The sequence below is a fragment of the Candidatus Schekmanbacteria bacterium genome, assembly GCA_016219965.1.
Classification (GTDB): Bacteria; Schekmanbacteria; GWA2-38-11; order GWA2-38-11; family J061; genus JACRJM01.
In genome coordinates, this window is sequence record JACRJM010000007.1 from 346,029 (window position 1) to 461,371 (window position 115,343).

The 115,343-nt window shown below is 42.3% G+C and carries 105 protein-coding genes, 4 tRNA genes and 1 riboswitch (2 of these 110 cut by a window edge); of the genes, 45 read left to right on the top strand and 64 right to left on the bottom strand.

Annotated features, from left to right (window positions below; genetic code table 11):
* On the bottom strand, positions 1-685 hold the 5' end (the start) of the coding sequence (locus HZA77_10035; protein MBI5375766.1) for a PAS domain-containing protein. It extends 1,496 nt beyond the left edge of the window; the window shows 685 of its 2,181 coding nt (coding positions 1-685); the start codon lies at positions 683-685; its stop codon lies off the left edge, out of view.
* A gap of 229 nt (positions 686-914) precedes the next feature.
* Between HZA77_10035 and HZA77_10040 the strand changes: the two genes are divergently transcribed.
* The 7 genes from HZA77_10040 (at position 915) to HZA77_10070 (ending at position 13,585) form a co-directional block, all read left to right on the top strand.
* Positions 915-1,643, top strand: a complete 729-nt coding sequence (locus HZA77_10040) for a hypothetical protein (protein MBI5375767.1) — start codon at positions 915-917, stop codon at positions 1,641-1,643.
* Positions 1,630-2,781, top strand: a complete 1,152-nt coding sequence (locus tag HZA77_10045; GenBank protein ID MBI5375768.1) for an MFS transporter — start codon at positions 1,630-1,632, stop codon at positions 2,779-2,781. The genes HZA77_10040 and HZA77_10045 overlap by 14 nt, the downstream gene beginning before the upstream one ends.
* A 90-nt stretch (positions 2,782-2,871) precedes the next feature.
* The gene (bfr, locus tag HZA77_10050) at positions 2,872-3,339 is read left to right on the top strand and encodes a bacterioferritin (protein ID MBI5375769.1); all 468 of its coding nucleotides are present in this window, start codon (positions 2,872-2,874) and stop codon (positions 3,337-3,339) included.
* Positions 3,340-3,410: 71 nt separating this feature from the next.
* Positions 3,411-4,814, top strand: coding sequence for an amino acid permease (locus tag HZA77_10055; GenBank protein ID MBI5375770.1), 1,404 nt, complete (start codon positions 3,411-3,413; stop codon positions 4,812-4,814).
* 84 nt (positions 4,815-4,898) lie between these two features.
* Positions 4,899-5,528, top strand: coding sequence for a hypothetical protein (locus tag HZA77_10060; GenBank protein ID MBI5375771.1), 630 nt, complete (start codon positions 4,899-4,901; stop codon positions 5,526-5,528).
* Between the two features lie 539 nt (positions 5,529-6,067).
* Positions 6,068-10,054, top strand: a complete 3,987-nt coding sequence (locus tag HZA77_10065) for a putative Ig domain-containing protein (protein MBI5375772.1) — start codon at positions 6,068-6,070, stop codon at positions 10,052-10,054.
* 168 nt (positions 10,055-10,222) lie between these two features.
* Positions 10,223-13,585, top strand: a complete 3,363-nt coding sequence (locus HZA77_10070) for a hypothetical protein (GenBank protein ID MBI5375773.1) — start codon at positions 10,223-10,225, stop codon at positions 13,583-13,585.
* Positions 13,586-13,681: 96 nt separating this feature from the next.
* On the opposite strand, the gene HZA77_10075 is transcribed toward HZA77_10070, so the two are convergent.
* From HZA77_10075 to HZA77_10090, 4 genes are all read right to left on the bottom strand, one after another.
* Entirely contained in the window at positions 13,682-15,985 is a 2,304-nt protein-coding gene (locus HZA77_10075) for a glycosyltransferase family 39 protein (GenBank protein ID MBI5375774.1), read from the bottom strand.
* A 74-nt stretch (positions 15,986-16,059) separates the two neighbouring features.
* A complete protein-coding gene (locus HZA77_10080; GenBank protein ID MBI5375775.1) occupies positions 16,060-17,442 on the bottom strand; it encodes a sulfatase in 1,383 nt (460 codons plus the stop codon).
* Between the two features lie 204 nt (positions 17,443-17,646).
* Positions 17,647-17,719, bottom strand: a tRNA-Glu gene (locus tag HZA77_10085).
* Between the two features lie 36 nt (positions 17,720-17,755).
* Positions 17,756-17,828, bottom strand: a tRNA-Lys gene (locus HZA77_10090).
* A gap of 74 nt (positions 17,829-17,902) precedes the next feature.
* On the opposite strand from HZA77_10090, the gene HZA77_10095 reads away from it, so the two are divergent.
* The gene (locus HZA77_10095) at positions 17,903-18,553 is read left to right on the top strand and encodes a class I SAM-dependent methyltransferase (GenBank protein ID MBI5375776.1); all 651 of its coding nucleotides are present in this window, start codon (positions 17,903-17,905) and stop codon (positions 18,551-18,553) included.
* A complete protein-coding gene (locus tag HZA77_10100; GenBank protein MBI5375777.1) occupies positions 18,550-19,995 on the top strand; it encodes a hypothetical protein in 1,446 nt (481 codons plus the stop codon). Before HZA77_10095 ends, HZA77_10100 begins: the two co-directional genes overlap by 4 nt.
* Here the strand turns inward: HZA77_10100 and HZA77_10105 are convergent.
* On the bottom strand, positions 19,970-23,305 hold the full coding sequence (locus HZA77_10105; protein ID MBI5375778.1) for a hypothetical protein: 3,336 nt from the start codon (positions 23,303-23,305) through the stop codon (positions 19,970-19,972). The two genes, HZA77_10100 and HZA77_10105, sit on opposite strands and share 26 nt — an antisense overlap.
* A gap of 206 nt (positions 23,306-23,511) precedes the next feature.
* On the opposite strand from HZA77_10105, the gene HZA77_10110 reads away from it, so the two are divergent.
* The 7 genes from HZA77_10110 to HZA77_10140 are packed head-to-tail and all read left to right on the top strand — an operon-like array spanning position 23,512 to position 27,525.
* The gene (locus HZA77_10110; protein ID MBI5375779.1) at positions 23,512-23,724 is read left to right on the top strand and encodes a hypothetical protein; all 213 of its coding nucleotides are present in this window, start codon (positions 23,512-23,514) and stop codon (positions 23,722-23,724) included.
* 49 nt (positions 23,725-23,773) lie between these two features.
* Complete coding sequence (locus HZA77_10115; protein MBI5375780.1) at positions 23,774-23,992, top strand: NifU family protein; 219 nt, start codon at positions 23,774-23,776, stop codon at positions 23,990-23,992.
* A gap of 9 nt (positions 23,993-24,001) precedes the next feature.
* Positions 24,002-24,418, top strand: a complete 417-nt coding sequence (locus tag HZA77_10120) for a DsrE/DsrF/DrsH-like family protein (GenBank protein MBI5375781.1) — start codon at positions 24,002-24,004, stop codon at positions 24,416-24,418.
* A 25-nt stretch (positions 24,419-24,443) separates the two neighbouring features.
* Positions 24,444-25,628: a cysteine desulfurase NifS gene (gene nifS, locus HZA77_10125; GenBank protein MBI5375782.1), complete on the top strand. Its 1,185-nt coding sequence runs from the start codon at positions 24,444-24,446 to the stop codon at positions 25,626-25,628.
* Between the two features lie 32 nt (positions 25,629-25,660).
* A complete protein-coding gene (gene nifU / locus HZA77_10130) occupies positions 25,661-26,044 on the top strand; it encodes a Fe-S cluster assembly scaffold protein NifU (protein MBI5375783.1) in 384 nt (127 codons plus the stop codon).
* An 18-nt stretch (positions 26,045-26,062) separates the two neighbouring features.
* Complete coding sequence (locus HZA77_10135; protein ID MBI5375784.1) at positions 26,063-26,296, top strand: sulfurtransferase TusA family protein; 234 nt, start codon at positions 26,063-26,065, stop codon at positions 26,294-26,296.
* A 56-nt stretch (positions 26,297-26,352) separates the two neighbouring features.
* A complete protein-coding gene (locus HZA77_10140) occupies positions 26,353-27,525 on the top strand; it encodes a radical SAM protein (GenBank protein ID MBI5375785.1) in 1,173 nt (390 codons plus the stop codon).
* A 253-nt stretch (positions 27,526-27,778) separates the two neighbouring features.
* On the opposite strand, the gene HZA77_10145 is transcribed toward HZA77_10140, so the two are convergent.
* Both HZA77_10145 and holA read right to left on the bottom strand, forming a co-directional pair.
* Positions 27,779-29,227 carry a hypothetical protein gene (locus HZA77_10145; protein ID MBI5375786.1) on the bottom strand — a complete coding sequence of 483 codons (1,449 nt, stop codon included), beginning with the start codon at positions 29,225-29,227 and terminating at the stop codon, positions 27,779-27,781.
* Positions 29,146-30,252 (bottom strand): DNA polymerase III subunit delta, encoded by a 1,107-nt coding sequence (gene holA, locus HZA77_10150; protein MBI5375787.1) that lies wholly within the window; start codon positions 30,250-30,252, stop codon positions 29,146-29,148. The genes HZA77_10145 and holA overlap by 82 nt, the downstream gene beginning before the upstream one ends.
* A gap of 149 nt (positions 30,253-30,401) precedes the next feature.
* On the opposite strand from holA, the gene HZA77_10155 reads away from it, so the two are divergent.
* Complete coding sequence (locus HZA77_10155; GenBank protein MBI5375788.1) at positions 30,402-32,150, top strand: NAD+ synthase; 1,749 nt, start codon at positions 30,402-30,404, stop codon at positions 32,148-32,150.
* On the opposite strand, the gene tadA is transcribed toward HZA77_10155, so the two are convergent.
* On the bottom strand, positions 32,147-34,771 hold the full coding sequence (tadA, locus tag HZA77_10160; GenBank protein MBI5375789.1) for a Flp pilus assembly complex ATPase component TadA: 2,625 nt from the start codon (positions 34,769-34,771) through the stop codon (positions 32,147-32,149). The two genes, HZA77_10155 and tadA, sit on opposite strands and share 4 nt — an antisense overlap.
* Before the next feature lie 60 nt (positions 34,772-34,831).
* On the opposite strand from tadA, the gene HZA77_10165 reads away from it, so the two are divergent.
* Complete coding sequence (locus tag HZA77_10165; protein ID MBI5375790.1) at positions 34,832-36,250, top strand: hypothetical protein; 1,419 nt, start codon at positions 34,832-34,834, stop codon at positions 36,248-36,250.
* Between the two features lie 3 nt (positions 36,251-36,253).
* Here HZA77_10165 and HZA77_10170 read toward each other — a convergent pair whose 3' ends face one another.
* From HZA77_10170 to pgsA, 5 genes are read right to left on the bottom strand one after another with little or no spacing between them, the layout of a single operon-like run.
* Positions 36,254-38,317, bottom strand: a complete 2,064-nt coding sequence (locus HZA77_10170) for a glycosyltransferase (protein ID MBI5375791.1) — start codon at positions 38,315-38,317, stop codon at positions 36,254-36,256.
* Positions 38,304-39,254 carry a glycosyltransferase gene (locus HZA77_10175; protein ID MBI5375792.1) on the bottom strand — a complete coding sequence of 317 codons (951 nt, stop codon included), beginning with the start codon at positions 39,252-39,254 and terminating at the stop codon, positions 38,304-38,306. The genes HZA77_10170 and HZA77_10175 overlap by 14 nt, the downstream gene beginning before the upstream one ends.
* On the bottom strand, positions 39,251-40,120 hold the full coding sequence (locus tag HZA77_10180) for a glycosyltransferase family 2 protein (GenBank protein ID MBI5375793.1): 870 nt from the start codon (positions 40,118-40,120) through the stop codon (positions 39,251-39,253). Before HZA77_10180 ends, HZA77_10175 begins: the two co-directional genes overlap by 4 nt.
* A gap of 6 nt (positions 40,121-40,126) precedes the next feature.
* On the bottom strand, positions 40,127-40,972 hold the full coding sequence (locus tag HZA77_10185; GenBank protein MBI5375794.1) for a pantoate--beta-alanine ligase: 846 nt from the start codon (positions 40,970-40,972) through the stop codon (positions 40,127-40,129).
* Positions 40,973-40,974: 2 nt separating this feature from the next.
* On the bottom strand, positions 40,975-41,529 hold the full coding sequence (pgsA, locus tag HZA77_10190; protein ID MBI5375795.1) for a CDP-diacylglycerol--glycerol-3-phosphate 3-phosphatidyltransferase: 555 nt from the start codon (positions 41,527-41,529) through the stop codon (positions 40,975-40,977).
* 139 nt (positions 41,530-41,668) lie between these two features.
* Between pgsA and HZA77_10195 the strand changes: the two genes are divergently transcribed.
* Together HZA77_10195 and HZA77_10200 are read left to right on the top strand one after the other, a co-directional pair.
* Positions 41,669-43,072, top strand: a complete 1,404-nt coding sequence (locus HZA77_10195) for a B12-binding domain-containing radical SAM protein (GenBank protein MBI5375796.1) — start codon at positions 41,669-41,671, stop codon at positions 43,070-43,072.
* Between the two features lie 540 nt (positions 43,073-43,612).
* Positions 43,613-43,834 carry a hypothetical protein gene (locus HZA77_10200; protein MBI5375797.1) on the top strand — a complete coding sequence of 74 codons (222 nt, stop codon included), beginning with the start codon at positions 43,613-43,615 and terminating at the stop codon, positions 43,832-43,834.
* A gap of 116 nt (positions 43,835-43,950) precedes the next feature.
* Here the strand turns inward: HZA77_10200 and larE are convergent, their stop codons facing one another.
* The 6 genes from larE to ftsE all read right to left on the bottom strand — a co-directional run bounded on the left by larE (position 43,951) and on the right by ftsE (position 50,158).
* A complete protein-coding gene (gene larE / locus HZA77_10205) occupies positions 43,951-44,763 on the bottom strand; it encodes an ATP-dependent sacrificial sulfur transferase LarE (protein ID MBI5375798.1) in 813 nt (270 codons plus the stop codon).
* A gap of 1 nt (position 44,764) precedes the next feature.
* The gene (locus HZA77_10210) at positions 44,765-45,922 is read right to left on the bottom strand and encodes a divergent polysaccharide deacetylase family protein (protein MBI5375799.1); all 1,158 of its coding nucleotides are present in this window, start codon (positions 45,920-45,922) and stop codon (positions 44,765-44,767) included.
* An 8-nt stretch (positions 45,923-45,930) separates the two neighbouring features.
* Positions 45,931-47,328, bottom strand: coding sequence for a S41 family peptidase (locus tag HZA77_10215; GenBank protein MBI5375800.1), 1,398 nt, complete (start codon positions 47,326-47,328; stop codon positions 45,931-45,933).
* A 91-nt stretch (positions 47,329-47,419) separates the two neighbouring features.
* On the bottom strand, positions 47,420-48,586 hold the full coding sequence (locus tag HZA77_10220) for a peptidoglycan DD-metalloendopeptidase family protein (GenBank protein MBI5375801.1): 1,167 nt from the start codon (positions 48,584-48,586) through the stop codon (positions 47,420-47,422).
* Positions 48,583-49,485, bottom strand: a complete 903-nt coding sequence (locus tag HZA77_10225) for an ABC transporter permease (protein ID MBI5375802.1) — start codon at positions 49,483-49,485, stop codon at positions 48,583-48,585. The genes HZA77_10220 and HZA77_10225 overlap by 4 nt, the downstream gene beginning before the upstream one ends.
* Positions 49,475-50,158, bottom strand: coding sequence for a cell division ATP-binding protein FtsE (gene ftsE / locus HZA77_10230; GenBank protein ID MBI5375803.1), 684 nt, complete (start codon positions 50,156-50,158; stop codon positions 49,475-49,477). The genes HZA77_10225 and ftsE overlap by 11 nt, the downstream gene beginning before the upstream one ends.
* A 67-nt stretch (positions 50,159-50,225) precedes the next feature.
* Here ftsE and HZA77_10235 point away from each other — a divergent pair, with 67 nt between their 5' ends.
* The gene (locus HZA77_10235) at positions 50,226-50,570 is read left to right on the top strand and encodes a hypothetical protein (GenBank protein ID MBI5375804.1); all 345 of its coding nucleotides are present in this window, start codon (positions 50,226-50,228) and stop codon (positions 50,568-50,570) included.
* 8 nt (positions 50,571-50,578) lie between these two features.
* Here HZA77_10235 and HZA77_10240 read toward each other — a convergent pair whose 3' ends face one another.
* The 13 genes from HZA77_10240 to HZA77_10300 form a co-directional block, all read right to left on the bottom strand.
* Positions 50,579-52,057 (bottom strand): Do family serine endopeptidase, encoded by a 1,479-nt coding sequence (locus HZA77_10240; protein MBI5375805.1) that lies wholly within the window; start codon positions 52,055-52,057, stop codon positions 50,579-50,581.
* Between the two features lie 33 nt (positions 52,058-52,090).
* Positions 52,091-53,365 carry a phosphomethylpyrimidine synthase ThiC gene (gene thiC, locus HZA77_10245; GenBank protein MBI5375806.1) on the bottom strand — a complete coding sequence of 425 codons (1,275 nt, stop codon included), beginning with the start codon at positions 53,363-53,365 and terminating at the stop codon, positions 52,091-52,093.
* The gene (thiD, locus tag HZA77_10250; GenBank protein MBI5375807.1) at positions 53,362-54,738 is read right to left on the bottom strand and encodes a bifunctional hydroxymethylpyrimidine kinase/phosphomethylpyrimidine kinase; all 1,377 of its coding nucleotides are present in this window, start codon (positions 54,736-54,738) and stop codon (positions 53,362-53,364) included. The genes thiC and thiD overlap by 4 nt, the downstream gene beginning before the upstream one ends.
* Positions 54,738-55,367, bottom strand: coding sequence for a thiamine phosphate synthase (gene thiE / locus HZA77_10255; GenBank protein MBI5375808.1), 630 nt, complete (start codon positions 55,365-55,367; stop codon positions 54,738-54,740). The genes thiD and thiE overlap by 1 nt, the downstream gene beginning before the upstream one ends.
* An 8-nt stretch (positions 55,368-55,375) precedes the next feature.
* Entirely contained in the window at positions 55,376-56,152 is a 777-nt protein-coding gene (locus HZA77_10260; protein MBI5375809.1) for a thiazole synthase, read from the bottom strand.
* Positions 56,153-56,154: 2 nt separating this feature from the next.
* Entirely contained in the window at positions 56,155-56,355 is a 201-nt protein-coding gene (thiS, locus tag HZA77_10265) for a sulfur carrier protein ThiS (GenBank protein ID MBI5375810.1), read from the bottom strand.
* A gap of 59 nt (positions 56,356-56,414) precedes the next feature.
* A riboswitch (TPP riboswitch) is annotated at positions 56,415-56,521 on the bottom strand.
* A 90-nt stretch (positions 56,522-56,611) separates the two neighbouring features.
* Positions 56,612-57,238, bottom strand: a complete 627-nt coding sequence (locus HZA77_10270; protein ID MBI5375811.1) for a hydrolase — start codon at positions 57,236-57,238, stop codon at positions 56,612-56,614.
* A 242-nt stretch (positions 57,239-57,480) separates the two neighbouring features.
* A complete protein-coding gene (locus HZA77_10275) occupies positions 57,481-57,675 on the bottom strand; it encodes a type II toxin-antitoxin system VapB family antitoxin (protein ID MBI5375812.1) in 195 nt (64 codons plus the stop codon).
* A gap of 89 nt (positions 57,676-57,764) precedes the next feature.
* The gene (locus tag HZA77_10280) at positions 57,765-58,187 is read right to left on the bottom strand and encodes a GNAT family N-acetyltransferase (GenBank protein ID MBI5375813.1); all 423 of its coding nucleotides are present in this window, start codon (positions 58,185-58,187) and stop codon (positions 57,765-57,767) included.
* Positions 58,188-58,265: 78 nt separating this feature from the next.
* Positions 58,266-58,514, bottom strand: a complete 249-nt coding sequence (locus HZA77_10285) for a hypothetical protein (GenBank protein ID MBI5375814.1) — start codon at positions 58,512-58,514, stop codon at positions 58,266-58,268.
* 199 nt (positions 58,515-58,713) lie between these two features.
* Positions 58,714-59,583, bottom strand: coding sequence for a hypothetical protein (locus HZA77_10290; protein ID MBI5375815.1), 870 nt, complete (start codon positions 59,581-59,583; stop codon positions 58,714-58,716).
* Positions 59,584-59,925: 342 nt separating this feature from the next.
* On the bottom strand, positions 59,926-60,330 hold the full coding sequence (locus HZA77_10295; GenBank protein MBI5375816.1) for a hypothetical protein: 405 nt from the start codon (positions 60,328-60,330) through the stop codon (positions 59,926-59,928).
* Entirely contained in the window at positions 60,285-60,749 is a 465-nt protein-coding gene (locus HZA77_10300; protein MBI5375817.1) for a hypothetical protein, read from the bottom strand. The genes HZA77_10295 and HZA77_10300 overlap by 46 nt, the downstream gene beginning before the upstream one ends.
* A gap of 209 nt (positions 60,750-60,958) precedes the next feature.
* Between HZA77_10300 and HZA77_10305 the strand changes: the two genes are divergently transcribed.
* Positions 60,959-61,690, top strand: a complete 732-nt coding sequence (locus tag HZA77_10305) for a zinc ribbon domain-containing protein (GenBank protein MBI5375818.1) — start codon at positions 60,959-60,961, stop codon at positions 61,688-61,690.
* Positions 61,687-62,364 carry a hypothetical protein gene (locus HZA77_10310; protein MBI5375819.1) on the top strand — a complete coding sequence of 226 codons (678 nt, stop codon included), beginning with the start codon at positions 61,687-61,689 and terminating at the stop codon, positions 62,362-62,364. Before HZA77_10305 ends, HZA77_10310 begins: the two co-directional genes overlap by 4 nt.
* Here HZA77_10310 and HZA77_10315 read toward each other — a convergent pair.
* Positions 62,349-63,242, bottom strand: coding sequence for a PH domain-containing protein (locus HZA77_10315; GenBank protein MBI5375820.1), 894 nt, complete (start codon positions 63,240-63,242; stop codon positions 62,349-62,351). The two genes, HZA77_10310 and HZA77_10315, sit on opposite strands and share 16 nt — an antisense overlap.
* 132 nt (positions 63,243-63,374) lie before the next feature.
* Here HZA77_10315 and HZA77_10320 point away from each other — a divergent pair, with 132 nt between their 5' ends.
* Positions 63,375-63,524 (top strand): hypothetical protein, encoded by a 150-nt coding sequence (locus HZA77_10320; GenBank protein ID MBI5375821.1) that lies wholly within the window; start codon positions 63,375-63,377, stop codon positions 63,522-63,524.
* Between the two features lie 79 nt (positions 63,525-63,603).
* On the opposite strand, the gene HZA77_10325 is transcribed toward HZA77_10320, so the two are convergent.
* Entirely contained in the window at positions 63,604-63,903 is a 300-nt protein-coding gene (locus HZA77_10325) for a hypothetical protein (protein MBI5375822.1), read from the bottom strand.
* 127 nt (positions 63,904-64,030) lie between these two features.
* Here HZA77_10325 and HZA77_10330 point away from each other — a divergent pair, with 127 nt between their 5' ends.
* A complete protein-coding gene (locus tag HZA77_10330; GenBank protein MBI5375823.1) occupies positions 64,031-64,795 on the top strand; it encodes a tyrosine protein phosphatase in 765 nt (254 codons plus the stop codon).
* 9 nt (positions 64,796-64,804) lie between these two features.
* Here the strand turns inward: HZA77_10330 and HZA77_10335 are convergent.
* The 19 genes from HZA77_10335 to HZA77_10425 form a co-directional block, all read right to left on the bottom strand.
* Positions 64,805-64,877: transfer RNA gene (locus tag HZA77_10335), tRNA-Cys, on the bottom strand.
* A 34-nt stretch (positions 64,878-64,911) separates the two neighbouring features.
* Positions 64,912-64,984 (bottom strand) — tRNA-Gly (locus HZA77_10340).
* A gap of 82 nt (positions 64,985-65,066) precedes the next feature.
* Positions 65,067-66,551, bottom strand: coding sequence for a glycosyltransferase family 39 protein (locus tag HZA77_10345; GenBank protein MBI5375824.1), 1,485 nt, complete (start codon positions 66,549-66,551; stop codon positions 65,067-65,069).
* Between the two features lie 130 nt (positions 66,552-66,681).
* Positions 66,682-67,923, bottom strand: coding sequence for a lipoprotein-releasing ABC transporter permease subunit (locus HZA77_10350; GenBank protein ID MBI5375825.1), 1,242 nt, complete (start codon positions 67,921-67,923; stop codon positions 66,682-66,684).
* Between the two features lie 21 nt (positions 67,924-67,944).
* Positions 67,945-69,159 carry an ABC transporter permease gene (locus tag HZA77_10355; GenBank protein ID MBI5375826.1) on the bottom strand — a complete coding sequence of 405 codons (1,215 nt, stop codon included), beginning with the start codon at positions 69,157-69,159 and terminating at the stop codon, positions 67,945-67,947.
* A gap of 3 nt (positions 69,160-69,162) precedes the next feature.
* Entirely contained in the window at positions 69,163-70,662 is a 1,500-nt protein-coding gene (gene lysS / locus HZA77_10360) for a lysine--tRNA ligase (protein ID MBI5375827.1), read from the bottom strand.
* A gap of 61 nt (positions 70,663-70,723) precedes the next feature.
* A protein-coding gene (gene prfB / locus HZA77_10365) for a peptide chain release factor 2 (GenBank protein MBI5375828.1) occupies positions 70,724-71,813 on the bottom strand; the annotation gives its coding sequence in 2 pieces (ribosomal slippage) (positions 70,724-71,770 and positions 71,772-71,813; 1,089 coding nt in all).
* 38 nt (positions 71,814-71,851) lie between these two features.
* Positions 71,852-72,646 carry a phosphatidate cytidylyltransferase gene (locus HZA77_10370; GenBank protein ID MBI5375829.1) on the bottom strand — a complete coding sequence of 265 codons (795 nt, stop codon included), beginning with the start codon at positions 72,644-72,646 and terminating at the stop codon, positions 71,852-71,854.
* Positions 72,647-72,676: 30 nt separating this feature from the next.
* Positions 72,677-73,384, bottom strand: coding sequence for an isoprenyl transferase (locus tag HZA77_10375; protein MBI5375830.1), 708 nt, complete (start codon positions 73,382-73,384; stop codon positions 72,677-72,679).
* 123 nt (positions 73,385-73,507) lie between these two features.
* On the bottom strand, positions 73,508-73,675 hold the full coding sequence (locus tag HZA77_10380; GenBank protein MBI5375831.1) for a 4Fe-4S binding protein: 168 nt from the start codon (positions 73,673-73,675) through the stop codon (positions 73,508-73,510).
* Positions 73,676-73,717: 42 nt separating this feature from the next.
* Positions 73,718-74,275 carry a ribosome recycling factor gene (gene frr / locus HZA77_10385; GenBank protein ID MBI5375832.1) on the bottom strand — a complete coding sequence of 186 codons (558 nt, stop codon included), beginning with the start codon at positions 74,273-74,275 and terminating at the stop codon, positions 73,718-73,720.
* 4 nt (positions 74,276-74,279) lie between these two features.
* Complete coding sequence (locus tag HZA77_10390; GenBank protein MBI5375833.1) at positions 74,280-75,002, bottom strand: UMP kinase; 723 nt, start codon at positions 75,000-75,002, stop codon at positions 74,280-74,282.
* A gap of 39 nt (positions 75,003-75,041) precedes the next feature.
* Positions 75,042-75,641 carry a translation elongation factor Ts gene (tsf, locus tag HZA77_10395; GenBank protein ID MBI5375834.1) on the bottom strand — a complete coding sequence of 200 codons (600 nt, stop codon included), beginning with the start codon at positions 75,639-75,641 and terminating at the stop codon, positions 75,042-75,044.
* A 132-nt stretch (positions 75,642-75,773) separates the two neighbouring features.
* Positions 75,774-76,583 (bottom strand): 30S ribosomal protein S2, encoded by an 810-nt coding sequence (gene rpsB, locus HZA77_10400; GenBank protein MBI5375835.1) that lies wholly within the window; start codon positions 76,581-76,583, stop codon positions 75,774-75,776.
* A gap of 126 nt (positions 76,584-76,709) precedes the next feature.
* Positions 76,710-77,168, bottom strand: coding sequence for an NUDIX hydrolase (locus tag HZA77_10405; GenBank protein MBI5375836.1), 459 nt, complete (start codon positions 77,166-77,168; stop codon positions 76,710-76,712).
* Between the two features lie 2 nt (positions 77,169-77,170).
* Positions 77,171-80,002: a pyruvate, phosphate dikinase gene (locus HZA77_10410; protein MBI5375837.1), complete on the bottom strand. Its 2,832-nt coding sequence runs from the start codon at positions 80,000-80,002 to the stop codon at positions 77,171-77,173.
* 16 nt (positions 80,003-80,018) lie between these two features.
* Positions 80,019-82,124, bottom strand: coding sequence for a glycine--tRNA ligase subunit beta (locus tag HZA77_10415; GenBank protein MBI5375838.1), 2,106 nt, complete (start codon positions 82,122-82,124; stop codon positions 80,019-80,021).
* Positions 82,117-82,995, bottom strand: coding sequence for a glycine--tRNA ligase subunit alpha (glyQ, locus tag HZA77_10420; GenBank protein MBI5375839.1), 879 nt, complete (start codon positions 82,993-82,995; stop codon positions 82,117-82,119). Before glyQ ends, HZA77_10415 begins: the two co-directional genes overlap by 8 nt.
* Positions 82,996-82,999: 4 nt before the next feature.
* On the bottom strand, positions 83,000-83,716 hold the full coding sequence (locus HZA77_10425; GenBank protein ID MBI5375840.1) for an ABC transporter ATP-binding protein: 717 nt from the start codon (positions 83,714-83,716) through the stop codon (positions 83,000-83,002).
* Between the two features lie 550 nt (positions 83,717-84,266).
* Here HZA77_10425 and HZA77_10430 point away from each other — a divergent pair.
* The 5 genes from HZA77_10430 (at position 84,267) to HZA77_10450 (ending at position 91,021) form a co-directional block, all read left to right on the top strand.
* Positions 84,267-86,777: an SBBP repeat-containing protein gene (locus HZA77_10430; GenBank protein ID MBI5375841.1), complete on the top strand. Its 2,511-nt coding sequence runs from the start codon at positions 84,267-84,269 to the stop codon at positions 86,775-86,777.
* 118 nt (positions 86,778-86,895) lie between these two features.
* Positions 86,896-87,051, top strand: a complete 156-nt coding sequence (locus HZA77_10435) for a hypothetical protein (protein MBI5375842.1) — start codon at positions 86,896-86,898, stop codon at positions 87,049-87,051.
* 34 nt (positions 87,052-87,085) lie between these two features.
* Positions 87,086-89,536, top strand: coding sequence for an SBBP repeat-containing protein (locus HZA77_10440; protein MBI5375843.1), 2,451 nt, complete (start codon positions 87,086-87,088; stop codon positions 89,534-89,536).
* Positions 89,537-89,655: 119 nt separating this feature from the next.
* Positions 89,656-89,811 (top strand): hypothetical protein, encoded by a 156-nt coding sequence (locus HZA77_10445; protein ID MBI5375844.1) that lies wholly within the window; start codon positions 89,656-89,658, stop codon positions 89,809-89,811.
* Between the two features lie 55 nt (positions 89,812-89,866).
* The gene (locus HZA77_10450) at positions 89,867-91,021 is read left to right on the top strand and encodes a hypothetical protein (protein ID MBI5375845.1); all 1,155 of its coding nucleotides are present in this window, start codon (positions 89,867-89,869) and stop codon (positions 91,019-91,021) included.
* 66 nt (positions 91,022-91,087) lie between these two features.
* On the opposite strand, the gene HZA77_10455 is transcribed toward HZA77_10450, so the two are convergent.
* The 4 genes from HZA77_10455 to HZA77_10470 form a co-directional block, all read right to left on the bottom strand.
* Positions 91,088-91,858, bottom strand: coding sequence for a YdcF family protein (locus HZA77_10455; protein ID MBI5375846.1), 771 nt, complete (start codon positions 91,856-91,858; stop codon positions 91,088-91,090).
* Between the two features lie 14 nt (positions 91,859-91,872).
* Entirely contained in the window at positions 91,873-92,520 is a 648-nt protein-coding gene (locus tag HZA77_10460) for a histidinol phosphate phosphatase domain-containing protein (protein MBI5375847.1), read from the bottom strand.
* A gap of 90 nt (positions 92,521-92,610) precedes the next feature.
* The gene (locus HZA77_10465) at positions 92,611-93,336 is read right to left on the bottom strand and encodes a PAS domain-containing protein (protein MBI5375848.1); all 726 of its coding nucleotides are present in this window, start codon (positions 93,334-93,336) and stop codon (positions 92,611-92,613) included.
* Between the two features lie 19 nt (positions 93,337-93,355).
* A complete protein-coding gene (locus HZA77_10470) occupies positions 93,356-96,382 on the bottom strand; it encodes a PAS domain-containing protein (protein ID MBI5375849.1) in 3,027 nt (1,008 codons plus the stop codon).
* A 306-nt stretch (positions 96,383-96,688) separates the two neighbouring features.
* On the opposite strand from HZA77_10470, the gene HZA77_10475 reads away from it, so the two are divergent.
* The 7 genes from HZA77_10475 (at position 96,689) to HZA77_10505 (ending at position 103,722) form a co-directional block, all read left to right on the top strand.
* Positions 96,689-96,847: a hypothetical protein gene (locus HZA77_10475; protein MBI5375850.1), complete on the top strand. Its 159-nt coding sequence runs from the start codon at positions 96,689-96,691 to the stop codon at positions 96,845-96,847.
* A gap of 65 nt (positions 96,848-96,912) precedes the next feature.
* On the top strand, positions 96,913-97,422 hold the full coding sequence (locus HZA77_10480) for a hypothetical protein (protein MBI5375851.1): 510 nt from the start codon (positions 96,913-96,915) through the stop codon (positions 97,420-97,422).
* A gap of 12 nt (positions 97,423-97,434) precedes the next feature.
* Positions 97,435-98,865, top strand: coding sequence for an FAD-binding oxidoreductase (locus tag HZA77_10485; GenBank protein MBI5375852.1), 1,431 nt, complete (start codon positions 97,435-97,437; stop codon positions 98,863-98,865).
* A gap of 28 nt (positions 98,866-98,893) precedes the next feature.
* Positions 98,894-100,093, top strand: a complete 1,200-nt coding sequence (locus HZA77_10490; protein MBI5375853.1) for a (Fe-S)-binding protein — start codon at positions 98,894-98,896, stop codon at positions 100,091-100,093.
* 14 nt (positions 100,094-100,107) lie between these two features.
* Entirely contained in the window at positions 100,108-101,592 is a 1,485-nt protein-coding gene (locus HZA77_10495) for an FAD-binding oxidoreductase (protein MBI5375854.1), read from the top strand.
* Positions 101,593-101,635: 43 nt separating this feature from the next.
* Positions 101,636-102,397 carry a hypothetical protein gene (locus tag HZA77_10500; protein ID MBI5375855.1) on the top strand — a complete coding sequence of 254 codons (762 nt, stop codon included), beginning with the start codon at positions 101,636-101,638 and terminating at the stop codon, positions 102,395-102,397.
* A gap of 41 nt (positions 102,398-102,438) precedes the next feature.
* Entirely contained in the window at positions 102,439-103,722 is a 1,284-nt protein-coding gene (locus HZA77_10505; GenBank protein MBI5375856.1) for an MFS transporter, read from the top strand.
* An 11-nt stretch (positions 103,723-103,733) separates the two neighbouring features.
* Here the strand turns inward: HZA77_10505 and HZA77_10510 are convergent, their stop codons facing one another.
* The 4 genes from HZA77_10510 to HZA77_10525 all read right to left on the bottom strand — a co-directional run bounded on the left by HZA77_10510 (position 103,734) and on the right by HZA77_10525 (position 107,048).
* On the bottom strand, positions 103,734-104,921 hold the full coding sequence (locus HZA77_10510) for an FprA family A-type flavoprotein (protein ID MBI5375857.1): 1,188 nt from the start codon (positions 104,919-104,921) through the stop codon (positions 103,734-103,736).
* 152 nt (positions 104,922-105,073) lie between these two features.
* Positions 105,074-105,298: a ferredoxin gene (locus HZA77_10515; GenBank protein ID MBI5375858.1), complete on the bottom strand. Its 225-nt coding sequence runs from the start codon at positions 105,296-105,298 to the stop codon at positions 105,074-105,076.
* Positions 105,299-105,375: 77 nt separating this feature from the next.
* Complete coding sequence (locus HZA77_10520) at positions 105,376-106,032, bottom strand: hypothetical protein (protein MBI5375859.1); 657 nt, start codon at positions 106,030-106,032, stop codon at positions 105,376-105,378.
* A 176-nt stretch (positions 106,033-106,208) separates the two neighbouring features.
* Positions 106,209-107,048 carry a hypothetical protein gene (locus HZA77_10525; GenBank protein ID MBI5375860.1) on the bottom strand — a complete coding sequence of 280 codons (840 nt, stop codon included), beginning with the start codon at positions 107,046-107,048 and terminating at the stop codon, positions 106,209-106,211.
* A gap of 240 nt (positions 107,049-107,288) precedes the next feature.
* Here HZA77_10525 and HZA77_10530 point away from each other — a divergent pair, with 240 nt between their 5' ends.
* The 8 genes from HZA77_10530 to HZA77_10565 all read left to right on the top strand — a co-directional run bounded on the left by HZA77_10530 (position 107,289) and on the right by HZA77_10565 (position 114,467).
* Positions 107,289-108,269 (top strand): amidohydrolase, encoded by a 981-nt coding sequence (locus tag HZA77_10530; GenBank protein ID MBI5375861.1) that lies wholly within the window; start codon positions 107,289-107,291, stop codon positions 108,267-108,269.
* Positions 108,266-109,540 carry an NAD(P)/FAD-dependent oxidoreductase gene (locus HZA77_10535; protein MBI5375862.1) on the top strand — a complete coding sequence of 425 codons (1,275 nt, stop codon included), beginning with the start codon at positions 108,266-108,268 and terminating at the stop codon, positions 109,538-109,540. Before HZA77_10530 ends, HZA77_10535 begins: the two co-directional genes overlap by 4 nt.
* A gap of 10 nt (positions 109,541-109,550) precedes the next feature.
* A complete protein-coding gene (locus HZA77_10540; GenBank protein ID MBI5375863.1) occupies positions 109,551-109,718 on the top strand; it encodes a 4Fe-4S binding protein in 168 nt (55 codons plus the stop codon).
* A gap of 33 nt (positions 109,719-109,751) precedes the next feature.
* Entirely contained in the window at positions 109,752-110,594 is an 843-nt protein-coding gene (locus HZA77_10545; protein ID MBI5375864.1) for a fumarate hydratase, read from the top strand.
* Positions 110,594-112,318 (top strand): succinate dehydrogenase flavoprotein subunit, encoded by a 1,725-nt coding sequence (locus HZA77_10550; GenBank protein MBI5375865.1) that lies wholly within the window; start codon positions 110,594-110,596, stop codon positions 112,316-112,318. The genes HZA77_10545 and HZA77_10550 overlap by 1 nt, the downstream gene beginning before the upstream one ends.
* 3 nt (positions 112,319-112,321) lie before the next feature.
* Positions 112,322-113,029 carry a hypothetical protein gene (locus HZA77_10555; GenBank protein ID MBI5375866.1) on the top strand — a complete coding sequence of 236 codons (708 nt, stop codon included), beginning with the start codon at positions 112,322-112,324 and terminating at the stop codon, positions 113,027-113,029.
* Positions 113,030-113,045: 16 nt separating this feature from the next.
* The gene (locus tag HZA77_10560) at positions 113,046-113,741 is read left to right on the top strand and encodes a hypothetical protein (protein ID MBI5375867.1); all 696 of its coding nucleotides are present in this window, start codon (positions 113,046-113,048) and stop codon (positions 113,739-113,741) included.
* A 102-nt stretch (positions 113,742-113,843) separates the two neighbouring features.
* On the top strand, positions 113,844-114,467 hold the full coding sequence (locus HZA77_10565; GenBank protein ID MBI5375868.1) for a hypothetical protein: 624 nt from the start codon (positions 113,844-113,846) through the stop codon (positions 114,465-114,467).
* 14 nt (positions 114,468-114,481) lie between these two features.
* Here HZA77_10565 and HZA77_10570 read toward each other — a convergent pair whose 3' ends face one another.
* On the bottom strand, positions 114,482-115,213 hold the full coding sequence (locus HZA77_10570) for a hypothetical protein (protein MBI5375869.1): 732 nt from the start codon (positions 115,211-115,213) through the stop codon (positions 114,482-114,484).
* A gap of 28 nt (positions 115,214-115,241) precedes the next feature.
* Positions 115,242-115,343, bottom strand: partial view of a metallophosphoesterase gene (locus HZA77_10575; protein ID MBI5375870.1) — the 3' end only. The gene runs 966 nt beyond the window's last position; only the last 102 of its 1,068 coding nucleotides appear in the window; the start codon falls outside the window, past its right edge — the gene reads right to left on this strand; it ends in the stop codon at positions 115,242-115,244.

Here is a 115,343-nt window from a genome sequence, read left to right on the forward strand (position 1 = left end):
TAAGCGCAAGCCATGGCACGGCAAAAACAGTCTTTGCTGATAATCTGATGAACTCATCGAGAGTTATATCTTCGAGGGAATGCCTGAGCAGTGAGCTCACAATGGTTTGCAGTTCGTAATCACGCTGAATCCTCTCTTCAATGTTAAATCTATGGACAGTTGTAGCGATTAACGGGGCAACTGACTCTATAAGCTCCACAATCTCTCCCATAGAACGGGAATCCTTGTCTGCAATATGTATAGCCCCTAATGTATTGTTCTGATAACGAAGAGGAATAACAGCGATACTACCAAAACCGCACTGAATACAGGTGCCCCGGAACTTACTGTGCACGTCAGACTGTAGTTCAGCAAAAACACCGATTGAGTTTTCCAGACAAAACGAACCGGAAGGAGTCATAAAAGGAATATCCGCGGGGTCAGGATTTCCGGAAACCACCCTTATGCATGCACATCTGTCTTTTTTAACAGAGAGCCAGTTTTCAGAATCCCAGAATTTCCGGCTAAAACCTGCATATGAATCATAAGGGATATCACCATCCAGATTAAGGATTCTTATTCCAATGTATTTAAGTCCGGTAATGTGCCGGATCAGATCAACGACAGCTTGCGTATATTCTTTGCGGGTTGATGACTCGCCAAAAAGTTTAATAAGGTAATCAGTCAGCTGTTGAGTTTCATTCATGCCGGAGATTCCTATTTTAACAATAGATTAAAACCCCACGCAGCAATGTGCAGAACATAATAATTTGTATTTAGATTTTTTAATTGAATATCGCAATCAAAAATGCGGTCACTGATAAACATATTTTACAAATAATTTACCTCTTTTCGATTGACCGCCCGGTTTGATAGTTTATACATATATCTATACTTTTTTCATCATCTATAATTTTTGAATAAAGGGGATTACAATGGCTGCAGAAGAACAACACGGTTCTAAGGTATACGATTACTTTGAGAGAATGGACGAGATTATGAGAAAAACATTAAATCCTGTTCAGAATCCCCTTAAAGAAGAGTTCCTTTACAAGAAAGTGGAGCATGAAGGAAAGATCGTCGAGAATATGGCAAGGACATACCACTGCGAGAAATTGAAACATATATCCCTGTCAAAGCTTGTAGTGCATGGAGTAGTGCAATCCCATAACTTCAGCATATTCCCTGACGGAAATTATGATCTTCCGTTTTTCGGGACTGACATAGTTATTTTCGATAAGATGATAGTCTGTTTCTGCGATCTTCAGCCCTACATAAGGGATGAGGAGTCAGTTCAAAAATACATAACGCCTATGAAGCCTCTCTATGAAAAATATAAGCATATACCTAATGAAATGCCCCGCGGGAGAGACTGGCTTGCCGAAATATCATCCAACTTCGGGCTTTCCGTGACAACGACTGATGTTTCCTATGTTGAAGAAGCCTTCCGGGGAGCAATGGAGTATTTCCAGCTTTTTACAACATACCTGAAAAAAGCAGAACCTCTGAAAGACGAGAAAAGAAAAGAAGAGATAAAAAAGGGAAGAGAACATGTAATAGCCATGTACACTGAATATGACCCCGGCTATGGACCGATGAAAAAATACTTCGGGAAAGAATGGACTGACTACTATTTCCACAATATCCTCTTTGCAGGGGCATAAGACAAAAACCCTTCTTATATGCTGCGGGGTAATATTCACCGACATGCTCGGTTACGGGATAATAACTCCGAGTATCCCAATATTTGCAAAACTCCTCAATGCATCGGAAACTGAAATAGGGCTTGCCTTTTCCGCATATCCTGTCGCATTTATCCTTGTGGTGCTCCCATTCGGAAAGCTTGTTGACCGCATAGGCAGGAACCATATAGTCATAAGCCTGGGGATGTTCCTTCTCTTCGCATCATCAATGATTCTCTCCGTTGCGCACTCTTTTTTTGTTCTATCCATGGCACGCGCATTTCAGGGAATGGCATCTGCCATATCATGGGTTGCTGCCCAGCCCCTTGCAGCACAATGCACATCAGAAGACGGAAAAGGTGGGATGCAGTTGAGCCTTATCAGCACTTCATACGGACTGGGCATGATAATGGGGCCAATACTTGGCAGCCTCGACCCCTTTGAACTCCCATTTCTGATTTGCGGCCTCATAGCCCTCACGTTTTCGTTAATTTCATTTTTCGCGGTTAAGACCTCGTACAAAGCTTCAGAAAAAGTCGAAGGCACAGTGAAAAGCCTTCTCAAAAAAAGAGGGATAATGCTGGGCTGCCTCGTAATCTTATACGCCTATCTCTGCATCGGGATGGTGGAGCTTCTTTTCCCGCTTTATATGGACTCTCTCAGTTTCAGCAAATCAGACATAGGGATCCTCTTCGGAGTGCTCGCAATCATCCTCACAATAAGCCAGCCCTTCATAGGAAAGTGGATAGGGAAGTCAGGGCTTTCAAGGCCCATGTATTTTGCATTGGCAATCAACGCCATTGCAATGTTGATAATAGTAAAAGTTTCAGGATTTATTTTCTGGCTTCCTGTTGTAGCAGCTTTTGGTTTTTCGCTTGGTGCATTGGTCACGACTTCAATGTCTCTTATCGCAGCTTCAAGCAGGAAGGGAGAACAGGGGCTTGCCTACGGATTGTGGAACCTTTCATTTTCCATTGGATATCTCATAGGGCCGGCAGCCTCTGGAGCCATTGCGGATTATTCGGGGATGTTCACATCATTTCTGATCGGGGCACTTATAACAATCCCCATCATGATCCTGGCAGTGAAGTACAATCAGATTTCAGAGTTAAATCCGTAACACTTGACTTTTCTTCCATTCTGAAACAAATTGCTCTCTCAGGTTTATTATTTAAATATTCCAGCTACAACATTCTAAGGAGGATGAGAGATGAAAGGAAATGCGAAAGTCATCGAGAAGCTGAATGACCTGCTTGCCGACGAGCTCACTGCCATCAACCAGTATATGGTACATTCCGAGATGTGCGACAACTGGAAATATGAGAAACTCCACAAGTTGGCTGAAAAGCGTGCCATTGATGAAATGAAGCATGCGGAGAAACTTATCGGGAGGATTCTTTTCCTTGAAGGAAAGCCTACCGTAAGCGTTTTAAAAAAGATAAATATCGGGAAAGACGTTGAAACCCAGCATAGCAATGACAGGGCTGCCGAGGATATGGCGATAAAATCTTACAACGATGGAATCCGTCTCTGTGCTGAATTGGCAGACAACGGGACCCGCGAAATTTTGGAAGACATACTAAAAGAAGAAGAGGACCACATAGACATACTCGAAGCCCAGATAGATCAGATCTCGCAGATGGGAATCAAGACTTATCTTGTAGAACAGATAGACTGAAAGAATCTAACATCATAGATACTGAACACAAAAGAGAATTCAGGCGTGGGCTTGGGCTGCTTGACTCCACGATGATAGTGGCCGGCTCTATGATAGGGTCAGGCATCTTCATCGTAAGCGCTGACATTGCCCGCACTGTCGGATGCACGGGTTATCTCCTTCTTGCATGGCTTATCACCGGATTTATAACCCTTGTTGCAGCATTAAGCTATGGTGAGCTTGCAGGGATGATGCCCCACGCCGGAGGGCAGTATGTGTATCTGCGCGAGGCATATAATCCGCTCATAGGCTTTCTTTACGGGTGGACTCTGTTTCTTGTCATCCAGACCGGGACAATCGCCGCAGTTGCAGTTGCCTTTGGAAAGTTTACCGCAGTCCTCATACCATCGCTTAGCGAAAAAAAGATTATATTTTCAATGTCCGGATTCACCATTTCCATTGAACAGGTGCTGGCAATAATTAACATAGCAATTCTCACATACATTAACATGAGGGGATTGAAGGGAGGAAAAACTGTTCAGAACATTTTTACGATAACCAAGCTTGCTGCGCTCTTCGGGCTTATTTTTCTCGGCATCAGCATCGGCAGGAATCCGTCTGCTCTCTCGGCAAACCTCTCCAATCTCTGGAATGCGTCGTGGACCCATATTGAAAAGGGAAAGATCATCTCAGTCGAAAGTATCGGAGGATGGAAAATCTTAGTTGCCATGGGAACAGCCATGGTCGGCTCTATCTTTGCAAGCGATGCATGGAACAACATAACATTCACAGCCGGCGAGGTAAAAAATCCTAAAAGGAACATTCCCTTAAGCCTTGCATTGGGCACAGGGATAGTGACTATCATTTATATTCTTGCCAATGTGGCATACATATCAATCTTGCCGTTAGCCGGAACTCCCGAAGGAGCAGATATCGCGGGACGGGGCATACAGTTTGCAACATCAGATCGTGTCGCGACTGCCGCAGCATCGCTTAGCTTCGGCGAGGGCGCAGGTGCTGTAATGGCAGGGTTTATAATAATATCAACATTTGGATGCAACAACGGGCTTATCCTCTCAGGGGCACGAGTATATTATGCCATGGCTCTCGACGGGGTGTTTTTTAAACGCACAGGGGAGTTGAATGTCCATTCTGTCCCGGGATGGGCATTGCTGGCGCAGGGGATATGGGCAAGCCTGCTCTGTCTCTCAGGGACTTACGGAGACCTCCTTGATTATGTTGTTTTCGCTGTACTCTTATTTTATATCCTCACGATAGCAGGGGTTTTCATCCTGCGAAGAACAAAACCTGATGCCGAGCGTCCTTACAGGGCTTTGGGATATCCTATAATACCGGCGCTTTACATCATAATGGCATCCGTTCTCTCGGTTGTTCTTCTTATCTACAAACCAGCTTACACATGGCCCGGACTTATCATAGTGATTCTTGGAATTCCGGTTTATTTTGTCTGGAAAAAAATCCAGCCAAAACCTTAAAAGCACGTCATTACAAGGAGCAACTGCAATAAGGGAGTTAAGTAAAAATCAACAAACAATCATTAATCAAAAGGAGGAGTTATCATGAAAAAAATATTCTCATTATCTTTTGCTTTTTTGGTTACCATTTTTCTCGCACTGGCTTTAAGCCTTAACATTGCATACAGCGCAGACAAAAAAGCAGACAACAAATCAGATAAACAGGAAGCAAAGAGACAAGACACGATAGACACCAAGCAATACGACATAATGATAGATAAGGGAAAGATAATCAAGAAGGAAGGCCAGATGATGGTAGATAACGGGACTCTCATGAAAGAAGGAAAAATAAAACCAAGCCAGATAGAAATTGATAAGGACATGCTGAAGCAGGAAGGTGATTTATTGATACAAAGAGGCAACATGATGATTGATGAAGGCAATATGATGATGGATAGAGGAGAGATGAAAAAAGAAGGGAAAACAGAAGATTGGAAGATGCATAAAAAAGACGGACAGATGATGGTGGATAAAGGAAACTCCATGAAAGAAGAAGGCAACATGCTGATCGATAAGAGTGAGAAAATGAAAGACGGAGAGTACTTGATGTACAGAGGGATGGTAATGGACAAAAAAATGATGAAGAAGGAAGGCGACAGACTGCTTGAAAAAGGAGACCTGACAATAAAGAACGGCAACTTCGTAATTGAAGAAGCCGGGATGATGAAGAACTGATTATAAATTATATATATTGAAAGTCCCCGCGTTAAAAGCGCGGGGGCTTTTCAGAATTCTCATTTTGTCTTTTTTAAGAATATCAATCTAAAACCGTCTCATTTTTGACTACTCCTTAAATTACATTCTTATTGTTTTTCAATTAGATATCAGAAAATAACTTAATTACTATTGATCACTATGTTCAAAAGATGACACAATTAGTCATAGTTTATGGTCATTAAGTCAAAAATCGTCTCTATTCATTTCCTCCTTACATAGATAAACCATATATTTTTCAATGCATTACAGTAAATTAATATTCCCACTTTATATTTGGCATAATCCTTGCAATAACGCTTATTTATTGAAAAGTGTGCTCTTTCTAAAACAATATTTAATAAATAGAGAGGGTCGCTTTAGTTATTTTTAGAATAGTGATTTATTAGCTCAGTATAATTAAACATAGACAGCTAGAAATGAAGGGTGATAAAATTATCAAGCTTAGTAGTATGAGCAGAAAAACAGATCACCAACAACTAAGAAGCAAGGAGAACAACATGAAGAAAAATTGGTTGGGGTATTTAATTTTATTCTGTTTTGTTACGGCATTTTCATGGGGAATTGAGAGTAGGGTCTGCGCCCAAACAACCCAAATAGATAGCAGGGATAGCAGTGAAATTATTGAGAGGATGGAAAACAAAATAACAGCATCACAGAGGAAAGCTGCCGCACAGCGTGCTGCAGAGGCACGTGCAGCAGCTGAAAAGAGCAAACAGGATACGACAGATACTAAGAAAAGTGACAAGAAAAAGAAATCAAAAAAAGGGAAGAAGAAAAATAATAAGAGCGCAAAGATTGGAGTCCCCGGAACAATGGACCCCGGAGGTACTCCGGATTATTTCGGGATTATTCCCAACTGGGCAAATAGTCCGCTCCCATCACTCGATGGGTCGGGCAATGTAATAACCGGTACCGGAATCAGGAAATTCGTAGATACGTTGCCGGGGCTTGGTGCAGCGAATGCAAACAATCTCGGCCAATATATCCCTGTCGCTATTCCTGATACAACGACATATCCGGGATCTGATTATTACGAAATCGAATTAGTAGAGTATACTGAGCAGATGCATTCTGACCTGCCCGCCACAAAATTGCGTGGCTACAGGCAAACTAATACCACAGACGCAACGGTGAGCGTGCCTCACTATCTTGGACCTCTTATAATCGCGCAGAAGGACAGACCGACACGTATCAAATTCACCAATGGTCTCCCTACAGGCAGCGCAGGAAACCTTTTCATTCCTGTTGACACAACCGTAATGGGAGCAGGGATGGGGCCGGATGGAACCAATTATACAGAAAACCGCGCCACTCTGCATCTGCACGGCGGATTGACTCCATGGATAAGTGATGGAACTCCGCACCAGTGGACTGTACCTGCAGGAGAGTCAACTACACTTCCTACTGGTGTAAGTACGCAAAGCGTTCCGGACATGCCTCTTCCGTCAGGCGGCTCTATGACATTCTATTATCCGAATCAGCAGAGCGCAAGATTGATGTTCTACCATGACCATGCTTATGGAATAACCCGTCTCAATGTTTATGCAGGCGAAGCTGCAGGTTATCTGTTACAGGACACAACTGAGCAAGATCTTGTTTCAAACGGGATAATACCAGCAGACCAGATTCCTCTGATAATTCAGGATAAGACTTTCGTACCCGACACTGCTCAACTTGCCGAGCAGGATCCCACCTGGGATATAGCCAAGTATGGCGGTCTGGGCAGTCTCTGGTTCCCTCATGTTTATATGCCTAACCAGAATCCATATGACCTTTCCGGCGCAAATGCCATGGGCAGATGGGATTATGGTCCATTGTTCTGGCCTGTTTTTAGCATGATAACCAATGGCCCTGTAGCTAATCCTCTTTTTGGAACTGACCCGGTTGAGCCTCCGGAAAACCCGGGAACACCCAATCCGTCTCTAACGCCAGAAGCTTTCATGGACACCCCGGTTGTTAACGGAACAGTTTATCCAACCGTAACATTACAGCCGCAGGCTTATCGTTTTAGAATCCTCAATGCCTGCAATGACCGTTTTCTCAACCTGCAATTATATACAGCTGACCCATCTGTTACCACATCCGATGGCAGGACCAATACGGAAGTCAAGATGGTTGAAGCTTTCCCGCGAACAGGATTACCTGCCCTCTGGCCTAAGGATGCCAGAGATGGCGGCGTACCGGATCCAGCAACCGCAGGTCCGGATATAATCCAGATAGGGACAGAAGGCGGTTTTCTACCAGCACCGGTGGTAATACCTGCCCAGCCTGTCAACTATGAATATAACCGCAGAAACATAGTTGTACTTAATATAATAAACCACTCGCTCTTTCTGGGACCTGCAGAGCGGGCAGATACCATAATAGATTTTTCTGCATTTGCAGGAAAAACACTGATTCTTTATAACGACGCACCTGCACCTGTTCCGGCATTTGACCCGAGAATAGATTACTACACTGACGACCCTGACCAGACTGACACAGGCGGCGCACCTACAACACTTGCAGGCTACGGTCCTAACACCCGTACCATCATGCAGATCAATGTTGCAGCGGCAACTCCTGCGGCTGCATTTAATATGACCGATTTGGAAAATGCCTTTAAATCAACAGCCTCAACGCAGGGGGTATTCGCATCGTCCCAGGACCCGATCATAGTGCCGCAGGCTGCTTATAATTCAACCTACAACACAACTGTTGTTGATAAAATGGGACAAACCTGCGCAAGGATTCAGGACACTTCCATGACCTTCACACCAATGGGCTCTTCCACACCATTAACGATCCAGTTCCAGCCGAAGGCCATACAGGAACTTTTCGAGATGGAATACGGGAGAATGAATGCCACACTGGGCGTTGAACTGCCATTTACCAATTCAACAAATCAGACAACAATCCCATTAGGTTACATAGATCCTACTACAGAGACACTTACTGACTCCATCACACCTCTTGCACCAGCGGCAGACGATGGGACTCAGATATGGAAGATTACTCATAACGGTGTTGACACTCATGCTGTTCATTTCCATCTTTTCAACGTACAGGTCCTAAACCGCGTTGGATGGGACGGCGCTATAAGGCTTCCCGATCCTGAGGAACTTGGATGGAAAGAAACAGTCAAGATGAATCCCTTAGAAGATATAATCGTTGCCATGAGGCCGATAGCTCCTGCACTCCCCTTCGGAGTTCCCGAGAGTATTCGACCCATGGATGTGACTAGACCAGTACTCACTACCAGCTGGGCAAGCATCGACCCGATTACAGGATTTCCGACTACCGTTATTAATGACTATGTCAACTTTGGCTGGGAATACGTATGGCACTGCCATCTGCTCGGGCACGAAGAAAACGACATGATGCGTCCAATATCTTTTAATGTCATAGTTAACTCACCTAATTCGCCTTCCACCCTGAAGGGAACAGCTACAGTTGGACCCAATATCATTCTCACATGGAAAGACCCAACACCTTCAACTTCAGCGAGCACATTAGGTAATCCTAAAAATGAGATCGGGTACAGAGTCGAGAGGGCAAACGGTTCAGACCCCTTTGCAATTATTGGAACAGCCCTTGCAAATGCAACTACATATACTGATACTTCGCTTCCTGGTCCAGGTAATTACTCATATCGCGTTACTGCTTACAATGCTGCCGGTGATTCTTTGCCTTCAGACACTGCAACATTGTCTACACTGGTACTTACCACAACTTCTCTGCCTACCGGTGTAATCGGTATTGCCTACAATCAGACACTTGGCGTTTCCGGCGGGACTTCTCCATATACATGGACCAAAGCCAGCGGAAGTTTTCCGACAGGAATTATAATGGATTCGAGCGGCGCGATCTCAGGCACTCCGTCAGCAACCGGTACATTTAGTTTCACACTGAATGTCTCAGATTCAGCCGGGTTGACTTCAACGCAGTCGCTTTCAATAAAGATAGTGAAAGCTCCTTCCATTACTACGTCAACCCTGCCGTCGGCAACCGTAGGGAAAGGATACACTACTACTGTGGTTGCATCTGGCGGAGTCACACCATATGTATCATGGACAATTATTTCCGGTGCTTTACCTGATGGGTTGAAATTAACGCTTAAATCCAGCGGCGGCGGAATAACTGGCACCCCGACAGCTCCTGGCACCTTCGACTTCACTGTTCAGGTAACAGACGGTATGGGGAACACTGCAAGTAAGGCGCTGTCCATCACAGTAGGAGTGGCACCTCTATCGGTAACAACAACTAGTATTAATTACGCAACCAAAGGTAAAGCTTACTATTTCACTCTAAAAGCAACTGGCGGCGTTGCATCATATACATGGGCGCTAACATCTGGCTCACTACCGAGTGGACTTACCTTGAGCACTACCGGAGTTATAAGCGGCACTCCTACAGTAAAGGGTACATTTACCTTCACTGTACAGGCTACGGATACACTTTCAACAACTGCAAACAGCGGCACACTGACACTAAAAGTATATTAATATTAATTAAACGAACTCACAACTGAACTACAGTTGTGTTAGTAAAGATTATATGAAAGCGCGTGCCTCCTATGGTAACATAGCCGCCATAAGGCTACGTAGCCAGAGAAGGCACGCATATAAAAATTGAGGGAGACTGAAAAGCATCAACTCTTTTAGGGGAGAATTATGATTTTACAATTTAGAAGATTACATTTTATTCTCTATCTTATTTTTTCATTTTGTTTAGTTTCAATTTCATATTCTGCAAGCAATGACAATTTCAGTAGTGCTTTTTCAATTGATGGATCAACAGGTTCTGTTACATGGGACAATGTAGGTGCTACCAGTGAAGACGATGAACCTAATCATGCCGGTGTGGCATACGACTCGGAAGATGATAGCAGTTCAGTCTGGTGGTATTGGGAAGCCTCCTGTTCCGGTGAGATGACACTTGATACCAGCGGCAGTGATTTTAATACAGTATTAGCTGTTTATACCGGGTCAGATATCGAATATTTGACTGAGGTTGTTTCCAATGATGATTGTGAGAGTGAGCAGGTAAGCTGTGTTACTTTTACAGCCGAGGAAGGTGTTGTTTACAGAATAGCTGTTGACGGATACCAGGCTGCACAAGGAAACGGTGTCTTGAACTGGAATTTTATTAGTTCGTCACCACCGGCTAATGATAATTTTGATGATGCTATTCTGTTAACTGGTATTTCAGGTTCTACCACAGGGAATAACCAGTGTTCTACTGCTGAATCCGGTGAGCCGATTCATTTGGATAAATCAAATGGAAATTCCGTTTGGTGGTATTGGACTGCTCCTTCTTCTACTAATATGACATTTAGTACTGATGGGAGCAGCTTTGATACATTATTAACAGTTTATACCGGATCAAGTGTCGATGCTTTGACTGAAGTTGGTTTCAATGATGATTGTGATAATGCTTCTGGAAGCTGCGTTACTTTTGCAGCCGAGAAAGATGCTGTTTACAGAATTGCTGTTGACGGGTTCAAAGGCAGTGCAGGAGACATTGTTTTAAATTGGGAAAATGTTCACCCCTCTAATGATAATTTTGAAGATGCAGACCAGATTAAAGCATCAACAGGTTCTGCAACATGGAACAATGAAGGTGCGACCAATGAAGCCGGCGAACCGAATCATGCCGGTGCGGCATACGACGCAGAGAATAATAGCAGTTCAGTCTGGTGGTATTGGGAAGCTCCTTGTTCCGGTGACATGACACTTGATACCAGCGGCAGTGACTTTAATACTGTATTAGCTGTTTATACCGGATCAAACGTTGATGGTTTGACCGAGGTTGTTTCCAATGATGATTGTGAGAGTGAGCCAGAAAGCTGTGTCACTTTTGCAGTTGAAGATGGTGTAATTTACAAAATCGCTATTGACGGATATCAGGGTTTAGAAGGAAATGGTGTTTTGAACTGGAATTTCGCCAGTTCTTCTTCTCCTCCCAATGATAATTTTGAGGATGCTATTTTGATAGAGGGTATTTCAGATTCCACTACAGGGAGCAATGAATGCTCTACTACTGAATCCGGTGAGCCAAATCATGCGGGCAGCTCTGCTGGTCATTCCGTTTGGTGGTATTGGACTTCTTCTTATTCCGGTGAAATGACATTTAGTACCACCGGCAGTGATATAAATACAGTGCTGGCTGTTTATACAGGATCAAGTGTTGATGATTTGACTGAGGTTGCGTCCAGTGATGAGCAGTGTGATGAGGAGGTTTCTGGAAGCTGCGTAGACTTTACGGCTGAGCCAGGTGTTACTTATAGAATCGCTGTTGACGGAGATAGAGGAAATATCGTTTTAAACTGGAGTATAGACTTTAATGATGATTTTGATGATGCTGATTCAATTAATGGATCAACAGGTTCTGTTACATGGAACAATGTAGGCGCCACCAATGAAGACGGTGAACCGAATCATGCGGGGGCAGCATACGACGCAGAAAATAATAGCAGTTCACTTTGGTGGTATTGGGAAGCTTCTTGTTCCGGTGATATGACATTAAATACAACAGGCAGTGATTTTAATACTGTATTAGCTGTTTATACCGGATCAAGCGTTGATGATTTGACCGAGGTTGTTTCCAATGACGATTGTGAAAGTGAACCGGAAAGCTGTGTCACTTTTGCAGCCGAAGAAGGCATTGTTTACAGAATAGCTGCTGACGGGTATCAGGGGGAACAGGGGAATGGTGTTTTGAACTGGAATTTCGTCAGTTCTTCTCCTCCGCCTCCAAATGATAATTTTGCTGATGCTATTTTGTTAGATGGTATTTCAGGTTCTACCACAGGAAATAATCGCTGCTCTACTGCTGAATCCGGCGAGCCAAATCATGCGGGCAGCTCAGTTGGTAATTCAGTTTGGTGGTATTGGACCTCTTCTTATTCCGGTGAGATAACATTCAACACCAGCGGCAGTGATTTTGACACATTATTAGCAGTTTATAAAGGATCAAGCGTTGATGGTTTGACTGAGGTTGCGTCAAGTGATGATTGCAATGGTGAAGAAGGAAGCTGTGTAACTTTTGAAGTCGATGCCAGTGTTGTTTACAGGATAGCTGTTGACGGCTTTAAAGGCAAGGCAGGAAATATAGATTTAAACTGGGAAGGGAACAATGCCCCAACAGCAGATGCAGGACCTGACCAGACTGTAATTCCAGGAATTACGGTAACCTTAGATGGTACTAACTCTTCTGATGCCGGCGGCTCTATTGCTTCTTATTTATGGACACAAACAGGTGGAACCACAGTAACCCTCTCAGACGCAACCTCTTCTCAGTCTTCGTTTACAGCTCCTTCAGTCAGCTCTGAAGAGACATTAACATTTGAGCTGACAGTAACGGATAATGAAGGCTTATCAGGCACTGATAGCGTTAACATCCATGTTTCCGACACTTGTTCGTATGCCTTGTCATCGCCAAGTCAGCTATTTACTTCTTCTGGCGGCACAGGAACTATAAGTATAACTGCCCCTGAAGGATGTGAATGGACTGCATGGGAAAGTCTTAAATGGATAAATATAACATCATCTAAAAGCGGAACCGGCAGTGGTGTTATCACTTATACGGTTGCGTCTACTACCTCAACAAGTACTGTTGCAGGTACTATAAATATAGCAGACAAGGCTTTCACGGTTACGAGAAACGGCGTTATACACCTTCCCGACCTTAAAGCCATTTCAGTCAGCTCCCCAGACACGGCAAAAAATGGGAAAACAGTTACAATAAAGACTGTGATTAAGAATGCCGGCAAGAAAAATGCAGCAGCATCTTCTGTTCAGTTTTATCTGTCAGCTAATAATAACAGCAGCACAATAGATGGCGATACATTGCTGGCAACTAAATCTGTAAAAGGCTTAAGCAAGAAACAAAGCCGGATTGTTAAATACAACTGGAAGGTAAATGCCACCGCAGGCACCTATTACATTAAAGTCCTATGCGACAGCGACAATGCCATCGATGAGCTAAACGAGAATAACAATATCAAGGCATCGAACAAGATTAAAGTAAAATAGATTTACCTGAAACGTAAGTTTTTAAATGAAGAATCCCCCGGCTCCTGCTGGGGGATTCTTTTTATATGAAGAGAGTGTTCAAATATTTTTGGACTCTTACAATGTATGAGTTAACTCATTTTTTTCTTCCATAAAACCAGATTTAAAAGACATTTTGTTTTTCAGATCTATCTTATCCATAAAAGCATTCAGTACCATTTCATTACCAGAAAACCGAAATGCTGCTTGTGAGCCAAATCCCTGATAGAACGAAGCATGATATTCAGGATCTATTTTATTTATAAAATCTGAGATCTTGTTACAATTATAATAACATTTCTCAACAACTATCCTGGCAATCCCGCTATATATATGCTTTTTTTCATCATCAGAAAATGATGATATGATATTATTATATTTTGTTCCGTCGAAAGATGAAGCAATCGCAATTCCAGACCCTTCTAAAATAGCAGCGCTATATCCTGGGGGAACTTTATCTAATACATTTTTAATAATAGATGGGTTATCTCTGTTCTCATAAAATAAACCCAACCCAACTCCTCTGAGTATTATATTTTTATTACCAGTATTCATTGCTTCGATTTTGTTTACAACCTTTTCAAGGCTACCCTGATTTGACATTATATTAAAGCCAATTACTGGGAGGAATACTTGATGTAATTCTACATTTAATTTTCCAATCATATCCTCAGACACTATATCCTTTACAGCACCTTTGTCAGAAAGACCGTCGACAAAGCCTATAGAAAAAAATCTTTTATTGCCATCCGAAATAGTTTCAATTATGTCATCTACTGGCTCAAACCCATTAAACAAACCAATCCCATAGCCTAGTCCCTCATAAAAATATGATTTTTCTATAAAATCTCTAGAAGAGACAAGATTGTTAATCTCATTTATTACATCCAGCTTTTTATCAATAAAATAATGCCTAGTTGAAAATCCTGCACCATAAAAAAATTCATTGTAAAACTCTTTGTTAATATTGTCGCCAATATCAAAAAGCTTTTTTAAGTCAAATCTATCCCTTCCGATCCTGGCTCTCGTAAACATCTCTCCAGCAAACATTGAATATGAATAGCCATTCCTATAAATTAAATTATCTTTTGATGATTTAATTTCAGGAGTGAGATACATAGCTGTAAAACCCGAGGCACAAAAAAATACTGTCAACAATCCTCCTGTAATTTTCTTATATTTCTCATTTGCAACCAGCATATCTTTTATAAAAAAAGTGAGAATAAAAAAAATAGCAGGATATAAGGGGAGGAAATATCTTAACGACAGGTAATAGGATAAATAATTTTTTTCACTTGCATAACTTATTGCATTGGTAAATGCCGGGCTAAAAAAATAAATACATGAGAAGACTATTATATAAATAATGAAAAATGTTCTTTTATTTAAAAAAAGACTCCTCTTATTTACGTTAGAACTTTCTCTTTTAAAATGACCTTCAAATAAAATCCTGCTGCAGACAAATAAAAATGAAACTACAAGCAACACCAGACATATCTTCCTAATCAAAAATATCCCGAACGCATCTACATTATATCTGTAATCAAAAAGCGCAGGAATATTATTGAATAAATATTTTCCGATTTTTTCGCTCAGACCATGTAGTGCTCCCTGCTCTCCGGAATACCCTCCTCTCAAGAAGGAAGTCCCGCTAAAGTTGTTTACTAAATTGTAATATATGGCAGGGGTGAAACCTATAACAAAAGAAATAAAAAAATAGCAAAAATATTTTGTACTAAAGAATCTTCTATCAACGGCAAACCAGACAATAAAGAATGTCAACAGAACCGAAATAAATATATAATCAAAATAAAGTGAAAATCCGCATATAGCGCCTAACAGCGCATATAGAACTAACTTCTTATCACTGTATATTTCTTCGTTGGTATAAAAAATCGAATAATATATATATATAGTAACTGCTGAAAAAAACAAAGACTCGCAATGATTCCCAAGAAGCATAAGAGATGCACGAGAAAATAAAGCCGGTGGAAAAATAAAGAAAAGACCACCTACAATAGTGGTCATTGGATCAAAATACTTTTCCAGAAGAAACATAAAAAAAATGAAACTTACAAATGAGAAAGAGAATGCGACTAATTTTAAAGTCAGATAAGAATTGTTAAAACAATAGAAAAAAAAGGCTGTTAAATATTCGGTAACAACAGTTCCCCCGGCATGAGGCATTATCAGGCAATAAGAAAGAGGGATTTTAAGCCCTGTAGTAGCTATCTCATTCGCAACGGTTCCAATATAAAGCTCATCTGTATGCCTCGGGATAATTCTCGTCTGCAAAAACCATAAGCGGACTATCAAAAAAAACAGAATCAATACTACAAGATGCCACTTTCCGGTTAAGAATGTTGTTTCTTTTTTTGCCATTGTATTGATTATATTAGCACAATTGGCTAAATGAAATAACTTGAAAAAAGAGAGAGCTTCATAACTAAGAAAAGCTATAGATACCCTAAAGTTTTCAGTGCGTTTATATGTTCTTCCTGTATGCGATGATCAGAATCAGAACCATAACGTTTATTAAGCTTACTTATTTCAAAATCAAGCAGAGCTTTTATTTCATCCAGGGGTTTTGAAGGTTTATCAATCAGATTATTAAGTTCAAGAGGATCCTCAAGAAGATTGTAAAACTCATTTTTGCCTTTTGAGTAAAAAATATATTTGTATTTGTCATTTTGAAGTGAATAAACTCCGCCAGGTATCCAACCTTCATTTAATTGAGATTGATTTGGACGTGCCCTCTGGGCAAATGAATATTTAACTGGATAAGCCTTGTTCCCTTTTCCAAACTCGGCAACCAAAGAATGCCCTTCTATCTTTGGTAAAACTTTATCTAAAGGAATACCTGCAAAATCCATTATTGTAGGCAGAAGGTCAATATGACGGACCATTTTGTTTATTACCTGTCCTTTAAAATTTTCATTTGAAAAATAAAATAGAAGCGGCACTTGAACCTGTTCATTATAAAGATATTTGTCATGATGACGGTAATTATGACTTCCAAGACCTTCACCGTGATCCGCTGTAATCACCCAGAGGATATTCCCTTTGAATTTCTGTGCGTTAACCGTATCAAATAATCTTTTAATCTGTTGATCAACAAATCTTATCCTTGCATCGTATTCAATATTATGTTCAAAAGTTTTTGGATGGAAGACAGTCCCATATTTTACTGAAAGGAATTTTTTCAGTTCATCATTTGAGATAGAAGACTCCTTTTCCACGATTTCTCTGTAATCTGAATATAAAGAATATTCAGAGTCAAAGAAGTATTGATGTACATCAAAGAGATGCACCCACATAAAAAATTTGTCGTCCTGTTCCCGCTTTTGCAACCATTGTATGGCAGAATCTGTCGTTTCTTTCCCCTTTCTTACACTTCCTCTTTTTTCTTCATAGAAATCAAAATACTGGAAACCCTGTTTTAAGGCATCAAGAAATCTAACACTTATGAAAGCACTGGTTAAAAATTTATTTTGTTTAAAAATATCACTAATTGTAACCATATCTCTTTTAAGAAGCTCACCGTTACTGCTAATCCCGTGTTGCAAAGGAAAAAGAGATGTAAACATCGACGCATGCGATGGAGATGTCTGGGAAGTCGGGGCATAACACTTCTTAAACAAAATTCCCTTTTCTTTGAGTTCAGAAAGAAAAGGCGCTGTTTTCCGAGGATACCCATAGAATGGGAGGTGATCAGCACGCAGAGTGTCAATTGTAATAAAAATTACGCTCTGCACATTTTCAGTGTTCCTGTTACAGACAATGCTGAAAGCAATGACAATTAACAAAACTATAAGATTAAATCTGATTATTTTTTTCATTACACGATTTTCTTTATTAAAATATTTTCAAAAAAGCAAAAAAAAACGGGAACATAACTCAAAAATATAGATAGCAATAGCGGAAACAAACTATAGTGGATTTTGGGAGATGCACTCGCTGATCATGTTCAAATGGGTCTATATGGTAATCACAGAGAAGTGAGGCTGCCTAAGATAAAAGCCTCACTCACTGAAAAGAAACAACGTCCCCACGGGGATTCGAACCCCGGTTGCCGGCGTGAAAGGCCAGTGTCCTAGGCCTCTAGACGATGGGGACCTCTACTGCACTTTGGGAAAAACATAAAAAACTCTTTGAGCCGTGCTGGACTCGAACCAGCGACCATCTGCTTAAAAGGCAGATGCTCTACCACCTGAGCTAACGGCCCTCAACTTTTTAGAAGCGTTGTTTAATATCAAAAAAATAATGTCCTGTCAAAAAGATTTGTGCTAATATTTTTCAATGCTTGCTAAAGAGCGGAAATTAATGGCTCTCAGGAGAAAGCTCCCGTCTGACGGAATGGCTCTCAACATAGGTTGCGGAGATTTTAATTATTTTTCTTCAATTAAAGGCTTTAAAGGCAAAATTATCAACTGTGACAAAGATTTTTCTCCTGTCAGCCCTTTTATCAGATGCTTCGGTGAGAAACTGCCATTTAAGGATAACAGCTTTGATCATGTAGTTGCCCTGGATGTCATAGAACATATAAAGGACGATGCCCTTTTTTTAAAAGAAATTCTAAGGGTTCTAAAAAAAAGAGGCAGGGTTTTTATAACAACACCGTGCAGTGAAGATGACTTTCTGCTGATTGAGATACCCAAAAAAACAAATTGGGGAAATGCTGAAAAAGACTGGGGACACGTAAGGCGTGGCTATACAAGGAATGAGTTCAGAGCTCTCACAAAAAACTACTTCGAGATATCTTATCTTGAAAGATTCGGAGCAACTTTTTCACGCATAGGATACCAGCTCTACTATTTAAGGCACTGGTATAAATTCTGGAGATATATTCCTCCCGTCCGCTGGTTTCTGAGAATATTCAACTACCTCGACGTTCTGTTCTGCAACGGCAAGGGACATATGATTTTTGCCGTGCTCAATCCCAGGAAATGAAAAACCGCTCACTATTAACAATATGCACCTGCATTTTCATATTAACTGTCATTACAGGAGCTTTCTATCAATGGGGCGAGACAGGGATTGATGATGCATTCATCACCTACAGATATGCAGGACACATTGCTGGAGGGGATGGTTTTGTATGGAACAAAGGAGAGAGCCCGGTATACGGCTCAACAAGCTTCCTCTACACAATCCTTTTAAGCACATTTAACCGCTTCAATTTTGACATTCCTCAAAGCAGTGTCTTGATAAGTATTGCAGCAAGAGGTGTTTCAGGGATTTTAATCTTTTTAATCTGCATGGAACTATCCTCACCATCTACGGGAGCAATAGCTACTTTTTTATATGCCATTAATCCAGCTGTTATAAGCTATTCCGCAGGGCTTGAAACCCAGCTTTACATAACGCTGATTCTCGCAGGTTTTTATTTTTACTTTCGAAATTTGCTTTGCCTTTGTGCATTATCATGCGGGCTTTTGGTAATGACAAGGATTGACGGGCTACTTATTCCAGCCATGATTTTTATCTATCATCTTATCAAAAAAAGAGAAATACCTTTAAAACCTCTCATGATTTTCTCTGCTATTCTTTCTCCCTGGGTATTTTTCTCACTCTATACATTTGATTCCCTGCTCCCCAATAGTTTCTACGCAAAGCGGTTGCACGAAAAAGCGATTTCAGGAAGGTTTAATTTGATCCATATAATACCTGAGATTAAGGATACCGTAGGAAGTTATATTGTCTTGGCTTTATTGAGTTTGTTTGCTTTAGCCGGGATATTTTATTTTTTCAAAAAGAAATCAGAAAAATTTCTTCTCATCTCATGCTGGGGAGCAAGTTATTATCTGGCATACACCTTTGCAGGGCTGCCCGATTTTCCATGGTATTATATGCCGCTTCTTTTTTTATTCTTCATATCTGCTTCACAGGGAATAATATTTCTGGCTAACAGCGGCAATAAACCGTTTGGCAAGATTGCCATAATTTTAGCCATAATTTCAGTTTCCCAGATTTGCTATGTTGGTTACAAAACCGGAAGGCACAGATTCCTGCAAGGAAATACAATCTCGTTTAATGATGTGCGATACAGGATGTCTCAGGAGATAATAAAGAGAAACATCAATCCGGATGCTACCATACTTGCATACGAAGTCGGGATGATCGGTTATTACACTGACTTAAAAACAATAGACTTGCTCGGACTGGTATCGCCGGAAGTGATTCCTCATATCCGCGAAAGAGACTATCTCTGGAGCTTTAAAAAATATAATCCTGATTATGTGACATTGATAGACGCCGGAGACTCCCCTTCCACACGGGAGCTATTCAATCTGATAAAGAATGACAATAATTACGAGGAAACATTAAAAGTAAAAACACGGTGGGGGCACAACTATATACTTTTTTCTAAAAAGAAGGAGCAAGGTTCGTAAACAATACAGACAGATATCTCTTTGCATTGCGCCATGCAGGGGAATTTTGCGGAAGCCTATCCCATGTAAGCTGGTCAATAACGATCTTCCCTTTTCCTAAAGGGATCTCAAGAAGCCCTGAAGGTGTCATAATGGCTGAATCTCGCGCTTCACTGTAAATCTGATTTTCGATAATGTTCCCTCTAAGAGGAGAAGGAGCCAACCCAGGGGCCGGCTTGTCGTCAATCCAGTAAAGCTCCTGATTGCTCATCCCCCATGTAAGCGGAGCATTATTTTTTAAGACATTATTTTTTAAAAATGGAGGATTGCGTTTAGGCTTTGCCATTTCAAATCCCGCAAGGAACATATCTTGAGCCAGCTTAAAGCCTTGCGGTGTAAGCCCATGGAGATAGAGAGCGTCGCCAGCTTCAATCATTGGTTTTATTTCCCTAAAACGATTTGCGGCAGCGGCATCAAAATCATTAAAGATGAATATCCTCTTATATGCGAACCCCTTCTCCTTTGAAATTTCTTTTTTGCGGCAGTCATCAATCGGAAAGCCCACAGATTCAAGCCTTCCCTTGAAATCATCATTGCCGGAAAGCAGAACGCCCCGGACTTCTCCAATGTCATTCTTTTTTTCTTCCAGACAATACTTCACCATATTCGTAAATATCATACCTGCAGCCGGTTCATCATTAATCTTTAGAGCAATGTTCATCTGGCAGAAAAGGATTTTCCCTTTTCCTATAAATACCTCAACAAGCGGTGAATAAAGGAGTCCTCCTTCACCCCCAGAATCAATGAGCGCTCTTGCCCCAGCCTTCTCTGGTTTTGAAAAACAATTAGTGGCAACAATATTATTTTTCCCCCAGAATGAAAAATCTCCTTCTTCCATTTCATTAAAAACAGGATGTCCAGGAGCCCTGATATAACAGATCGTAGGTGAATGGCCGGTAATAGAAAGCGGAAACAGCCCCTGCGGCAATGAATCCTGTTTCATGACTATTGCACTCCCTCCACGCCGGACAAAATCAATTATATTATTAGGCATCTGGGGCTGGTTTTTTAATCCTGGCGAGAATGCCTTTTCTCCGGCAATGATAAGTTTTATATCATCATCGATATTGGCGCCCGGCTGGTCAAGGCTCTTAAAATCAGCACCTCTCAGGAAAGAAAGAGAGTTGTAAGGATCGTAAACAGCAACCTTGCCGCTGATGACATTTTTAAGAGAAAGTACCGGCAGGATAGAATAATCATAGGAATCGCTAAAAAGGACTTCTCCCTTTTTGTCTGAAACATTTATTAACAGCTTTAATTTTGTCCGCTCTTTAACCTCAGGAAGCCTTGCTGCCAATAGTATAAAATCCTTCCCTCCTGCCTCGATAAAAGATTTTCTTTTCGATGACCAGATTTTTTTACCATCAAGCTCCAGTTCAGAGTTTATCGCAAATTCTTTATCTTCAAGGGTATCATTAAATATTGTCACCTCCCTTGAAAAATCACTCCCCGCAAAAAACCTGCTGCCATATTCCTTCACAAAAGCAGCAATCGGCGAGAATGCTGTCCTGCACGCTTCCACAAGCTCATTCTTAGATGGTATATGCTTTTCAGACCAGCCATTCCCCCAGGGTTTTGTCTCGAACAAGTTCCAGGGTGTTACAGCCGGTATCTCGTTATAGCGATATGCCTTTAACTGCATAAGCCATGCTTTTGCCTTGGCAATCGTTTTATACCGAATAAAATCCTTATACCCCTCGTCTCCCACAAAAATACTGTCACCATCCGGGGTCCGCGATGGTTCCCAGAGTGTCTCTCCTATAAAGTAGGGCTTTGTCGGGTCTTTTCTTAGACTACCGCCTTTATTCTGCACGAACCAGTAAGATATATTGGGATACTGATAATGGCTTCCCCCCATATTGAGGTCATAAACATATTCCCGCGGATAATGGATGTTTTCAATGTCTCCGTCTCCAAATGTCTGCGCACCTTCATTCATAACAGGCCTTAAGGGATCAATAATTTTTGCTTCATGTTTAAGTGCGATAACCCTTGACTCAAGCTCGCTTCTTTCCATTTTATTATTTAAAAGCAAGCTGTCTATCTCGCTTGTAATATCCCATATAATAATGGATGGATGGTTGATCTTATCTTTAACAAGAGAGCGGACATGTTCTCTGGCATTATTCCAATAACGTTCATCAGTAATCATTTGAGATGCGTCAGGGGTTATAGCTGTGTCGGCGATAACAAGGATTCCCATTTTATCTGCCGTCTCATACCAGTGTTGAGGCCAGGGCTGATCCATAAGCCTCACGCAATTCACATTCGCATATTTTAAAAGATTGAACGTACGTTGAGAAGACTGAGGCTCAAGGTGATCATAAACATCGGCAATATGAAAGCAGGCGCCATGCAGATGTATCCTTTTGCCGTTAAATGAAAACTGGTTCCCATCTATGCTGAATTCCCTGAAACCGAAAACCGTATCAGTTTTATCATACTCTTTCCCATCAATTTCAATGATAGTTTGAAGCTTGTATAGGTATGGGTCATGGGGCCACCAGAGCCTTAGAGCATCCCATGTACCTGCCCCTCTTAACAATTTTTGTTCCCCGGGCATAAAAGTAACAGGCGGACTTTTGAAACTCATTTTTTCATCAGCACCATCCATCACCCTGAAAAGCAAATTTACATCAATATTCTTTCCTGATTTGTTTACAACCTCGACCGCTGCAGAGATTGTTTTCTTTTTCACACTGGTAAAAACCGAGACATTCTTTGAAAACACAGATGGGCGTATTAGAATATTTACATCACCCCAAATACCATGAAGTTTTGCATCCCTGTGCCAGGCAGGAGGATAAAGAAGCCTGCGTGTCTTTACATCACAAATTGAACTAAAGTTGCCAACCTTTACAAGGCAAGTATTAAGCTCCCCCCATTTAATTGAATCTGTTATGTCAAACTCGAATCCTTCGAACCCGCCAGTATGAGAGCCAGCCAGCTTGTCGTTTATAAAAACATCTGACTTCCATCGAACACCCTCACATTTTATAAAAACCCTTTCCCCCGGAATATTTGTGTGAGATATGGTGAAATCCTTTTTAAACCATGCGAATTGATACTCATTGCCGGTGATATAACCGGGCACATCAACCTCTTTCCAGATATTGGCATCTTCCGGCATTTTTTCATTTTTACTTTCAATGAGCTTCCACTTCCCGGAGAGCTCTACAACTTCAGCAGAATAGGCGGGGAAGATAAAACCAGAGTAAAGAAAAGCAATAATGACCAAAAAAAAGAACTTAAAATATCCGATTTTTTTCATAGATAGGATTATATAGTGAAATCAATAGAAAGGACAATATCTGTGGAATTTTTTATCCCCTAAAGTGTGGCTTGACTTTCTGGCTTAACAATTATAATAAAAGCGGTTCAACCTATTGGATTGAAAAGCATTACTGTTATATCCGGGCATAATACTTGCAATATACTTAGGGAATTAATAAAGATTAAAGAAGGAGCAAGAAAAATATGTCTATAATAGATGAACATGTAAAAGCAGTTGATGCCATAAGGATAGCAATTAAGAGGGAAAAAGAAACATTGGATTATTATACCAAAGCGGAGAGCGTTGTTAACGATGCAGGGGCTAAAAAGATGTTTGAACACCTTATACATCACTCAAAAGAGCATATACGCCTCCTTGAAGAGGAATATGACCTTAATATAATGTCAGAAATGTAGAACATTAGCGCTGAACAGGGCGTATATTTTATTAAACCGGAGGAATATCATGTTGGAAAGAGTAAAAGCAGTAATAGAAAAAATCAGACCCCGTCTTCAGATGGATGGCGGAGATATAGAGCTTGTGGGCATTGAGGACAACAAGGTAAAAGTAAAGCTCACCGGAGCATGCCACGGCTGCCCGGGCGCGCAGATGACTCTCAAGATGGGTGTAGAGAGGATGATAAAGGAAGAAGTACCTGAGATTGAAGAAGTCGTAGCTGTTTAATAGACAAAGATGGCTAAGGACAAATTCTTCATTATCTCGCATGGCGGGAGTTACGACCGTCTTTATCAGACTGTAACGATAGCCGTAACATCGGCAGCTTTAGGCGATGAGGTCTATGTTGTGCTCTTCTTCGATGCCTTAAGAAAGTTTGTAAAAGGGACAATGGATGAGAAAGAGCTTTCAAATGACATGGGGCCTGAAAAAGACGAGGTCTATGGAAGGATGAAGAAAATGAACCCCATGAGCATGGAAGATATGATAAACACCGTAAAACCTCTGGGGAACCTCAAATTCGTAGCATGCAGTGCGAATGTTGAATTCATGGGACTCAACAAAGAGGAAGTTTCAAAAAAAGTTGATGAGATCATGGGGCTTCCTACAATATTGAAGATGATGAAAGAGGCTAAAAACCAGCTTTATATCTAAATATATACTGGAGAACGAGATTAAAATGGCTGAAAGAATTTATATGGATTACGCATCAACCACCCCGGTTTTGCCCGAGGTAATTGAAGTAATGCTCCCATATATGAAAGAAGAGTTCGGCAATCCGCAAAGCCTTCACGCATTCGGCGATGCACCGAAAAATGCAGTAGATGGGGCAAGGGCGAAAGTGGCCGAGATGATAGGCGCGGAGTCCGTAGAAATATACTTTACTGCCACCGGGACTGAAAGCAACAACATGGCTATAAAAGGAGTTGCCGCCGCCCTTCAGAAAAAAGGTAAACATCTCATAAGCACCGAGATAGAGCATCACTCGGTGATGCATCCCTTAAAGACCCTTGAAAAGCAGGGTTTTGAGATAACTTATGTGCCTGTTGACCGTTACGGACTTGTAAACCCTGATGATGTAAAATCTGCAATCAGGCAGGATACGATCTTAGTGTCAGTGACTCATGCATCAAATGAGATAGGCACAATCGAGCCAATAAAAGAGATCGCAGCCATAACAAAAGAGAAAGGCGTTTTTCTTCACACAGACGCCATTCAGACTGCCGGAATAATACCGGTTAATGTCAAAGAACTTGGGGTTGATTTTCTAAGCCTGTCAGCACAGCAGTTCTATGGCCCCAAGGGTGTGGCTGCGATTTATATAAGAAAAGGTGCAAGGATAATGCCTATCCTTGACGGCGGTATACAGGAAAACGGAAGACGCGCCGGAACAGAAAATGTACCCGGTATTGCCGGCATGGGAAAAGCCTGTGAAATAGCCATTAAGGAAATGGAAAAACGAAACCAGAAATTATGCGCCTTGAGGGACAGCCTGATAAAAGGGCTTACAACCAAAATACCTCACTGTTATTTGAACGGGCATCCTGAAAAAAGACTTCCTGGAAATGCAAATCTCTCCATGGAATACATCGAGGGAGAATCAATTCTTCTTTTGCTTAATATGAATGGGGTTGCAGCTTCAAGCGGCTCTGCCTGTACTTCACGCGCACTTAAAGCTTCACACGTACTTACGGCGATGGGGATACCTCCGGAGATCGCCCAGGGTTCAATGCTTTTCAGCCTCGGCATTTACAACAAAGAAGAAGATGTGGCTAAGGTCTGCGAAGTGCTGCCTCCTATAGTTGACAGGCTGAGACAGATGTCGCCCTTATACGAAGAAGCAAAAAAAGAAGGCAAAATTTAAAGTAAATTATGTAAATTATAAAGGAGCACCAGATGGAAAAGTACAGTGACAAGGTAATGGATCATTTCATGAACCCTCGAAACGTAGGAGAGATAGTTGATGCCGATGCCGTAGGCCAGGTAGGCAATCCTTCCTGCGGAGACATAATGAAATTATACGTCAAAATAAAAGACGGAAAAGTCATTGATGCAAAGTTCAAGACCTTCGGCTGCGGGGCTGCCATAGCTACAAGCTCAATGGTAACGGAAATGGTAAAGGGCCTGTCAATCGAAGATGCAATGAAGATATCAAAGCAGGCTGTGGCAGAGGCACTGGATGGGCTTCCGCCTCAAAAAATGCACTGCTCAAATCTTGCAGCAGATGCGTTAAAGTCAGCGCTTGAAGAATATCTTAAAACACATGAAGAAAAAAAATAAAATGCCGGAGAGAAAATAATGCAGCCTGATGAAGTAATAGATGCGGTAGGCCTTTACTGCCCGATGCCGATTCTTTTGACAACACAGAAGATAAAGGAATTGAAGATCGGAGATGTCTTAGAAGTGATTGCCGATGATGAGGGAATAGTTAAGGATATGCCGACATGGTGCAAATCTACGGGCAACCAGTTTTTAAAGATTGAGAAAAAAGAAGACCAGTTCCACGTCTTTGTAAAGAAGATGAAAGATTAAAATAATTCAAGTGTAAACCAGAGAGCCGCAGCTTTTAGTCTGCGGCATTTTATTTTATGGGAAATGATAATCTATATCCTGTTTTTACAGCCGGCGTTTTCCTAAAACACCTTGAAGAACCGTACATCTACAACATATTAAATGACGAGCTTTACGAGATAAACGACGAAGCGCTCGAATTTCTTATTAAATGTGATGGGATAACCCCCCTTTCCTCTCTTTCCTTCGATAATGAGTTCATGGATTACTGCTTAGAGGAAAAGCTTTTAGAGCTAGCTGAAATCAGAATAGATAATCCAAAAAAACCGCCGGTCAGAAAGTCCCCTGTCCCGTCATTGAGATACCTTGAGCTTCAGATAACGGACAGGTGTAACCTTGCCTGCCGCCATTGTTATCTTGGAGAGCCGAAAGGGAAAGAGCTTACGATTCAAAATATAAAGGATGTCTTCACACAGTTTGAAGAATTGCAGGGACTCCGGATGATAGTCTCCGGCGGAGAGCCTATGCTTCACCGCGATTTTGCCATTATCAATGAAGAGATAAAAGGGCGCGCCTTCAGAGCTATACTTCTTACTAACGGGACTATTATCAATGAAGAGAAAGCCAGGAATCTCAATTTCCAGGAGGTGCAGATAAGTCTCGACGGACTTGAAGAAGCACATGACCATCTAAGGGGAAAAGGTAACTTTAAGAAAGCAGTTAAGGCTGCGAAAATTCTTATTGAAATGGGAATAGACGTCTCTGCGGCAACGATGATAACAAAGATGAACGCCAATGATTTCGAACCTTTGGAAGCTATGCTTAAAGATATGGGGGTAAAAGAGTGGGCTGTCGATGTGCCTGCAGGAACGGGTTTTGCGGCGGGAGGAGGAGGTGATATCTTCTTGCCATCCAAAGAAGCTTCATTATATCTAAGATACGGATATGGAGGAGGGCTTTACCAGTCTACAGGGGAATATGCCTGCGGAGCCCACCTATGTGCGATAACACCTGACGGCAGCGTATGCAAATGCGGATTCTTCGCAGACAAGCCTGCCGGCAATATCAATGCTGACAGCCTTTCTGATTGCTGGGGCAGGATAGAGAAACAGAGATTCAGCGAGCTTGAATGCGGAAATTGCGAATATATTGCCGAGTGCCGCGGAGGATGCAGGTTCAGGGCAATGCTTGAGAGTTCCATGAATGCACCAGACAGTGTGAAATGCTTTGCGTATGGAATAAAAAAATAAGTGGGAAAAGAATTTTCCCTTGATTTTTTTATAATGCGGAATAACAATAAGGCCATTCGGCTCCATTTTAAAAACTTATTCGAATGCAGCATCCGAAAAGTGCATTTGAATTTATGGGAGGAGGTGATATTAAGTGAAGATCAGAAAGATCGCAAAGTCAGCTTCTATTACCTGCAAATGTAAGTCATCTTGTTAGTATTAGATTTAATATAAAGAGGGGAAACATTGTAAACATATCGATGTTTCCCTTTTTTTATAATGCCGCTGTCACATCAAGAAGGAAGTTTTCAAGGAGGAGTTCCTGATTTTCGTTTGATTGAAGCCGCTCTAATGCATCGCATCCGTGGAAAAAAAGTTTATCAAGAGTGCCGACTGACAGCTCCCCAAAAGCTTTACTATGGATTATCTTATCCATGCTGACACAGAATTCCCCGTCAATACCTGACTTATAAAATATAAGGTCTCTGATTATCCTTAAAAATATCTCCATAAAGTTTCTTATTTTTTGAATCTCATATCCCCGCGATGCATCAAGAATCCCTTGTTCAAAAAGCGGGAAACATATAAAGTTCGAGAGCTTGCTTTCCCCGCTTAGCAGAGCTTCGATGAAATCCCTGACTGCGGAATAACTCGCGTAATCAAATGACAGCGCATTGGCAGGACTTCCGGAAGACAAAATTGCAGCTGAAAATGAGTGCTCTTCCTGCAAAGAGGCTGATGCTGATAAAAACTCTTTAATCTCTCCGCTCTTTAAAGGAGCAAACCTCACTGTCTCGCATCTCGATCTTATAGTCTGAAGGATAGCTGCCGGCTTCGAAGTGACAAGGATTAAGATCGAATCAGGCGGAGGCTCTTCAAGTGTTTTAAGAAAACAGTCCGCAGCTTCCTCGGTCATCCTGTGTGCGTTATCAATGATGAAGACCTTTTTCCTGCTCTCTACAGGCTTCATATAAATATCGCTTATTATCCCTCTCACACTCTCTCCGATACCGCTCTCTCCGATCTTTAAGCTGTTGGAGTAGAATAAAGCAGAGCTTGAAACAAGATAGCGGAAAACAGAGTTTGCTGTCTGATTCCGGCTCAATAATTTCTGCTGGATCGCCGCCATTACCTCGTACTCAATGTAGTAGCCCTGCTTTACCTTGTCCGAGGAGAATATTTCATCCCTGTTCAGATAAACAGCGTCAAGTGCCCCGCCTCCCTTCCCTTCGGAAAGCCTTAAAGACAGGATATTCTCTTCTTCAAGAATTCTGAGAGCATTTAAATATTCTTCTTCTGAATCTTCGCGAGGGATAAGACTTCCGCCAAAAAGAACCTCCATCACTGAACCCCGTCTTAAATAGATGGGGTCATTGATATCCTTGAATACCTTGATGTCAGGGTGAAAGAAATGTGGAGTTCCAAGTTTAACGCAACTGCTGCACGAGCAGCACGGATCTGCCCCTTTTCTATCAATGCAGTTTAGCGCCTTTGCAAAAACAATGGCCGCAAGTTTTTTACCTACGCCTTCGGGACCGGCAAAAAGAAAGGCATGAGGAAGCCTGTCTTTTTTTATCACCCTTTTTAAGAGTTCAAGGGCTCTGTCCTGCCCTATGATGGCGCTAAAATCCATTTCCTTAATCATAATGAGACCAATGACAGGATAAGTTTCTCCACTATAATACCCTTTGACATACCGAAAGATTTCAATTCCACGTCGCATTCTCTAAGCACCCTGATTGCCTTAGCTGCAGACTGGGGAGAAAAATTCAATGCCGCAAGCATGAGGTTAAAAACATAAAATGGATGCCCTGAGATGAGATTCGCCTTCCCTGAGAGATAACTTTCATTGAAGGAACGGATAAGAGGATGAATGCTTTTCATAAACATATCGTAGTTTATATTCCCTTTGGGTTTTCTGAATTCCATTTTTTCCATGAAATCATAGAACTGCAGAAATGAATGGAACCTCCTTGAAATCATATAAACGATTTGCATTTCTTCTTCGCCGCTTCTTACGAGCGCCCTGAAAAGCTCGACAGAGCGTCCTGCCTCTTTTCTACCTATGGAATCTAAAAGTTCAAAAACCACGGTACTTTTGTTGGAAGTAACTATGCGCTCTACATCAGCTAAGGTTACTCTTACCCCCTTTCCGGAAGAAAGAGTGAGCATCAGCTTATCTGCCTCTATCCTTGTCTTGTAATAATCAAAATCGCTTTTGATGATAAGCTGCCTTAAGGCATCACTGTTTATTGAAAATCCCTTTTCTGAAAAATATCCGTTAAGTATCTGGGGAAGTTCGGAATCACTGATCTTGGTTTCCTTTGCAAATTCGAGCAGTTCCCAGCTCTTCTTAATCTGCTTATAAAAAGTTGTTCTTTTGTCCGGAACATCTTCCGGTATCACTATAAGAAAATTCCCTTCAGGAATTCCCGTTTCAATAGAGCTGGAAAACATTTTGAGATGCCTCTCCTCAATATTCTTCATGTCCCAGTCAATGAGGGCTAATATCTTGTTCCCCGGGAAAAAAGGGCGTGTCATGATGTTTGAGATTATATCCGGGACAGCAGGATGATTTTCTCCGTAAGATTCAAGGTTTGTATCAGGGGAGCCATCCTTCAGCAAGGCATCGCAAATAATCTTAAAAGCCTCCTTCTTCAATCCTCTGTCGTCTCCCCCAATCAATATCAGAGGATTGGCTTTCCCCTCTGATATTTTTTTAATGAGGCTTTCAATGCCGGGTATCAAGTTAATTTCTCCCTATCTCTGCTTTTCATGTATTAGATTTTCAATTAATAACCGAGTTCTTTTAATTTGACAAGAAAGCATAACGGATTGTAGCATATTTTAATCATTAAACTATTGGTAACATCAGGCTAACTTATAAGGCTTAAAATATGCGGATGATACGTGTCGGTGCAGCGCAGATAAATACAACTGTAGGGGACCTTGCCGGGAATACGTCTAAGATGACGGAAATCATAAAAAAGGCCAAGGACTTATCTATTGATATTCTGACATTCCCCGAGCTTGCAATCACAGGCTACCCTCCCAAAGACCTTCTGCTCAAGAGAAAGTTCATTCAGGACAATATCCAGATGCTTGATAAAATATGTAATGCCTCAAAAGGGATCATAGTCATTGCCGGATTCGTTAACGAGGAAAATGACATTTTCAACTCCGCTGCAGTCATACAGAACGGAAAGATAGTCGGCATCCAGAACAAGATACACCTTCCTAATTACAGTGTCTTTGATGAAAAAAGATATTTCAGGAGCGGAAAGGAAAGCCTGCTTTTTAAAGGAAAGAACATGACCTTCGGCGTCAACATCTGTGAAGATATATGGATTCCCGGATACCCGACTGAAAACCAGGCAAGTTCCGGAGCCGAGCTTATAATCAACATATCGGCTTCCCCTTATCATGTCGGCAAACCTGCGTTCAGGGAGGAAATGCTTAAGACACGATGCACTGACAACATTGTCGCCCTTGTGTTCAACAATCTTGTAGGGGGACAGGACGACCTTGTATTTGACGGGCGAAGCATGATCATAAACTGCAAAGGGGAAATCCTCAGGAGAGGAAAGCTTTTTGAGGAAGACCTTATAATGTCTGACATAAACCTTGATGACATAAAAAGGATGAGGCTCCAGGACCCGAGGGGAAGGGAAGAACTCATGACTCCCGATGAGCATAAAGTAACGATAGTAAATATTGACGGGAAAATTTCTTCAGCAAAACAGAAGAAGAGAATCAGAGTGAACAGCAAGGCAGAGAAGGCATCTGGAAACAAGATCAGCCGCGCTGAGGAAATCTACAAAGCACTGGTCCTGGGAGTAAGCGATTATCTCAGAAAAAACGGTTTCAAACAGGTAATCCTGGGATTGAGCGGCGGGATAGATTCTTCGCTTGTAGCGACTATTGCCGTTGACGCACTTGGCAAAGAAAATGTCATTGGGATCGCAATGCCGACTTCCATATCCTCATCACACAGCATTGAAGATGCGCGCCATCTTGCAAAGAACCTCTCCATAAGATTCGAGGTGGTTCCAATACAGTCTGTCTTTGATGAATACACAGAGATACTTTCCCCGCTTTTCAAGGGACGCAAATGGGATGTAGCTGAAGAAAACATCCAGGCAAGGATAAGAGGAAACATACTGATGGCTCTTTCCAATAAATTCGGATACCTGCTGCTCACAACAGGGAACAAGTCTGAGCTGAGCGTCGGCTATGCGACACTTTACGGTGACATGGCAGGTGGCCTTGCCGTAATATCCGATGTCCCGAAAACATGGGTATATGAACTTGCAAGGTACAGGAACTCAGTTGCAGGAAAATCGCTCATCCCTGAAAGGTGCATCACAAAACCACCTTCAGCAGAGCTTCGGCCAAATCAGAAAGACACGGATTCTCTTCCCGAGTACGAAATCCTGGATCAGATACTTCATCTTTATATTGAAGAGGACAACAGCCTTGAAGAGATAGTACGCCGGGGGATTGATGAAAAAACCGCACGCGATATGATACAGAGGATAGACGGGAATGAATACAAGAGACAGCAGGCCCCTCCGGGCATAAGGATAACAACAAAGGCTTTCGGTTCTGGAAGAAGGATACCAATCACTAACAAGTACAGAGGTTAAGCTGAAAGGCTTAAAGGTGGCGTCGTCTGCTTATGGCATATTTTTAAAAACTCATCGAAATCCACACGTTCTGTCATTTTTGAATATGTGATATTAATCTTTTCCTCGACATCCCTGTCCTTCACGATAACAGGCCTGCGGGCAAATGTTTCAAGGTAAAGATCAACATGCCCTTTGTCGCGTGTTATCACTACTTCAACGTACTTGGCTGAATAGCGTAATTTCAAACGCATAATATAGAATACAAGGACTTCGATAAAATCACCCGCCTCTATTGCAGAATCAGGAAGACCGCAAAACCTGCGGTTGTCTATGTAGTTGTCATAGAGGTCTTTAAATAAATCAAACTCATCTTCAACAGCAGAAGTTTTAATTCTGAGCCTGAAAACTTCCATGCCTGTTCCATCAGGAACTGATGCATATGCCGGAGCTGATACGTCTGCCGGAACAGATGTAATAGGCTCTGTCTTATTTTTTCCTGCCTGAGCTTCAGATGAGATTGAAACCGGTTTGCTGATATTTGCTGCTGGAATATTCTTATTCACTCCGTATGTCTCAACATATTCACTGTTGCAAACTTCGATGAGCTGATCCAGCGTGCGTGCTTTATACTTATCAGACTCCATCTGGAAAACTACCCTGTTAATTTCTTTAAGGGTCGTAATACCTTTAAGCGATTTGTAAATCCCATCTTCCCTCAGTGAAATGAGTTCCGCCGCCTGCCTTGCAATATGCCTGATTTCAGATGAAGGCATTCTTTGAAGAATCGCATCTCTAATCGAGTCATTCAAAACAAGAAGTTCATGGATGGCAGTCCTTCCCTTGAATCCGGTATGATTGCATTTATCGCAACCTTTTCCTTTGTAAAATTTATGATTCTGTGCATCATCGGGTGATATGTGGAAGGAAGCCAGCACTTCAGGATCCAGATCGGTATCTTCCACCTTGCAGTATCCGCATATTGTTCTTACAAGGCGCTGGGACATAACTGACACTATTGTTGATGAAATAAGAAATGTCTCAATACCCATATCCATGAGCCTCAGCAGTGCGCTTGTACTGTCATCGGTATGGAAGGACGAGAGGACCTTATGTCCTGTCAGCGCTGCCTGGATAGTTGCCTCGGCAGCCACTTTATCGCGCACCTCGCCAACCATCAGCACATCCGGGTCCTGCCTCATCATGGATTTTAAGAAATCCATATAGCTCATACCGAGTTTTGGATCCAGTTTTCCCTGAACAACCCCATCAATCATATACTCAACAGGGTCTTCAACAGTGATGATAGAGTAATTTTTTTTGTTCAGATAGCAGAGAACAGCATAAAGACTTGTCGTCTTACCCGAACCTGTAGGCCCTGTTGCAAGAATAACACCTGTAGGAGAATCGACAATCTTCCTGAACCTTGAGAGATTGATAGGCGAAAGCCCCAGGCTCTCTATATCAATTAATGACGACTGCCTGTGGAGTATCCTGATGACAATGGTTTCGCCATAGACTGAAGCGTAAGTTGAAACCCTGAGGTCTATCTCTTTACCCATTACGTTTGCATATATCTTCCCATCCTGGTGCCGCCTTTTTTCAGAGATATCAAGCTGGCATACGGCTTTTATTCTTGAAGCCACGTTGGGAGCAATGCTGGAAGGCAAATCTGTTTTATGTACCATTACACCGTCAATCCTGTATCTTATTCTTAACCTGTTCTGCTGGGGCTCAATGTGAATATCGCTTGCACCCTCTTTTACTCCATTGGATATTATATAATTTACGACTGAAACTATTTTATCATCTCCCCTGCTCAAATCCACATTACCTATTGTAAGCTGGCTCTTGCTTAAAGATGATGATTCACTGCCGTTAAAAGAGCCCAAGTCTTTAAGATGTACTTTCTCATAGACATTCTTTATGGCAAAAAGGATCTCTTCTTTTGAAGCTATTCCTACTATGACATTATCTTTGATTGTAGACTTAATGCTGATTATTAAATTTTCATCAAGCGGGTCAGCCATCGCAATAGTAACATTGTTCTCATCGTTAAAAACAGGGATGAAGTAGTTTGTTTCGAGGAACTTCCTATTAAAACTGTTTAACAGCGATGCCTCTATAAGAAGCGGGTCTGGTTTTATCCTTGGGATATCGAGCTGATGGCTTAAAGCCATGATAAGGTTTTCTTCGTTTATACATCCCATCTCAACCAGTGTCTCTCCGAGCTTCTTATTAAGAACCTTCTGCTTTTGAAGTGCCTCCCCAACCTGTTTTTCATTGATGAGACCCATTGAAGTGAAAAGCTCACCTATTCTCATCTCCTTGCCATATTGCTTTATGATGTTCTTGAGCTCATGCCTTGTAATAAGACCTTCAGCAATACATATCTCTCCAATGGGGAGATGTTCAGTAGATTCTTTTTGAAGGATAAGAAGCCTTTGAAGCTCTTCTTCTTTAATTATCTTTTCCTTTACCAGAATCTCGCCAAGTTTTAGCTTTGTCTTTGCAGGAACCATCTGTTTACATGCCTTGCCATAAAAAAATTGTGAGAACGTTTCTTCGTCACCACGCGCTCTAATATTAACATATCTAACATAACTATCATCTCTGTTAATGAAACAATTATCCAATTCCATAAGACTTGACAATCTCCCCGCTATTGCCGGAATATGTGCTGATTTTTTAATAGGTTAACAATGGCTAATATGAGACAAAAACTTTCATCACTGCATATTGTCACAATCCTTATCGGGTGTGTCTATATCTGTTATTTCATCCTGAAAATCAGTATGTTTGCTCAACATTCAGAATCGATAAAATACGCTTTTGCCATTAAAGAGTTTCATAAAAACATTGTAAGCTTTACCTTATTTCCCAAATGGGCTTCAGGGTTTGGGAATGGCTATGGCTATCCTCTTTTTATATTCAGCCCTCCGCTTTTCTTTTTTTTAGCTGAGCCCTTCGCCTTAAGCGGGATAAGTCCATTCTCATTATTGAATATTATTTCTGTGCTCACCGTCTTTTGCTGCGCCATTTCCATGTTCAGACTTTCTGAAGATGTTTCTGGCATAAGAGGAGGGCTTATATCATCATTAATCTACCTCTTTTCCCCATCTCTCATATCAATACTTTTTAACCGCAATAATTTTGATGATATTTACTCTTTTCTCTTCCTCCCATTGTCATGCTGCATAGCTGGAAAATCATACAAAATAGAAGAAGCGGATTTATCAATTAATACAAAACATTTTATAAAGTTATCTTTCTGCTGCTCTCTTCTATTTCTTTCATCAAAACCGACTTTTATGATGACTTTGTCATTGCTCTTATACTCACTATTTTATCATTTTATAGTCTGTAAAAATAAGAGGCCGTTGAGATTCTTATTAATCAATTCAGGAGGCATATTTACAGGGCTCTGGCTTTCTGCATTTTTCTGGTTCCAGGCAGCATTGGAAGCTAAATATATCTATGGGAATGACTCTGAAGGCAATATTTTTCTTCCTCTGATTTTACCGGCTTCTTTTTTCATCTCATTCCTGGCAGGACTGCTGTTTAAAGATAAATCCTACAATAAGCCTTATAAATTGAGGCTTCTCACAATCATATCTGTTCTGATTATTTTTATTGGAGGAGCATGGAATATTTCTGACAATATAAACAATATCAAAGAAACTACAGAAATCTACGAATGGCAGGACACACTTCCCTATTCCGTAGGGCAGGAATACATGCCCATAGGGGTTAAGAAGATGCCGGACAATGAACCGCGAGTGCCTCTTGAAACGATCTCCGGGAAATTAGGAGTGCTAAGGAAAGAGATATCCCCGTCAGAAAGGGGGATAAGGGTAAAGGCAGTAGCTGGAAGTGCAACAGTACGTCTTAATTTATTTTACTTCCCAGGATGGACTCTTAAGATAAAAGATATTGAACCGGTACCGGTCCCCTTCACCGTCGATGACACCGGAAGAATAATCGCTAAACTTCCAGAAGGTGTTAATTTTCTGAGAGTGACTTTTGATCCCACCATTGCAAGGATTGCAGGAGAGCTCATATCATTTACAGGGCTACTCTTCTGCCTCTTCCTGTTCATTTACAAAAAAGAGAAAAAATAAAGGTTATCTTGAGACAAGTACACCTTCAATCTCACGCTCTATTCCATTTATTGTTTCTGAAAAAAGATATGACATTCTCACAGTCTGAACAGCGGCTTGTCCGGTTTTTCGTACCTCTTCAGGATTTTTTAATAGTCTCATAAGTATTGATTTCAGGAGCTCGATATTTCCGGGTTTGATTATATAGCCGTTCACACCATCCCTGATAATCTCTCCAATGCTCCCGGTATCAGATGCTATAACGGAAAGCCCGCTGGCCATAGCTTCGAGAATCACAAGTGGGAACCCTTCAGCATAGGAAGGAAGGACAAAGATACCGCACTCCCGCAACACCTTTCTTTTCCGCTCTCCATCCACCCATCCGGTGAGACTCACCTTTTTATCAAGGTTATGGTCACTGATAAATTTTTTCACATTCCCATCGCTATCCACACCTGCCAGAACAAGCTTCGCATCAATTCCATCTTCCCCTGAAATCTCAGCAAAAGCTTTCAGAAGGTCATATATTCCTTTGCGCTCCTCAAGTTGTCCCATAAAAAGTATCCCGCCGGCCTTGTCATATTTCTTTTCTCTTCCATCTTCTGTGAAAAGCTCAAGCTCTGGAGAGGAAGGTGGAACAATGCTTATGTCTTCTCTTCCGGAAATATAGGAAAGGCTCTGCTTCCAGCAGTCAGAAAGCGCGATAAGCCTATCTGCGCGTTTAAAGATATAGTGCATATATTTTTTTACTAACTCATTAGACCTTGCATAAAAATGGTCAATATCAAATGAATGACAGTAAATGACGGTCTTCACCCTAAAGAAATATGCAATAAGTGCAATGATGGACTTCCTGAAAAAGCTTGCATCCCCGCTCATGTAGATTAAGAGCATATGGGGCGGATTAAGTATAAGCTTAAGCTTCAACTTTACAAATGCAGAAAGCGCTTTAAATAATTTTGAGATCTTCCCCCCCGAGACATGTGTCTCAAGGTAATCCAAACGGTATTTTTCTGAAAGTCTGCTCTTTAGAAGAAATCCAGCCTGTCTTGAAAGCCCTCCTTTCACCGAGAGAGCGGGGCCTGCAAGCATTATGCGCATCGAAGGAATAGTGTCTGAAAACGGTCTGAATTCATCAAAGGGAAAAACAAGGAATCTGAAGTGCCCCTTTATTCGCGCGCTCTCCCTCTCTTCATCACCTATAGAAAGAGAGAATTTCAATATAGCTGCCAACAGTCTGATGATTGTGCCGGTTTTTTTTATGGCAATAAATATCTTCCCTTTCCAGAGAGGGCTCCTTCTTATAAATGCAAGGCATCCGCTCCTCTGGAACTCAAAGTACATTCTGCCGACCCATTCCGCATCCAGCTTCCCTGACTCCGGAAATGAGCTCTGTCTGTGTCTGTGAACCATCGTGGCATCCGGCACAAAACCTATCTTCCAGCCAAGAGCCCTTGCCTTGAAACAAATATCTTCATCGCCTGTAAATGAAGTTTCATCAAAACCCCCGGTCTTTTCTATAGCCTTGCGCCTCATTATCATTGCTGCGCCCATTATCCAGTCAGGGTATATCTTTTCCGATGAATCGCGCTTTTCTATTTCAGCAACCGGAAACTCTGCGATATTCTTAAAAAATCTGTCTATGAAAAATGCCTCTGCTAAAGCCCTCAAAAGCGTTCTGTCCTTAAAACAGGTCGCTTGATTTCCTCCATCAGGATAAAATAGTCTGCACCCGGCAATCCCGACATCATTATTCTCTTCCATAAATTTTATGAGCCTGTTCAGCGCCTCCGGAAGCACAATTACATCATTATTGAGCACAAAAAGGTATTCTCCGGTAGCCACTCTCATTCCGGCATTTACAGCTTTTGTAAATCCAAGATTGCTTTCATTTCTGATGACCTTTGCTTCAGGAAATTGCTGGGAAAGCATCTCCACAGTGCCGTCAGTCGAACCATTATCTATGACTATAGCCTCAGACTGAAACGAGGAAGGAGCCCCTTTCAGTGATTCGAGGCATTGAGCGAGCATCTCTTTTCCATTCCATGTTGGAATGACTATGGATAATTTGTAATTATATTCCTTCATCAAAGCCCTTATGCAGGTGGTAGAGAAAAGCGTTCTTTGCAAAAAAAGCTAACAGACCTGACATCTCATCATCTGGATTTTTTTTTGCCAGGATTTTTTCGACTATTCTTGCTGTAAAGCGGTTCCTGATTGCCCTTTTAATGAATCTTTTTTTTAGCACAAGCTTACCATCTTTTGATTCATAACCATAAGTAGCTGCAACCTCAGGCCATTTGGATAGAAATATCCTGAGAGCTCTTCCGCTTGTCTCCATCCTCGCGAGCAATCTGGAAAGTTCCTGCCTATGATTATGTTCAACCACTGCATTCTGGTTAAAAACAATCTTCATCCCTGCTTTTTCAAGCCTGTAGCCAAACTCGATATCCTCCCATGCCGCGGCAGGAAACTTCTCATCAAAAAATATGTTATTCTTTACAACAAAACTTTTTTTAAGAGAGAGATTTGAAGAATAAAAATTGTGAAAATCCGTTTCATAGTTTTTCGAGCCTTCAGTTTTTTTAAACTGGAATTCTGCTTCATCAAGAAAGCGATGCAGACTGTTCCGTGCAATGGATTTTTCCCACACAACAGCTCCTACCATAGCATACTCATCCCCACAGTAATCCTTCTCATGAAACCTGAGATGCTCATTTAATGTATCCGGAGAAACAAGAATATCATCACCCGTAAAAAAAATAATATTCGAGCTAGCCGCCCTTATCCCTGTGTTTCTTGCTGAAGCAGGCCCCCTTTTCGCTGAAGGAATATAATTTATCTTTTCCTTAAATTTCAAACATATCTCCCTGTTCCTATCCATCACAGCAGAGTCTGATCCATCATCAACAACGATAATCTCCATTTCACTTAAAAGAACTCCGGAGGAAACCAGTTTAGAAAGAGCATCTACAAGCTGCTCCGGACGGTTCCGCGTCGGGATTATAATTGAAATGCGGTTCATTTATTAATCCTTTGATTAACCCTTTTTAATGAAGCGGAAACCAATGCGGTCATTTCAACTGCAAAGGCAAGTATATCTATTAAGACAAATGAGAGTCTGCATTCATCCCATTTTTTTTGAAGAAAATATCTTAAAGGATTCTTAATTATGATCTTAAGGTAATTAATAAAAAAACTCTTCCTGTTTTTGCTTAAAGCGATTATGCCCCAGTAATACCAGCGGTAAATAGCCTTAGTTAGCGAAGATAGGCTATCATGCTTTAGATGGGAAACCGTGGCAGATGGCTCGTAGATAAGCCTGTATCCTTTGTTTTTAAGCCTGGTGCCGATTTCAATATCCTCGCCGTTCGTTCTAAAATCAATATCAAATCCCCCTAAACTGCGAAGTATGTCAACTCTATACGATGAGCATACACCCCAGAGGAACATGGCATCGCCCCCCGAGCTATGCTCCTGCCTCATCCTTGAGCTTCTCCATCTGTCCCATAGGGTTTCCGCTTCAGCTTCAATCGCTTTTCCTCCGACGCCTGCAATGTTTTCATCCCTGTAGCAGGCAGCAATCTTTTCGAGAAAATCTTTGCGAGGTACTGTGTCGCTGTCAAAATACGCAATTATATCGGTGTCGCATTGTGCAAGAGCGCTGTTCCGCGCAGATGCAAGCCCCATGTTCTTTTCATGTGTTATAACCACAACATCCGGAAACTCGGCAAGTACTTTGGGAGTATTATCTATAGAGCCGTCATCAATCACTATTATACGGGATGGCTTGGGGTCGAGGTCTTTAATACCTGAAATGTTTCTTTTTAAATATTTTTCTGCATTGCAGGCTGGAATGGCTACTGTAATTCTTAATTTATCCTGCTTCAAGAGATATTATCTTCTTATGACCATGTTATCTATAAGCCGCGTATTCCCTATCTTTACTGCCACGGCAACGAGCACGTTTTTTTCGAGGGTATCGAGGTCTTCAAGCGTATCCGGATCACAAAGCAAGATATAATCCACAACAATGTTTTTTTCTTTTTTCACGATTTTATGCAATGCAGAGAGGACAGCCTCCGGCTCAACCTCACCATTAATAATAAGATGCTCCGCTTCCTTGATTATCTTCCTTAAAATCTTCGCCCTTCCCCGGTCTTCAGGATTCAAATACTTGTTTCGCGAGCTCATTGCCACGCAATCCGGTTCGCGGACTATGGGCATAGCAACGATAGCTGTATCAAGATTCAGGTCATTTACCATTTTCTTTATTATCTGGAGCTGCTGATAATCTTTCTCACCAAAGTAAGCCTTGTGGGGGAAAACAATATTGAAGAGCTTTAGCACTATGGTAGCAACGCCGTCAAAATGACCCGGTCTTGAAAGACCGCAAAGGTGAGTTTGAAGCAATTTTACGCTCACCGAAGTCTGGAATCCTTCAGGATACATCTCTTCAACAGAAGGAGCGAAAATGACATCAACCTTTTCATTCATGCAATCCTCGCAATCCTGCTCAAAGATCCGCGGGTAGGCGGTATAATCCTCTTTGGGACCAAACTGCGTGGGATTCACAAATATGCTCACTACCGTAACATCGCAATCTTCCCTTGATTTTCTTATTAGCGATAAATGGCCGTCATGGAGGCATCCCATAGTGGGGACAAGTCCTATGGTTTTTCTCTCTTTTTTCCAGCGTGCAGATAGCTCTTTCATCTGTTGTATTTTTTCAACTACTAGCATCATCACTTCCCTACTGACAGATCCAGGGACTTCCTGAAATCACTGAAGTACTGAACACCGGAGATTACTGAGATCACAGCCGTGAAAAATATGAGCCCCAGGCCTGCGTTATAAAAATATATTATTTCCTGATTAGCTCCTGCAAGGATGAGAAGCAGAATGGCTATGATCTCGAAAACAGTCTTATATTTTGCGAGAGTGCTTGCCTGTATCACCAGCCCCTGTGTTGCAGCAATACTTCTTAATCCATCAATGCAGAAATCCCTTCCGATAATAAGCACCACTATCCATGCGGGAGCTTTTTGCAGATCAACAAGTGAAATAAGCGCTGAAGATGTGAGGAGTTTATCAGCTATCGGATCGAGGAGTTTCCCTAATGTAGTAATCTGATTCCGGTTCCTCGCTATGTAGCCATCAATTATATCTGTGAGAGAAGCGATGCCGAATATCAGTGCAGCCATGAGATGCATATAATATTTGCTTGAATAGAGCAGGAAAAAAACAATAAGCGGGATAAGGAATATCCTCACCGTAGTTATCCTATTCGCCAGGTTCATCTCAAAAAATGCCATTCTTTTGGCCGCCTCCTCTGCCCGTAACTTATGGGCAACACCGCTATTTGTCAAGAAATTGTTAAATTGCTCATTGAATTCGCAAAGCTCATTTAATATAGTCTACATTACACTAAAATTATCTATGGCACGAATCGCATTCTTACAGAATTTCTGGTATGAATTTTTAGGCACCATGTATATCTCAGCTTTGCTGAAAGATAGGGGGCATACCTGCGAGGTATTTATTGAATCCGGAGAGAAAAACTTCACAGAAAGCATAACTCGCTTCAAACCTGACCTCATAGGCTTTTACACGACAACCGGCACTCATGGCTGGGCATTATCGAGAGCTTCGAAACTAAAGAAATTAACCGGAAGCCGCGTTATCCTGGGAGGTCCGCATCCAACATTTTTTCCTGAAGTCATAGAGAATGAAGCTGTAGATATCATATGCATGGGTGAAGGAGAGTATGCCATGATCGAGCTTGCAGAAAGGTTAGACAGCGGGAAATCTTTCGCCGATATTCAAAACCTCCATGTAAAATCAAATGGGGCAATTACCAGAAACGATCTCAGACCTTTGATAGATGACCTTGATACCCTGCCGCCCCCTGACCGCGCGCTCTACGACAAGTATCCATCGCTTCAGGACAATCTGAGCGTCTTTACCGGACGCGGTTGTCCCTTCGACTGCTCATTCTGTTTCAACAGACCCTACATCAAGCTTTACAAAGACAAGGGAAAGCCAATAAGGAGGCACAGCCCCCGCTGGGTGATAGAAGAATTAAAAAGGATAATAAGACTTTATAAAACGAAGTTCATACGTTTCGATGATGAGGTTTTCATCCTCAACAATAAATGGCTTACTGAATTTCTCCCCATTTATAAAAAAGAGATAGGACTTCCATTCACGTGCCTTCTCCATGTGAAGCTTGTTACACCTGAGGTAGTCGAATTGCTCAAAGAATCAGGATGCCAGATGGCATACTTCGGGATTGAAAGCGGCAATGAAGAAATAAGAAATGTTGCCTTGAGAAAAGGAATAAAAGAAGAGGAGATGATGAGGTCTGCCGAGCTTCTAAACAAGGCAGGCATTAAAATTGGCACATACAATATGCTTGGACTGCCCGGAGAAACTGTGGACAAGGCATTTGAAACCGTGCATATCAATCAGCGCATCGGTGTTGAATACCCGTGGTGCTCTTTATATCAGCCATATCCGGGAACAGACCTTGAAAATTATTGCAGGGAAAAGGGACTGCTCGGAGAGGATTATTCCTGCGATTCCATATCTGCATCATTCTTTAAGAGAAGCGTAGTTGAAAACAAAGAGAAAAAAGAACTTGAGAGATTGCAGAAGCTTTTCCACATTGCCGTGCAGTTCCCAAGCCTTGAGCCGCTCATCAGGTTTGCTGTAAGGCTTCCAATCACATCGCTGCTGGACGTAATCTTCTATGCTACTTATGGGTATAGGTATATGAAGACATATAAGGTGTCGTTGTGGAGAGTTATCATCACTGGGTTGAGGTCGAGGGAATATATCTAGGTTAGGACATAGGCAAAAAGGGGACGCAACCCTTTTTTATTTGGTAAATTCAAGTTTTGTTTGCAAGAAGAAATCAATAGTTCAATAGCGCAAAAGAAAAAGGGTTGCGTCCCCCTTTTCTCCGTCTCCGGATTCCCGCTTTTGCGGGAATCTTCAGAGAGTATATTTAGGGAAATCTTTTTTATGTATCTTTTTTAAACTTTGGCCATTGATTGTAACCAACTTCTGGATTATTCGATTCATATTGAACTGGTGTTATAAAAAACGGGCGCTGTCCCTATTTTCCCCTATTTTCCCATGTCCCCCTTTTCCAAACAAAATTTTTTTAATCTGCAAAAAAATTTGCACCATACAAAACCTGATCAAGAACCATTATTTTACCACGGATAAAAATTATCTCATTATTTCAGCTAGATACCATCAACCAGAATTAGCCCTACTGATTGGAATGATAATTGCAAAATCATAAGGCAACGGGCAGCGAAGAACAAACATTAAAGCAGCATGAACTTCCATTAGCTTTAATGAGGAGGCAGAAAAATGAAACACATGAAGAAAATGTTGGCTATAATATTATTATCTTTAGCAACAATGATTGTTTCCGCAGAAGACACCAGCAAGATTGTTCCCAAGTGCATCCAAATTATCAAAGACAGAAAAGCTCCACCTAAGACAGACTGCGAAAGCTGCCACATATATTGTAAGGGACAGATTGAAATAGTAGAAAAATTTTTAAGTAAGTTAGGAGACTCAAAAAAATGAATAGAGGAAGACACTGGATTCCAGCTTTCGGGTCAATGACAAGAATTTCGGCAAACTCAACTAAAAAACGGGCGCTGTCCCTATTTTTTTTAACACCAAAAATTGAAGTTGCCCCCTTAATTCATGCTGCCGCGTCGATAGCCTTCCAGGTCCAGTGCAACATACTTAAACCCAATAGCCTTTAATTTCTCTATCACCTGATGCCGGGTTTCCTTATCCATCATTTTCTCGATTGCGTCCTTTTCAAGCTCTATCCTTGCTATTTCTCCATGATGGCGGACGCGAAGCTGTTTAAACCCAAGCTCTCTCAATACTCTCTCGGCGTCATCTACCATGAGGAGCTTTTCGCGGGTAATGTCCGTGCCATAGGGAAAGCGAGATGAAAGGCACGCCATCTCAGGTTTGTCCCATGTCGGAAGGGAAAGCTTTTTTGAAAGATATCTTATTTCTTCCTTGTTGAGCTTTGCCTCGCAGAGCGGGCTTACAACTCCAAGCTCGCATGATGCGCGCATGCCGGGCCTGTGGTCGCTTGTAATATCATTGAAGTTTGTCCCGTCTGACACAAGGGCTATACCTTCTTTTTCAGCAATCTTCTTTAACTGCGAGAAAAGTTCGTACTTGCAGTAATAGCATCTGTCCGGGGGGTTTTCCCTGAACTGAGGTATGTCAACCTCGCCTGATTCGATAAGTACCTGCCTTACTCCTATCTGGGATGCCATTTTTTTCGCTATCTCAAGTTCCTCTTTCGCGTATGTTTCTGAGAGTGCAGTGACAGCGAGCACTTTGTCACCGAGAACATCCTTTGCGACTTTTAACAGGAACGTACTGTCCACACCTCCTGAAAAAGCAATAAGAAGACTCTTGTATCCTAATAGGATTTTTTTCAGATCATCAAATTTCTTTTCTGTTTCAGTAACATTTATATCCATCTCATTTTACCAGTTCTGATGCGAATACTATTTTTGTGCCTTCTGCTTCCAGTTCAGGAATTTTCATCTTAAGTGCCATGAGCGTTTCAGGATTAGGATGTCCTATTGCAATGGCGCTTCCATTCTTATCAGCCATCTCAGCCGCCTTAGAAATATTTTTCGAAATCTCAGGGACATCTTTTATATTGTCAAGGAAGATAGAATTCTCTGCTGTTTTCACTCCCAGCTCCTTTGCAATTTCATAGGCGCGGCTCTTAGAGTTTGTCCTGCTGTCAATGAAGAACAAACCCCGCTTTTTTAGCTCTTCTAAAACTATTTTAATTTTTTCTGCATCACCTGTAAACTTCGAACCCATGTGATTGCTTATCCCTTTGATCCCCTGTAACTCACCAATATCATCTCCGAGAATCTTTATTATCTCATCATTACTCATTGAGACTTTCAATGCTCCGGGACCCGGATCTTCATCGTTACTTATTGATTCCATCGGGCAATGAAGTATTGCCTCTTTCCCTTTTTCTCTGGAAAGTACTACTGACTGCCGCGTATATTGAAGCCCGGGGAGAACAGCTACAGTAACCGGAAAATCAAACCCAGCAACAAGTTCTGTTTTTTTGATGTCCCCGCCTATGTCATCTATGATAATCGCAAGCCTGCCTTTAAGTTTCTTTTCTCCTCCTGTGCCTGAATCAACAGCTATCGCAATTGCCTGAAGGATTGTATTCCCTTTGCTCATGGTTACATAAATTTCGCTGCTACTTCCTTTCAGTTCACTTGTTGGCGGAGCGGAAAATTCAAGTTTGTGCTTTTCCGAAAGTTTTTTCAGCGCTTCAATTATCTGGTTTGCATCTTCAGGGGTGTAGGCTTTTAAAGATTGCTTTCTTGTGACAACCTTTGTTTTGATATCAACGTGTTTGGTTGTATCTATGAGGATGAAAGAAGTCTTAAAACGGGAAAGAGTCTCTTCAGTCTCGCTGTCTATCCTGGATGAAAATTCTCCTGATACGCCCCCTCCTATCAATGATGTTAATGAAGGTTTAAGAGAGGGCTTGAAATAAAAGAATGCCGCTGCTGCTACAGCTAAAATGAGAATTACAAGAAATGCTTTTGAGCTCGAAGCAGATCTCGGCTTTCCCTCTTTTTGCTTCTTAGATGCCATCAGCTTTACTATTTCTGTGTTTCAAATATCCTGTAACCTTTTATAAGGTCAATAGCTCTCTGAAGCTGATAATCATTAGCCGGATCTATTTCCCTAATAAGGTGAGGCACTTTCTTTTCAGAATCAGGCTGAGACTCATCCCCTTCCGGCTGCGGCGCGGTTACTTCATCTTTCTCATTTTTCATAACAGGAACCTGCTCTGTTTCGCTCTGCGGAGTTTCCTTGTTCAGGATATGTTTATCCAAATCCTTTTCCCTGAATATAGGAAGAGTCTTTGTTTTCGAATTGAGATCTATCTGTTTTACATCTATGTCCGGCTCAATCCCTGTTTCCTGAATAAGCCTTCCATTGGGCGTATAATAAAGAGCTGTTGTAAGCCTTAACGCTGAGCCGTCTTTAAGCGGGATTACGGTCTGCACCGAGCCTTTGCCAAATGTCCTTGTTCCCATTATGACCCCGCGTTTCCAATCCTGCAATGCTCCTGCTACTATTTCAGAGGCACTGGCGCTCCCGCTGTTAACAAGGATGACCATGGGAAGCTCAGGAAAATATGGATCTGATTTTGATTCAAACTTCAGGCTCTTTGTGCCGTCCCTTTCCACTGTATAAACGATAAGCCTTTTCTTAGGGAGGAATCTCTCCGCAACTTCAGAAGCCATATTGAGAAGCCCGCCGGGGTTATTCCTGAGGTCAAGGATAATCCCCTGAATATGCTCTTTCTCAAGTGCTTTTAGCGCGTTGTCGAGCTCATTAGATGTATCCTCCTGAAACTGGCTTATCCTTATGTAGCCTACAGAGTTGAACACTTTTTGTTTAACGCTCTTTATTTTTATTATGTCCCTTACAATGTGGTAGTCTTTAAGTTCTTTAAATCCTTCCCTCATAATGGTGAGAACAACTTCAGTCCCCTTGGCACCGCGCATCATCATTACTGCATCATTAAGGGTCATGCCGCGGGTGTTCTTCCCGTCAATCTTTATTATCTTGTCCAGTTCCTTGATACCTGCAATCGCTGCCGGAGTATCATCCAATGGCGCAATCACGGTAAGCTGTTCATCAACTATGGATATCTGGATCCCAACTCCTCCGAACTGTCCTTTTGTTTCAATCTGCATCTCCTTGAACATGTCAGGAGTCATAAAACTTGAATGGGGGTCAAGGGATTCAACCATTCCTTTGATGGCGCTATACACAAGGTCCTTTGTCCCAACCTTGTCCGCACTGACATACTGTTGTTTGATTATCGTGAATGCCTGACTGAAGACAGATAGGTTATCGTACGACGAATCATCCTTTTTGCCGTCTACTGCTGAATTCAGCAGAAAACCTGCAGTCAGTACAATTACGACTAAAATAACTGCCGTAAGGCTTCTTCTAAAACGCATTGAGCTCTCCTTGGTTTTCATCCGCAAATCTCACATTTGCAATGATAAATTAAATGATAAATTAGTTTATTCTTAATTACTCCAATTTGTAACAGATATCAACAAAACTGCACTAAGGATGCAGCCATTCAATCGGATTCTGCGGCTCCCCCCTGTGATTAATCTCGAAATATAGTTTACCGGAGCCCCCTGTGTCCAGATTAATTTTTCCAAGAATCTTTCCTGTAAAAATATTCTGTCCTTCTTTTACAAAAATATTGCCATTAAATCCATAAACAGAATAATAGCCATCTCCATGATCCACTATAACAAGATTCCCATATTCCTTAAATGGCCCTGCAAAAGATATCTTCCCGCCGAATATGGACTGAACCACATCGCCCTTTGAAACAGATATCATGATGCCCCGTAAAGCCGGGCTGTTCCCGCCGCTTATTATCCGTTTTGCCGGCAGCTCGCCTTTAACGGGCCATCCCAGAAGTTTACGATTATCAGGAAAAAGCTCGTTAACTTTAGAATCATTTGCAGTTGCCTGAACATTCTCCTCACTTCTCATATCAACTTCCTGAACAAGCGTGCCAAGTTCCGAGACCTGCTTTTTCAGACCCGCTATCTTTTTACCTGAAAGATACTCCTGGCTTCTCAGCATAGTGATTAGTTTATTCTTCTCCCGCTTTTTGTCAGCAAGCTCTTTCCCGAGTGCTGTCTCTTTGTCATAAACTTCCTTTGTCTTTGCCAGAGAAAGAGTAAGGGAATTTTGCAGCTTGTTTAAAGACATAACCTGCTCGTTGACCCTGTTGAAGTCCTTAAGCTCCCTTGATGAAATTATTTTCACTGTCATGACGTTATTGACAAAATTGAGATAGCCTTTTGAATTGTAGATGACTTTGAGAGGGTAATCTTTCCCTCTCATGTAAACAAACTTCACCCTGTTAGAAATGTAATCTTTCAATTCCCGGACATTCGATTCTTCTTTTTGCAGGTTATCGCTGAGCTCTCTATTCATAGATGTAAGCTTCACATATTCTGTCTTGTACTTTGCAAGCTCTTTTTCTTTTTTCCTGAGAAGTGTCGTGATGTTTTTGATTTCTCCTTCCAGCCCACTCCTTTTTTTAGACAGCGACTGAAGCTTTGTTTCTTCGTCAGCAAGTTCTTTTTTTATTTCTTCAGGGTTTTTGGGGGTCTCTGTTTTCTTTTCAGCGGCAAAAGCATAAACAGGAAACAAAAAAAACAGGACAATGACAGCAGTTATTTTAAGCCTTGATTTTAAGAGTCTCATTTCCTCAGAAACTTCGCTGTAGATATGCCTCCTCCGCAGATTCCCAGCAATATGCCTCCTCCTAATATGAAAAATATCGAGAGGGGGTCAAGGAATTCAAATCTCATCCCGGAGAATATTAATGAGAACGCACCTTCAAGATTGTTCTTCAGGAATGAATAAACAGCATAGAGTATCCCGACTGAAAGGAGTGAACCTCCTAAACCCTGCCATATCCCTTCAAATATGAAGGGCCCCTTTATAAACCAGTTGGTGGCACCTATGAGTTTCATTATCTCTATCTGCGTTGAACGGGAATGGATGGTAATCTTCACTGTGTTATAAATGATAAAGACAACGCCTACTCCTATGAGGAGCATGATTATCCCGGCAACCAGTTTTATGAAGGAAAGGAAGCCGAAAAACCTGTTAATCCAGTCACCGGTGATATTCACATCTTCGATGCCGTCGATGCGGGAAAGCCCAGCCACAAAACGCTCCATGCTCTGCACATCCCTGGTGTTCTTTTTTAATTTTATCTCAATCGAAGACGGAAGCGGGTTAGATCCAGCAAAATCAATGAGCTTGTTATAATCAGGCATTTCTTTCCTGAATTTTGCCAGTGCTTCATCGGATGAAACGAATTTTAAGGATTCAATAACAGAGTCCTCTTTAAGGCGCAGCTCTATCTTCTTGTAAACATCATCACCCGGCTTGATATCAGGCTTTAGATAGACAGTCACATCAATGTCTGCATATATTGAATCTACGACCCTGTTGAGGTTAAAAGCAAAAAGCAGGACGATTCCGAAGATAAAGCAGGCAAGGGATATTATCACTACAACCGACAGGTGGAGATATGGATGGTTTTTAAAATCCCTGACAGACTGGGAAAGGAAAAATCCTGCGCTACTGAACATCAGACTCCCTCCCCGTTGAATCTTCCCTTATCTTCCCATTGTCAATATGCAGTGTCCTCTTTCCGAGTTCCCGAACCATCGCCACATTATGTGTTGCGACGATAACAGTGCTCCCCTTTGCGTTTACCTGGTTGAATATATCTATTATCCTTGCTGCGTTCTCAGGGTCAAGGTTTCCAGACGGTTCATCTGCAAGTAGAAGAGCCGGGCTGTTCACTATGGCACGGGCGATGCAGACACGCTGCTGCTCGCCGCCTGAAAGGTTTTCCGGAACATCCCTGTATCTTTTTTCAAGTCCCACCATGCGGAGCACTTCCATGACCCTGCCGTTTATCTCTGAGTGTTTCCTGCCCAGAATCCTAAGTGCAAATGCAACATTATCAAAAACATTGCTGTCGCGCAGGAGCTTGAAATCCTGGAACACAACGCCTATGTTGCGCCGGAAATAGGGGATGCTTCTTTTCTTGAGGCGGGAAGTGTTCTTTCCAAATATCACGACCTGTCCGTCTGAAAGAGTTTCAGCCATGTAGAGAAGTTTTAAAAGAGTGGTCTTGCCTGCACCGCTGGGACCGGTCAAAAAGACAAACTCGCCTTTCTTCACACTGAGGCTTATATCCCTCAATGCCCAAAGCCCACCGTCATATACTTTGTTTACATGGAAAAGCTGGATCATATTGATTTTTTTATAAATTAGTAATACCCTCTTTGCAAGCACAAAACTCTATCTAAACTTAAATGCCATGTATTTCAGAAATATATATATCAGGGGATTAAAGCCCGTAAAATTAAAGGTTGCCGACAAATTTAAAAAACCGTCAGCAAAAGATAACCTTAAAATATGGCCCAAAAGCTACAAGCGCTTTTCTGTGAGCAGCAATGAAGAGGAAAATTTTAAGGTTGAACCGCAGAAACACAATTACAAACTTCTATTGATTTCAATCGGGATTCTCCTGCTTCTCTGGTTTGTATTCATTAGGCCCATTGAAAAGATAAAGACACCACATAGTACGCCGGACAAATCAATTGCAGTGCAACTTTCTGATAACAGCGCAGCAGAAAAACCGGATGGAGAAGAGTCGCACTGAGACTCCCGTCAATCACCGTCGGTTGAAAGATAGACACCTTTCCCGTCCCTGATTACCAGAAAAATAAAGGCATTGCTTGGAGATAATTCCTTTAGAACCCTGCTGAATTCCTTGCTGTCTTTAACCCGCAGTGTGTTTATTTCAAGGATAACATCCCCTTCCATAACCCGCGCCTTGTAACCTATTCCGCCATCTCCGACAGATTCAACAATGACTCCGGGTTCATTGACCTTGAATTGCTTGGCGAGCAAAGGGTTAAGGTCCGAAACGACAATCCCCATCCTGTCCTCGAAATTCCCTGAAGACCTTATTAAGAAATTCCTTGATAGCTCTACCGGCGTGATCTGCATGTTAATTGTCTTACCTTCCCGGAAAACAGTGAGCGGGTATGGTTTTCCCGGAGATGATTTCTCTATGAGGGAATAAAGGTCTCTGCATGAGCTTACAATATTGCCTCCATAGTTTACTATGATATCACCGGTTTTTATCCCCGCCCGTTCTGCTGATGTGCCTACTGCAACGTCTCCCACCAAAGCACCCATCTCATCGCTCACGCCAAAGCTTTTAGCAATCAGCTTATCAACAGGCTGGATTCTCACACCGATCCAGGAGCGTTCCAATCTGCTGTTTGAAGCCATTTCCGCTACGGACTGTTTTATGCTGTTAATCGGTATGGCAAATCCTATCCCTGTGCCATTGGCGATAATCGCAGAGTTTATCCCGACGACTTCGCCGTTGATATTGAGGAGCGGCCCTCCGCTGTTCCCCTGATTTATAGGAGCATCTGTCTGAATGAAAGAGTTGGTAGTCCCCATGCCGAGCAGTCTTCCTTTTGCACTAACTATGCCGGCAGTGACCGTATGCCCAAGCCCGAAGGGATTGCCGATGGCAACTACCCATTCCCCAACTTCTGCCTTGTCTGAATTTCCAAGAGTCACGAATGGAAGATCTTTCCCGGAATAGATCTTAAGAAGCGCCACATCCTTGTCAGGGTCTCTTCCGATTATCTTCGCCTCAAACTCGCGCGTGTCGGACAAGGTGACATTTATCCTTGTAGAACTCTGAATGACATGGTTGTTGGTAAGAATGTAGCCGCTCTTGTTTATTATAAAACCTGAACCAAGGCTGATTCGCTGGTAATATTTTGAATTTTTCTTCCCGTTGAAATTATTAAAGAGGTCTCCGTACGGCACCCCCTTTTCTCTTTTCTCGTACTCCCAGTGATGGACGTCATCCTCTTCCTTTGCCGTTGAATAGGTGTTGATATTCACCACCGCACTGTCAATGGCATTTACCAGAGGAACAAAAGTAAGCGGACGGGAGGAGCTGTCAGTCTCTATAATGGGATTAGGGTTTTTAACCTCTGTCCATATCCTCTCAGATATATTGCGGTTAAGATCCGACATGCGTCCCACAGTGACTGCAATAAATATAAGAAATACTAAAACTATTGCAGAGACATGATCTCTTTTTGAAGTTCCGTTCATGTTATTTATTTTTATTCTTTCATTTTTCTTCTTTTATTTTTCATCCCTCATCGAGCAGAAAACTCCGCACATGGTACATACGTCGGGAGCCGCGGGTTTTGACGATTCCCTTATGGCAGCAGCCTTTTCAGGATTGATTGAAAGGCTTATCTGCTTCTTCCAGTCAAGATTTCTTCTCGCCCTGGCCATTTCAATATCCCTTTCCATGGCGCCCTTCTTCCCCTTTGCCACATCGGCGGCATGTGCGGCAATCCTTGCGACTATCACGGCTTCCTTCACATCATCAACCGTTGGAAGCCTTAAATGCTCGGACGGAGTCACATAACAGAGAAAATCCGCACCATAACTTCCTGCAAGTGCACCTCCTATGGCTGACGTAATGTGATCATAGCCAGGAGCAATATCGGTAACAAGAGGACCTAATACATAAAACGGCGCTCCTTTGCAAAGCTTTTTCTCCAAAAGTATATTGGTCTCAATCTGGTTAATTGGGACATGTCCGGGACCTTCTATCATAACCTGCACACCTACATTCCATGCAGACTGCGCAAGCTCACCCAGATGGATAAGCTCCTGCACCTGCGCCCTGTCAGTGGCATCGCTAAGACATCCCGGCCTTAAACCATCACCAAGGCTTATCGTTACATCATACTCCTTAAGGATCTCGAGGAGCCGTCCATAGTCCTCATAGTAAGGATTCTCTTTTTCATTATGCCTCATCCATTTTGAAAGTATGGAACCGCCGCGGCTCACTATGCCGGTAATGCGTCCCTCTTTATCAAGGGCATCAAGAGCTCTTAATGTCACACCGCAATGGACTGTTACGAAATCAACCCCTTCTTTAAGATGGTCTTCAACAGCCTTGAAAAAATCATCTTTCTTTATATCCTTTATGGACTTTCCATTTTCAAATGCATCAACTGCCGTCATATATATTGGCACAGTGCCTACCATAACATTGCTTGCTTTAATCACCCTGCGCAAGGTCTCTGCTAAGTTGCCGCCTGTGCTTAAATCCATTACTGCATCTGCTCCGGCTTTTACCGCAACTTCAACTTTTTTTATTTCCTCATCAATGTCGTGCATCTCAGGGGAAGTCCCGATATTGGCATTCACTTTTGTGAATAGCCCTTCACCTATGCCGCGCGGCTCTATCCCCCGCTTTCGTCGATTATTAAATGGAATCGCCACTTTCCCTTCTGCTATTTTTTTAGCAAGCTCTTCGCAGTCTATCCCTTCATAAGCGGAGACCCTTTCCATTTCAGGTGTCAGTTCCCCGCTTCTTGCTTTTTCAATTAATGTCTTCATTTATTTCCGCCTTTTGCTTTCCCTTCCGGATATGTCTTTTTCATTTCAAATGCAATCTTTAAAACCTTTTCTGCCGCCTCTTTGGCGCTTCTGCCAAACACCCTGATCATTGGCTCTTTGCCTTCTCCCCCTTTGTCAAAAATAATATCAGGGCATTTTCCTTTTTTCCTCAGTATCTGCTCCACTCCCCAGTCAAGGGTTCTTCCTTCCTTTGAACTGTTGCTTTTTGGTTCGCTTTTCCTTGAAAATTCCGCAACCTCAAGACCGAGTTTTTTTGCCGCAGAAACTATTGATGGAGAATATTTTATATTCATTGAACCTGCAATGCTTTTATCAAAACTGCGCGCTGTAAGAAGGACGCGGGCAATATGGCTTGATGCTCCCATTTTGGGAGAAGACAAAACTGCAATGTCATCGCCAAGCCTTACGATCCGTCCCGGAAATGCGGCTACATCATCTATAGTATTTCCTCTCACGGTTACAGAGGCTATGTTGGTCTGGACTTCAGGGATAAGAAAACCTAATTGCCTTCCCTTTAAAATCTCAAAAGCATTCTGTGCATCTTCGATTGCTGAAAGCTTCACTGCATCGCGGACAACCCATGATGATGGATCAGGCGGGCTTATGCCGTTCCCCACTCCCTCTGAATTAATAAGTGCGTTCTCAACATATTCCTTTGCTTTGGAGACTGCACTTTTAAGGTCAAAACCACAGGCTAGTAACGATGCGATAAAAGCTGAAAACATACAGCCTATGCCATGAGTATTTTTTGACTCGATCCGCTTCCCTTCGAACAATGTAAAAGCCCTGCCATTATAAAAGACATCAACGGGTGCGCCTTTAAGATGCCCTCCCTTTACAAGTACATTTTTTGCCCCAAGTTTAACTATCACTTTTGCAGCAGACTTCATGTCATCTATATTTTTTATATTTATACCGGAAAGCACAGTCGCCTCATCAATATTGGGAGTGACAAGGATAGAGAGAGGAAATATTTTTTCGACAAGGGATTTTATAGCCTCTTTTTTAAGAAGTATGTTTCCTCCCTTTGAAACCGTTACCGGGTCAACTACGAGATTCCTCACCTTGTAATGTTTAAGTCTGGCGGCTGTCACATTTATAAGAGCGCTTGTATAGAGCATCCCTGTCTTTACAGCATCAAATTTAATATCTCTTAGGACTGCATCAAGCTGGTTTTCCACAATGTCAGCAGGCAATGAAAAAATGCTTTCAATGCCAAGAGTATTCTGTGCTGTAATGGCAGTTATGACCGTTGCACCGTAACCACCCATGCTGTTTACTACTCTTAAATCAGCCTGAACGCCTGCACCGCCCCCTGAGTCTGAGCCGGCAATAGTCAATACCTTAAACACTATGAAATAATCCTCCTGATTTTCCTGGCTTCTTCTTCTGCGTCTCCTGCGCAAAGAATAGCCCTTATCATTGCCACACCGTCTGCCCCTGCATCAATCACATCTTTGCAGTTTTCGATATCAATCCCTCCGATGGCTATGACCGGCACTGAGACGTTCTTCCTTATCAGCTTTATTCCTTCAATACCGCGCGGCTCTATCAATCCTTCTTTTGAAGGGGTCTTAAAAACAGGACCATAGGTAATATAGTCAGCGCCTTCCTTTTCAGCCGTAACTGCATCTTCAACTCCATGGCATGAAACCCCTACAATCATGGAATAGGGTTTTAACAGTTTCTTTACCTCATAAAGAGGAAGCGACTTCCATCCAAGATGTATCCCGTCAACTCCTGCTGCAATCGCGACATCAACGCGGTCGTTGATTATTATCTTTGCTGATTTCCCTGATGCTATTTTTATTTCCTGCACAAGCTTATAAAGTTCGCGGGCATTTAAATCCTTCTCGCGCACCTGGATTGAATCAACGCCGCCGCGTACAGCATCTCTCGCAATCCCGCACAAATTCCCTTTTGCAAGCGCCCTGTCTGTTACAAGGCAAAGTTTAAATGGAGTCTCTTTCAACCCGTTCAAGATATATCCTATTCGATCGTGCCATCAAAAGGGCTTGAAGCCGTTGCATAAAGTTTCTTCTGTATTCGTCCGGCAAGATAGGCAAGGCGTCCTGCATGCACTGCATATCTCATTGCCTCAGCCATGAGAAGCGGCTTTTTCGCTCCCGCGATGCCTGTGTTCATAAGCACTCCATCACAGCCAAGCTCCATTGCTATTGCAGCATCCGAGGCAGTGCCAACACCTGCATCAACAAGCACCGGGACTTTTACGGTCTCAAGGATTATTCTTATATTGTAGGGGTTCCTTATCCCAAGCCCTGAGCCAATAGGGGCGCCAAGGGGCATAACCGCAGAGGCACCGGCATCTTCAAGTTTCTTTGCCATGATTGGGTCGTCGTTTGTATATGGAAGAACTATAAAACCTTCTTTAACTAACACTTTCGTAGCTTCAAGGAGAGCCTCGTTATCGGGGAAAAGTGTTTTCTCGCTCCCTATGACCTCAAGCTTTACCATGCTTGAAAGCCCTGCTTCGCGTCCAAGGCGGGCAGTCCTTATTGCATCATCCGCTGTATAGCATGCAGCAGTGTTTGGAAGTATTGTATATTTTTTCCTGTCTATGTAATCGAGCAGGGATTCTTTCGTTGAGTCGCTTATGTTTATCCTTCGCACCGCGACAGTCACAATCTCAGCGCCTGAAAGTTCAAGCGCCTGCTTAGTCTCTTCGAAGCTTGCGTATTTTCCTGTCCCGACAATAAGCCTTGATTTGAATTTCTTATCACCGAGTATTAGATAATCTTCTGACATGTTCATCCTCCTCCAACAAAATGTATTATCTCAACAATGTCTCCGTCTTTTAAGGACACCGACATGTAATCTTCTTTTTTAATGACTTCCCTGTTAAGCTCCACGGCAACCTGTTTTCCGGCAATTCCCAAAGATTCCAGAAGTGCGTAAACCGTAAGCTCTCCGCTGAATTCTTTCAACTCACCGTTAATTTTTAATTGCATCAACTCACCGCACCAAAAATAAAAAAACCGGAAACCTAAAAGGTCCCGGCTATTATCAATAAGGCAAATCTTTGCTCCCTTCGCTGGCATTACCCAGATCAGGTTCAAAGGGTCACCCCGCAAACCGGGATTTCTCAGCCCTCATCAGGCTCCCCTAACAACCGCATATTAGACTTCCTGCTTTAATAGTCAAGGATTTTATGGAGTGGCAATTTACTCCGTAAACCCTTTTCCCTTCATATCTTCCATCCCATATTTACTTGCCGGACTTAAGCGACATATAGCTGTTGATAAGGTTGCGGTAGTCGGGGATGTGCTTAGAGAACAACATTCCCAGACCCTCAACATCATTGCGCCAGTCTCGATGCAATTCGCAGGCCACACCGAACCAGGTCATAAGTTGCGCACCTGCGGCAGACATGCGATCCCAGGCGGAATGTCGTGTAACCTCGTTGAATGTGCCCGAGGCATCTGTTACGACAAAGACTTCAAAGCCTTCCTCCAAGGCCGACAACGCCGGAAAAGCGACACATACTTCAGTCACTATGCCGGCAACGATCAACTGCTTCTTGCCGGTAGACTTTACTGCCTTGACGAACTCCTCATTATCCCAGGCATTGATCTGGCCGGGACGGGCAATGTAGGGTGCACCAGGGAAGGTTTCCTTCAACTCTGTCATCAACGGCCCATTCGGCCCATCTTCAAAACTTGTAGTTAGGATGGTTGGTAGCTTGAAATATTTTGCGAGATCGGCCAGAGCCAAGACGTTATTCCTGAATGTATCCGGATCGATATCGCGCACTAGTGACAAGAGGCCGGACTGGTGATCTACCAACAGTACAGCGGCATTGTTTTTATCAAGACGAACATAGGATTTGCTCATGGCATGACTCCTTTCATGGTTTGAGTTTAGTCTCAGACATGAATGGGTGAGAGATGATAACATACGTCATAAATCTTTTCCTCATTCTATACGCTTCTATTTTAAAATTAAATTATTGAAAAGAAATTTGCAAGGAATCTACTCGGTAAATCCTTTTCCCTTCATCTCATCTGGTTTTTAATGAACGGGAGAAACAGACTGGATTGCCCTCTATACGGGAACAATAAGAAAGACAAGTTTATCTATCTTAAATCTGAAAGATTTCCTTCCCAAAGTCCTTTATGTCTTCCTGTGAGAAGCTTCTTCCTTTTTAACCGGCTCACCAACTCACGCAGAGCCAGCTCAACCACTTCCTTTTTTGTTTTCAAGGAAGTCAATTTCTTTGCCTCGTTTATTAGTTTGTCTTCCAAAACTATATTGGTTCTTTTGGTATACATAATCATCCTTCTTTACACATTAAAAAAGCTTATTATTTTTATGCAAGCAATAAGAAAAATAGTTTATCGATAGACAATATGCGAGTAATTTACTCTGTGAATCCTTTTCCCTTCATCTCATCTGCTTTTCTGAAGAGTGCCATGCCGGTCTTCATTTTCCGCAATCCTAATTTTCTGTAAAAATCTTCTTTACCGGGAGAGGCAAAGAGGATGACATTGCACTGCGAGAGACGGGAGAGGATGTTTGTAATAATTTTAGTTCCAATCCCCTTTTTTTGGAATTCAGGGACAACAGCTACATCATAGATAGCGGCCTGATAAGCCCCATCGGAAATTGCCCTGCCAAAACCAATCAACTGTCCGTCATGATAGACAAACACAGCGACATAGCTGTTCTCAAAGGCTTTCCTGTGTATGCCGGGCTCATGATACCCCATTCCGACACGCTTTAGCGTTTCCGATACCACTTTCCACTCCACTCCGGAACATTCAAATTTAATCTCTATTTCCACAAAGACCCCCTGAGGACTGAATGGTATCAGAGTGTAACACTGAGAGTATCATGCGATATTCAATTTGTTATTTTTTAATTACTCTGCAACTTGATGGATAATCTCAGAGATATAAGTTTGATATTTTATACCTATTTTTTTTGCTTTAACTTTTATTTTTTCAATATCTTCACTATTAACTCTTATAGTCATTGTTATATCTTTCTTTCGTGATTTAAGAGACCTCTCTATTTTTTCAAGTTCTTTACCTTTTATCTTTTTATACTCACCACGCAGTAATGCGCTTTCAATCTCTCGTTCTTCTTTAGTTAATCTAATTTTTTTCATTGTTTATCTTTCAGGATTTTGTTTTTTTCTTCATTATCCACAAACCGTTGCAATATTAGAGATAAGTTTTTTGAGTATTTTAACCTTCTGAATTTTTCACAAAGCTATTTTGTCTCTCGACTTAAACATTTATGACTTACATTTGTTAGCTATGAAGATTTGACCTTATTACCCTTTTGAACTTAATACATAGACAACATCATCCTGCTCGTTTAATATCATTTTTAGTTAACTGATATATTGCTGCCTTTAAAACTTGCCAGCATATTGCAGCAGTGTGTTTATCAGGATTAAACCCACTACTAACTTGCTCATATGGGTGAATATAGTTTCTAAAATATCTTAACGAATGACTAAATTTTCGTACATCTTCCAGTAGGAGACCTACATCATATGCTACATCAATAAAATTGTTTAATGACCAATCTGGAAATTGTTTAACTTTTCCTTCCTTATCTTTTGGTGACATCTTTGATTGATTAAATTCTTTTGGATGTTTTAAAGCTATTCCAAGTAAAATACCCTCCAGTGTACTTCCTGCAAGAAATATTACAGAAAGTGGCGCAGTGACAGATAAACATTTTTTCATTTCTTCAAATCGATATTTCAATGTCTCGGTAATAACTCCATCAAGTCCAATTTTCTCAAGTGAAATTTCGCTAAACTCTCTTTTTAAAAACTCATCTTCTTCTGTTTCACTTGAACTATCTTCGAAGTTTATTTTATCAGCTTTTGCAAATATTATTTCTTTTTCATTCCTGACAACTTTCCAATTATCAAATGCGAGATATTGATTAAACTCTTTGATGAATTTGTCTAAATCAGCAAATCGACCAATGAAGTTTACTGGTGCAAACAATTTCTTGATACATTTGTCCAATTCAGGAGTACCGTTGATTTTGGAAAGCTTTTCATCTGTGTACATCCATCTTGAAGGGAATCCTTGTAAATATTGATCCTTAAATCCTAACTCATTAAAAAAACTAACTAATTGAGGGCCGGAACGATATTCCGTTTCTTCATTAATCAGGTTTCTTAATTTCTCAAGTGATTTTTTCTGAAGAATCATTTTAATCCTATATTTGAAACAATAGATGGGGACAAATCTTCGTTATCTACAAACTGCTCACTCTGAGAGATAAGTTTTTCGAAAATTTTCACCCTCTACTTTTTTCACGCAGTCATTTCGTTTCTTGTCTCACAAATTTATGACTTATATTTGTCGTTATGAAAATTTTACACTACTAGCCTCATCTTGTCTCCTTCGATTTTTATTGATCTAACACAGAATTGAGTAATGAGTCACTGAAAGATAACAATATGCCTACAACTAATTGGCATCCATCATAGCAATGTAAGCAAAAAAAACGACCTAACGCACTCGTTCAAGTGCAGCGTGTACTGGGGGGGGTCAGTCACTATATTTGGAAGTCTGCCATGAGTTAACCTCGAATAGTACGGCACAATCACCGGAATTATTCCAGACAGTTTTCTCAAGTCCCCAAAACATGAAGTGTGTTGTAGACCCATCTTGGTTCTTCTGTTCACTTGGTGTTCCCGATTTTGTATAAAGGACTACGGAGTCCCCAGCGCGTACCTCTTTTGGCTTGAACCAGTATGCGTGCCGTTGGAGGTTTGAGATTGCATTCTGAGACGTATACGTTGTGTCAAACACAATAAAGTAATTTAGGTTCGTAGTAGCAATGACTTTAAGCCACAACCGCTCTTTGTTGGCTACACCTCTGTCGACGATATTGACTATTTCAATCTTCATCTTTTTACAATCCTCCCGACAGATGCGCCCACTATAATGCATAAACCAACTATACCAGCGATGACGCCATATTCGGACTTCTCTCCCCAAAAAAACGGCATCAGACCGATGATAGCGCCCCCGAGACCTACTCCTACGCCAAAAAAAATCTCTATTGCTTTTTGAGTCAGTAATTTCTCAGAGAGTACTGCTGCTTTCTTGTCGGATTCATGATAGAGGTTTATGTATGATCTTAAATACTCCCGCTCATCATCAGCTTCTTCGAGCAGGCCGAGGATAAGCTTCTGCACGCCAGGGGAGAACAACTCTTCGTCGGTCAATTGCCTTCTAACATCTCTGAATGCTGCTCGTCGTCCAGATGGTGGCACACCAGACTCAATCGTGCCAGTTTCACGTGGTTCTGTTTCCTTTTTTTGACTGGGAGGGCCCAATGCTGAAGCCTCAGTTTTAACATCATTCATTTTTCGCCTCCATCATAATTTCAAAGACCTAACATTCCTCTTTATATTTATTCCCTGATTGTCAATTTTATACTCATCATTAAAATACTTAGTCAAGAAAAAGTGCCTATAAGATAATTTGAACGTGTAAAAAAAGATAACAAATATTATAAAATGATTTATGATTGACAATCCATTCCATCAACTCAGAAATCTTAAAAGGTAAGATAATGATATGTCCTAAATGCAAAATAGAACAGGCTGACGGAAATACTGAATGCACAAGGTGCGGGATTATTTTCGAAAAATATGAAGAGCATCAGAATTTACTTGCTGAAGAAAAGATTCCTAAGGCTTGTGATGATGAAACAGTATCTTCTCTCATCTCATTAAAAGACTTCTTGTTCTACGTAGCTCCCGGCACCAATCCCTTTTATCTTGGCGGGAGAATAATTGTTTTCTTATTCATTCTGGCCTGGAGCATAAACTTTTTCCGTTTTCCAATGGAGAGCAATCATTCGGGGGAAAGTTTCCTCCATTTCATAAACATCCCCTTCCATGAAGCAGGGCATATTATATTCATGCCCTTTGGGAGATTTATGAGCGCTCTTGGCGGCACACTGGGGCAACTGCTCATACCGTTTGCCTGTCTTTTCACTTTCCTTATAAAAACACGTGACACCTTCGGAGGATCAGTAGCATTGTGGTGGACTGGAGAAAATTTTCTTGATATTGCCCCCTATATAAATGATGCGAGGGATTTAAATCTTTTACTCCTGGGCGGAGTGACAGGAAAGGAAGTTGAGGGGCATGACTGGGAATTCATTCTTGGCAAACTACAGGCTCTCCGGTATGATCACACTATTGCAAATATTATCCATAATGCCGGAATCGTCGTGATGATTCTTTCGCTTTTATGGGGAGGGTACATTATTTTTAAACAGGTGATTTCAAGAGCATGAAGCTGATAAAGAATATTCCAATAAAAATTGATAAAGATGAGCTGTTAAAGATCCTGAAAATAAAAAAGGAGTCTGCGGGAAAAATCAATGACAATCTCGCAAGGCTGATAGATGAAGAAATAGCGCGGGGGATGAAACTCGCAAGGCCTCAGGCGCTTTATGAATTTAGAAAAGTAATAAATTCTGATGGTGACGGTGTTGAAATAGAAGGCGGCATAAAGATTGGCGAAAACACTTTCAAGAATTACATGACATCAATTGACCGAATCTGTTTTGCCCTTGTGACCATAGGTCCTGCCCTTGAAGAGGAGGCTGACAAGCTTCAAAAGGATGGCGAATACACCCGTGCAATGATACTCGATGCTGTAGGGTCAGTTGCAGTTGAAGATGCGGCAGGGAATTTAAACCACATGATTTGCGACAAATTAAAAGGGAAGAAAACCGGAATATCCCGCCGCTTCAGTCCTGGATATGGAAAGTTCAAGGTTAAGGAACAGAAAAAAATATCAGACATAATCCCATTCAAAAAAATTGGAGTGGCTCTCACATCATCATTCATGATGGTGCCTCAAAAGAGCATAAGCTTTTGCCTTTATACTGGAAAGCTTAAAAAAGAAATCCCCGGAACCTGTAATATATGCGGGATGAAGGATTGCCCTTACCGCAGCTGTTGACCGGTCTTATCTTTTTCCGGAATGAATGACCTTATCTGTTTGAGGCAGAAAAAATAGCTCAGGGTTTTTGTTGATACAAGAAGGAAGAGATAGAAAAGTGCGAAGGGCATATAAGACATGCCTTTAAGAAATATCTCATAAATATAAAAAACCGCCCCTGCCATGAAAAACAATTCTGTGAAAAGTCCTGCAATGCCTGCGCGGAAGAATCCAGTCTTCATATATGCGCCTCCCGGGATCAAAAGAGAATCCTGAAGAAGTTTCTTGTCATCCTTGAATTTTTTACCGCATGCCTGACAGCAAAAAACACCTTCTCTCAGAAGAGAAAGACAGTCAGGGCAGACATGATATGCAAACTTTACATTACCATTCTGTATGCTTCGCGGGGCGCTCAATATCCTGTTCTTAAGCCTTCCTGCAATATCTTCAATATCGGCTTTGCTAAGGTTCTCATAGGATAATGCAAGATTATCTCTGCATTTTACATCAAGGCTTTTCCAGATTCCTGCTGAGCATCTGATATCTTTTATTGCAGAATATCTTACAATTCTTATCCTGTTTCCTAAGAGCAAAGGACCGCCGGTTGATATTTCAATAAGTCTCCTGTCAGTGAATACAAGAACGACTTTTTTGACAGTGTAAGCATAACAGAGAGTTATTACCGCCTCCCAGATTTTTATCTTTTCAGCGGCAGATACCAGCGCAAGGACTTCCTCATTTTTTTCGATCAGACTGGAAAGAAGCCCGGATATCTCTTCAAATGTTTTTATTTTAGACTTAGTTTGTTTATCATTTAATACTTTACTTGGCGGATCAACGAGCACCGCCCCGGGGAACTTAAAAGCTACTGTTTTAGTATTCATAATAACGTCACTCATATAAGCCTCTATTTTTTAATTAGTCACTTTTAGAGCTATTTACAAGTGAGGGTTTCGGTTCACTGGAGGGATACTTAAGCAGTCAAATTATTTGGAGTAATTGGTAATAAAAAAGAATCGAAGGATTTAGAGATGACAAATCTGACGGCACGTTCGGGGAACGTGCCCTACAGAAGCGTAACATGTCCTACAGAAAATGATGCAGGGTCTGTGAGTTTATTTGTAGGGTCTGTGAGAATAGTTGTAGGGTCTGCTCCCCGAGCAGACCGGATAATTCATTAGAAAAGGAAGTGGTTTTCTATGAAAAAGTATTTATGAGCCAGTCACTGACGAAGTATAATGTTAAAATATTACGCTTGAGTCAGTGGTTATTGATGGGTTTAGAGGTAAGCCCGCTGATGAAATGCTTAAAACTTGCCCTCTCAATTATTTCTTCATCGGTCTGGGAGCAGTTATTCTCTTCAAGAAAAGCTTCCCAGCACTGATGCGTATAAACACATTTTGTAAAACAATACTCAGCGTATTCTTTTTCCTCAGTCAGAAAGTCTATTGGATTATCTTCTGCCTCATTTATGGCATAATAACCATTTCCAAAGCACCAGCAACCAATACATCCGAATTTCTCAGCAAGCTGACTGGATCTGTCTTTTCTTTCACCCATATTATTATCTCCTGATTAGATGTTATTTATCACTACTTCCCATGATATTCAAGAAATAATTTATTTGAGCAATTTAGTATATTCCGCCCAGCTTTACTTTTAGTTTATTACATTGTAAAATCTGTGAATGATAGATATTCATTGCCATATATTGCCTTCCATAGATGACGGTCCTGACAATATTGACGAGTCAATTGAAATGGCTAAAATTGCCGAAGCCGACGGCATAAAAAAAATAGTTGCTACCCCACATCAGCTCGAAGGCCTGTACCAGCCCAAACCGGATTATATCCTTGCTAAAATAGAAGAGCTGAACAATCTGTTAACAGACAGGGGGTGCAATGTTGAAATCCTTCCCGGTTCCGATGCGCACATTTCCCATGATCTAATAAGCAAGATCGAGTCAAATGAAGTTTTTACGCTAAACCGGAAAAACCACATTCTCCTTGAGTTTCCAAATCAGTTTGTATCCGAAAGGATAAAAGAGCTTTTATCAAGTCTTATTTTAAAACGGATCACACCTGTAATCAGCCATCCTGAAAGAAATTTGATGTTTCAGCGCAACCCGAACCTTCTGTTTGAAATGATAGGAATCGGAGCGCTTTCTCAGATAACCGCAATGAGTGTGATTGGAGAATTTGGATATGATGCAAAAAAATCGGCAAAAAAATTCATCTCCCACAGGATGGTTCATTTTGTCGCATCTGACGCACATTCATCAGTGGGAAGGACTCCTGAAATAAGCATTTGCATCAAGCATCTTAAGAAAATCATATCTGAAGATGAAGTCGAAGAGATTCTTTTTACGAACCCGGAACTCGTTATACTGGGAAAGAGCGTCTATCCGCGCCAGGCGGAAAAAATACGATCCTTTTTTGGCCTCTTTGGGTAAATAAAAAAAAGGCGGCATCCGGACTCGAACCGGAGAATAACGGTTTTGCAGACCGCTGCCTTAGCCACTTGGCTATGCCGCCGGATTGATTTCTTTCTGCCAAAAAGCAAAAAAAAAGCGGGAAACGGGGCTCGAACCCGCGACCCCGACCTTGGCAAGGTCGTGCTCTACCAGCTGAGCTATTCCCGCAATAATGCAAAAAGAGATAATACAAATTCAAAGCCGTTTGTCAATCGGAAAGGGAAGCCCTAGAGTTTTCAACATTATTTCTTCATAGCTTGAAAATAATTATTTTTGTGTCTTGATAGCTGATTAGATACTTCGCAGCTAAAAATTTTCCAATAGGGCTAACTTTTAAAAAGTTTTTACTATTATTTTCTTTTTTCTCAAAGGACATCACAAGAAATGCCGTGCCATTATCACTATTGTGCTTAATCCATTTCTTATTTAGCTTGCTTAAGGAGTGATGGACTGTCTTTCTTTCACAGTAATACGTAAACTGAACCCACCTCGGTTTATCATTTACAAAAGCAACAAGTGAATCCCGCTGTGCTATTCTCTGTGTTATCATACCTGCCTTGAGAGTTTGCTCGGAATGGAGCCTGTAATAATTTTTCACATAGACCGGAACAAGACAACAGAAAAAAAACAGAATTACTGCGACAAATGCAGTCCGGAACCGTTCGTATTTTCCAGTTTTCTGAAAGAAAACTGAAATCCAGCCAGCAGAGTAGTATATAAAAGCACCGATCATAATTGAAGCCGGCACCATAAGAGGAACCTGATAATAATTATGCTTCATGCTTCCACGCGCAAACATGATAATAAAGACAAACATCCCGACCATCCATGCTTTAATATACCCTTGCTCCGGCTTCTCTTTTCTCAAAAAAATTCCACCTGCAAATAATAATAAACCAAGGGGAGTTAACGCATTCAAAAACATCTCAAAGATTGTAAGATAGAAACGCGGATCAATCAGAATATGAATATCAGCAAAACGCCAGGTGCCGCTCCCTTCGCTTCCGAAGATAGTTATCCCGCTCCATTTATAAGTCCAATAAGAATGTAAATACCATAAGATATTTGGAACAAGGACAATGATGGAGAAAATGACAGCTTTAGAGCTCAACAATCTTCTCTTCCTGTACCAGATGTATGCAAGCGGGATTGCAAGATATACTGCTGCCATAAGCTTTATCAACAATGCCAGGCTTGCTGCAACCGCCGAGAACAGGAAATATCTGTTTTTCTCTTTTTCACTCCACATTATGGAATAGAAAATTGAACATGTGGTGAAGAAAGAGAGCATCGGTTCGGGTATAAAAGCCCTGGTGAAAAAAAGATTGAGAGGAAGTATGGAGAATGAAAAAGAAGCTAAAAGAGCTATTTCCTGATTCCATAACTTCCTCGTAAGCTTATAGATAAACAATAAAGTTATGGTAAAAAAAAAGATTGATATCAATCTTCCCAAGTATTCATTTACACCGAAAAGCTTATAAAGCAGGGCAACAGCATAAGGATAAATAGGAAATTCTGTTTGTGCGTAGCCGGAAGATTTGCCTGCCCAGTCAACCTGAGGATAGAGAAAATTCATCCCATTATTAGAAAAATTCCTGGCTATCATAGCTCTGTTCGTTTGTCTCCAAGCATGTTCATCTGCAATTGGATTGTCGATGCAAATAAAACGTATAGAAACAGAAAAGATGATAATCAGAATAAGAGCATAATTTGCTTTTTCTCTTGTCAGTAACATTATTTATTTTTTATATGCTAAAATTTAGACTTCACAAATCAATATTTGCTGGAAATATTTTTTTACATTATATTTGATTCTAGTTTACACGGGAATCACAAAGATAAGCGGAATGACATTATTTTTTGCACTAATCGAAGCGCAGCACCTCCGCCGGATTAAGCTTCGAAGCATACTTAGACGGATAAAGCGTAGAAAGAAATGAAAGCGCAAGGCTTGAAACAATAATTAGTGCCACTGTGAGCGGTTCAACATCAACCGGTATTTTAGAGGTATAAAAAACCGTGTCATCAAGCTTCACTATCTCATACTTTTCGAGCAGAAATGAAAGTAAGAGTCCCAGCCCTGAACCTGCAAATGTCCCTATAAACCCTGTAAGCAGACCTTCAATCATGAATATCCTCATTATCTCGCGGCTTGATGCGCCAATTGATTTAAGGATTGCCACATCACCTCTTTTCTCGATAACCATCATTATTAGAGTATTCGCCACATTGAAGACTGCCACTATGACGATTAAAAGCAGGATTGAAAACATGGCTATCTTTTCAAGCTTAAGCGCCGCGAAGAGATGTTTGTTCATCTCCTCCCATGTGCGCACCCTCATATTTTGTAGTGAACCGGAAAGCACAGAGGCTGTCTCACCAGCGCTGAAGATATCCTTAAGCTCTATATCAATATTCGTTACAGAGTTTGAAATGCCGAGCAGGTCGCGTGCATCATTTATATCTATATAGGCGGTCGCCATGTCATACTGATAAATGCCGCTCTGGAAAATTCCTTTTACGCGGAACTTCCTTACCGTGGGCACATTGCCAAAAGGGGTAACTCTTCCTTCGGGAAGCATTATGCGCACCATGTCGCCAGTTGAGACTGCAAGGCTTCTTGCAAGTTCCCGCCCCATGATTATTCCTTTATCATTTCCACTATTATTTTCAGAAGACTTGATGCTCTCTGCAATTGCCGAAGACGTTATCTTCTCTATTCTCTCCCTGCTAAAAGCATCAGAAGAATCAATACCTGTGAGCTCAAGTCCCGTTGCACCTGAAATACTTAAAGCCATAGCCTGTGTCCTTATGACCGGATAAACTCCCTTTATGCCGCGAAATCCCTTTGCTTTTTTAACAACATCTTCCCAGTGGTCTATCAATCCTCCGCCCGACTTCTGTATCATGATGTGGGGTTGGGCAATCAGAATCTTTTCCCTTAAATCCCTCTGAAAGCCGTTCATCACGGAGATTATTATTATGAGGGCCATGACGCCTATAGTTATTCCAAGGACCGAGATAAGGGAAATAGCAGAGAGAAGCCTGTTCCTCTTCTTTCCCTTAAAATATCTCAAAGCCAGAAAAAGATCGCATCTAAAACTCACGGTATGTTCCTCCTGCTAATCCTATTCATATCTTAAAAGCTCGACAGGGTTAAGTTTTGAAGCCTGCCACGCAGGGAAGAGGGAGAAAAAAAGGCTCACTGCAAGAGAGTATATGGATATGAGTCCGAAAGTCACAGGATTGATTGATACAGGAAGAGTCTTTAAAAAATAAACAGTATAGTCAATCTTTATGAATGGATAGACCTTAAGCAGATAACAGCATAGAAGTCCTATGATATTCCCTGCCACCGTACCGCATATGCCTATCACCGCTCCCTTTATCAGAAAAAGCTTTAGAAGGGCACGCTTTGAAGCGCCTACAGATTTTAAGACTGCTATGTCGCGTCTTCTTTCAAGGACGCTTATGAGAAGAGTGCTCATTATGTTGAATGACGCAACAACAAGGATTAGCATTACTATTATGAAAAGCATTACCTTCTGCACATAAAGGGCTGAAAAAAGATTGCGGTTCATCTTGCGCCAGTCGTTCATGTGATAGGGAAACGGGAACTTTGCTGACAGGGGTTCCAGGATAGAAGCGACCTTCTCTGGGTCATCAAGCCTTATCTCAATTGCAGAAGCCTTTCCTTCTGCGCCAATTATGTTTCCTACGGTATCTATATCACCGTAGGCAAGGTTCAAATCCCACTCGTACATCCCGCTTTCAAATATGCCCGCTACAACAAATGTGAATACTCGCGGCATGACAGTGCCTCCTCCCATTCCACGGGGAATAAGGCAGTTTACTTCGCCTCCCGGAATAACGCCCAGCTCATCAGCCAGTTCCTTTCCGAGGATTATCTTTTTCGCTCCTCCTGTAAAATTCTTATCAGCAAGATCAAGCCTTGAGAATTTCCTTATTACGTCAAGATAGGAAGGCTCCACTCCTTTAAGCACTATTCCTCTTTTCCCCTTAGAAGTTGAAAGCATTGCCTGAAGATAAAAAAATGGGTCAGCCCGTGAGACTCCGGGCTCGCTTGATATTGTGTTTGCAACATTCTGATAGCCGGAGATTAATCCGTTATCCGCTGCTTTGAACATGATTATATGGGAATTGGATCCGAGGATCTTGTTCTTCATCTCCGCCTCATAGCCGTCTATTACTGAGATGACTATGAGGAGTACGGCAACGCCGAGCGCAACACCAGCCGCTGACACAATGGTGATAATGGAAAGGAACCTGTTCCCCTCTTTTCCTTTGAGGAAACGAAACCCGACAAAGGTTTCAAATGACATGGCTTAATTCTCAGGCTTTAGCTGCGGGAAAAATATCACATCCCTGATTGACGGGGAGCCGGTAAGTATCATTACAAGCCTGTCTATCCCTATTCCTTCTCCGGCAGTGGGAGGCATCCCGTATTCAAGGGCCCTTACATAATCATGGTCCATCTGATGAGCTTCTTCGTCTCCCTCCTGTCTTTCGCGAACCTGTTCCTGAAACCTCTCGAACTGGTCAATAGGATCGTTAAGTTCGCTGAAAGCATTGGCAAGCTCAAAGCCGGCAATGTACAACTCAAACCTCTCGACTATCGTTGTATCGCTGTCCTTCCTTCTCGAAAGAGGAGAAACCTCAACAGGAAAATCATAGATGAATGTCGGGTTGATAAGCTTTGGTTCAACGACAGTCTCGAATATGGAGAGTATTATCTTCCCAAGCGTAGTTCCTTTTTCAAGTTTTATGCCAAGTTCACCAGCCTCGGCAGAAGCAGACCTAATGTCAGAAAGTTTTTCTCTTGTTATCCCGGTATGCTTTTCTATAGCCTCGAACATGGTCATTCGCGTCCACGGTGGAGAAAGGTTTATCTCATTTCCTTCAAAGGGAAATTTCAAATCATCAGAAATAGTCTTAGCCACTGTTGATATGAGACGCTCCGTAAAATCCATGAGCCCTGTATAGGTCTGGTAAGCATGGTAAAATTCCATCATTGTAAACTCAGGGTTGTGATGGGTGGAAATACCCTCATTCCTGAAGTTCCTGTTTATCTCGTATATCCTGTGAAAGCCTCCTACCACGAGCCTTTTCAAATAAAGCTCGGGCGCAATGCGGAGATAAAGGTCCATGCCGAGCGCGTTGTGATGTGTCTTAAACGGACGCGCTGCCGCACCTCCCGGGATAGACTGCATCATCGGAGTCTCAACCTCAAGGAAGCCGCTGTCATCCATGAATTTTCTTATATTTTTTATGATAAGGCACCGTTTCTCAAAGACCTCTTTCACTTCCGGATTTGCAATCAGGTCAACATAACGCTGGCGATAGCGTATCTCAATATTCTTTAATCCATGCCACTTTTCAGGCAATGGTCTCAAACTCTTAGTGAGAATCCTTACCTTTGTACACCATATGGTAAGCTCCCCTGTCTTTGTCCTGAAGACCTTTCCCGTTGCACCTACAAAATCTCCGATATCAAAATATTTTTTGGCAAACTGATAGTCTTCTTCTCCAAGGTCGTTGAAGCGGAGCATTATCTGGATTTTCCCTGATGAGTCCTGTATATGGGCAAAGGTGGTTTTCCCCATGACGCGCATGGTCAAAATCCTTCCTGCAACAGAAAGCGGTGGGCTGACATCATCCGACTCTTCAGGTTTCAAATCAGCATATTTAGCTACAATGCCGCTTACCAGAAGGTCCGAGACAAAATCATTAGGGAAGGGATTTATCCCCTTCTCTCTGAGCTCCGCAAGCTTCTCTTTGCGTTTCGCTATCAGTTCATTTTCTTCAGTCACTACTTTTTCTCCCATGAATAAAATGAATAAATTTCTTCGCTGTATTTTAACTTATTTGCAGATCAGATAAAACCAATTACCCTTGCTTATTTCCTGAAAACTTTAAAAGGTATGTGTCTATAAACTTGTCTAACTCTCCATCAAGGACAGCGTCAGCATTGCCTGTTTCAACGTCAGTGCGGTGGTCCTTTACCATCCTGTAAGGGTGGAGCACATAAGACCTTATCTGGCTCCCCCATGCAATATCTTTTTTCTGGCTGTGGAACTCGTCCATCTTCTCTTTATCCTGTTCAAGCTTCAGCTCATAGAGCTTGGACCTCAATATCTTCATCGCCGTAACCTTGTTCTGATACTGCGACCTTTCGTTCTGGCAGGCGACAACTATATTGGTAGGAAGATGGGTTATCCTCACCGCAGTGTCTGATTTGTTTACATGCTGGCCTCCCGCACCTCCTGCCCTGAATGTATCAACTTTGAGTTCGTCATCCTTTATCTCGATCTCAGCATCATCTTCAATTTCTGGAATAACAAATACGGACACAAAGGAAGTGTGACGCCTTTTATTGGCATCAAAGGGAGATATCCTTACAAGCCTGTGTACGCCGCTTTCAGCTTTAAGATATCCATAGGCATACTCTCCCTTGATGGAGATAGTTGCGCTTTTAACACCCGCCTCTTCTCCGGGGAGCATGTCGTTTATCTCGACCGAATATCCTCTTCTCTCTGCCCATCTTATGTACATCCGCATCAGCATCTGCGCCCAGTCCTGCGACTCGGTGCCGCCTGCGCCCGGGTGAATGGTTAGAATGGCATTGCTTGAATCATGCTCACCCGAGAGGATGAATTTGAGTTCGCTTTTGGAAAGTTCTTCTTCAAGTGCGGCTATCTCAACGGCAAGCTCTTTTTCCATGACTTCATCAGGCTCGCTGCGCACAAGCTCGTAGAGTTCTGAGGCATCCTTGTATCTTCTCCAGAGTTTGTCCCATTCCTGGACAACCCTGTCTATCCCTTTTCGTTCAGCAAGGATTTTCTTTGCCCCCTCCTTGTCCTGCCAGAAATCACCGGTGCCTATAAGGCCCTCAAGCTCTTCAAGACGGATTTTCTTGGATGGGAGGTCAAAGATGCCTCCCGAGATCATCTATTCTGCGCGCGATGTTCTCTATCATCTGTATTGTGCCGTATTCCATAAACTGCTAATCCCTTCTCATCTTAAAAATATTATACATATATACCATACAGGCGCTGTAAAAAGAAGCGCATCTATTCTGTCGAGTATCCCTCCATGCCCGGGGAAGATTGAGCCTGAATCCTTTACCCCAACACCTCTTTTAATGATTGATTCAAGAAGGTCGCCGGCAGTGGCTGAAACGGAAATCGCTATTCCGAAAATAACGGCCTGCCACAAGGCAATTATGCCGATCCCCCACCATATGAGGAAAGCCGCAATAGTCAGCAATATCCCCCCCATGAGTCCCTCAATGGTCTTGTTAGGGCTTATAAGAGGAGCAAGTTTTCTTCTCCCGAATTTTTTCCCGGCAAGATAAGCGCCTGTATCGCTTGCCCATGTTGCCATGAGGAGTATGTATATGAAACTCAACCCGCCGTCTATTCTTCTGATGTTAATCAAACATCCAACAGGGAAAGTTATATAAACAATGCTGAACAGGGAAAAAACAACGGAATAAACAGAATTCATAGGGCCTTTGTAAAAAACCATCTTCAGAACCGAGACGATTATGACGCATAAAAAATATGAAAGCAGGACAAGCCATATTCTTCCGCTGTAAAAACCATAACAGGCTCCGACTCCGCATAACATGACCGGAGCTAAAGACAGATCAACTTCAAGATTCTTAAAAAGGGTCTTTAATTCATAAAGAGAAATGATGCTGACCAGGGTGACAATAATGGAAAATACCGCAAAGCCCCCAAATTCAAGGAGGAGCATGAGCGCTGCCACCAATATGAGGGCTGTCGTGTACCTTCTGATTTCGCTCATAGCGCGATGATTTCTTTTATAGGTGTAATATCAGTATATGAAAACTTTTTTCTTTTCCTGTATCTGTTCACCTGTGAGCCCGAACCTTCTTTCTCTCTTTTGATAATCCTCTATGGCGGCAAACAGATGCTCTTTTTTAAAATCAGGCCAGAGGACTGGAGTGATCCATATCTCAGAGTACGCGGACTGCCAGAGAAGAAAATTGGATATCCTCATTTCCCCGCTTGTGCGTATCATAAGATCCGGGTCAGGAAGCCCGGCAGTATAAAGGTTGTCCGTTACCTCTTTCTCATCAATATCGGAGACATCAATTTCTCCATTTTTGACCCTTGCAGCTATCTTCTTTATGGCATCAACTATCTCTGCGCGGCTGCCGTAGCTCAACGCGAGATTTAATATCATCCCATTGTTAGATGATGTCTTTGAGATAACGTTATCGAGGATAAGCCGTACATCGGAGGGGATAAGCTCAAGTCTGCCGGAAGCGATGAGCCTCACATTATTCTCCTGCATCTCTTCAAACTCTTCAATGAGGAACTGTTTTAAGAGCATCATGAGAGCCTTCACTTCGGCACGGGGTCTTTTCCAGTTTTCAAGTGAAAAAGTATACAGCGTCAGGACATCCACATTGAGTTCCCGGCATGTCATTACGACAGTCCTCACGGTTTCCGTAGCACGTCTATGACCCTGGATGCGGTTGAGCCTCCTTTGCTTTGCCCACCTTCCGTTCCCATCCATAATAATAGCAATATGTGACGGGATTTTCCGCTCTCCTTGCACTTTCTCAGTCCCCCATAAAGAAAGTCAAAAAGGGCGAAGAAAATTCAACCTTCTTCGCCCTCCTGATATATTTGCCTTGCTTCACGCCCCTGGCTTAATAGCATCAACCGGGCAAGACTCAACACATGTAGCGCAATCCGTACATGAATCATTGATTTTATATACATCTCCAGCTTCTTCGATAGCCTGAACAGGACATACCTCTGCACATGTCCCGCATGCGATACATTCATCTGTAATTACGTGCATTGCATTTCCACCTCCTTCCAAATATCTTTTAAATTAACAAAATCAAAACTTCATTATTTCATCTTCTTTGTTCTTCAGAATATCATCTATTTTTTTAATATATTTGTCTGTCAGCTTTTGCATCTCATCATGCGCTCTGGTGTAATCATCTTTAGAAATTTTACTATCTTTTTCAAGCTTTTTAAGTTTCTCGTTCCCGTCCCTTCGTTCATTCCGGACTGTCACCCTTTCACGTTCCGCTATCTTTCTCACAAGCTTTACAAGTTCATGCCTTCTTTCCTCGGTAAGCTCAGGAACAGGCAGACGTATGACCTTGCCGTCACTGCTCGGTGTAAGCCCGAGGTCTGATTTCATTATCGCCCTCTCTATCTCGGGAATGACAGTAGGGTCCCAGGGTTGGAGAACGACAAGGCGGTTCTCAGGGATAGATATGGTCGCTACCTGATTAAGGGGAGTCCGTGTGTTGTAGTAGTTGACTTTTATTCCCTCAAAAAGGGTGACGCTAGCCCTTCCTGTCCTCACTCCTCCAAACTCCTTGACAAGAAAATTAAACGACTTTTCCATTAATTGTTCTACTTCATGCATGACTTCTTTATACATGGTATTACCCCTTGACTAATGTCCCTACACTCTCGCCTTTTATTATCCGCTTGAGGTTTCCGGGTTTGTTAAGGTTAAATACAACAATGCTTACGTCATTATCCATGCAAAGCGACACCGCTGTTGCATCCATTACAGCCAGTCTTTTCTCAAGCAGCTGGAGATATGAAAGGGTTTTGAACATCTTCGCTGATTTGTCTTTCATGGGATCGGAAGTATAAACTCCGTCCACCTTTGTTGCTTTTAGTATTATATCAGCCCTGATCTCAATGGCGCGCAGTGATGCGGCTGTGTCGGTGGTAAAAAAGGGATTTCCTGTGCCTGCTCCGAAGATGACAACTCTTTTTTTCTCAATATGCCTTATGGCGCGTCTTCGGATATAAGGCTCGGCAACATCCCTCATCTCTATGGCAGAAAGAACACGGGTAAAAACACCAACATTCTCAAGTGTGCTTTGAAGTGCAAGGGCATTTATTACTGTGGCAAGCATCCCCATATAGTCAGCGGATGCACGGTCTTCCATTTCATGGGCTGATGCGCTGACTCCGCGGAAGATATTCCCTCCACCCACCACAATGGCAATCTCAACACCAAGCTGATGGATGCCCTTTATCTCTAAGGCAATCTTCTTTATGCATTCAAGGTCAATACCATAACCTTTAGTGCCTGCAAGGATTTCCCCTGAAAGCTTTAGAAGTATTCTCTTATATTTTACCTTTTCAGGCATAAAAAATTATGATGGGGTTACCCTAATGAATCTTAATCTTCAGCTCTCTTCGCCAAGCTGAAAACGAACAAAACGTTTAACAGAAATATTTTCGCCTGTCTTGGCAATGATGCCGTCAATAATATCCTTAACGCTCTTTTCAGAATCTTTTATGAAAATCTGGTCAATAAGACAAACCGATTCATAATATTTTTCCAGTTTCCCGTCGGCAATCTTATCCAGTATTTTTTCCGGTTTCCCAGACTCTTTAGCCTGTTCAATGTAAATCCGTTTCTCCTTTGCCAGCTCTTCAGCGGGAACATCATCTCTTTTTACATACTTTGGTGTAGCAGCAGCGATCTGCATGGCAAGGTCCTTCACAAGTTCCTGAAACGCCTCGGTTCTGGCAACAAAATCAGTTTCGCAATTCACCTCTATGAGTACGCCTATTTTACCGCCTGCATGTATATATGAGCCGACAAGTCCGTTGGAAGTTGCCCTTGCAGACCTTTTCTGAGCTGAAGCAAGACCTTTCTTCCTCAGAAACTCGATTGCTTTTTCAAAATCTCCGCCGCTGTTCTCAAGGGCATCTTTGCAATCAAGCATACCGGCGCCTGTTTTCTCTCTTAGTTCCTTAACTGTGCTTGCTGATACTGCCATCTTTATCTCCTGATCACATTTATCTGAAAATTGTTAATTGAAATCTTAACTGTCGTTAGAGTATTCCTGAAGAAATTCAGGATGTCCTGGCGGTTACATTTTCATAAAAGCAGAGCTGATACAATACACTCTTTATTCAAAATCGCCCACACCTTTTAGCTTTTCTGTCTCCTCAATCTCATCAGTAATTTCATCTGCAATACTGTCCGCCTGCACAGCATCAGCTTCCTTTTTTTCCTCTTCGAAGGTTCTTTCAGTGATAAAAGTTCTTCCCTCAAGGACAGCATCAGCCATTTTCGATGAAATAAGTTTTATTGACCTTATGGCATCATCGTTACCGGGGATTATGTAATCAATGAGATCAGGATCGCAGTTAGTATCAACAAGGCCTACAATCGGTATCCCCATTGTTTTGGCTTCATTGACCGCTATTCTTTCTTTCCTCGGATCTATAACGAACAGAACATCAGGGAGCCTATCCAGAGTTTTTATACCGCCGAAGTAGCGTTCAAGCTTGATACGTTCCCTCTCAAGCTTTATCGCATCTTTTTTCGACATTGCTTCATAAATGCCCGCTGATTTCATTTCTTCTATTTCATTAAGTTTTTTTGTACTTTTCGATATGGTCTGGAAGTTTGTGATTGTACCGCCAAGCCATCTTTCCGTTACAAATGAACAGCCGGCCCTTTCAGCTTCTTCCCTTATAATAAGGGATGCCTGCTTCTTAGTGCCGACGAAAAGGACATTACCGCCTGTTGCAACAGTATCTCTCACGAATTTAAAAGCTTCTTTAAAAAGCCTTAAAGTCTTCTGGAGATCTATAATGTAAATATCATGCTTTGCACCGAAAATGTATTTCTTCATCTTCGGGTTCCATTTTTTTGTCTGGTGTCCGAAATGCACACCGCTTTCAAGAAGGGCTTTCATAGAGATTGTACTCAAAAACTGACTCCTTTCTTTATAGTCTAGTTAAAAGGTTGCTTTTCTGCTAACTAATCTAAGTTAAAGTTTTAATCCTGTATCCCTACCACAACGATATTTTTTTGCAAGTAAAAATAGAGCCTTTACTCAGTATGCTCCGTTAAAATAGTCTTCCAGTATTTTCCCATGGTCAAAAACTATCGGACTCGGAAGGGTGTTAGAGCTAAAGAGACATGCCTCCTTGGCATCGCTGTCGGCCTTGAGTTTTCCCCCCATTGCCCTGGCTATGAAAACAGTAGATATGTTGTGCTGTCTTTCATCCCGCAATGGGTCTGAATACGTATGGAACTGCCTTATAAGTTCAACATCAAGAGATGTCTCTTCTTTGGCCTCCCTTACAGCACATGCCTCAAGGGATTCCCCATAGTCGAGATAACCTCCGGGGATTGCCCATCCTACAGGAGGGTTTTTGCGCTTAATAAGCACAATCTTCTTTTCCCCTCCCGCGCCAGCCACCTCTATTATGATGTCAACCGTCGGTACGGGATTTTTAAAAAGCTCTACTTTCCCGCCACAATCCGGACAGCATATCCACTTCTCTGTCAATTCTATTTCTTCTCTTTAAGCGTTGCCTGTGCAGCAGCAAGCCTTGCGATAGGCACCCTGAAAGGCGAACAGCTTACATAGTCAAGCCCTATCTTGTTGAAAAACTCTATTGAATCAGGGTCTCCTCCATGTTCACCGCATATGCCTATCTTTAATGTATGCTTTGTGGAACGCCCTTTTTCTACCCCTATGCGGACAAGTTCTCCCACACCGCGCTGGTCTATTGTAGCAAAGGGATCCTTATCCATGATCCCTGCTTCCATATAGTATTTTAGGAATTTCCCTGAATCATCGCGTGAAAAGCCGAGAGTTGTCTGGGTCATGTCATTGGTTCCGAAGGAGAAGAATTGCGCCTCTTTAGCAATCTCATCAGCCGTAATAGCCCCGCGGGGAAGCTCTATCATTGTCCCTACAAGATATTCGATCTTGACCTTCTTCTCTTTCATTACCTTTTCCGCTTCATCAACAACTATCTGTTTCTGGGCTTTAAGCTCTGAAACATTGCCAACGAGCGGTATCATTATCTCAGGGACTACATTTATCTTCTCCTTTGCAAGTTCACAGGCTGCAAGAAATATTGCCCGTGCCTGCATCCTTGTGATCTCAGGATATGTTATGCCAAGCCTGCATCCCCTATGCCCCAGCATCGGATTGAACTCATGGAGTTCTTCGACTCTCTCAAGGAGAGACTCTTTTTCTTCTATCTTTGACTTGTTCTTCTTTTCTCCAAGAGCCTTTAAAGTTGCAACCTCAACCATGAGCTCTTCGCGCTTGGGAAGGAATTCATGGAGCGGCGGATCAAGGGTCCTGATAGTCACAGGCATCCCCTTCATTTCTTTGAATATCCCGTAGAAATCCCCTTTCTGCATGGGGAGGAGTTTTGCAAGTGATTCCATATAATCCTTTATTGAGGAACGGTATTCTGTCTCAACTTCCTTGATATTGTTCTTTATCTCTTTTGCTTTTTCATTGTTTGATTTTTCAAGCTCTTTTTTAAGTTCCTCTAATATATCAATCCCTCTTTGTCCTTTTGCAGCTGAAAGTATCATCTTTACAACGATAGGTATCCTTTTCTCTTCGAAGAACATATGCTCTGTCCTGCAAAGTCCGATTCCCTTTGCGCCGAATGCCCTTGCCACCATCGCATCAGTCGGGGTATCTGCGTTTGCCCTTACATTCATCCTCTTTACTTCATCTGCCCATGTGAGGAGTTTGTCAAAGTAACCGTATATCTTGCTTTTTTTGGCATTCAATTTTCCGGTTACAACCCTGATAATCTCAGATGGTATGGTAGGCATATTTTCAAGGAACACTTCGCCTGTCGTACCTTCTATTGAGATAAAATCTCCCCTTTTCTTATGCATTCCGCCAATGGTGAGCTTTCCGGCTTTAATATCTATCTGAAGCCCGCCGCATCCGACAACACTGGGCTTTCCCATCTGTCTGCCGACAACAGCCGCATGTGAGGTCATTCCTCCGGTTGCAGTCAATACGCCCTCTGAAACATGCATTCCATGAATGTCATCAGGAACTGTTTCCATCCTGACAAGGACGATTCTTTTCCCTTTCTTTGCCCATTCAACAGCCTCTTCAGCGGTGAAAACTATATGGCCGGCGGCAGCACCCGGAGATGCCGGAAGACCCTTGCCTACAGCTTTTGCCCTGGCTCGTTTTACAGGATCAAAAACAGGGTGAAGAAGCTGTTCAATGGCTGAAGGATGAATCCTTCCCACAGCTTCCTCTTTTGTTATAAGTCCTTCTTCAACCATATCAACTGCAATCTTTACCGCCGCAAGACCAGTCCTTTTCCCGCTGCGTGTCTGAAGCATGTAGAGTTGTTTATCCTGTATGGTAAACTCAAAATCCTGAATATCCCTGTAATGTTTCTCAAGCCTTGAAGTTATCTCCCTGAGCTCGCCAAATGCCTGAGGCATTACTTTTTTCAGTTTCTCGATAGGCTGGGGGGTTCTGATTCCTGCCACGACATCTTCTCCCTGTGCATTGACAAGGAATTCCCCGTAAAATTCTTTCTCACCTGATGCAGGGTTCCTTGTAAAACCAACGCCGGTCGCAGATGTGTTCCCGAGGTTTCCGAATACCATTGCCTGCACATTGACAGCAGTACCGAGGTCTTCAGATATGTTATTAAGCTTCCTGTAGGTCTTTGCCCTTGGGTTGTGCCATGATTTGAAAACCGCTTCAATCGCCATTGAAAGCTGTACCTTGCAGTTTTGAGGAAAGATAATTCCTGCAACCCGTTTTATCTCTTTCTTGTAATCCTTTACGATTTCCTCAAGGTCAGAAGCCGTAAGATCAACATCAAGTTTTATTTTTTTTGCATTCTTCTTTCTCATGAGTATATGTTCAAAGACATCCTTATCTATTCCAAGAACCACGTTCCCGAACATCTGGATGAATCGTCTGTAGCTGTCATAGGAAAAACGTTTGTTGCCTGTCCTGGAAACAATGCCGTCAACAGTCTTATCATTTAACCCGAGGTTCAGTATTGTATCCATCATACCAGGCATGGAAAACTTGGCGCCTGAACGAACTGAAAGCAGCAAAGGAGATTTTTCATCCCCAAGTGTAGAGCCAAGCGAATCTTCGAGCTTTTTCAATGCCTCGTCAATCTCCCACCTTATCCTCTGGCTGAGCGTCTGGTTGCTCTCGTAGTAGCTTTTACAGACCTCAGTCGTTATTGTAAAACCTGGCGGAACAGGTATTTTTGCATTTGTCATCTCTGCGAGCCCCGCACCTTTTCCACCGAGCAGGTCCTTCATTCCGCCAGTACCCTCGGCCTCTCCATTACCAAAAAAATAAACATATTTTCCCATGCTCTCCTCCAAAAATTTAATTATTCTTACCAGGAGAAATCTGCCTGAAATCAGCTATATCTGAAAAAAGCCTGACAATACGCCGCAAGATATTGAGGCGGTTGTTCTTTAACGCCTCATCTTCGGCCATGACAAGCACCTCATCAAAGAACCTGTCAATATCTTCTTTAATACTGCACACTATCTTAAGTGCTCCGTAATAGTCAAACACAGCAAGTGCTGTGCGGCTTTTATTTTCCACCCTCTCTACTGACGCGAAAAGAATTTTCTCACCTTCGTCCGTTAACAGTTGAGCCTTTACAGAACCCTCTCCGCAATCCCCCTGAGGTATAATTCTCATGGCTCTTTTAAAGGCAATTGAAAGAGACTCAAACCAGGGTTCAATCCGAAGTCTTTCAAGCGCTTCAACTCGTTGCGTAGCATCGTTAATATCATCGAATCTCGCGGCAATCACGGAATTTACTATATCAGACCGGTAATTTTTAGAATCAAGGATATTCTGGTATCTTGTCATGAAGAAGCTTTTCATCTGAGCTGCTGCCTCTTTCTTTTTCCCGTCATCAATGCCATAAAAACTGAGTCCTGCATCGATCAATTCATTGATATCCACAGAAAAGCCTTTTTCTGCGATTATATTGATTATGCCGATGGCAGCACGCCTTAATCCGAATGGGTCCTCTGAACCGGTGGGTATAAGTCCAATCGAAAAACATCCTGAAATGGTGTCTATCCTGTCTGCAATTGCAAGAACTGCTGACTCTGGAAAACCGGGGAGACTGTCAGTTGAAAAACGGGGAAGGTAATGTTCAAACACTGCATCGGAAACTTTCCGCACCTCTCCCTGCCGGAAAAAGTATTCCCGTCCCATAATTCCCTGAAGCTCAGGAAACTCTTTTACCATATCAGTTAAGAGGTCGTTTTTGCATAATAAAGCCGCTCTTTCGCAAACTGATGAATCAAAATTCTGAGAAAGATTTTTTATTATACCAGATGAAAGCTTTCCTGCAATTCCTTTAATGCGATGCACTTTATCATAGATGCTGCCGAGCTTTTCAAGGAATACAACCCGCTTTAATTCATCAATCCGTTCTGCAAGAGGTACTTTTAAATCTTCCTCGAAAAAGAACATTGCGTCTGCCAATCTAGCACGAAGCACCCGTTCATTGCCATTTTTAATATTCCCGGAAACATCCTTGTCCCTATCATAGGTTGCGGCAAAGGCATTGAGAAGGCGTCCTTCTCCATCTTTTCCGGTTCCTTTAACTGCAAAATACATCTGCTGTTTCTGCATGGGGCACAAAAGGACTTCGTCAGGGAGAGCAAGATATTTTTCAGGAAAATGACCTGCAATGACGCCCGGGTATTCAGCCATATAGGTTAAAAGATTTAGAAGGTCTTCATTCTCAACAAGTGTCCCCCCTGCTTTTATCGCAGCATTGTGGAGATTCTTATTAAGGATTTCTTTACGTTTATCCTGATTCAGCATCACTCCTGCTTTTTCAAGTTTTTCAGCATAATCTGCAAAGCTTGAGAATTCTATTTTCTCCGGTGCAATGAACCTATGTCCATACGTGGCATTGGAACTTACAATATCTTCTATGCTGAAGGAGAGAACATTCCCGTCGAATATGGCTGCTATCCATTTTAAGGGACGGACAAACCTGAAATCACCATCACCCCATCTCATTGTCTTGGAAAAGCTGATACCGCAGATTATGTTCTTTGCAATTTGAGGAAGAAGCTCTGATGTTGGGCTTCCCTTATAGAATTTTCTTGCACAGAGGACTTTTCCCTTGGGACTGTCTATGATTAACAGATCTTTAACATCAACCCCCTGTTTCTTTGCAAAACCATGAGCCGCCTTTGTTGGGTTCCCTTTATCGTCAAAGGCTATGCTTGCAGGCGGACCTGAAATCTCCTCTTCACGGTCTTTCTGGGTTTGCACTAAATCCGAGACATGAAGAGTGAATCTTCTGTGAGTTCCGAATGTATCAACCTTACCAAACTCTATGCCGGCTGCATTTAACTCTTTTTCTGCAAGAGATTTTATCTGCAAAAGCGCATCAGGCATAAAGCGCGCAGGGATGTCTTCAGCCCCTATCTCTAAAATGAATTCAGCCAATTTTCTTCCTCAGCAACGGGAATCCTTTTGTTTCTCTTCCTTTAACATACCCTTCAGCGCACTTCCTTGCTATTCCCCGAACTCTTGCAATGTAACCTACCCGCTCGGAAACGCTTATGGCTCCGCGCGCATCAAGTAGGTTAAAGACGTGTGAAGTTTTTAGACAATAATCATAGGCAGGAAGAACCAACCCCTTTTCAGTGAGACGAAGTGCTTCTTTTTCGTACATGTCAAAGAGAGAAAAAAGCATGTTGACATCAGCTTCTTCAAAATTATAGGTGGAAAATTCCACTTCCGAGGCAGAATGGATATCTCCATACTTAATGCCATGTGCCCATTCTATGTCGTAAACGCTTTCAACTCCTTGTAAATATGTAGCAATTCTTTCTACGCCATAGGTTATCTCGACAGAGACCGGATTAAGATCTATCCCACCAACCTGCTGAAAATATGTAAATTGAGTTATTTCCATCCCATCAAGCCAGACTTCCCATCCTAATCCCCATGCTCCAAGTGTAGGAGACTCCCAATCATCCTCAATAAAGCGTATATCGTGGGATGAGATATCAATTCCAAAGGATTTTAAGCTCTCAAGATATATGTTCTGGATATCAGAAGGGGATGGCTTCATAATAACCTGAAATTGATAATAGTGCTGAAGGCGGTTGGGATTCTCGCCGTAGCGTCCATCAGTTGGTCTCCGGGATGGCTCAACATAGGCAACATTCCATGGCTCCGGACCCAGGACTCGCAAAAATGTGGCTGGGTTGAATGTACCGGCGCCCACTTCAATGTCATAGGGCTGCTGGATAATACATCCTTGTTTTGCCCAGAAATGCTGAAGGTTAAGTATTAATTCCTGAAAAGTCATTTTATCAAACTGTCCCTGCTTTTACATCTATCTGCGTAAGCTTCCCATGCTCAAGCCGCAATACCCTGTCAGACTTACTTGCAATATCAAAGTTATGCGTTGCAATTACAAAGCTTTCGTTCTTGCTTTTATTAAGATTCCGCAAAAGTTCAAATACCTCATCCCCGGTCTCTCTGTCAAGGTTTCCGGTAGGCTCATCGGCAAGGACTATCTTCGGACTCATTGCCAGGGCCCTTGCTAATGCAACCCTTTGCTGCTCACCTCCGGAAAGCTCTGAAGGACGATGCTCAACCCTTTCGCCAAGCCCCACTTCTGAAAGGAGGTTAACCGCCAACTCCCTTGCCTCCTTCATGCTTTTCCCGTTGATCAATTGCGGTATCATTACATTCTCAAGGCTTGAAAATTCCATAAGAAGGTGGTGGAACTGGAACACAAATCCAATGTTTACGTTCCTGAATCTTGCCCTCTCCTCTTCCTTGAACTTCCAGATGTCTTCAGAGCCGTAAAAAATCTCCCCGCCATCAGGAGAGTCAAGCAAACCAAGCAAATGAAGCAGTGTACTCTTACCAGTACCCGATGCACCGACGATGCTCACAAGCTCACCCTGTTTCAGGGAAAAGCTGAGACCCTTTAAGACCTCTATCTTTGCATCTCCCATCTGGTAGGATTTGCTGAGGTCTTTAGCTTCTAAAATAATATTATTAGACAATTCGCACTTCATTTGTTGATTACCTTACGACACGGCAAACAGGGCATTATATAAAAAAGTTCCGGTCATACTTTTAAGCTTCAAGCCTTACCGAAACAAATGCTTTCAACGAAAATAACAAAATAAAACAGGTATGTAAAAAGCCAAATAATTGTGCGAGTTATATAGGTCGGGGATTAAAAGTCAAGGAAAAATGGCAGCGGATAAAACCGGTACTTATGATATTTTGAAGAAAGAAAACAAGTAGAAAAAAACATAACAAGCTAAATAAAACCGTCGAATATTTGAACACTTTAAGTCGTTTAAAATCAATATGTTCTAAAAACTCACTAAAAAGTGTGCAGTTTAGTGAACAGTTTAGTAGGAGTTTATATTAACCTATCCAAGCTATACGACACATTTAAACCTAATATTTTCAAGCAAATCAGTATGTTATTATCTTCGAGTTACCTTCTGGCACATTCTTTGCTTATTTTATATAGAATATTTTTTAAGTTTACTATTTAAGTCTTGTATATAGCCTGTAAAATTTTTTTCCACTTCAGAATAAGGGGGTATTGTGATGAGGCGTAAATCAATTCTATTCATTATTGTTTTCTCAATTCTGTTAATTCCTCTTCTTGCTTTTGCAAACACATCACCTGATACATCAAAAGTTTTAGCCAAGGCCGCAAAGCTTCAGATACCTTTCATAGAGAACAAGGGACAGGTTCAGGACAAGTCTGTAAGATTTTATGCAAACACCTTCGCAGGCAATGTGTTTGTTACGGATAAAGGAGAGATAGTTTACGGGCTGGCAAACGGAGAAAGCTTTACTCCCCTTCGCGAAACTCTCCTTGGTACAATACCGTCAACTATAAAAGGCGAGAGCAAATCAGCAACACAGGTAAATTACTTCGTTGGCAATAAAGAAAACTGGAAGTCAAACATCTCCACATGGGACAGCGTAAATCTCGGCGAAGTCTATGAAGGTGTAGAGCTAAAGCTCAAAGCATATGGGAAAAATGTTGAAAAGCTTTTCTATGTAAATGAATGCGGAGATGTTGATGATATTAAACTAACATTCGACGGCGCAGAAGATATTTCAGTTAACAAAGATGGCGAGCTTGAAATTGAAACAGCTCTCGGCACAGTGAAATTTACAAAGCCCTTCGCCTATCAGGAAATTGATGGAAAAAAGGTTGAAGTGAAATGCGACTTCGTAACTAATTCTTTCTCCTATGGCTTCCAGGTCACCTCATACAACAAAAACTATCCTCTGGTTATTGACCCATCTATTGTTTATTCAACATATCTTGGCGGAAGTAGTTTTGATTATGGTTACGGCATTGACGCTGACTGTTCAGGAAATGTTTATGTCATAGGTGGCACCGAATCGACTGATTTTATAATTTCTTCTCCATATCAAGGGGATAGTGGTGGTTCTGCAGACATCTTTGTTACAAAAATAAATTCATCTGGTTCTGTTATCTACTCTACTTATATTGGTGGGAATGGGTATGACAGAGGTTACGATATTGCAGTTGACTGCTCAGGGAATGCTTACATCACTGGCTTTACAGAGTCTAGTAATTTCCCTACAGTTTCACCGATTCGTGCTACTAATGGTGGAGGTATGGATGTTTTTATTACAAAAATCAATCCCTCAGGCTCAAGCCTGATATATTCAACTTATTTAGGAGGTAATTCCAGCGACGTTGGATTTGCTATCGCTGTTAACGCTTCCGGAAATGCATACATTACCGGAAGTACTTTATCATCAAACTTTCCAAAATATCATAATGTAATCCCAAATTCAAAGTATGGAACCACAGATGCAAGTGACGCTTTTATTGTAAAAATAAATTTATCCGGTACGGGTCTATTGTATTCCATGCTTCTTGGAGGAAATAATGATGATGAAGCAAAGGGCATCGCTGTTGACGGCAATGGAAACATCTATGTAGCTGGGAACACAAATTCGTCTGATTTCCCTACTGTTCTTCCTATTCAAGCTACAAAAGCAGGAACTGGCACTACAAGTGATGCTTTTGTCACAAAGATAAATGCCGCTGGAACAGCAATTTTATATTCTACCTACATTGGAGGTAGTAATATAGATTATGCTAATGGAGCTGACGTAGATAGTGCTGGTAATGTTTATATTACTGGGGCAACTAAATCCAATAATTTCCCTACAGTCTTACCAATTAAAGGGTATGGCGGTGGGTATGATGCTTTTGTTACAAAGATTAATGAATCTGGTTCAGCTATTGTTTATTCTACTTACCTTGGAAGTGGTTATGGAGATTTTGGTAACGGCATCGCTGTTGATAATTCTGGGAATGCTTATGTTGCTGGCAATACAGGTGGGAATTTCCCTCAAGTATTGCCTGTTCAAACTACAAATTTAGACGGAGGTGATGCTTTTATTACAAAAATAAATGCATCCGGAGATGCTTTTGTTTTTTCCACACGTTATGGAGGACAAGAAAGTGATGATGCAAGAGCGATTGCCATTGATAGCAGTGGAAATATTTACATCACAGGAAACACGTCTTCTACTAATTTTCAAATAGCTGCTCCAATACAACGCGCATATAATGGAGTATGGGACGCTTTTGTTGCAAAGATTGGAGAAGCGTCGGATAGTGATTCGGATGGGATTGCAGATTCAGCAGATAATTGTCCTACAGTTTCAAATTCCGACCAAGCTGATTATAATAATAATGGACAAGGTGATGCATGTGACCCGCCTCCAACGTTAATAACCCTTTCCTCTTTTGAAGCCAAACAATCTGGCAAAAAAGTCTTAATAACTTGGCAGACCGCCACAGAGATCGACAACCTCGGTTTCAACATCCTGCGCAGTGAGACTGCTGATGGAGAATATGTTAAGATAAATAAAAAACTCATCAAAGCCAAAGGTAGTTCAACAAAAGGTGCGAGTTACAAGTTCAAAGATAAGAATATCGAGGCAGGAAAGACTTATTTCTACAAACTCGAAGATATTGACAGTAGCACAGGACCAAATCTGTCTGATGCGGTGAAAGTTGAAGTGACTGCGAGGAAGGGAAAAGAGAAGAAGAAATAAAAGATTCTGGATCCCGCATCAAGTGCGGGATGACAAAAGTGACTGTGTTGGATGCCGGCTCAAGTCCGGCATGACAGATTATTAAGGAATGACAACAGGATTAATAGGAGAATATAAAATGAATAAGATGAAAAAAATTTATAAAAAACCAACTATCAGAAAAGTAAAACTTGTTCCTGAAGAAGCAGTTCTCGGTGTTTGCAAGAGCGACACAGGCGCGGGACCAAATCAGTCAGTCTGCATCATCCCACAATGCTTTAATCCGGGAAGCTGATTATTTTATAAAACAAATATCTGGGGGTATTGTGATGGGGCGTAAATCAATTCTATTTATTATTGTGTTCTCAATCCTGTTAATTCCTTTCATTACTTTTGCAAACACACAACCTGATACATCAAAAGTTTTAGCTAAGGCGGCTAAGCTCCAGATACCTTTCATAGAGAACAAGGGACAGGTTCAGGACAAGTCTGTAAGATTTTATGCAAACACTTTTGCAGGCAATGTGTTCGTTACTGATAAAGGAGAGATAGTTTACGGGTTGGTAAACGGAGAAAGCTTTACTCCCCTTCGCGAAACTCTCATTGGTACAATACCGTCAACTATAAAGGGCGAGAGCAAATCAGCAACACAGGTAAATTACTTCGTTGGTAATAAAGAAAACTGGAAGTCAAACATCTCCACATGGGACAGCGTAAATCTCGGTGAAGTCTATGAAGGTGTGGAGTTAAAGCTCAAAGCATACGGACAAAATGTAGAAAAGCTTTTCTATGTAAATGAATGCGGAGATGTTGATGATATTAAACTAACATTCGACGGTGCAGAAGATATTTTTGTCAATGAAAGCGGAGAACTTGAAGTAGAGACAGAACTCGGCACAGTGAAATTTACCAAGCCCTTCGCCTATCAGGAGCTTGATGGAAAAAAGATTGAGGTAAAATGCAACTTCATCGTCCCTTCCTCTACCCTGCGGGGAGAGGAACGAGGTGAGGGGGAACTCTCCTACGGCTTCCAGGTCGCCTCATACGACAAGAACTATCCGCTGGTCATAGATCCATCTATTGTTTATTTTGGAACATTTGGTGGAGGTGTAACAACCATCCCCTATGATGTAACTCTCGATAATTCAGGAAATGTGTACATCACAGGACAAACTTATGGCACTCTCGGTGATTTTCCACTAATTTCTCCATTATATAGTTATAATAAAGGGGACAGTGATGTGTTTGTTTTAAAAATTAATGCAAGCGGCACCGCACTTGTTTATTCAACTTTTATCGGTGGAACCGGGGTTGATGTCGGCTATGGTATCGCAGTTGATAGCTCAGAGAATATTTATATTACAGGTTCGACAACATCATCTAATTTTCCCTTAATGTCTCCAATACAAGCTTTGAAAGCTGGAACAAATGATGCATTTATTACCAAAATAAATTCATCCGGAACATCCCTTATTTATTCAACATATCTGGGAGGTAGCAATTCTGATTACTGTACCGCAATAGCAGTTGATAACTCGGGGAATGCCTATGTTACAGGAAATACCAATTCTACAAATTTCCCCTTGTCATCTCCATTGCAGGGAAGTTTTGGGGGAGGAAGTTACGACGCATTTTTAACAAAAATTAATTCTTCAGGAAATGTTTTTGTTTATTCTACATACCTTGGTGGAAGCGACTGGGAAAGGGGGAATAGTATTGCCGTTGATTCAGCAGGCAATGCATATGTGACTGGAAGCACACAATCAACAAATTTCCCTATATATAATGCCTTTCAATCAACTATGAAAGACAACAATGGTTATTATTCCCAACATGCTTTTATAACAAAGATTAATTCTTCAGGCACGACATTTATTTTTTCAACATATTTTGGAGGAACTTTCGGTGCTGTTGGTAAAGGCATTGCAGTTGATTCATACGGTAATATCTATGTAGGCGGTGAAACTTTTTCCTATGATCTTCCAGTTACCAACTATCTTTCAAATCCTTTCCCTATGAGCACTAATGCCTTTGTAAGTAAATTTGACACAACAGGCGCCACACTTCTTTATTCTACTTTTTTCGGTGGAAGTTGGGAACAGACAGTAAATGACATTGCTATAGACGGAGGCGGCAATATTTATATTGTCGGTTCAACATACTCTTATGTCGATTTTCCAGTTTATAGAGCCTTCCAGCCGCAATTCAACAATACAAGTGGTCTTAAAGATGGTTTTGTAAGCAAAATAAATCCGGCAACCCAATCTTTTGAATATTCCTCTTATTTAGGTAGTTATAGTTATGGAGTTGATAATGTGGCATATGGGGTTGCCGCATCACTTGATGGCACTGCATATGTAGCGGGAGTATCTGGTTTGCCAAGAATTAACAGTCCTTCAGGTTTAAATGGCGGGGACGCTTTTATTGCTAAAATTGCAGATATCCCAACAGCTATAACTCTTTCATTATTTGAAATAAATCAGCACGGCAAAAAAGTCCTTTTAACTTGGCAAACCGCCACAGAGATCGACAACCTCGGATTCAACATCCTGCGCAGTGAGACTGCTGATGGTCAATATGTTAAGATAAATAACAGACTCATCAAAGCCAAAGGGAGTTCAACAAAAGGTGTGAGTTACAAGTTCAAAGATAAGAATATTGAGGCAGGAAAGACTTACTTCTACAAACTCGAAGATATTGACAGCAACACAGGACCAAATCTGTCTGATGCGGTGAAAGTTAAAGTGACCGCAAGGAAGGGAAAAGAGAAGAAGAAATAAAAGATTCTGGATCCCGCATCAAGTGCGGGATGACAAAAGTGACTGTGCTGGATGCCGGCTCAAGTCCGGCATGACAGATTATTAAAGAATGACAACAGGATTAATAGGAGAATATAATAATGAATAAGGTAAAGAAGGCTTACAGAAAACCAACCATCAGAAAAGTAAAACTTGTTCCGGAAGAGGCAGTCCTTGGCGTATGCAAGAGCGACACAGGCGCAGGCCCAAATCAGTCAACCTGCATCATCCCGCAATGCTTTAATCCGGGAAGCTGATAGAATTATTATGAGCCGCTGCAACTTTTTATATAAATTGAATAAGGAGCGGGTTATGGTAAATCAAAAATTGATTTCTACCATGTTGTTTTTAATCACAGCATCCGCCTTTCTATTTACAACGAGTTCTGGCGCAGGCGAAATCACATTAGCTCCGATTGCAGACGGATCAGTGGCAAGACAATATACGACATATTCAATATTTACACCAGGTTCAGTTAAATTTGGCGAAGGAAATACTGTAGTTTCTAATGACAATATTACAGTTCATCAACAAAGGGGTTATAGTTTCAATGATGTTGAATGTGAAGAAGGTATAATCGAGTTTGATATTACTTCTCTGAGCGAGCTATCTCCGGGTAGTTTCAATGCAGAATTAATACTCACTGTAGACAACTCAAACTGGCCTGCCGTACAATATCCTTCGACAGCGTATAACGAATTATTTGTTTATGACTTAAAAGAAGAAAATGAAGATGGTGTTATTTCAAATACAGATTTGGTAGAATCTTCAAGTTGGGCATATGCGGGTAAGATAATGAGAGAATTAACAGATGCTACACTTGTTGGAACGCTATTTGACTTTCCAGACAATTCATATTCATGGGTACCATTTCCTGGACATCCTTCAACTCCTGGTTTAGCTTCTGCAGGAGATCAACTCACTATTGATGTCACATCATCCATAGAAGAAGATGTTTTAAATATTGGAACAAACAACATTGCAGGATTTGCTTTATTATGGGAATCCATAAGATATTGTGGCTATTATTGTGACACAGCGGATTCGCCATTGTACTCTTTTACAGACACATCTGAAGCAGGAACTTATTCAGGGCCTATATTAAAGATAACTACTGATGAACCAACCTCAATCACCCTCACATCCTTCGCCGCTGAGGCAAAAGGAAGGAAAGCCATCATAAAATGGCAAACCGCAACAGAAATCGACAATCTCGGTTTCAACATCCTGCGCAGTGTAGCTGCTGATGGAAAATATGTGAAAATAAATAACAGACTCATCAAAGCCAAAGGGAGTGCAACCAAAGGCGCAAGTTACAAGTTCAAAGATAAGAATATTGAGGCGGGAAAGACTTACTTCTACAAACTCGAAGATATTGACAGCAACACAGGACCAAATCTGACTGATGCGGTGAAAGTTGAAGTGGCGGCGAAAAAAGGGGGACGCAACCCTTTTTTTACTTGGTAAATTCAAGTTTTGGGAAAAAGGGTTGCGTCCCCCATTTAATGGACATGTAGAGAGATGTGGGATGATCTACATCCACCCCATAGCCCTGTAGACAGCCATGCCTATAAACTCTTTTATTGCTATGGTGGAATAGATGAGATTTTCAGGGCGCGGCATAAAGTAATACCATGAATATTCGCTGTCTTCGACCAGGTAATCAGCGGGTGCAGGTATTACATCAAACCCTTCCTTCCTGAAAATAGATACAGAGCGGGGCATATGAAAAGCTGATGTTACAAGAAGTATCTTCTTCCTCAGCTTTTTCTCATCCATTAATTTTTTAACACAAACAGCATTCTCATGTGTATTTCGTGATTCATTCTCATTAATAATCGCATCAGCGGGAATTCCAAGTTCTATCATTGCCTCCCGCATGTCATCTCCTTCCCTTTGCCCCTTAAGCATAAAATCGATCCCGCCTCCTGATGCAACTACGACAGGGGCCGAACCGGCTTTATATAGCCGCACTGATTCAAGTATGCGCTCAGAAGCCTCATTAAATTCAACATATCTGCGTGGATACATCTTAGGACGCGTTGCACCACTCAATATTACAATTGCATCAGCCTTAACTTTCGCCGGGTCAACCGGCATATACTGACGTTCAAGAATTTTGACCAACCCGAAACCTACCGCCTGGCTTGAAAAAAATAAAAGTATAAAAACCGAAAATCCCAACAAGACATAAGCTGCATTCTTTTTATTTTTGTAGATACATATTATCGCTGCTCCCACAAGTTCAATTGCAAGCCCGAGAGGATAGAACAGCAGTGGAAGGAGCTTTGATAAAAAAATCATAAGGGAGTTTTAATTTACAACACTTTCTGCACAGTGTGGACTGAATTCTGGAATATGGAATGTGTCTTCTCCTCCGGGATGCCGGCACAAAGAAGGACTTTTTTCGCAAAAGCTTCGGTTACAAGGTCACCCGGTGCATGGGTATCTGTGTTGACTATCAAAAGCGCATTTTCCTCAAGCGCAAGCTTTGCAACGATGCCATTGCCAAGACTGTGACCTTTGCGGGTGGTTATTTCAAGGAGTATCCCTTTTTTTACTGCAAGACGCACTTCATCGCGGGTTATCAATCCGGGATGGGCAAGGACATCAACACCTGCCTCTATAGCTGCAAGGTTTGTTCCTTCTTTGACAGGTTCAACAGGAGTCTCCCCGTGGACAACAACAAGCTGTGCCCCCATTTCACGCGCTGCATCAGCAAGGCGTTTGATTGATGCAGGAGGCACATGCGTAAGCTCAAGCCCTGCTATGACCTTTACTGACTGGAGCCTGTTAAGCTCCTCGGCAACTTTGACTATGCGGGGAACGACAATATCAATGTTGGATGCATCAACATGGTCAGTGAGCGCTATCGCCTTGTAGCCTTTGTCCTCTGCGCGGCGCACAAGCTCTGATGGAACTAACGCACCGTCGCTGAAGAATGTGTGGGTATGCAAATCAATCATAAACAAAACTTATTTTAAAACACCTTCAAAGTCAAGAAAGATGGAGATTTAAAAAATACAATTTCACTTGTTTTATCAGTTGTCATACTATCAAATCTGCTTTTTCTCCAACTCTGCAATCTTCTCCTTTAGCTCAATCATCCTTAACTCCCTGTCAACAAATATCCGGTTGGCATTCTCCAGTTCTTCACACTTGTCACTAAGCTCCTTTGTCCTTTTAGCAATGCGCTGCTCAAGCTCTTTATTGAGATTACAAAGCTCATCTTCTGCCCGCTTGCGCTCGCTAATGTCGATAAGCGTTATCCTGTAATCGCCATTCTGTGTCAATGTCGCCTGCAGAAAAGCCCAGAAAGCGTGCCCGTCAGAACAAACCAGCCGCATCTCCCATTTTTTCTGAACACCCACATCGCTAATTCTTTTGCGATGGAGATAGTATATGTCCTGATCTTCCGGAAGGATAAATCGGGTAATCCGCTGTTTGAGCAATGCGCCTCGTGGTGTGCCAAGCATAGTAGCAGCAGTAAGATTTGTCTCTAATATCTGTCCCTCTTCACTGATGGTCAAATAGCCAACCGGCGCTAGATCGTAAAGTTCGAAATATCGTTCCTGGGAAGCTTTCAGCTCATCCTGCGAACGGAGAAGCTCCTCGTTCTGTATCTCCAGTTCGATCTGATGCACCTGCAACTCATGGAGCAACCGATGTGTCTCTTCAGGAGATAAAAATCTTTTATTTGCAGGCTCATTTTCGCTGGCCTTTTCTTCCGCAAGTTTACGCAAATAGTCATCCCGGGATGAAGTGGAGTCTTTATCTGCCATGACTATCTCCCTACCTTAATTATTTATCAATAAGAGCCCGTTCGGTGGTCGCAATGGCATAGACCTTTCCGGTCTGATTTACTAATGCCGTGGCAGTCAGCCAGACTTCTACGATCCGTCCATCTTTTGTCAGCATTTGCGTTTGAATCGGCTCCAGAATATGATTCTCGGTAAGTTGCTGCACTCTGGCTAAAGCTTCAGCGCTGTGTCTTTCAGGTATCCGGTCTCTGACGTTCATGGTTAGCGCCTCGGACACGCTCCATCCATATATTTTCTCCGCCGCTGGGTTCCACGAGAGAATGTTGCCATCCAGATCCTGCAATGTGACAGCGTCATGAGAATCCTTTACCACAACAGCCATGCGGCGCAGCGACTCCCGCGCCTTTACTATCTCGGTAATATCAACAAAAGTGAGGACCGCGCCTTCGATGACATTTTCCAGTGTCCGATAGGGCCTGATGCGCAGGAGATACCAATTGCGGGATTTGTTCTGCACTTCAACCTCTTTGGAAACCAGGGTATCAAGCACCTCTTGCGTATCCTCTAACAGACGGTCGTAGCATATGAGGTTGGAAACAATATGACCCACCGGACGTCCCACGTCGGTCTGAATCAGATTAATTACCTGGGTAACGGCAGGAGTAAAGCGCCGGATGCGGAGTTGATGATCTACAAATATTATACCTACACCTGTTCCGGCCAGCAGGTTGTTCATGTCATTATTGGTCTGAGACAGGTCTGCTACTTTGATTTGCAGCTCATTGTTGACAGTTGCGAGTTCCTCGTTGACTGATTGCAGTTCCTCCTTTGAGGTTTCCAGTTCCTCGTTTGTAGACTGCAACTCTTCGTTCACAGACTGCATCTCCTCATTGGAGGATTTGAGTTCTTCGTTGGATGTTTCAAGCTCCTCGGCGGTAGTCTGAAGGTATTCCTCCTTGGCCAGAAGCTCCTGCTCGAGCGCCGCCACCTGCGCGTCTCTGTCTATGGAAAGATGACCTGCCGATTCACTTTTCCAATCAGTCACCTCTGGTCCGGTCTGATTTACAGGCGGCGCTTCCTCAAATGCAACCATGAACATCCCGAGGGGAGCTGTTTCAGCAGGGCCTGCCATCATAGGACGAACTGTAATATTAACGGTAGTGAAGTCACTATCAATTTTGATTCGCAGACCCGGACAGCTCACAAGCTCTTTTCGGGAAACCGCTTTGTGCAAAGCTATGGTCAGCTCGCGACGCAAGCCTTCGCGGATCATCTTCAGGATGTTCATTCCTGCATTGCCGGGGGCGGGCTCCAGATACCTGCCGGTACGGCCATGTATATACAGGATATCTCCGTGCTCATCAACAACAACGCTGGATGGTGTATACTCATTCAGCAATACCTTTTCAGTAAGCTCTCGCAAAGATATCTTGTTTTTGTCCCACACTGTTTTTTCTGTCTGTGGAACAGTCCTGCTGCCCTCTGTCAGCGGAGGAATAAACCTTCCCATAGCACGGTGGGTGCTCTTGATGTCCTCTTTGCTCTGGTAGATCTTCCATTTCCGGTCCAGCGTGGCAAAAAGGTCGGCAAACTCTCCAACTGTTTCGGATGTACCCAGGAATAGCATGCCGCCCGGGACCAACGCATAGTGAAACATTGGGATAAGCTTCTTTTGCAATTCTCCACTCATATAGATCAACAGATTCCGGCAACTGATCAAATCGAGTTTAGAAAATGGTGGGTCTTTGATGACATCCTGTTCAGAAATGATCAGCATGTCACGAATGCTTTTCGAAATGCGGTAGACTTCGCTTCCCGGCTCATGAGAAAAAAAGCGTGACAGCCGTTCCGGTGAGATGTCGGCAGTAATACTGGCGGGAAAAATGCCGGAACGGGCCGAATCAATGGCCCGCTTGTCAATGTCAGTGGCAAAAAGCTGCACTTTGAAAGTCTGTTTTAGCGTATCCAGATGTTCCTGAAACAGGATTGCGATGGAATAGGCCTCTTCGCCGGTAGAGCAGCCCGGCACCCAGACACGAATCACAGTGCCGGCAGGCTTGCCGGAAAAGATCTTGGGAATAATATGCTCTTCAAAGAACTTGAATGCTTCCGGGTCGCGAAAGAAGCCGGTAACTCCGATCAGCAGGTCGCGAAATAGAGATTCCACCTCCACCTGATTTTGCTGCAAATAGCGAACGTATTCATCCAGTTGCATGATGTGGCAGAGGGCCATACGGCGTTCTACGCGCCGGACCAGGGTGTTCTGCTTATACTGGGAAAAATCATGACCTGTCTTGGCGCGCAGCATAATACAAACCTTTTTCAGAGCATCTTCAGACGTGGAGGCAGGAGAAATAACAGGTAAAATCTTTTTACTGAAGGCGTGGGAAACATAGGCAATAAGACGGGCGGGCATCTCGGATGGCGGCAAGATATAATCCGTAAGGCCTGTTCTGATAGCGCTCTGCGGCATGCCATCATATTCGGCAGATTCAGGAACCTGCACCATCACCATGCCCCCTTCGCCTTTGATTGAGCGGACGCCCTGCGTACCGTCGCTACCAGTTCCTGAAAGAACTATGCAGATGGATCGTTCTCGCAGTTCCTGGGCAAGAGACCGGAAGAAAAAGTCAATGGGCAGACGCATACCTCGGGACATTATCTGCTCCATCAAATGCAGTGTTCCGTTCAGTAAAACCATATCCCGGTTCGGAGGAATTATGTAGGTACAGTTTGGCTTTATAACCATCCCATCCTCGACCTCGAAGACCTCCATCCGGGTGTAGCGTCTCACCAGCTCGGAGAGGATGCTCTTGTGGTCCGGAGACAGATGTTGAACAATGACAAACGCCATGCCGGGGTCGGTGTCGGCAGGCATGCCGGAAAAAAAAGCCTCGAACGCCGCCAGACCTCCAGCCGATGCACCGATACCTACAATAGGAAAGTCCAGTTTCGGTAAGGAAACAATGTCTTCTTCTGAAGCAGATGGCACACTGATTGATCTTTTATCTTTCTTCTTTGCCAATGCCTTTTCTTGTTTGCCTGTTGTTTTCTTTATTTTTGTCATTTGGTTTTCCACAGTTAATAACTAAAATGAACCCAATAAAATCAGATGACACAACACACTCAGACAGTAATTCTAAATCTTTTTAAAAGATGATTATATCATTATAACATCAACCAATATAAATATGTCACTCTTAAAGTTGATTTTAGCATATCTCTAATAGCACAGCAAAAATAAAACCTCAGTTAATTGTTAAACCAACAACTGATGACAATGATTAAAACTTTCATTTGACAATTAAACCAAATTCGGACAATAACTAATATTGTTCGAATATGCGATTTTCCAGATATTTGGAGAGTTATTATGGCTGAGAAGAAAAGTTTTCCGGACGAGATGTACGAATGGAAAACCAAAAAATATAAAAGTACAAAAAGAACAAAACATCCCCACCAGGTCGAGATGGAAACATGCCGGAGGGTAAACAATCTTGTCCGTCGCGTAACTGCCGGACGTAAATCTTAAAGCAGTAGAATCAAGTGAAATTTTCTCGGTGATGGTATGGATACATGTATGGATAAAAGAATCACATGTTAGCTGATTTCATCATTAAGCTTCAAAAAGCTTTAGACTCCGATCAGGAGCTAATCCGGAGGCTTAAGGGATTTAAAACATTTGCAGGCACACCTGACGGTCATTACAGGCGTGCCAGGCTCGAAGGGGAAAAAGCCATTGCAAGAGCTGTGCGGTGCTACCCTTTCGGAGGGAAAAGCCATCTTGATGGAAAAGAGATTATAGGAATAAATATAGCGGATGGAGATTCAAGCCTTACAGTGTCCCTTAAAAACGGAAAATTCAAAGTTGCGAGCGGGAAGATCAACGAACCATGTCTTAGCCTTGAGATTCCTAAAGAGATATTCAAGCTCACTATACTTGGCAGATACAGGTGGCTTTGGACAATAGGAATGGATGAAGTCAATGTTAAATACATAGAAGGCCTTCCCCATTCAGACTGGGTAACGATATTTGAATTACTTGTCATAATGCAGGAACTTAATGAGTTCGACACTGAACTCAGGGATAAAATAGAGAAGCTCTAAAAAGGAAATGTATTGGATATAATAAAAGAACAACTGGCGGGAATTGTAGGAAAGAACAACCTCATTCTCGCTTCAGAGAACCTCGAGGAACTTGAGCCATACTACAGGGGAAACATAAGCTTCATCCCTGAAAGGGCTCCGCTCATGGCGGTAAAACCGGGAACAGTAGAAGAGATACAGGCAATCCTTAAAGTGGCTGCAATGAACAAGCTCCCGGTAACTCCCTTCAGTTCAGGAAAGAACGGACACGGAGGTGCAATACCGTCAGTTCCTGGAATCACCATTGATTTACGGAGGCTTAATCGTATCCACCTTATAGATGATGTGAGCAGGAACGCCATAATTGAAGCAGGCGTTACCTTTGCCCAGCTTCAGGAAAAGGCAAAGGAGAAAAAACTTCGGGTGCTGACGCCAATCGAACTTCCTTCCGACTCATCAGTCGTATCAAGTTACGTTGACATGGAACCGCTTTATTCATGGCCAAGATACGGCGTTGAATCTATCCTTACAATGGAAGTCCTTCTACCAAATGGTGAGATCTTAAAAACCGGATTCGCCGCAATACCATTAGCCGACAAGCCCTACTTCCCCTTTGGCACGAACCCAGCTTATCTTAACAAGGTATGGTTCGGAGCGCAGGGGACATTAGGTATTGTCACAAAAGCGGTAGTGAAACTAAAGACTCTGCACGAGACAAAAAAGGTACTTTTCATCCCGTTCAATTCTTTCATGGAAAGCTTCCCTGCAATAAAAGAGATAAAACGTTTCGGTTACCCTGTTGAGTTCTTTGTCGCAGATGCGGCATATCTTGCAGGACTTCTCTCCGAAGAAAGCGGACAGTTTACCCAGCTTAAAAACGACCTTCCACCTGTAACGGCTGTAATTGTGTTAAGGGGGGAAAAGGAGGAAGTCGCTTACCAGAGGGAGGACATACTGGAACTATCCGGGAAGCTTAATTTCAGTGTTATAGATTCACTCCCTGCTGACAGTCAAGCCGCGGCAAAAATCCTTGACGAGATAGAACTGCCAAAGGGATATGAAGGGTTTTCAAAATTAAGGGGAGGCTACAGCGTGATTCCCTTCATCACTATGGCAATGCAGATACCTATGTTTGAAAGGATTTTGGGACAGATGACGCAGGCTTTCAGCTATGACAGGAAAAATATTGGTTCACTTCTCATTCCTGTTGAGCCCACAAGGGTGCATTTCCAGTATTCATTCTATTATAGCTCTGCGAATCCGCAGGAACAGATGATAACACAGAAACTCTTTGAGACTTTGAGCAGTACACTGATAAAGATAGGCGCCTTCTTCTCAAGACCTTATGGGAACTGGGCTGAGCAGGTTTATGCAAAAGCAGGCGGCTATAAATCAATGGTAAAAGAAATTAAAAAGGTGATTGACCCGGACAACATAATGAATCCTGGAAAGTTAAATCTCTAAGCTATGGAAATTATTACAGGAAAAAATAATGGCTGAAGAATATTGTTATCCATTTAACAGGAATAAGCTTGGCGACTACTATGAAATGCTATGGCGATGCGCCAAGTGCGGATATTGCAGGAACGTCTTCCCGTCAGACACTGAGCATGAGAGGTTCGGCAGACAATGTCCTCCGGGAGAACGATTCAGGTTTGAAGCCTACTATGCATCCGGAAGAAATGAGATGACGCGGCGCCTCATTGAAGGAAAACAGGAGCTCACAGAGAGGCTCCGGCATATCCTTTACACATGCACGACATGTAATGCCTGCGAGGAATGGTGTTCAGCCACACAGGGTCTTTACACTCTGAAAATAATCATGGAATTAAGAAAATATTTTGTTGAACATGGAGGAGACATTGTTCCCCAGCACCGCAAAATAATTCAAAACCTTGAAAAGAATTACAACAGGGTAAACCGCAACAACAAAGACAGATTGGGCTGGCTCCCTGATAAAGGGAGAGGAATTGAAAAAGCTGATGTTGTTTACTTTGTAGGTTGCAGGTCGTCATTTAGAAGGATAGAGATTGCAAAAAGTGCCTACGAATTACTTACAGAAAAGCTCGGCTTAAAAGTCTCATTCATAGAAGATGAACGCTGCTGCGGCAGGCCTCTCCTTGAAATCGGCAAAGAAGAGATGGCGATAGAATTCATGCAGCACAATGTGGAAAAGATAAAGGAGTCAGGAGCAAGTCAGGTGTTTTTTACATGCGCAGAATGTTTCCATAATTTCAACATACTTGAAAGCTTCGGGATAAAAAGGGAATTTGAGACAACACATATAAGCCAGTTCCTTGCTTTACAACTTAAAAGCGGGAAACTTTCTTTAGAGGGAATGGGAAAACGCAGAATCACTTTCCATGACCCGTGCTATCTGGGAAGACACGAAGGCGTTTACGAAGACCCGCGGGAATTGCTCTCGGCAATACCCGGAAGTGAGCTCGTTGAAATGCCCCGCAACAGGAAGAATGCCTGGTGCTGCGGAGCGGGAGGAGGTGTAAAGGAAGCTTTCATTGATTATGCGCAATGGATCGCGCAGGAACGGATGGAAGAGATTAAATCAGTAAATGCAGATTTGCTTATAACATCATGCCCCGGGTGCAAAGAAAATCTCTGGGGGAAGGCAAAGGCAAACCAGGTAGAGATACTCGATCTTGCAGAGCTTATAAACAGGACGGTAAAAGGATAGACGGGAATATACTTATGGATGAAAACAGGGGCCAAGCTCTTTTAGAATTAAAGAATATCGTAGGGGAAGAGTGGGCATCGAATGACCCTGAGATCACATATGCCTATTCAAGAGATGTAAACCTCTACCCTGAGAATTTGTCCTCCATAATGCGTCCGCCCTTTTATGTTGTGCTTCCCGGCACCACCGAAGAGGTACAAAAGATCGTGGCAGTAGCCCGAACTCACAAACTTCCTGTCATAGTCCAGTCAACAGGCCTTAATATTGCCGGAGTATGTGTCCCTTCAAGGGGCGGCATATTGATGGATGTGAAAAGGATGGACAAGGTGATTGAAATAGACGAGCAGAACATGACTGCTACCATCCAGCCCTATGTAAGCATTGCACGTCTTTCCTGCGAACTTCAAAAAAGAGAGATGTTCCTCCCTGTGCCAGGCAATCCTTCAACGGCAAGCGTTATATCTAATATCCTCGTAGGTCTTGGGCTTAAGGTCACAAACAGAGTGGGCAGACAGGAGCAGGGAATCGTAGGCTATAAGCTTGTCTTGCCTGATGGAACGATATTTAAATGCGGCTCAGGCGCTGACCCATTTATCCCTAAGAATTTCTGGCCCCATGGCCCGGGACCAGACCTCCAGCTTCTTCCAGTACATGCCATCGGAACGACAGGGATAGTAACTGAAATGACCGTAAAATGCTGGCCGCGCGGGGAACATTACAAAGAGCTTTGGGTATCATACGATGACATTGACCGGGCCGCAGCGGCATTCCTTGAACTTTCACGTCTTGAAGTCTGCAAGGGGATAAACCTTTACGGCGGCAACAAATATACTTCCTATGCAACTGATACGCGCGAAGCCATAGAGCGGATGATAAGGGTAAATCCGGAATTCCAGTTGATCCTTTCCATGGAAGGGACAACGAGGCGCATCGGGTATGAAGAAAATCTCATAAGAAAGATTGCTGAAAAAACAGGAGGCAAAATAATAACCGACAAGTTCAAGCCCTACCAGACATTCGTTGAATCACATGCAGGAATGTCCGGAAGCTTCTACTCGGATTATTCCATGAAATACTGGGGTTCAAGAGGCGCCAACTGGGTCGCCGCAGGATTTGCAACTCCTGACAGGATACCGGATTTGTACAAGGCTTATACGCAGGCGGTGCTTGATGATCCGGAATACAGCGATCCTGACTTCGGCAATGGTGAGACATGGAGATCAATCATAGCTTATCCATATGAAGGCGGTCATTATTACTTTACAGAACACGGCATAGACAGCCACCCGGGAGACCCGAGATGGCAGGAAGTAGTAAAAAGAATCGGCTCAGCTCTTCCAAGATACGGGGCACAGAGAGGGCTTATAATAATGGGATTCAACAGGGCGCCCCGCGAAGGACTTCCGCGCGTCATAGGCCCTTATTATGATGTGGCAAAGAAGATAAACGAAAAGCTCGACCCTGAGAATATAATGCAGCCGGGATTCGTATTCCCTTAAGCATTTTATAAAACCAATTTATAAAAACCACGAGAGGAATGATATGAGACTTGATAACGTCATAGTCAGGCTTACTACCATAATGGGACCGGAGTGGATCATGGCATATGCGCTTATAAATCTTCAGCCTGAAATTGACATCGATAAGTTCAGGGTTGAAATGCCAAAACGTCTTAAACGCCACCATGAAACAGAAAAATATCTTGGAAGAGTTCCGGGTGATTTGTTCATAGGGTTCTTTGCAAAAGGGCAAACCGAACTTTTCGAAGAAATAAGCAGGATAAAATCATGGAAGGAAGTACAGGAGGTAAAGGAATGGGCAATAGTAAATTTTCCGACAACCAAGCTTGAGCTTTCAAAGCTTGAGTGGCGCATAGTTAAGAGCCTAAGGGGTGGAGCTCTTAAAACTCCGGAAGAAATAGGAAAAGAACTTAACGAAAAGCCGGAATTGATAAAAGAAAAGATCGAACGGATCAAGGCAATCCCTCTTTCATTCAGCATAGAGCCGCCCAACAATAATAAATGGACATTCACAGAAATACATTTCGAATTTATTGGAACGACTTTCAAAGAAAGGGCAGCCGAGATATCAAAGGTCGGCAAACCCTTCTGCGCCACCGGAAGCAAAAGCTCCGGCGCCATAATGGTTGAACCAAAAACCGTAGAAGAATTCCAGGACCAGATCAGAAAAATGTCATTGATCCCCGGAGTCAAGGTCGCAGGCTTTGCCTTCTGCGAAGACATGATCTGGAGCCAGCCCTGGCTTGATGAATTCATAGATGAACGTATAGCAGAAGCAAATTAGTTTTCGTCTGACGCGAAGGAATATAATTACAGGGAGAATACATGAATAGTGCAGCAAAAAAGAAGTTCATGGGGGTAGAGGTGCCGGATGATCTGAAGAAAGTCAATCTGGTTACATTATTCATCTGCACCGCACTCGGTGGGATCGTCACCAACAGCATAAATGGCATTCAGCACAGTTATCTCAAAGATGTCCTTAAAATAAGCGACGAAACTTTCGGCACCATAAGCGGCACAATGATGACCGTTGCAGAAGTAGCTGCCATCGTGTTCCTCACTTTTTTCGGAAACTTATCTGACAAAAAGGGAAGGAAGTTTGTAGTTTCCATCGGCCTGTTTTTTGCAGCGATCTTTTATGCACTTTTTTATTATTCTTATGATGTTGCAAACCTTCTTGGAATAAACCCGCTTTTTCTTGCCTATGCCGGACGTTTTGCCATCGTAGCATCTGTTGCAGGCACATGGGGAACTTACATCATAATAACCGCTGATTACACTGACGAGGCTAACCGCGCAAAGGGGATGTCTCTAAACGGCATATTTACAGGATTTGGCATGCTGGGAGCAATGGGAATATTTGCCAATATGCCAAGGCTCATAGGGCTTCGCAATTCTTTTTTTGCTGTAGCCGCATTATCTGTCTTGACGCTGATTTTCACCCGCCTCTATCTTGTTGACCGCATAAGAAGTCATGAAAAGCACACGGCAAAAGTGAGCGATGTTATAACAGCACTTAAAGAATCGCCGCAAATGATAATGTGCTACGCAGCAAGATTTTTAGTAATGGCTGCTATAATAACGGTTGGGACCTTCATATTCGTATGGGCGGTGAACGAGGCTAAAAATCTTAATGTACCTGCAGAAGTTGCCCAGGGAAAAGTCGGAATGTACATAGGTATAGCTGGCATGTCAGCATTTGTGGGATTCCCCATATTCGCCATAATGTGCGACAAGCTCGGAAGGTTCAAGACTCTCTCAATCTCTTTTGCATTGGGCGGACTTGCCCTATTATCATTTGGATTTATAAAGAACCCAATCGGACCAGCAATCCTTATTCCCATGATAGCTTTTTTCATTTCCCAGGCAGGTATGTTAATTTCAAGCCAGACCCTTGCGGCAGACCTTGCGCCAAAACATCTTACAGGTACGCTCCTCGGAGGATTAAACACGGTCGGTCAGATAGGAGCAGGAATATTTTTCTCAATTGACGGCATTGCCATGGATATGCTCGGTCCTCAATCGCCTTTTATGATAGTAGGTGTCTGCCTTCTCGCCATAATCCCCTGGGTCTTAGGAGTAGAGGGAAAAGTCAAGCATAAGACCTGAAATAATCAGGTTTACGCTTCGCTGTTTATCTTGGCGGCAAGTTGTCTGCCTATCTCCACTACCTTGCTTAAATCTGCCGCAGTTGGAGGACCATTGACCTCAAGGGCGCCAACGATTTCTATCTTTGCGGGCTTTAAGATCTCAACCGCCTCTTTGCCTGCACAACTTCCCCATCCGTAAGAGCCGACAAAAGCGCCATATTTAACGGGAGGCCTCAGCGCTTTTACAAGGCTTGCTCCGTATATTGCAAGTGGATGCATACCGCCCAGCACTGTTGGAGCTCCAAGTACTATTGCACGTGAATCAACAAGGTCTTTGGCAATATCCCCGGTATCAGCGGTAGTAAGGTCGTGTTGAATTACTTCCACTCCCTCTGAAACAAGAGTTTCAGCCATTGTCTTTATCATTTTTGCAGTCGAACCCCACATGCTGACAAAAACAAGAAGAGCCTTTTTTTTCGTCTCTCCTGATGTCCATTTGCTGTAAGGCTCCATGATTTTTGCAGGATTTTTGTACACAGGGCCGTGGCTTGGCGCGATCATTCTGATATCAAGTGCCTTTACTTTATCCATCGCTTTTTTTCCCATCATCCTGTATGGCATCATTATTTCCCCGTAATACCGTTTTGCATAGCTTACTATTTCATCAACATCTTCATCATAGGAGCCAGCTGCGGTGTGGCCTCCAAAAAAATCACAGGGAAACAGGACTTTGTCTTCCACAAGATAGGTAAACATGGTTTCAGGCCAGTGGAGCCAGGGGGCATCTATGAACCTCAATGTCCTACCGCCAAGGTCAATGCTATCCCCTTCCTTTACCTTTCTAATCCTGTCCTCAGGAACATTGTAATAAAGCTTCGCCATTCCGGCGCCTTTCTCGGATGTGATGAGGACAGCCTTTTTGCTCATTTCTAAAATGGCTGGAATCGAGCCTGCATGATCTGGCTCGGCATGGTTCATTACGAGATAGTCGATATCAGAAGGGTCTGCCACCTGTTTGATTTTTTCAATCATCTCCTCCCCGAAAACAGGTTTTACAGTGTCAATCAGAGCAGTCTTCTGTTTGCCTTTCACAAGGTATGAATTGTAAGATGTGCCATAGGGAAGTGATATGAGGGCATCAAAAATCTTAAGATCCCAATCTTTTACTCCTACACCGTAAATACCTTCTCCCATCTCTAGTGCGGTCTGATCTTTCATTTTTCATCTCCTCTTCATCAGGATAAAATCAAGAATAAAAAATAATTAACTATGCTATTGATTGAATATTAGGGATTTTAAAAAAATTCAAGGTGATAATAAACAGAATAGCTCTAAAGAACAAGCTGCTCCTCTTTAGTTTATGCAATACACTATTCAACCTGAATAACCGACGCAGGGCAATTGTCGGCGGCTATCTGGACTTTTTCTTCAAGCTCCTTTGGAGCCTCTCCTTCGGCCGGGTTGTTCCCTATCCTGTATTTTGCTACGATCTGGCTTCTCCCCTCGTCTTCCCCTTCTTCAAAGAATTCCGGACAGCTTCCATAGCACATGCCGCAGCTTATGCAGTTCTCACGGTCTATAGTTACTTTTGACATATTGAACTCCTCATTATTTACAGCGAAGAAGTTATTTTTCTTTGAAATGGTTGTGTGCTTCGTATATAAACATTGGTTCAATCCATATACTTAACAAATGTTCTTGTTTGCTCCTCCCACTGAGGAATTTTTGAACGCTCGATTAACATTGGAACTTCACTCAATTTGTCTGGATAACGAAGGAAGAACCATTTTTTAAATTTATCCAGTGCCTCGTGATACTCCAGAGGCGTAAATGTTTTTGATGCACCCAGTGTGATGTCATTAGTATCATTTAAAAAGTGCTTTGGTATTTTATGTATACCCGAATTCATAATGGGTTCATTTACCACCTCATCTTCATTTGCAGTGATTTCTTTTAATTCTGATTTTGCATGTGCAATGGTATTGCGCACCCTAATAAGAGAAATCAGTCTCTGATATACGAAATGTTCTTTGTTAATCACGAATTTACCGTTTGTTAATACTGGAACGAGAACTTTAAGTTTATTCGGCAGCGACAATGACATCATTGCATAAGAAAAATCATTGCCATATTGTTTCTCTGTGTCATGGAATGAATCGTTAAGTTTTGATTCAAGATATGCAGCACAGGTCAGGATATAAGGGATTACCAAGAAGTCTGGATTCTTAGTATCAAGATAGTGCTTTTTAAATTTTTCTAACGCACGCCACAATTGTGAGCTTTTAATGGCACGGAACGCATATTTATAACGCTTATCTTTATCAGTCATTCTCTAATTACCCAATTAGCCACAAAAATTTAGATTGAATCCTCATAAGATGCTAAACACAATTTCTTGCCATATATGATAGTCATGTGAAAAAAGATCTGTTACGCTTTTTATTGCCTTAAGCTGGTAATCGAGCACGGAATCCAATTTTAGTTTCATTCTTTATTGTCTCCCTACTACTTGATCTTCTTACGGTGTTTAGAAGGTGGTAGAAAGTTTTCTCCTGTAACAACTCTTTTCCCTGTTTTTTCTTCCAGTTCAAATCTGGCATTCTTTGCAATCTTTCCGCCCTTTTTGCCTGCCCGGGCATTCTCAATCACACCGGTGGATTGTACGCTTTCAGCAATCTGTCTTGTGGAAAGTTCAGCAAGAGCAGTAAAAATAAGTTCAGCTTCAGTCATATGATCTCTAAGATTCTGCGTTTTAAGTCCTTTTATATCTTTATGTTTCTTCACAGATACGCCTGCCCATTCCTGATGAATAATATTGGTAAGAAACGCATATTCCTCTTCCTTGGTGACTTCATGTTCTTTCCAATAGTCGGTTAACTTATTGCGAGTTTCCTGTCCCATCATCCGTTGTTGAATCCACTTTTCACTTCTGCCGTGTTGTTGCCAGTATTCACGGGCGCGGTCAAGAGAACGGGCAGGATCGCTCATATCCTGAAGCCTTTCATATCCGACTTTTGCCAGCCAGAGTTTGATCGGCTCTGCCTTGGGGCTGGGAACGGACTGGATAAGACGAAGAAGCGTTTCAGGATCAGCAACATCAGTAAGATATTTTTTACCATCGGCAGCGGGTAATTTCAGTTGGTGACAGTTTGTCACCGACTCACTACCCTCTTTTTTAAGCCGTTCCTTAAGTTTATTCCAATATTTCCGGGCAGTCTGATGATTCGATTGTTGAATCAGTGCCGCTATTATATCAATGACCGAAAAATACCAGGTCTCTGTCGTTTCATCATAATGACGGCGAATATTATAGTTTTCAAATACAGCTAATGTGTTATCTGTCATGTTTCTTCATTCGTTTCGCATTCTTAGGGTGAGTCAATACAATTCAGCGCAGAATATTGCCAATTTGACTAACAAGTCAAGCGCGATTTATTGAAAGAACATATCCGGACATTATTGATAATTGTTCGAATTTTTATTGACAATAATTATTCCCCTGTTAATAAGAAGGATAATACAAATTAACAGAATAAGAAATAAACTTAAAATAATATTGAACAGAATTTCTGAAGGGAGACTTGCATGAAGATATTTGACAGCCACATTCATCCGGGATTTGAGAAAAAAGGGATAGAAAAAAGACCCGGCTGCCTGCGTCTCTGGATGGCAAAGGAGGGAGTCACATCCCAGACCCAGATGGCACTGAGAATGGCGTTAGGCGACCCCAATCCAACCAAGCCTATTAAATCAGTAGACGACATCCCTGAATTTAGCGTCGAGACATGGATAAAGCTGATGGATGCCAATGGTGTTGCAAAGGCACTGCTCATGGGGATGGACACCATTACAGACCCGCCTTACAACGAACGCTGGCATGTGCCAATGGAATATATAAAAGAAGAATTCCTCGATAAATACCCAGACAGATTTGTAGCCACTGCAGGAATAAATGTGAAGGCGAGCTTACAGGAAAGAATGGAAACTTGCTACAAGGCAAAGGAGCTTGGTTTCAAGGGGGTAAAGATACATACTCCATCCGCAGGGTATCCCAATGATGTTCAAAGATGCTACCCAGTGTATGAAAAATGCGTAGAGCTGGGGCTCCATGTTGAGATTCACACCGGACAGGAGGAGATACCTGGAACAAGGGCAAAGTACCAGGACCCGGTCTTTATCGATGATGTTGCCGTAGATTTCCCGGAGCTAAGAATAGTCCAGCTTCACTGCGGTCTAATGAACAACCCGAGACAGGCAGTATGGAATGTCATAAGACATCCCAATGTTTACACTGATATAACCGTACCGCATCCGACGCTCATGCAGTTCAGATACTTCATGGATCTCGAGCACATAAGGTTCCTTGAGACGTTCGCTCCCCACAAGGTGTGGTTCGGAACAGATGCCCCACTGATTTTACCGATTTACAGCACAGCCCTTGAATTTATAAAACTTCTCCCGCTCTCTGCCCAGTTCAAGAAGATGCTCTTCTGGGACAATGCCTACAATTTCTACTGCGGAGACTGGAGGGAAAAACAGGCAGCACAGTCAAGGGAGGCAAAATGACATACGATGTGGCGATAATCGGCGCAGGTCCTGCCGGTCTTATGGCTGCCAAAAGGGCGGCAGAAAAGGGGTTCAAAGCTGTTGTAATCGAAAAGAGAAAAAATGTTGGCGTGATCACCCGCTGCTGCTGCATGAACTTCATCCTCGATGACCCTTACATGGGGGAACGTGCTGATTACAGGGACGGCAAGATGATGTTCCCTTTAACAGGCTTCGATGTTGAATACAAAGGAAGCGTAAAACCGGTCTACCACAAGGTCTACAGGTCCCCCTCAGGACATGAACTTACCTTCTCAAACAGAAAAACCGGCAAACCAATCTCCTACAGGTTTGACAAAGGGTTCCTGCTTAAAAGTTTATGGGAAGAATGCGGCAAAAAGGGTGTCACCCTTATGAATGAAACAGTCGCATACAATGCCAAAGATACAGGCAGCGGCGTTGAAATTGAAACTGTAAGAAAAAAGAAACATGAAAAGATCACGGCAAAGAAGGCAATCATCGCTGATGGTGTCAACTCCAGGATTTCCGAAGCCATAGGGTTAAATGAAGGCAGGACATATTTCACCACAGGCTTTGCCATGATATTCGAAATCGAAGGTTATCAGAACCACCCGGAATCCACATGGGTCGGGCATTTCGGAAGAAGTTACTATTCCAATGCAGCAGTCCTCATGGGGATTACCCTTGATGAAGGGATAGTTGAACTTGTGGCAATGGGAGGAAAAAGTAAACTGCCGCCGCTTATCTATGAAGATTTCTCGACAAAAGGAAGACTTGCAAAGAATTTCGAAAAGGCGAAGGTTGTGCGTGCAACAGGATGCTCAGCCAAGGCTTTTACAGGAATGAAAAAACCGTACAAGGGCAATTTCCTCGCCATTGGCGACACGGGAGCTTATGTTGAAGTCGAAACACAGGGCGCCCTAATGTGCGGTTACAAGGGGATAGAAGCTCTATCTCAAGAGTTTGACGGAAAAAATGGTTTTGAAGAATACACAAAGTGGTGGCTGAAATCATTCGAGTTTAACGGCGATGATTTCCTGCAGGTCGCACAGGGTTACGCTCTTATCCCGACATACACTGATGAAGAACTGGATTATCTCTTCGCTCTCGCTGAAAAAAAGGAATTAGAGGGTACTTACAGCCAGTACAAGACTCCCAAACTTATGTGGAATGCATTCCTTGAGCATAAGGACAGGATAAAAAAGGAAAAACCCGAGCTTTTTGCGAAAATAGAGAAACGGACTTCCGTAACGCTTAAAGATTCTTTCTAAGGAAAAATTCATGGCAATAAAGATAAATAAGGAATTATGTATAGCCTGCGGATGCTGCATATCTGCCTGCGCGCAGGGTGCACTTGAGCTCTACGAAAAGGCTGCTGTTGATGGAGATGCCTGCATAGACTGTCTTGCCTGCATAGCCATGTGTCCGGTTGATGCGATAACAGAGTAAGTTTCTCTAAAATATACGGGCATATACAGAAACATGAAAAAAATAAAAGTATCAGATATAACCGCTGCGATAAAGCGGATGTGCATGGAGTCAAACTTCGAACTTGGAGAAGACGTTCTAAGAGTCATCGAAGAAGCTGTCGGAAAAGAAGAATCACCGATGGGAAAAGCAGTGCTGGAGCACATCAAAGAAAATGCTGAAATTGCACGCACCCAATCCATGCCGCTATGTCAGGACACAGGAGTTGCAATCTGCTTTGCCGACATCGGGCAGGAAGTCCACATCGAGGGTGGAAGCTTTGAAGAGGCAATAAACGAAGGAGTAAGGCAGGGATATACCGAAGGCTATCTCAGAAAATCAATCGTCGAACATCCTCTTAGAAGGAAAAATACCGGAGACAATACCCCTGCCGTAATCTATTCAACTATTGTACCCGGAGATTCTCTTAAACTCTCACTCATGACAAAGGGGGGCGGCGGAGATATGATGAGTACAGTGAGAATGCTTACTCCTGCCGATGGCATTGAAGGGATAAAATCATTGATTCTGGATACTGTAATAAAAGCCGGTGCAAACCCCTGCCCCCCGATAATCGTAGGTGTGGGCATAGGCGGAACCTTCGAGCTTGCCCCGATTCTGGCTAAAAAATCGCTGTTAAGGAAGGTGGGCACTCCGAGCCCTGACCCTGACCTTGCAGCTTTAGAAAAAGAAATGCTTGAAAAAATAAATAATACAGGTATAGGACCGCAAGGATATGGTGGTAAAATTACAGCTCTTGCAGTTCATATCGAGGCTCGCCCTTGTCATATTGCATGCCTGCCTGTGGCTGTAAATTTGAATTGCCACTCGCACAGACATAGGGAGGTAATTTTGTAATGATTATAGAACATGATGTAGTAATAGTCGGAGCAGGGCTTGCAGGCGCAAGGGCGGCAGTTGAGCTTTCAGGAAAAACTGATATCGCGGTTGTATCCAAAGTGTTTCCACCGCGATCGCATTCAACAGCAGCTCAAGGCGGCATAGGGGCAGCATTAGGAAACTTAGAGCCGGATTATCCTGAATGGCACGCTTTTGATACGGTGAAAGGAAGCGATTATTTAGGCGATCAGGATGCCATCGAGATAATGGCTTATGATGCTCCGCGGGCAATCTATGAGATGGAGCACATGGGTGTACCATTCAGCAGGACAAAGGAAGGGAAGATTGCCCAGCGCCAGATAGGCGGACATACGAGGAACTTCGGTGAGGGTCCTGTAAAACGATGCTGTTATGCGGCAGACAGGACAGGCTTTGTCATGCTTCACGCCCTTTATGAGCAATGTATAAAAAAGAACGTCAAATTTTATTCAGAGTTCCTGATGCTTGACCTTCTTATAGAAAATAATGTCTGCTGCGGCATTGTCGGCATAGATATAAAGACCGGCGAGCTTTCTGTGATACATTCCAAAGCAGTGCTTTTTGCAACAGGCGGCTATGGTAAAATCTTTAAAACGACTACAAACGGTTACGCCTCAACAGCGGACGGATATGCCATAGCATACAACTCCGGTCTTCCGCTCGAGGATATGGAATTCGTGCAGTTTCATCCCACAGGACTTTACAAACTCGGCATACTCATAAGCGAAGGTGCACGCGGCGAGGGAGGAATACTCCGCAATAACGCTGGCGAGAGATTCATGGAAAAATATGCTCCGACTATGAAAGACCTTGGACCCCGCGACCTTGTTTCAAGATCCATCATGACAGAAATAAAAGAAGGACGTGGAATCGACGGGAAAGACTATGTCTATCTTGACCTTCGCCACCTCGGACGAAAAGAGATTGACCTAAAGCTTCCCGATATATCTGATTTCAGCAGGATCTATCTCGGGATAGATGTTGCCGAGTCGCCCATACCAATCCAGCCCACGACTCATTATGCTATGGGAGGAATCCCCACTGACAACGATGGCAGGGTAATAATAGGGAGCCAGAAAGTTCCTGTTACAGGATTCTATGCGGCAGGGGAAGTTGCATGCGTATCAGTGCATGGAGCAAACAGGTTAGGCACAAACTCACTTCTCGATACAATTGTATTTGGCAGACGCGCCGGCAAATCGATTAATGAGTTTTTAAGGTCTGCTGAATTTGAGCCTCTTCCACAAAATCCAATGGAAAAGACAAAGGAAAAGATCAGTGGAATCATTAACAGCAAAGGAAAAGAAAAGGTCCCTGAAATCAGAAAATCCATGCAGGAAGAAATGATGGACAAGTGCTCGGTTTACAGGGAAGATAAAGGACTCACAAAGGTTTGCGGACATATTAAAGAACTGAAGGAAAGATATACAAATATTTCAATTGCTGACAAGGGAACAACATACAATACAGATCTGCAGGACGCGATAGAGCTGGGTTTCATGCTCGATATCGCAGATGTGATTGCGACGGGCGCCCTTAACAGGACTGAAAGCCGCGGGGCACATTGTCGCGATGACTATCCTAATCGTGATGATGCTAAATGGCTAAAGCACACCCTCGCATATAAGTCCGATTCGGAAATTAAAATTGAATACAAAGACGTTTGCATAACGAAATTTCAGCCAAAGGAAAGAAAGTATTAATTTATGAAAAACTATCTTGGGGAACTTTGGGACGAGATAGCAAAAAATATAAAGCTTGAAGAAATAAATCCTTTCCCTGACCTTAAGGATTTCAAGGCAAAAGGGAAAAAGGGAGAGATAGTCATTGAAGGAGCAGTTCAGCATTTCAAATCGGAAAAGATAGAAAAGATCGCCTATGGCAGATATCTGATGACCGGAGTCGAGATAAACGGTGTAAGCATAATTCCTGCCGACAACTATGACCTTCCGATTTTTGCCTGTAATCTTTCCTCAACGCCGCGTGGAATCAACATGGATGTTGATTTTTACGGGACCAAAGACCCCATAGTGAATTACAACTATCTTGAAAAGTATTACTCTCCTCTTAAAGAAACCTATGATGAGTTCCTGAAACTTGCACAGGTTAAACCGCTTGAAAGCGATTTTTTCTGGTCAAGGACAATGAGATCCCCCTATTTCATCAAAGGTCTTTGTCCGGAACCTGATTCAGCTCCTTTTATTAACCTCAGCATGAAGCGTCTAATTAAATGGCTCGATTTGTGGAAGGAGGCTCAGCCGGTAAAAGATGAAGCAGAGGCCGGGCTTATAAAAAAAAGAAAATCAATGATAAGGAAAGTGACCGCTGAAGGAGACCCCGGGAAAGCAAGATACTTCGACAACATCCTTGAAGATAAGAATATCATCCAGAGAATAACCGACTCAATGATATAAATAATAAGGGGAATCTATGAGTGGGAGATCCGGAGTAGATTTCAGGTCAACAAATCTCGACATAGTTATAGCTTTAGCTATTACGCTTGGACTCCCTTTTCTCTGCGCCAGGCTTTATGACACGACAGGCGCCTTAATTCCGATTCTTACCTATTATACCATCTGTTACGTTGTGGTAAAATGGCGCAAGGGAACATTGGATTACAACTGGCCTGAAAAAAAGATGGTCACCCCTCTCTTTGTCCTTTTATTTGCAATAATGATGATACTTATCTCTGCGGCTGCCTGGATAACACCTCTTACATCTCCAGAGAAAACAACATTCATTGGTTTTGCTGTTACGCTGCTCGTCTGGTGCACTGTAAACGCCTTTACCGAACAACTAATATGGATTTATATTTATGATGCCTTTGCAAACCGGTTTGAGGGGAAAGGGCTGAAAATCCTTGGACACGGACTGGGGCTCGTCTTTTTCTGGGCATTCATCGGACTCATACATGTATTTTTCTGGGTCAAATTCCTTCTGGGTATGGAGCAGATATCCCCTTATTTCCAGATATTCATGGGGCTGCAATATCCAATCACAATAGGGTATTTGGTTATTTACAGGAAAGGCAGGAGCATGTGGCCTGTCGCCATTCTGCACTTTCTACAGGACATTGGCGGAGTAATTGCTTCAAAGTATTCCATACTACCGTATTTATTTAAATAACTGTTAGTTGGTTTGGCAATCCCCACTCTGCGCTTGAACTCACAGGCGCTGCCGCGGCAACTGCCAAACCAATATTTTTAGAGAAATCAGACAGGAGAAAAGATGCAGCCTGATGTTTCGCTTGGAGTTGCCCTTTACGATTATGCCCCTAACATAGTTTTTGTCTTTGGGATTTACTGGATAATTAAGTCTTTAAAAAGCGAGCTTTCAAAGTCTTCTACTTACCTTATAGTCTTTGCTTCAGCACTTGTAATAATTGCAGGGATTCTTAAAGCAACGTGGAAACTCATCATTGCCTTGTCAGGCTCAGATGTGAGGATACTCTCAGACATTATGTTCCCTCTGATGGGAACAGGTTTTTTTCTTATATTTATTGTTCTTCTCATGGTTGTGATAAGGAAAAATCCTGAAAAATCTTTTAAGCCTCTTGCCATCGCCTCTTCAAAGAAAATCTTCCTGCCTCTCATGATAATCGGAGGGATGGGGACAACGATATGCCTCCTTATAATCTCATGGAGAAAGAAAGCCCGGGCTGCATTTGTATTATTTATTATCGAGCTGATAATGACTCTTATGCTGGGCTATGTAGGAGGAAAATTTGAAGTGGTTACAAACTTCGGAGTCTTCCTTGAGCAGACACTAAACCTGTCATCAAGGATAGTATGGATGCTGGGCTGCTTTTATCTCTATAAGAAAAGCAGCGAATTAAATCCGCTAATTAAATAGACCTGTAAAAATCTTCAGTGTTTACCGTAATCCAGAGAAACCCCTTTTCTGGTTGAAAGTATGTATGCCTCAATGGCTTTCATATCCTCGCTGTCGTCAGGGATTGGTTTTCCTTCCATAGGTTTTTCAATACACCAGTTGATCATATCTCTCAGGAGTGCAACCTTTTTAAGCTGTGTCTGAAACTTGGGATATGTCTCAGGATGTGTATTTACAGCATCAGGATGGCACATATCACAGGATACCCCGTTTGTTCCCGTTAACTGGCTGTGGAATAGCTTATATCCTTTTTCAATCACTTTTTGTTCTTCAGCTTTCCATATCTGCATTTCCCTTTCAGTATGGCTCTGTCCTCCATGAATCAACATCAGGGGGAGCTGGAGGTCAGTATTGTCAATATTAACGAAGGGCTCACCGTTTACGGAAAGAAGAATGTCTATCCGGTTTTTTGGGATTACTGCCACTATCTCAGCCTCGCAATAGTTCATAAGGCTGTTAAGAAGCTTTGCCGCCTCTCTTGCCTTTTCAGGAGGTAGAAGCTCACCTTCTTTAAATCCCTCGACTACAACGCGTTTCCTGCCATCACATGCTGTTATGACCTGAATATCATAATCATAATTTTTCATCGTCTCTGAAAAAACTCCACCCGCTCTGCTTTCACTTGAATCACCGGCAAAAGCCGGCATCCCTGCTGCTCCCAAAATTACAATCACCATTATAAAAAGTATTTGTATGTTCTTCTTCATTGATAGTCTCCTTAATATTTCCAGATTATTAATAACGAGGGCCTGAAGACTTCCTGGGAGGCACTGCCCCGGTCTTTCCTGCTGCCAGCTCCTCATAGGTTACCTTCATTGGGTTCCTGTCCCAGGGCAT

What these genes read in the sequence shown, in the direction of transcription:
- HZA77_10515 (MBI5375858.1), bottom strand. Translation starts at nt 105,298, where the DNA reads ATGTCAAAAGTAACTATAGACCGTGAGAACTGCATAAGCTGCGGCATG.
- HZA77_10480 (MBI5375851.1), top strand. Translation starts at nt 96,913, where the DNA reads ATGTTAGCTGATTTCATCATTAAGCTTCAAAAAGCTTTAGACTCCGAT.
- HZA77_10390 (MBI5375833.1), bottom strand. Translation starts at nt 75,002, where the DNA reads ATGCCTGAAAAGGTAAAATATAAGAGAATACTTCTAAAGCTTTCAGGG.
- HZA77_10375 (MBI5375830.1), bottom strand. Translation starts at nt 73,384, where the DNA reads ATGGATGGGAACGGAAGGTGGGCAAAGCAAAGGAGGCTCAACCGCATC.
- HZA77_10380 (MBI5375831.1), bottom strand. Translation starts at nt 73,675, where the DNA reads ATGCACGTAATTACAGATGAATGTATCGCATGCGGGACATGTGCAGAG.
- HZA77_10275 (MBI5375812.1), bottom strand. Translation starts at nt 57,675, where the DNA reads ATGTATACCAAAAGAACCAATATAGTTTTGGAAGACAAACTAATAAAC.
- HZA77_10565 (MBI5375868.1), top strand. Translation starts at nt 113,844, where the DNA reads ATGCAGCCTGATGTTTCGCTTGGAGTTGCCCTTTACGATTATGCCCCT.
- HZA77_10570 (MBI5375869.1), bottom strand. Translation starts at nt 115,213, where the DNA reads ATGAAGAAGAACATACAAATACTTTTTATAATGGTGATTGTAATTTTG.
- HZA77_10105 (MBI5375778.1), bottom strand. Translation starts at nt 23,305, where the DNA reads ATGAAAAAAATCGGATATTTTAAGTTCTTTTTTTTGGTCATTATTGCT.
- tsf (MBI5375834.1), bottom strand. Translation starts at nt 75,641, where the DNA reads ATGGCAGTATCAGCAAGCACAGTTAAGGAACTAAGAGAGAAAACAGGC.
- HZA77_10495 (MBI5375854.1), top strand. Translation starts at nt 100,108, where the DNA reads ATGGATGAAAACAGGGGCCAAGCTCTTTTAGAATTAAAGAATATCGTA.
- HZA77_10165 (MBI5375790.1), top strand. Translation starts at nt 34,832, where the DNA reads ATGGCTAATATGAGACAAAAACTTTCATCACTGCATATTGTCACAATC.
- HZA77_10530 (MBI5375861.1), top strand. Translation starts at nt 107,289, where the DNA reads ATGAAGATATTTGACAGCCACATTCATCCGGGATTTGAGAAAAAAGGG.
- HZA77_10320 (MBI5375821.1), top strand. Translation starts at nt 63,375, where the DNA reads ATGACAAATCTGACGGCACGTTCGGGGAACGTGCCCTACAGAAGCGTA.
- HZA77_10235 (MBI5375804.1), top strand. Translation starts at nt 50,226, where the DNA reads ATGTATTTCAGAAATATATATATCAGGGGATTAAAGCCCGTAAAATTA.
- HZA77_10430 (MBI5375841.1), top strand. Translation starts at nt 84,267, where the DNA reads ATGAGGCGTAAATCAATTCTATTCATTATTGTTTTCTCAATTCTGTTA.
- HZA77_10560 (MBI5375867.1), top strand. Translation starts at nt 113,046, where the DNA reads ATGAGTGGGAGATCCGGAGTAGATTTCAGGTCAACAAATCTCGACATA.
- nifS (MBI5375782.1), top strand. Translation starts at nt 24,444, where the DNA reads ATGGCTGAAAGAATTTATATGGATTACGCATCAACCACCCCGGTTTTG.
- HZA77_10055 (MBI5375770.1), top strand. Translation starts at nt 3,411, where the DNA reads ATGATAGTGGCCGGCTCTATGATAGGGTCAGGCATCTTCATCGTAAGC.
- HZA77_10115 (MBI5375780.1), top strand. Translation starts at nt 23,774, where the DNA reads ATGTTGGAAAGAGTAAAAGCAGTAATAGAAAAAATCAGACCCCGTCTT.
- HZA77_10175 (MBI5375792.1), bottom strand. Translation starts at nt 39,254, where the DNA reads ATGAACCGCATTTCAATTATAATCCCGACGCGGAACCGTCCGGAGCAG.
- HZA77_10140 (MBI5375785.1), top strand. Translation starts at nt 26,353, where the DNA reads ATGGGAAATGATAATCTATATCCTGTTTTTACAGCCGGCGTTTTCCTA.
- HZA77_10450 (MBI5375845.1), top strand. Translation starts at nt 89,867, where the DNA reads ATGGTAAATCAAAAATTGATTTCTACCATGTTGTTTTTAATCACAGCA.
- HZA77_10110 (MBI5375779.1), top strand. Translation starts at nt 23,512, where the DNA reads ATGTCTATAATAGATGAACATGTAAAAGCAGTTGATGCCATAAGGATA.
- HZA77_10155 (MBI5375788.1), top strand. Translation starts at nt 30,402, where the DNA reads ATGCGGATGATACGTGTCGGTGCAGCGCAGATAAATACAACTGTAGGG.
- HZA77_10225 (MBI5375802.1), bottom strand. Translation starts at nt 49,485, where the DNA reads ATGTTCAGTAGCGCAGGATTTTTCCTTTCCCAGTCTGTCAGGGATTTT.
- HZA77_10100 (MBI5375777.1), top strand. Translation starts at nt 18,550, where the DNA reads ATGAAAAACCGCTCACTATTAACAATATGCACCTGCATTTTCATATTA.
- HZA77_10300 (MBI5375817.1), bottom strand. Translation starts at nt 60,749, where the DNA reads ATGAATGATGTTAAAACTGAGGCTTCAGCATTGGGCCCTCCCAGTCAA.
- HZA77_10195 (MBI5375796.1), top strand. Translation starts at nt 41,669, where the DNA reads ATGGCACGAATCGCATTCTTACAGAATTTCTGGTATGAATTTTTAGGC.
- HZA77_10120 (MBI5375781.1), top strand. Translation starts at nt 24,002, where the DNA reads ATGGCTAAGGACAAATTCTTCATTATCTCGCATGGCGGGAGTTACGAC.
- HZA77_10550 (MBI5375865.1), top strand. Translation starts at nt 110,594, where the DNA reads ATGATTATAGAACATGATGTAGTAATAGTCGGAGCAGGGCTTGCAGGC.
- HZA77_10185 (MBI5375794.1), bottom strand. Translation starts at nt 40,972, where the DNA reads ATGCTAGTAGTTGAAAAAATACAACAGATGAAAGAGCTATCTGCACGC.
- bfr (MBI5375769.1), top strand. Translation starts at nt 2,872, where the DNA reads ATGAAAGGAAATGCGAAAGTCATCGAGAAGCTGAATGACCTGCTTGCC.
- HZA77_10500 (MBI5375855.1), top strand. Translation starts at nt 101,636, where the DNA reads ATGAGACTTGATAACGTCATAGTCAGGCTTACTACCATAATGGGACCG.
- HZA77_10215 (MBI5375800.1), bottom strand. Translation starts at nt 47,328, where the DNA reads ATGAAAACCAAGGAGAGCTCAATGCGTTTTAGAAGAAGCCTTACGGCA.
- HZA77_10410 (MBI5375837.1), bottom strand. Translation starts at nt 80,002, where the DNA reads ATGGGAAAATATGTTTATTTTTTTGGTAATGGAGAGGCCGAGGGTACT.
- HZA77_10295 (MBI5375816.1), bottom strand. Translation starts at nt 60,330, where the DNA reads ATGCATTATAGTGGGCGCATCTGTCGGGAGGATTGTAAAAAGATGAAG.
- HZA77_10465 (MBI5375848.1), bottom strand. Translation starts at nt 93,336, where the DNA reads ATGGCAGATAAAGACTCCACTTCATCCCGGGATGACTATTTGCGTAAA.
- HZA77_10440 (MBI5375843.1), top strand. Translation starts at nt 87,086, where the DNA reads ATGGGGCGTAAATCAATTCTATTTATTATTGTGTTCTCAATCCTGTTA.
- pgsA (MBI5375795.1), bottom strand. Translation starts at nt 41,529, where the DNA reads ATGAACCTGGCGAATAGGATAACTACGGTGAGGATATTCCTTATCCCG.
- HZA77_10470 (MBI5375849.1), bottom strand. Translation starts at nt 96,382, where the DNA reads ATGACAAAAATAAAGAAAACAACAGGCAAACAAGAAAAGGCATTGGCA.
- HZA77_10535 (MBI5375862.1), top strand. Translation starts at nt 108,266, where the DNA reads ATGACATACGATGTGGCGATAATCGGCGCAGGTCCTGCCGGTCTTATG.
- HZA77_10270 (MBI5375811.1), bottom strand. Translation starts at nt 57,238, where the DNA reads ATGAGCAAATCCTATGTTCGTCTTGATAAAAACAATGCCGCTGTACTG.
- tadA (MBI5375789.1), bottom strand. Translation starts at nt 34,771, where the DNA reads ATGGAATTGGATAATTGTTTCATTAACAGAGATGATAGTTATGTTAGA.
- HZA77_10445 (MBI5375844.1), top strand. Translation starts at nt 89,656, where the DNA reads ATGAATAAGGTAAAGAAGGCTTACAGAAAACCAACCATCAGAAAAGTA.
- thiS (MBI5375810.1), bottom strand. Translation starts at nt 56,355, where the DNA reads ATGCAATTAAAAATTAACGGTGAGTTGAAAGAATTCAGCGGAGAGCTT.
- ftsE (MBI5375803.1), bottom strand. Translation starts at nt 50,158, where the DNA reads ATGATCCAGCTTTTCCATGTAAACAAAGTATATGACGGTGGGCTTTGG.
- glyQ (MBI5375839.1), bottom strand. Translation starts at nt 82,995, where the DNA reads ATGACTTTTCAGGAATTAATACTTAACCTTCAGCATTTCTGGGCAAAA.
- HZA77_10170 (MBI5375791.1), bottom strand. Translation starts at nt 38,317, where the DNA reads ATGAAGGAATATAATTACAAATTATCCATAGTCATTCCAACATGGAAT.
- larE (MBI5375798.1), bottom strand. Translation starts at nt 44,763, where the DNA reads ATGGATATAAATGTTACTGAAACAGAAAAGAAATTTGATGATCTGAAA.
- HZA77_10095 (MBI5375776.1), top strand. Translation starts at nt 17,903, where the DNA reads ATGCTTGCTAAAGAGCGGAAATTAATGGCTCTCAGGAGAAAGCTCCCG.
- HZA77_10040 (MBI5375767.1), top strand. Translation starts at nt 915, where the DNA reads ATGGCTGCAGAAGAACAACACGGTTCTAAGGTATACGATTACTTTGAG.
- HZA77_10525 (MBI5375860.1), bottom strand. Translation starts at nt 107,048, where the DNA reads ATGACAGATAACACATTAGCTGTATTTGAAAACTATAATATTCGCCGT.
- HZA77_10555 (MBI5375866.1), top strand. Translation starts at nt 112,322, where the DNA reads ATGAAAAACTATCTTGGGGAACTTTGGGACGAGATAGCAAAAAATATA.
- HZA77_10260 (MBI5375809.1), bottom strand. Translation starts at nt 56,152, where the DNA reads ATGTCAGAAGATTATCTAATACTCGGTGATAAGAAATTCAAATCAAGG.
- nifU (MBI5375783.1), top strand. Translation starts at nt 25,661, where the DNA reads ATGGAAAAGTACAGTGACAAGGTAATGGATCATTTCATGAACCCTCGA.
- HZA77_10145 (MBI5375786.1), bottom strand. Translation starts at nt 29,227, where the DNA reads ATGCGACGTGGAATTGAAATCTTTCGGTATGTCAAAGGGTATTATAGT.
- HZA77_10310 (MBI5375819.1), top strand. Translation starts at nt 61,687, where the DNA reads ATGAAGCTGATAAAGAATATTCCAATAAAAATTGATAAAGATGAGCTG.
- HZA77_10240 (MBI5375805.1), bottom strand. Translation starts at nt 52,057, where the DNA reads ATGAACGGAACTTCAAAAAGAGATCATGTCTCTGCAATAGTTTTAGTA.
- HZA77_10510 (MBI5375857.1), bottom strand. Translation starts at nt 104,921, where the DNA reads ATGAAAGATCAGACCGCACTAGAGATGGGAGAAGGTATTTACGGTGTA.
- HZA77_10455 (MBI5375846.1), bottom strand. Translation starts at nt 91,858, where the DNA reads ATGATTTTTTTATCAAAGCTCCTTCCACTGCTGTTCTATCCTCTCGGG.
- HZA77_10520 (MBI5375859.1), bottom strand. Translation starts at nt 106,032, where the DNA reads ATGACTGATAAAGATAAGCGTTATAAATATGCGTTCCGTGCCATTAAA.
- HZA77_10425 (MBI5375840.1), bottom strand. Translation starts at nt 83,716, where the DNA reads ATGAAGTGCGAATTGTCTAATAATATTATTTTAGAAGCTAAAGACCTC.
- HZA77_10065 (MBI5375772.1), top strand. Translation starts at nt 6,068, where the DNA reads ATGAAGAAAAATTGGTTGGGGTATTTAATTTTATTCTGTTTTGTTACG.
- HZA77_10290 (MBI5375815.1), bottom strand. Translation starts at nt 59,583, where the DNA reads ATGATTCTTCAGAAAAAATCACTTGAGAAATTAAGAAACCTGATTAAT.
- HZA77_10080 (MBI5375775.1), bottom strand. Translation starts at nt 17,442, where the DNA reads ATGAAAAAAATAATCAGATTTAATCTTATAGTTTTGTTAATTGTCATT.
- HZA77_10545 (MBI5375864.1), top strand. Translation starts at nt 109,752, where the DNA reads ATGAAAAAAATAAAAGTATCAGATATAACCGCTGCGATAAAGCGGATG.
- HZA77_10200 (MBI5375797.1), top strand. Translation starts at nt 43,613, where the DNA reads ATGAAACACATGAAGAAAATGTTGGCTATAATATTATTATCTTTAGCA.
- HZA77_10475 (MBI5375850.1), top strand. Translation starts at nt 96,689, where the DNA reads ATGGCTGAGAAGAAAAGTTTTCCGGACGAGATGTACGAATGGAAAACC.
- HZA77_10505 (MBI5375856.1), top strand. Translation starts at nt 102,439, where the DNA reads ATGAATAGTGCAGCAAAAAAGAAGTTCATGGGGGTAGAGGTGCCGGAT.
- HZA77_10370 (MBI5375829.1), bottom strand. Translation starts at nt 72,646, where the DNA reads ATGAGCGAAATCAGAAGGTACACGACAGCCCTCATATTGGTGGCAGCG.
- frr (MBI5375832.1), bottom strand. Translation starts at nt 74,275, where the DNA reads ATGTATAAAGAAGTCATGCATGAAGTAGAACAATTAATGGAAAAGTCG.
- HZA77_10210 (MBI5375799.1), bottom strand. Translation starts at nt 45,922, where the DNA reads ATGGCATCTAAGAAGCAAAAAGAGGGAAAGCCGAGATCTGCTTCGAGC.
- HZA77_10285 (MBI5375814.1), bottom strand. Translation starts at nt 58,514, where the DNA reads ATGAAAAAAATTAGATTAACTAAAGAAGAACGAGAGATTGAAAGCGCA.
- HZA77_10325 (MBI5375822.1), bottom strand. Translation starts at nt 63,903, where the DNA reads ATGGGTGAAAGAAAAGACAGATCCAGTCAGCTTGCTGAGAAATTCGGA.
- HZA77_10135 (MBI5375784.1), top strand. Translation starts at nt 26,063, where the DNA reads ATGCAGCCTGATGAAGTAATAGATGCGGTAGGCCTTTACTGCCCGATG.
- lysS (MBI5375827.1), bottom strand. Translation starts at nt 70,662, where the DNA reads ATGGGAGAAAAAGTAGTGACTGAAGAAAATGAACTGATAGCGAAACGC.
- HZA77_10220 (MBI5375801.1), bottom strand. Translation starts at nt 48,586, where the DNA reads ATGAGACTCTTAAAATCAAGGCTTAAAATAACTGCTGTCATTGTCCTG.
- HZA77_10070 (MBI5375773.1), top strand. Translation starts at nt 10,223, where the DNA reads ATGATTTTACAATTTAGAAGATTACATTTTATTCTCTATCTTATTTTT.
- HZA77_10315 (MBI5375820.1), bottom strand. Translation starts at nt 63,242, where the DNA reads ATGAGTGACGTTATTATGAATACTAAAACAGTAGCTTTTAAGTTCCCC.
- HZA77_10540 (MBI5375863.1), top strand. Translation starts at nt 109,551, where the DNA reads ATGGCAATAAAGATAAATAAGGAATTATGTATAGCCTGCGGATGCTGC.
- HZA77_10075 (MBI5375774.1), bottom strand. Translation starts at nt 15,985, where the DNA reads ATGGCAAAAAAAGAAACAACATTCTTAACCGGAAAGTGGCATCTTGTA.
- HZA77_10435 (MBI5375842.1), top strand. Translation starts at nt 86,896, where the DNA reads ATGAATAAGATGAAAAAAATTTATAAAAAACCAACTATCAGAAAAGTA.
- HZA77_10060 (MBI5375771.1), top strand. Translation starts at nt 4,899, where the DNA reads ATGAAAAAAATATTCTCATTATCTTTTGCTTTTTTGGTTACCATTTTT.
- HZA77_10355 (MBI5375826.1), bottom strand. Translation starts at nt 69,159, where the DNA reads ATGTCATTTGAAACCTTTGTCGGGTTTCGTTTCCTCAAAGGAAAAGAG.
- HZA77_10345 (MBI5375824.1), bottom strand. Translation starts at nt 66,551, where the DNA reads ATGTTACTGACAAGAGAAAAAGCAAATTATGCTCTTATTCTGATTATC.
- HZA77_10490 (MBI5375853.1), top strand. Translation starts at nt 98,894, where the DNA reads ATGGCTGAAGAATATTGTTATCCATTTAACAGGAATAAGCTTGGCGAC.
- HZA77_10460 (MBI5375847.1), bottom strand. Translation starts at nt 92,520, where the DNA reads ATGATTGATTTGCATACCCACACATTCTTCAGCGACGGTGCGTTAGTT.
- HZA77_10305 (MBI5375818.1), top strand. Translation starts at nt 60,959, where the DNA reads ATGATATGTCCTAAATGCAAAATAGAACAGGCTGACGGAAATACTGAA.
- thiC (MBI5375806.1), bottom strand. Translation starts at nt 53,365, where the DNA reads ATGAAGACATTAATTGAAAAAGCAAGAAGCGGGGAACTGACACCTGAA.
- HZA77_10330 (MBI5375823.1), top strand. Translation starts at nt 64,031, where the DNA reads ATGATAGATATTCATTGCCATATATTGCCTTCCATAGATGACGGTCCT.